This window comes from Frigoribacterium sp. Leaf186, assembly GCF_001423905.1.
In the GTDB taxonomy this organism is placed as follows: Bacteria; Actinomycetota; Actinomycetes; order Actinomycetales; family Microbacteriaceae; genus Frigoribacterium.
Genome location: NZ_LMPQ01000001.1, coordinates 214,039 through 329,381 on the forward strand (window position 1 = coordinate 214,039; position 115,343 = coordinate 329,381).

Sequence of the window (115,343 nt, forward strand, 5' to 3'; positions counted from 1 at the left end):
GCGGGATCTGCCCGACGAACTCGGCCGGCGTCTCGGACCGGGTGCCCTTGTACGCGGGGTACTCGCGGGTGCGGAAAGAGAACCGCGAGATGTCGAAGGCGACGGCGAGGTGCGTCGGTTTCTCGGCCTTGAGCAGGCTGAGCAGCATCGAGATGAAGCCGTGGATCGCGTTGGTGTGCTGGCCTTCGCGGTTGACGAAACTGTCGACCGGCAGGGCGTAGAAAGCCCGGAAAGCGAGGGAATGGCCGTCGATGACCAGGAGGGTAGGCTTCGTGTCGTCCGTCACCACGTCAGCCTAGCGGGCACCCCCGACACCGTCGCCGGGCGCCCCGGTCGCACCCCCGGAGATCCATGAGCCGTCCGTCCGCCGTCCCGAACGACGCCGAGAGGACCGTCTCGTCGGACGCGTCCCTGAGCGAGGCCGCCGTCGAGCTGTTCCGGCGGCGCGGCGTCGGTGCCCTGGCCGAGAAGATGGGCATCGTCATCGACGAGATGAGCGCCGAGCGCGCGGTCGGGCGCATGCCCGTCGAGGGCAACACGCAGCCGGTGGGCATCCTGCACGGCGGGGCGCACGTCGTCCTGGCCGAGACCCTCGGGTCGGTCGCCGCGAACGTCCACGCCGGCGCCGGACGCGTCGCCATGGGCATCGAGCTGAACGCGAGCCACAGCCGGTCCGCCGCCTCGGGGTGGGTCACGGGCACCTGCACCGCCCTGCACCTCGGCTCGACCCTGACGACCCACCAGGTCGTCATGACCGACGACCGCGGCCGCCTGCTGTCGACCGTTCGCATCACCAACTTCTTGACCGACGCCCGCGGCGAGGCGTGACGACGCGAGAAGGCCCGCCCCGATCGTCGGGGCGGGCCTTCTCGTGTCGGGGGCGCTACTTCTTGGCGCTGAGCTGCTCGATGATGGCCTGGGCCACGTCGTGCATCGTGAGACGGCGGTCCATCGACGCCTTCTGGATCCAGCGGAAGGCCTCGGGCTCGGTGAGCCCCATCTTCTCGTTCAGCAGGCCCTTGGCCCGGTCGACGAGCTTGCGGGTCTCGAAGCGCTCGACGAGGTCGGCGACCTCGGCCTCGAGGGTGATGATCTGCGCATACCGCGAGAGGGCGATCTCGATCGCGGGCAACAGGTCGTTCGGGGTGAAGGGCTTGACGACGTAGGCCAGGGCCCCGGCCTCGCTGGCCCGTTCGACCAGCTCTTTCTGACTGAACGCGGTCAGCAGCACGACGGGAGCGATGTGCGCCTTCGACAGCCGCTCGGCCGCGGAGATGCCGTCGAGCTGAGGCATCTTGACGTCCATGATGACGAGGTCGGGACGCAGCTCGGTGGCGAGGGCGACGGCGGTCTCGCCGTCACCGGCCTCGCCCACCACCTCGAAACCGTTGTCGCGGAGGATCTCGACGATGTCGAGGCGGATGAGGGACTCATCTTCGGCCACGACGACGCGACGGGGTGCTGCTGGGGTTGCTTCCTGGTCACTCACGACGTTGAGCCTACGGTATTGTCGACCTGGTTGTTGTGCGCCGGATTGGCGGAATGGCAGACGCGGAGCACTCAAAATGCTCTGTCCGTGAGGGCGTGTGGGTTCGAGTCCCACATCCGGCACCACCACCGCCGAGAACCAGGCCGACGAGACGTGGCTCCCCTTCCCTCGTCAGTGCTCGTTCTTCGTCAGTGCTCGTTCCTCGTCGTCACCGAGCCCGTCCGTCCCGGTGTGTCCGACGTCACCGCAACACGCCGACACGAGTTCTGCTCAGAGGGTGTGCCCGTGAGCATCCGTGCACTAGGCTGGCGTGACTGGTTGTTGTGTTACGCATTTGTATCTCGCGACGTGCCGAAGGCCTCCTCTCACCGAGAGGGGTTCCGACGGTGGCGTCGTTCTCAGAGGGAGCGGACAAAAAGGCACCGCGACGAGCGATCTCGAAATCGAGATCGACAACTCTGATTGAAGGAACAAGAAAAATGGCAACAGGCACCGTTAAGTGGTTCAACTCCGAAAAGGGCTTCGGCTTCATCACCCCCGACGACGGAACCACTGACGTCTTCGCGCACTTCTCCGCGATCGCCGGCGACGGCTACCGCAACCTGGAAGAGAACCAGAAGGTCGAGTTCGACACGGCTCAGGGCAACAAGGGCCTCCAGGCCGAGAACATCCGCGTCATCTGACTCGGTGGCGTCCTCGTGACGCCGTCAGTCGGCGGGTCCGCCCGCCACTGAACCGAAAGCCCCGATCCGCTCACGCGGGTCGGGGCTTTCTCCGTCTCAGGGGCCTCGGGGTGTCGCCGTCACCGGCACGCGCCTTCCGCGTTCACGGAAGCGGGAAGCCGAGGAGGCGCGCCACCGGTTCGTAGTCCCGGCTCGCCGTGCGGTACGCCGACTCCCACTCGGCGATCCGTGCCCCCGCCTCGCGCGGATCGGTGAACCGGTCGTCGTCTCCCCCACCGGCGACCAAGGCCTCTCGGGCTTCTCGGTACCGACTGGTCAGCGTCGACCACAGGACGAGCTCGTCTCCGGTGGAGTCCTCGGGGGCCGCGCGGGCCACGTCCCAGGGCACCTCGACCCTCGGCAGCGGTTCGCCCGACGACGACGCGTGGTGCACGGCGGCGTCACCCGGGGCGTCGCCGTCGCGGAAGATCGTCCGGGTGCCGACGGCGAGCACCGCACCGACCCCCGCGCCGAGGACGAAGACCAGCAACAACGCCCAGAGGCTGTCGACCCGCCACACCGTCGCGGCCACTCCCCCGAGGAACGACCCGCCCACCAGGGCACCGAGACCCGCCCACCGGGCGGAACCCGCGCCTCCTCGGGTCGTCGTCTCGGCCTCGGGGCCGAGGCTCCGCCGCGTCTCGGCGACGCCGTGACCACTCCAGGACGGCACGACGTAGAGACGGGCCTCGAACTCGAAGCACGAGGGATGACGGGCGTCCACGGACATGGCGTGAGCGTACGCCCCGTCGACACGACGAAGCCGGGACGACCCGTGAGGATCGCCCCGGCTTCGCGGGATGCGCCGTGGTGCGTCAGGGCTGCGCGGCGTAGGCCGGGGCGGCCTCGCCGTGGGCGTCGCCGACGCGGTGCACCCGCAGGTCGTTCGTGGACCCCGCGATGCCGGGAGGGGACCCGGCGATCACGATGACCTTGTCGCCGGACTCGGCCAGGTCGTTGCCGAGGAGGACGTCGTCCACCTGGGCGAACATGGCGTCGGTGTGCGTCACCGTCTCGACCAGGTACGACTGCACGCCCCAGCTGATCGCCATGCGCCGACGGATGGCCTCGTTGGGGGTGAAGGCCAGGATCGGGATGGAGTGACGCAGGCGGGACATGCGGCGCACCGAGTCGCCGGACTCCGTGAACACGCAGAGGAACTTCGCCTGGACGAAGTCGGCCACGTCGGCCGCGGCCAGCGTGATGGCGCCGCCCTGGGTGCGGGGGCGGGTGCCCAGCGGGGGGATGCGCTCGAGGCCGTGCTCTTCGGTCGAGGCGACGATGCGGGCCATGGTCTGCACCGTGATGACGGGGTACTCGCCGACGCTCGTCTCGCCCGAGAGCATGACCGCGTCGGTGCCGTCGAGCACCGCGTTCGCGACGTCGGAGGTCTCGGCCCGCGTGGGGATGGGGCTCGAGATCATGGACTCGAGCATCTGGGTCGCCACGATGACGGGCTTGGCCATGCGACGCGAGAGCTCGACCGCGTGCTTCTGGACGATGGGGACGGCCTCGAGGGGCAGCTCGACGCCGAGGTCGCCGCGAGCGACCATGATGCCGTCGAACGCGTCGATGATGGCCTCGAGGTTGTCGACCGCCTGGGGCTTTTCGATCTTCGCGTAGACCGGGACCTTGCGGCCCTCTTCGGCCATGATCTCGTGGACCCGCACGACGTCGTCGGCGTCACGCACGAACGAGAGGGCGATCAGGTCGGCACCGAGCTTCAGGCCCCAGCGCAGGTCGGCTTCGTCTTTGTCGGAGAGCGCGGGCACGTTGACCGCGACGCCGGGCAGGTTGATGCCCTTGTTGTTCGAGACGGTGCCCGCCACGACGACCTCGGTCGTGACGACGGTGCCGTCGGTCTCGAGGACGCGGAGCTTGACGCGGCCGTCGTCGATCAGCAGCGGGTCGCCCGCGGCGACGTCGTTCGGCAGGCCCTTGAAGGTCGTGCCGCAGATCTCTCTCGAGCCCAGGATCTCGTCGGTCGTGATCTTGAACACGTCGCCGACCTCGAGGTCGTGGGGACCGTCGGCGAACTTGCCGAGACGGATCTTCGGACCCTGGAGGTCGACGAGGACCGCGACGGCGCGGCCCGAGTCGGCCGAGGCCTGACGGACGTTCGCGTACACGCCCTCGTGGACGTCGTAGCTGCCGTGGCTGAGGTTCATCCGGGCGACGTCGACGCCGGCGTCGATGATCGCCCGGATGTCGTCGTAGCTCGACGTCGCCGGCCCGAGGGTGGCGACGATCTTTGCGCGTCTCATGTGTTCCGTTCGTGTGGGGGGAATGGTGGTGGGACGACTGCAGACCCGACGACCACCCTATTCCCGTCGGAAGGCCGGATCAGACCGAGAGGGATCGATCGGTGGGCTTCACCGGGAAGGGCAGCACGGTCTCGCCCTCGAGGTAGGCGTCGACCGCCGAGGCCGTCGCCCGGCCCTCGGCGATGGCCCAGACGATCAACGACTGGCCGCGTCCGGCGTCCCCCGTGACGAAGACGCCGGGCTCGCCGGTCTCGTAGGTGGCACCTCGTTCGAGCGACCCCTTGCCGTCGAAGGTGAGGCGCAGTTGCTCTTCGATGGTCTCACGCTCGGGGCCGGTGAAGCCGAGGGCCAGGAGGACGAGGTCGGCGGGGACCTCGCGCTCGGTGCCGGCCTTGGGCACGCGGCGGCCGTCGACGTACTCGGTCTCGGCGACGCGGATCGCCCGCACCTCGCCGACCTCGTTCGTCAGGAACTCGACCGTCGAGGCGAGGTAGACCCGCTCGCCGCCCTCTTCGTGGGCGCTCGACACCTCGAACAGGGTGGGGAACATCGGCCAGGGCTGGGCCTCGGGGCGCTCGTCCGGCGGCTGCTGGCCGATGGCGAGGTTCGTGACCGAGAGGGCGCCCTGACGGTGCGCGGTGCCGATGCAGTCGGCTCCGGTGTCGCCGCCGCCCAGGACGACCACGTGCTTGCCCTCCGCCGTGATCTGGTCGGACACCGTGTCGCCGGCGCCGGCCTTGTTCTGCTGCACCAGGTAGTCCATGGCGAAGTGGATGCCCGAGAGGTCGCGTCCCGGGATGGGCAGGTCACGGGGCACGGTGGCACCCGTCGCCACGACCACGGCGTCGTACCGCGCGCGCAGGTCGTCCCACGCGATGTCGCGCCCGATCTCGACGCGGGCGCGGAAACGGGTCCCCTCGGCCTGCATCTGGGCGATGCGCTGCTCGAGCTGCTTCTTCTCCATCTTGAAGTCGGGGATGCCGTAGCGCAGCAGGCCGCCGATGCGGTCCTCGCGCTCGTAGACCGCGACGGTGTGACCGGCGCGCGTGAGCTGCTGGGCGGCCGCGAGGCCGGCGGGGCCCGACCCGACGACGGCGACGGTCTTGCCCGTCAGTCGCTCGGGCGGGTGCGGGGTGACCCAGCCGTTGGCGAAGGCCTGGTCGATGATCGAGACCTCGACCTGCTTGATGGTGACCGGGGGCTGGTTGATGCCCAGCACGCAGGACGACTCGCACGGTGCGGGGCAGAGGCGACCCGTGAACTCCGGGAAGTTGTTGGTCGCGTGCAGTCGCTCGATGGCCTGACGGCCCTCGCCGCGCCACATGAGGTCGTTCCACTCCGGGATCAGGTTGCCGAGGGGGCACCCCTGGTGGCAGAACGGCACGCCGCAGTCCATGCAGCGGCCGGCCTGGCGTCGGAGCTCGCCGCTCTCCTGCTGCTCGTAGACCTCTTTCCAGTCCATGAGCCGGACCGACACGGGTCGGCGCTTGGGCAGCTCGCGGGACTGCGTCTTCAGGAAGCCTTTGGGGTCAGCCACCGGTCACCTCCAGGATTCTCTTCCATGCTTCGTCGCCATCGGGGTCGAGACCCTCGTCGACGGCCGTCTGCCGGGTGGCGAGGACGGCGGCGTAGTCGCGCGGCAGCACCTTGACGAACTCGGCCACCGTGGCGTCGAGGTCGTCGAGCATCCGCCGGGCCACGGGCGACCCGGTCTCGACGAGGTGCCGCTGCAGCAGGTCGGTCAGGATCTCGACGTCGGCACTGCCGAGGGGGTGCAGTTCGAGCTCGCCGGAGGCCAGGGCCTCGGCGTTGACCCGTTCGGGCTTCAGCCGGTGCACGTAGGCCGTCCCGCCCGACATGCCCGCACCGAGGTTGCGGCCGGTGTCGCCGAGGATGACCGCGAGACCACCGGTCATGTACTCGAGTGCGTGGTCGCCCACGCCCTCGGCGACTGCGCTGGCCCCCGAGTTGCGGACCAGGAACCGCTCCCCCACGATGCCCCGCAGGAACATGCTGCCCTGCGTGGCGCCGTAGCCGATGACGTTGCCGGCGATGACGTTCTCCTCGGCCGCGAAGCCGCTGCCCCGCGGCGGTCGCACGACGACGTTGCCGCCCGAGAGTCCCTTGCCCACGTAGTCGTTGCTGTCGCCCTCGAGCCGGAGCGTGATGCCCGCGGGGAGGAAGGCTCCGAGGGACTGCCCGGCCGACCCCGTGAGGTTCACCTCGATGCTGCCGTCGGGCAGGCCGTGCTCGCCGTGACGCAGGGTCACCTGGTGACCGAGCATCGTGCCGACGGCCCGCTCGGTGTTGCGGATGGGGAGCGTGATCTCGACGTGGCCGCCGTTCTCGAGCACGTCGGCGCTGCGTTCGATGAGCTGGACGTCGAAGTGGTCGTCGAGGCCGTGGTCCTGCGTCGTGAGGTTGCGGCGGGGCTCGTCGTCCGCGAAGGACGGACCGACCAGCACGGGGGCGAGGTCGAGACCCGAGGCCTTCCAGTGGTCGACGGCCCGGTCGACGTCGAGCACGTCGGTCCGGCCGATGGCCTCGTCGAGGCTGCGGAAGCCGAGGGCAGCAAGGTACTCGCGGACCTCTTGGGCGAGGAACTCGAAGAAGTTCACGACGAACTCCGGCTTGCCCGAGAAGCGAGCCCGGAGCTCGGGGTTCTGCGTCGCGACGCCGACGGGGCACGTGTCGAGGTGGCAGACGCGCATCATGATGCAGCCCTCGACGATCAGCGGCGCCGTCGCGAAACCGAACTCTTCTCCACCCAACAGGGCGGCGATGAGCACGTCGCGACCGGTCTTCATCTGCCCGTCGACCTGCACGACCACCCGGTCGCGCATGCCGTTGAGCATCAGCGTCTGCTGCGTCTCGGCCAGGCCGATCTCCCACGGCGTGCCGGCGTGCTTCAGCGAGTTGAGCGGGCTCGCGCCCGTCCCCCCGTCGTGACCGGAGACCAGGACGACGTCGGCCAGCGCCTTGGTGACCCCCGCGGCGACAGCACCGATGCCGGACTGGCTCACGAGCTTGACGTGGACGCGAGCCGCGGGGTTGGCGCGCTTCACGTCGAAGATCAGCTGCTTGAGGTCCTCGATCGAGTAGATGTCGTGGTGCGGCGGCGGCGAGATGAGGCCCACGCCCGCGGTCGCGTGGCGCGTCCGCGCCACCCAGGGGTAGACCTTGGTCGGCGGCAGCTGTCCGCCCTCGCCGGGCTTGGCGCCCTGGGCCATCTTGAGCTGGATGTCGGTGGCGTGGGTCAGGTACATGCTCGTGACGCCGAACCGGCCCGAGGCGACCTGCTTCACGGCGCTGCGACGTTCGGGGTCGAGCAGGCGGTCGACGTCCTCGCCGCCCTCGCCGGTGTTCGACTTGCCGCCCAGCCGGTTCATGGCGATGGCCAGGGTCTCGTGCGCCTCCTGCGAGATCGAGCCGTAGCTCATCGCCCCCGTCGAGAAGCGTTTGACGATCGACTCGATCGGCTCGACCTCGTCGAGCGGCACCGCGGGTCGCGCCCCGTGCTTCAGGCGGAACAACCCGCGGAGCGTCATCAGCTGCTCGGCCTGGTCGTCGACGAGCTTCGTGTACTCGCGGAAGATGTCGTAGCGGCGCGTCCGCGTCGCGTGCTGCAGCCGGAACACCGTGTCGGGGTTGAAGAGGTGCCGGGGGCCCTCACGACGCCACTGGTACTCGCCGCCCGTCGCGAGACGCTCGTGGGCGATGACCGAGCCGTCGCTGGGGTAGGCGCTCGTGTGGCGCTGCTTGTTCTCGGCCGCGATCACGTCGATGCCGACGCCGCCGAGCATCGACGAGGTGCCCGTGAAGTAGGTGTCGACGAACTCCTGGCTCAGGCCGACGGCCTCGAAGGCCTGGGCGGCGGCGTAGCTCGACACCGTCGAGATGCCCATCTTCGACATGATCTTCAGCACGCCCTTGCCGAGGGCCTTGATCAGGTTGTGCACGGCGTCCTCGGGGCTCAGCCCCGTGATCATGCCGGCTCGGACGAGGTTCTCGCAGGTCTCCATCGCCAGGTACGGGTTGACCGCGGACGCGCCGTAGCCGATCAGCGTGGCCACGTGGTGCACCTCGCGGACGTCACCCGCCTCGACGATCAGGCCGACCTTCATGCGGTTCTCGGTGCGGATGAGGTGGTGGTGGACCGCCGCGATCATGAGCAGCGAGGGCACCGGCGCGAAGTCGGCGTTCGAGTCGCGGTCGGAGAGGACGATGAACTCGGCCCCCGCCTCGATGGCGTCGTCCACCTCGTTGCACATGGCAGAGATGCGCTTCTCGAGTGCCCGCGGGCCCTTGTCGGCGCGGTAGAGCCCGCGGATGGTCGACGTCACCCGCGACCCGGGGCTCGGGTCGATGTGCTGGATCTTGGCGAGCTCGTCGTTGTCGATGACCGGGAAGTCGAGGATCACCTGGCGGGCGTGCTCCGGCGTGGCCGCCAACAGGTTGCGCTCGGGGCCGAGGCCCAGCTTGAGCGACGTGACGACCGACTCGCGGATCGAGTCGAGCGGGGGGTTCGTCACCTGGGCGAACTGCTGCGTGAAGTAGTCGAACAGGAGGCGCGGGCGCTCGGACAGGACGGCGATCGGCGTGTCGCTTCCCATGGCGCCGAGGGGCTCCGCGCCCGCCTTGGCCATGGGGGTCAGCAGGATGCGGACTTCTTCTTCGGTGTAGCCGAAGGTGCGCTGACGACGCGTGACCGACGCGGGCGTGTGGACGATGTGCTCGCGCTCGGGCAGTTCGGACAGGTGGATGCGTCCCTCGGCGAGCCACTCCCCGTAGGGGGCTGCCGTCGCGAGGTCACGTTTGATCTCGTCGTCCTCGATGATGCGGCCGGCCTCGGTGTCGACCAGGAACATCTTGCCCGGGCGCAGTCGCCCCTTGCGGACCACCTTGGCAGGGTCGACGTCGATGACGCCGATCTCGCTCGCGAGGACGACGAGGCCGTCGTCGGTCACGAGGTAGCGCCCGGGGCGCAGGCCGTTGCGGTCCAGGGTCGCACCGACGTGCGTCCCGTCCGTGAAGGTGATGGCGGCGGGACCGTCCCACGCCTCCATGAGCATCGAGTGGTACTCGTAGAAGTCGCGCAGGGTCGGGTCGATGTCGACCTGGTTCTCCCACGCCTCGGGCACCATCATCATGACGGCGTGCGGAAGCGACCGGCCGGTGAGGCTCAGCAGCTCGACGACCTCGTCGAACGAGGCCGAGTCGCTCGCCCCGGGGCTGACGATCGGCAGGATGGGCTTCAGGTCGCCGATCAGCTCGCTCTCGAGCTGCGACTGGCGGGCGCGCATCCAGTTGCGGTTGCCGCGGACCGTGTTGATCTCGCCGTTGTGCGCGATCATGCGGAACGGCTGCGCGAGCGGCCACGACGGGAACGTGTTCGTCGAGTAGCGGGAGTGCACGATGGCGAGCTTCGACGCGAAGCGCTCGTCGCTCAGGTCGGGGTAGAACGGCTCGAGCTGCAGGGTGGTGACCATGCCCTTGTAGACCATGGTCCGGCTGCCCAGCGACGTGAAGTAGGCGGAGAGCTTGCGCTCGGCACGCTTCCGCAGCCGGAAGGCCTGGCGGTCGAGTGCGACGCCGGCGAGCGGGACGCCGTCGGCGTCGTGGTTGCGGCTGGCGACGAAGAGCTGCTCGAAGGCGGGCATGGCGTTCCGGGCGAGCGTGCCGAGCTCTTCCGGTCGCACGGGGACCTCGCGCCAGCCGAGGACGTCGAGGTGCTCGAGGTCGGCGATGCGCTCGATGCCGGTCTTCAGCTCGGCGCGCTCCTGGTCGTCGAGGGGCAGGTACGCGATGCCCACGGCGTACTGGCCGGCGGGCGGCAGGTCGAAGTCGACCTCGTGCCGGAAGAACTCGTCGGGCACCTGGCAGAGGATGCCCGCGCCGTCGCCGGTGCCGGCGTCGGAGCCGACGGCGCCGCGGTGCTCGAGGTTGCGGAGGGCCCGCAGGGCGGTGTCGACGATGTCGTGGCCAGGGGTTCCGCGCAGGGTCGCGACCATGGCGAGGCCACAGGCGTCCTTCTCGTTGCGCGGGTCGTAGAGGCCGCTGGCCTCGGGGACCGTGCTGAACTGCTGGTGTGCTGGCGTGAGAGCCATGGAATCCGTCCTCACGAAGAGATCCGACAGGGGGCGGGACGTCGTCGGCCCGAGGTGCTCGACGAGGCCGGGGTCTGTGGTCGGCCCCGACGCGGCGGGATGGGTCGGCTCGTGGCGACCGTGGGCGTGCACGTCGACGCGAGTCGACGACTGCGCTCGATCTTACGAGGCGCAGGTGCGTGGACAGAACCGTGTCGCGGGCGGATCGCCCCCACCGGGATGGGGTGGAGGGGATCAGGCGCCACGACGGTGGGGCGCCGGGCCCGCGGTCGTCGTGGAGTGGACGACCTAGGGACGCGGTGAGCGATCGGTGTTGTCGTCCGATGCGCCGACGGTGACCAACTCGGGTTCGTCGTTCTCCGTGTACGTGTCGTCGGAGTCTACAGCAGACGATCGGTCGCTCGGAGCGCGTCCGGGCACGTACGGCCCGGGCACGGTCCCCGTGTGGCGCCGCGAGGCGATGACGAAGACCACCACTCCCAGGACGATCGCGAAGAAGCTCATCCACACGTTGGTGCGGATGCCGAAGAAGAGCAGGCTGGGGTCCGTGCGGATCGACTCGAACCAGGCACGACCGATGCCGTACCAGACGAGGTAGAACGCGAGCGACTTGCCCCACTGCATGGACGTCTTCTTCTCGATGAGCAGCAGGAGCGCGACCCCGGCGAGCATCCAGACGATCTCGTAGAGGAACGTGGGGTGGAAGAGCGTGCCCTCGGGCAGGCCGGTCGGGTAGGCGGCGTTGGTCGACTCGATCTCGAGCCCCCAGGGCAGGTCGGTGGGCATGCCGAACAGCTCGTGGTTGAACCAGTTGCCGAGTCGACCGAAGGCCTGGGCGACGAGGAGGCCGGGGGCCAGTGCGTCGGCGAACACCGTGAACCTGAGGCCGGTGAAACGGCAGCCGAGCCAGACGCCGACCGCTCCGAGCAGCAGGGCACCGTAGATGGCGAGGCCGCCCTCCCAGACGGCGAAGGCTCGCCACCACTCCTGCCCGGCGAAGTAGTCCCCCGGGTGCGTCACGACGTGGAAGAACCGACCCCCGGCGATGCCGAAGACCACGGCCCAGATCGCCACGTCGATGACGATGCCCTTCTCGGCGCCTCGTCGGTTCAGACGGTGGTTCGTGATGAGCACGGCGGCCACGATGCCGACGAGGATGCAGATGGCGTAGGCGTGGATGCGCAGCGAGCCGGGCAACGAGGCCCCGAAGGTCGAGTTCAACCAGGCGGTGACGTCGAAGTACTGCCACGCGGCCGACGGGCTCGGGATGCTCAGGGGAACGAACACGGTCGGTGTGCCTTTCGGAGGGGTTCGGGACGTCGGTCACCCGACGGGTGACGACTCTAGCGCGAGTGCTCTCGCGCCCGAGGGGTCAGGAGGCGGAGGGAGCCGCACCCGAGGACAGGTCGGCCGACACCTCGGCGAGGCGCTCCACCCCACCGTCGGCCAGGGCACGGACGAAGGCCGAGCCGATGATGGCGCCGTCGGCGTACTCGAGGACCTCGCGCACCTGCTGGGCGGTCGAGATGCCGAGCCCGACGCAGGCGTTCTCGACGCCCACCTCGCGCAGGCGCGCGACGAGGGTGCTCGCCGCCGCGTCGACGTCGGTGCGGGCCCCGGTGATGCCCATGGTCGAGACGGTGTAGACGAAGCCGCGGCTGCTGGCCACGGCCTGCCGGAGGCGCGACTCGCTCGACGAAGGAGCGGCCAGGAACACCCGGTCGAGGTCGGCCGCCACGGCCGCGGCCGTCCAGTCGCCGGCCTCGTCGGGGATGAGGTCGGGGGTGATGAGCCCGGCGCCGCCCGCCGCCGCGAGATCGTCGGCGAAGCGCTGGACGCCGTACTGCGCGACCGGGTTCCAGTAGGTCATCGGGATGACGGGGGCGTCGACCCGGGCCGTGATCTCGCGGATGGCCGTGAAGACGTCGCGGACGCGGAACCCCTCGGCGAGCGAGCGCTGGGTGGCGGCCTGGATGACCGGGCCGTCCATGACCGGGTCCGAGTACGGGATGCCCAGTTCGATGACGTCGATGCCGTTCTCGGCCATGGCGACGGCGGCGTCGATGCTCGTGTCGAGGTCAGGGAACCCGACCGGCAGGTAGCCGACGACGGCACCCGTGCCCGCCTGACGTCGAGCGGCGATGGCCGCGCCGACCTTGCTGGTGCCGGTGGGGGTGTCGGTCGTCACAGCTGCTGGGCTTTCTCGTCGAGGACGCCGAAGTACCGGCTGGCGGTCGAGACGTCTTTGTCGCCACGGCCGCTGAGCGAGACCAGGATCGTCCAGTCGGGGTGCTCTCGGCCGAGCTTGATCGTGCCGGCCAGGGCGTGCGCCGACTCGATCGCCGGCATGATGCCCTCCGTCTGCGAGAGCAGGCGGAACGCCTGCATCGCCTCGTCGTCGGTCACGGGCTGGTACTCGGCGCGGTGGGTCTCGGCCAACCACGCGTGCTCGGGGCCGACGCTCGGGTAGTCGAGCCCGGCCGAGATCGAGTGGCTCTCGAGGGTCTGACCGTCTTCGTCTTGCATGAGGTACGAGCGGGTGCCCTGCAGGTTGCCGATGCGCCCCAGGGTGATCGAGGCCGCGTGGCGGCCCGTCTCGACCCCGTCACCGCCGGCCTCGAAGCCGAAGAGCCGCACCGAGGGGTCGTCGAGGAACGCGTGGAAGATGCCCATGGCGTTCGAGCCGCCGCCGACGCACGCGGTGACGGCGTCGGGCAGCGAACCCGTCAGGTCGAGGACCTGCTGACGGGCCTCTTCGCCGATGATCTTGTGGAAGTCGCGCACCATGGCCGGGAAGGGGTGCGGGCCGGCGACGGTGCCGAGGACGTAGTGGGTCGTGTCGACGCTCGCCACCCAGTCGCGCATGGCGTCGTTGATCGCGTCCTTGAGGGTGCGCGACCCGGTCGTGACGGAGACGACCTCGGCTCCGAGCAGGCGCATGCGGGCCACGTTGAGGGCCTGGCGCTCGGTGTCGACCTGCCCCATGTAGACGACGCACTCCATGCCGAAGAGGGCCGCGGCCGTGGCCGTGGCGACGCCGTGCTGGCCGGCGCCCGTCTCGGCGATCAGTCGCGTCTTGCCGAGCTTGCGGGCCAGGAGGGCCTGACCCAGCACGTTGTTGATCTTGTGGGACCCCGTGTGGTTCAGGTCCTCTCGCTTGAGGATGACGCGAGCCCCGCCCGCGTGCTGCGCGAAGCGCGGCACCTCGGTGATGATCGAGGGGCGGCCCGTGTACGTGGCGTGCAGGGCGGTCAGCTCGGCGGCGAACTCGGGGTCGACGGCCGCGGCCTTGTAGGCGGCGTCGAGCTCGTCGAGCGCGGCCACGAGGGACTCGGGCACGAAGCGCCCTCCGAACGAGCCGAAGTAGGGGCCCGTCTCGTCGCGTAGTGCCATGGTCAGACCTCCAGGAAGCGGGTGATGGCGTCGGCGGGGTCGCCGTGCGTGACGAGGGCCTCGCCCACGAGCACGACGTCGGCTCCGGCGCGCCGGTAGTGGGCGACGTCGTCGGGAGACAGGACGGCCGACTCGGCGACGCGCGTGACCCCGGACGGGATCGACCCGGACAGTCGCCCGAACAGGTCGGGGTCGAGCTCGAAGGTGGTGAGGTCGCGGGCGTTGACCCCGAGGACCGTGGCGCCGGCGTCGAGACCACGGGACACCTCGTCGGCCGAGTGGGTCTCGATGAGGGCGGTCATTCCGAGCTGTCGCACCAGGTCGTGCAGTTCGACGAGCACGCGTTGTTCGAGCCCGGCGACGATCAGCAGGACGAGGTCGGCTCCGGCCGCCCGGGCCTCGAAGACTTGGTACGGGTCGGCGATGAAGTCCTTGCGGAGCACGGGCACGTCGACTGCGGCCCGGACGGCCTCGAGGTCGGCGAGGGACCCCTTGAACTTGCGACCCTCGGTGAGGACGCTGATGGCGCTCGCCCCGCCCGTGGCGTACGAGACCGCGAGCGAGGCCGGGTCGGCGATGGCCGAGAGGTGGCCCCGCGAGGGGCTCGCCCGCTTGACCTCGGCGATGACCTTGACCCGGTCGGCCGGGCTGAGGGCGGCCCGGGCGTCGAGCGCGGCCGGGCGCGACAGGGCGGCCGCCTCGACGGCGGCGAACGGGAGGGCTTCGCGGCGTGCCTGGGCGTCGGCCACGGCACCCGCGTACAGGTCGTCGAGCACCTAGTTGTGGGCCTTCGGCACGTAGCGGTGACCGCCGACGCCGTAGCCGACGCGCTTGAGCACGAGACCCACGAGCAGACCCACGACGACGAGGCCGGCCGAGGCCCAGACGATCCAGGGGACGTCGAGGAAGAACGCGAGGGTGCCGATGGCGAAGCCGACCAGCATGATGACCACGGCGGCCCACGCCGCCGGTGAGTTGCCGTGACCGAGGTCGTCGGCCGACTCGGCGTCGTGGCCCTTCGAGCCGGAGTCGACCTTCGCCGGGGCGTTCTTCAGGGGCGCGTCGCCACCGGAGGGGGTGCTCGTCGTGTTCGTGCTCACAGTGCTCCTTGGATCAGGTCGGTACGAGGGCCGAGTCTACCGGGTGCCGCCCTCGTCGGTCGGACCCGACCCGCACTCGTCGGAACGGGGCTCGTCGTCGGTCGGATCGTCCCCTCCGGACAGGGAGTCCCAGGCGGCGGCGGGGTCGGCCGCGGGGTCGGCTGCGACGAGCCGGGTCGCCGAGTACTTGCGCGTCGCCTCGGGCCACGCGCCCGACAGCACGACGGTGGCGAGCCCGAGCAGTGCGGCCAGCACGCCGGCCACGAGTCCGAGCCAGGGCCAGGCCGTGGGCTCGACCGACGAGACGATGGCCCGGATCGAGTCCGTGCCGTCGACGCCCGTCGCGGTGGTCACCGCACTGCCGGAGGCGCGCACGGGGTCGGCCACAGCGGTCGCCGTCGTCACGATCACGCTCGCGCCCAGGGCCACCTGCAGCAGGCCCAGCACGACGCGGAACACCCGACCGGCGATGGTGAGGGCGCCGAACAGGGCGAGGCTGGCCAGTGCCAGGGCCGACAACGGGGCACCGGCCACGTCGCCCGCGACGTCGAGGGGCAGGTCTCCGCCCTGGGGCGAGGCGACGACGACGTGGAACCAGTCCTGGGTCCACGACAGCAGGGCGAGCCCGGCCAGCACGATGCCCAGCAGGATCGTCGCCAGCTTCAGGCGGCGCGCGGTCATCAGCGCAGCCTCGACATTGCGTTGGCGACCGCGACGGCACGCAACGGGGCCGCGGCCTTGTTGCGCGCCTCCTGGTTCTCGGCGACGGGGTCGCTGTCGGCGACGAGTCCGGCGCCCGCCTGGACCCGGGCGACGCCGTCCTGCAGCAGGACCGTGCGGATCGCGATGGCGACGTCGGCGGAGCCCGCGAAGTCGAAGTAGCCCACGACTCCCCCGTAGACCCCGCGCTGGGCGGGCTCGAGCTCGTCGATGATCTCGAGCGCCCGGGGCTTGGGCGCACCCGACAGGGTGCCCGCGGGGAAGGTGGCCCGGAAGGCGTCGATGGCGTCCCGGCCGGGCGCGAGGTCGCCCTCGACGCTCGAGACCAGGTGCATGATGTGGCTGAAGCGTTCGACCTGCATGAACTCAGTCACCTCGACCGTGCCCGGCGTGCAGACCTTGAGCAGGTCGTTGCGGGCGAGGTCGACGAGCATGAGGTGCTCGGCGCGTTCCTTCTCGTCGGACGCCAGCTCGTCGGCGAGGTGCTGGTCCTCGTCGGGCGTGGCGCCGCGGGGCTTCGAGCCGGCGATGGGGTGCGTGTAGGCCCGGCGTCCGTCGACCTTGACGAGGGCCTCGGGCGACGAGCCCACGATCGTGTACGGGCGCCCCGCGACGTCGTCGAGCGTCACCAGGTACATGTACGGGCTCGGGTTCAGCGTGCGCAGCACGCGGTAGACGTCGAGCGGCTCGGCCGTCACCTCGTGGTCGAAGCGCTGCGAGACGACGACCTGGAACACGTCGCCGTCGTGGATGTACCGTTTCGACCGCTCGATGGCGTGCGCGTACTCGACGTCGGTGGTCCGTCGGGTGGGCGTCGCCTCGATCGTCAGGTCGACGTCGGCGAGGAACGTCTCGCTCGGCGCGGCCAGGCGGGACTGGAGGTCGTCGAGCCGGGACTGCGCGTCGGCCCACAGCACGTCGGGATCGTCGGTGCCGTCGTTCAGGGCGGTCGCGACGAGCAGGACCGCCCCCGTCCGGTGGTCGAGGGCCACGAGCTCGGACACGAAGCTGAGCGCCTGCGACGGGACGGTGAACTCGGCCGGGGGCACGTCGGGCAGGTGCTCGAGCTCGCGGACGGCCTCCCAGCCGATGAAGCCGACCAGGCCTCCGGTGAGGGGAGGCATGCCGTCGATGCGCGGGGTCGCCCACCGCTGGTGGAGCGCCGACAGCACCTCGAGGGGACGACCGGAGGCGTCGCCGAGGGCCCGGTCGCGGTCGATGCCGTAGTCGATCCACCGGGCCTCGCCGTCGTCGGTCGTCAGCACGCCGAACGACGAGACGCCCACGAACGACCACCGGGACCAGATGCCGCCCTGGGCCGCCGACTCGAGCAGGAAGCTGCCCGGGCGTCCGTCGGCGAGCTTGCGGTACACGCCGACCGGCGTCTCGCCGTCGGCGAAGAGGTCTCGGACGACCGGGACGACCCGGTGCCCGGCCAGTCGTTCGTCGAACTGCGCGCGGGTCGTCGAGGAGCGGATCGGGGCGTCAGGCACGAGGGCCTCCGGACGGGTCGGTGGTGCCGGACGACGGGGACGAGGAGGCGGTGGCCGGTTCGAGCGGGTCGACCTCGAAGCACGAGTGGGCACCGGTGTGGCAGGCGGCGCCGATCTGCTCGACCGTGACGAGCAGCACGTCGTCGTCGCAGTCGAGGGCCGCGGCCCGGACGAACTGTGCGTGGCCGGACGTGTCGCCCTTCCGCCAGTACTCCTGCCGAGACCGCGACCAGAAGGTGACCCGCCCCTCGGTCAGCGTGCGTCGCAGTGCCTCGGCGTCCATCCAGCCCATCATGAGGACGTCTTTCGTGCCCTCTTGCTGGATGATCGCGGGCAGCAGGCCCGACGCGTCGAACCGGGCCCTGGCGACGACGGGCTCGACCGTCTCGCGCGTCAGCTGGTCGGTCATGGTGTGCTCCTCGGTGCGGTGCGGTGCGGTGCGGTGCGGTGCGGTGCGGTGGGTCGGTTCCGTGACGTGGTCTGGCGGGTGACGTGACGGGGCGGGTGACGTCGGCCCGGCTCAGCGGACGACGGCGCCCGACCGGGCCAGTTCGTCCTTGACCTGGCCGACCGTCAGCTCGCCGTTGTGGAAGACCGAGGCCGCGAGCACCGCGTCGGCGCCCGCCTCGATGGCGGGGGCGAAGTGCTCGAGCCGACCCGCGCCTCCGGACGCGACGACCGGCACGCGGCTGAGCTCGCGCATCGCCCGGACGAGTTCGAGGTCGAAGCCCTGCTTGGTGCCGTCGGCGTCGATCGAGTTGACCAGCAGCTCGCCGGCGCCACGCTCGATGGCCTCGCGGGCCCAGTCGAGCGCGTCGAGGGTCGTCTCGGTGCGACCGCCGTGGGTCGTGACGGCGAAGCCGGAGGCGGTGCCGGCCGAGCGCTTCACGTCGAGGGAGAGCACCACGGCCTGGGCGCCGAACCGGTCGGCGATCTCGCCGATGAGGTCGGGTCGCGCGATCGCGGCGCTGTTGACGCCGATCTTGTCGGCACCGGCCGCCTGCAGCCGGGCGACGTCGTCGGTGGTGCGCACCCCTCCGCCCACCGTCAGGGGGATGAACACCTGTTCGGCCGTCGCGCGGACGACGTCGTAGGTGGTCGATCGCTCGTCGACCGTGGCCGTCACGTCGAGGAAGGTGATCTCGTCGGCGCCCTGCTCGTAGTAGGTGCGGGCCAGCTCGACCGGGTCGCCCGCGTCGCGCAGGTCGAGGAAGTTGACGCCCTTCACCACGCGGCCGGCCGCCACGTCGAGGCACGGGATGACCCGGACGGCCAGGGTCGCGTCGGCGGCGGCACCGGTGGCGGGCACGGCTAGAGCCTCGCGGCGTGGATCGGGCTGACGAGGATGGCCCGGGCGCCGAGGTCGTAGAGGGCGTCCATCACCTGGTTCGTGTCGGCCCGCGGCACCATGACGCGCACGGCGGCCCAGTCGCGGTCGTGCAACGGCGAGACGGTCGGGGACTCCATGCCGCCCGCGACGGCCGTGGCGGCGTCGAGCTTGTCGACGGGAACGTCGTAGTCCATCAGCACGTACTGCCGGGCGACGAGGACGCCCTGGAGGCGCCGGTGCAGCACCGAGAGCCCGTCGACGTCGGCGTCGGACGAGATGAGCACGGCGGTCGACTCGAGGATGACCGGGCCGAAGATCTCGAGCCCCGCGGCCCGCAGGGTGGCTCCGGTCGACACGACGTCGGCCACGGCGTCGGCGACGCCCAGCTGCACGGCGCTCTCGACGGCGCCGTCGAGGGGCACCAACGTCGCGGTGACGCCGTGGCCCTCGAGGAACGTGCCGACGAGACCGGCGTAGCTCGTCGCGACCCGCGTGCCCTGCAGCTGACGGAGGTCGGCGAAGCGCCCGGGAGGGCCGGCGAAGCGGAAGGTCGAGCCGCCGAAGTCGAGGGGGGCGACCTCGTGGGCGGGCGAGTGCGAGTCGAGTAGCAGGTCGCGGCCCGTGATGCCGACGTCGAGCGCGCCCGAGCCGACGTAGGTCGCGATGTCGCGGGGGCGGAGGTAGAAGAACTCGACGCCGTTGCGGGGGTCTTCGACGTGGAGGGTCTTGGGGTCTCGGCGACCGGTGTAGCCCGCCTCGGCGAGCATGGCGGAGGCGGTCTCGCTGAGCGAGCCCTTGTTGGGCACTGCGACGCGGAGCATGGGGTTCTCTGTCTGCTGGGGGGCCGCGCGGGCGGCGTGACGAACGGGGGTGACGGAGGCCGGCTCAGAGATGTCGGTAGACGTCGGCCGGGGTGATGCCCTTGGCGATCATCATGACCTGCAGGTGGTAGAGCAGCTGGGAGATCTCTTCGGCGGTCGCGACGTCGCCCTCGTACTCGGCGGCCATCCAGACCTCGGCGGCCTCTTCGACGATCTTCTTGCCGATCTGGTGCACGCCGGCGTCGAGCTCGGCCACGGTGCCCGAACCCTCGGGCCGGTCGCGGGCCTTGTCGCTGAGCTCGGAGTACAGGTCGTCGAAGGATTTCACGACGTCAAGGCTACCGTCGCGGCGGCGGCCCGGAGTGCAGCGATGTTCTCGGCGGGCGACCCGCCGTAGACCGCCGACCCCGCCACGACCGTGTCGGCACCGTTCTCGACCGCGGTGACGATCGTCTCGGTGGTGATGCCGCCGTCGACCTCGAGCCACACGTCGAGGCCCGAGGCGAGGACGGCGTCGCGCGCACGGGAGAGCTTGGCCATCGTCTCGGGCATGAAGGACTGCCCGCCGAAACCGGGCTCGACGGTCATGACGAGGATCATGTCGTACGCGTCGAGCGACTGCAGGTAGGGCTCGAGGTCGGTGCCCGGCTTGACGGCGACGGAGGCGCGGGCCCCGTTGCTGCGGATCGCGCGGGCCGTCGCGACGGGGTCCACAGCGGCCTCGGCCGAGAACGTCACCGAGAACGCACCCGTCTCGGCGTACCGCGGCGCCCAGCGGTCGGCGTCGTCGATCATCAGGTGCAGGTCGAGCGGCACGGGGCTGACCTCGCCCAGGCGCTGCACGACCGGCAGGCCGAGGGTCAGGTTCGGGACGAAGTGGCCGTCCATGACGTCGACGTGGACCAGGTCGGCGTCGGCGATGCGCTGGAGGTCGCGCTCGAGGTTGGCGAAGTCGGCCGAGAGGATGCTGGGGCTGATGCGGATCGACACGGGACGAGCCTACCGTCCGGCGCGACGCTCGATCAGGGCGACGAACATGGCGTCCGTGCCGTGCCGGTGGGGCCAGAGCTGCACGAACGGTGCCGACGCCAGGTCGACCTCTCGACCGGTGATGCGCTCGACTCCGGCCGTCGCGTCGAGCAGCGTCAGGTCGTCCTCGCGGCCGCGCAGGCCCGTCTCGACCACGCCGCGCGTCTCGGCGGTGTGCGGCGAGCAGGTGACGTAGGCGAGGACTCCCCCGGGGGCGAGCGCGTCGAGGGCGCTGGCGAACAGTCGCGACTGCAGGGCCGTGAGCTGACCGACGTCGGCCGGCTGCTTGCGCCACCGGGCCTCCGGTCGCCGCCGCAGGGCACCCAGGCCGGTGCACGGAGCGTCGAGCAGGATGCGGTCGAACCCGCCGGGTCGGTCGACGCCGAACCGCGTCGCGTCGCCCTCGAGCACCTCGACGTCGCCGGGGACCGCCTCGAGGGCCTGCCGGACGAGACCCGCCCGGGCGGGGACGAGCTCGTTGGCGACGAGGTGGGCACCGGCGCGGGCGGCCTCGGCACCCAGCAGGGCGGCCTTGCCGCCGGGGCCGGCGCACATGTCGAGCCAGCGCTCGCCCGGCCCGGCGGGCCGGTGGCGGCTGAGCAGCAGCGCGGCGAGTTGCGACCCTTCGTCCTGCACGCGGGCGCGGCCCTCGCGGACCGCCGCCAGCTGGGCGGGGTCTCCCCCGCCGCTCGTCGCGGCGAGCGGCGACAGGCGTCCGCTCGGGGACCCGAGCTCGGACACCTCGGCGAGTCCCGGCAGGGCCACGAGGCTGACCTTGGGGGCGTCGTTGTCGGCCGAGAGCAGGTCGACGAGTTCGCTCTCGCGCCCCTCGGCGGCGAGCGACCGGCGGAAGGCCCTCACCACCCACGCGGGGTGCGACCACTCGGCCGCGAGACGGTCGTCGTCACCGGTCGTCCCGGCCAGCACGCGCTCGCGCCACTCGTCGGGCGTCGACCGCGAGATGGTCCGGAGGACGCCGTTGACGAAGCCCGTGCCCGAGCGGCTGCCCACCTGTCGGGCCAGCTCGACGCTCTCGTCGACGGCCGCGTGGACGGCCACGCGCGTCGAGAGCAGCTGGTGCGTGCCGAGTCGCAGGACGTCGAGGAGGGCGGGGTCGATGGCGTCGGTGGCCCGACGCGCGGCCAGGGCGATGACACGGTCGTAGTAGCCCCGGAGGCGCAGGGTGCCGTACGTGAGTTCGGTCGCCAACCCGGCGTCCTGCGCCCCGAGGCGTGCCCGGACGATGCGCTGCGGCAACAGCAGGTTGGCGTACGCGTCGTCGTTCTCGACGGCCCGCAGGACGTCGAGGGCGACCTGGCGGGCGGGCTGGACTCGGCTCATGGGGTGCTCTTCGTGTCGGTGTCGGTGTCGGTGTCGGTCTCGGTGTTCGTGTCGGTCTCACCGGGCGTGGTGGGGAGGGTCACACGGCGGTCCGTCGTGTCGGGCAGGCCACGCCACCAGTCGGCCGCCGACATCTCCCTCTTGCCGGCGGGCTGGACGCGGACGAGCTCGACGGGTGAGGAGGCGGTGCCCAGCAGCAGACGGCGGCCCCGGGACTCGAGGCGACCGGCCTCGAGGGGCGACTCGTCCATGGGCGTGACCCGCGCCTCCGTGACCTTGAGGCTCGTGCCGTCGAGGTCGACGCGGGCGCCGGGTTCGGGGGTGACCCCGCGGAAGCGGTCGATCAGCTCGGCCGCGGGCCTGGTGGCGTCGAGGTCCCCGTCGGCGAGGGTGAGTTTCGGGGCGAGCGTGACGTCGCCGGACTGCGGGGTCGCCCGGGCCGTGCCGTCGGCGAGGCGGTCGACCACCCCGCCGAGCAGGTCGGCGCCCGAGCGCGCCAGCTCGTCGAGCAGGTCGCCGGCGGTCTCGGTGCCGTCGAGCGGCCGTGTGAGGGTGTCGTAGAGGTCACCGGCGTCGAGTTCGGGGACGAGCCGGAACACGGCCGCCCCGGTCACCTGGTCGCCCGCCATGAGCGACCGCTGGACGGGGGCCGCGCCTCGCCAGGCCGGCAGCAACGAGAAGTGCAGGTTGATCCAGCCGAGCCGGGGCATGCCGAGCAGGGGTTCGCGCAACAGGGCCCCGTAGGCCACCACGACGCCGAGGTCGGGTTCGAGGGCGGTCAGCTCGGCCGTGACCTCGGGGGTGAGACGACGCGCCTTGACGACGGGCAGGCCCAGGCGGTCCGCCTCGAGGGCGACGGGGGTGGGCGTGAGGACGCGTCTGCGGCCCTGCGGGGTGTCGTCGCGGGTCAGCACCGCGACGATCTCGTGGGGGCCCGCGGCGAGGGCGGTGAGCGAGGGCACGGCAGCCGACGGGCTGCCGGCGAAGACGAGGCGCATGGGGTTCCTGGCGGGTCAGTCGGCGAACGGCTCGACGTCGTCGAACCGCACTCTGAGTGTAGGGACGGCTCTCGTGCGCTTCTGACCGAGGGCCTTGCGGCGGTCGGTCGCCGCGCGGATCACCTGCGACCGGAGGGCGAGGGCCACGTCGTGGCCCCGGGAGTAGTCGAAGCGGACGATGGCCCGGACGCCCGTGGCCTCGACGTCGACGGGGCCGAGGGTCTCGGCCCGGACCTCGTCGGGCAGGTCGTCGAGGGCCCGGGCGACGGTCTCGACGGTGCCGGTCACGGTCGCCACCCGGACGGCGGGCGGGAACCGCAGTATCCGACGGTCGGCGAGCTCGGCCGAGACGAAGCGCGCGAGCTCCCAGGTGGCGAGGGCCGAGGCGATGGCCCCACCCACGCCGACCAGGACGACCGGCGCACGCCGGGCGGCCAGGGCCGTCGCGTTGGCCCACCAGCGCAGGCAGTCCTCGGCGACGCGGAGGCTCTCGCGGGCGAGCATGCGTTCACCGTCGAGCAGCAGGACGGCGCGGTAGCCACCGGGTGCCACCGGCTCGGCGCCCCGCGTGGCGACCACGATGGCCGGGGCGTCGTCGACGTGGGTCAGGGCCCGGGCACCGTCCGAAACGATGACCCGCACCCCGGGGAAAGCCTTGCCGAGCTCGTCCGCCGTGCGGGAGGCGCCGGTTCCGACGGCGCGCATGCGCGTGCCCTCACAGGTGCGGCAGTGCCAGGAGACGGCCAGCGCACCGCACCAGGCGCAGGCGGGGGTGGCCCCGCGTTCGCGCTGCTGCAGGGGGCCGTTGCACCGCAGGCAGCGGGCCGTGTCGCCGCAGTCCACGCAGGCGAGGCGCGGTGAGTAGCCCGGCGAGGCGACCTGGATGAGGACCGGCCCGTGCTCGACCGCGGCCCTCGCCTGGGCGTAGGCGGACGACGGGATGCGGGCCTGCGCGGCGAAGCCGTCGGACGCCGCCTGACGGACGGTGGGCACGACGCGGGGCTGGTAGCGCGGATCGGGACGCACCTCGGCGAGGAACCCGATCTCGACCAGCCGCTGCACGTCGGTGCTGCGCGAGTGACCGAGGAACACCAGCGCGGTCTCTTGCTGGGCCTGCCGCAGGAGCGCCGTGTCGCGGGCGTGCACGTAGGGCGCCAGCGGCTCGCCGAACGACGGGTCGCCGTCGTCGAACACCACCACGAGCCCGAGGCGCGCCGAGGGCGCGAGCAGCACCGACCGGTTGCCGACCACGACGACGGGCTCGTGGCCCCGGGCTCGGAGCAGCGCCCGGTAGCGGTCGGCGTTGGACTGCCGGGAGTCGAGGCGGACGACGCGGTCGGGCGGGAGGACGGCGGCGAGGGCCTGCAGGACGTGCTCTTCGTCGCGGTAGTCGGGGACGGCGACGATGGCGTTGTCGCCCGCGTCGAGTGCGACGGCGGCGAGCTGGGCGGTGGTCAGCGCCCAGTGCCCGACCCACGAGCCGTCGGGCAGCTCGACGAGGAGGGGCACGGCGTCGACCGCGGCCCGGCCGCGGGCCGTGACGAGGCCCACGAGGTCGGTCGACCGGTAGCCCACGACCCCTGGTGAGGCCTCGGCCTCGGCCCCGGCCTCGTCGGCGGAGGGGGCCGGTGCCGCGTCGGGGGGTGTGGCCGTGGCGGCGAGGTGGGCCTTCTCGACCCGGACCTGCCGGGGCGGCACGGCCAGTCGGACCACGTCGCTGGCGGAACCGCCGGCCCGGTCGGCCACGGCCCGTGCGAGTCGCCACACCTCGGGCGCCAGGACCGAGACGGTCGACACGACGTCGTCGATCTCGCTCAGGTCACCGGCGTGTTCGGAGGACGAGGCGACCTCGACCACGAACCCGTCGGCGATGCGACCCGCCGAGCGGAGCGGCACCCTGACGCGGATGCCCGGCGACACCTGCTCACGGAGCCGCTCGGGGACGGCGTAGTCGAACAACCGGTCGAGCTGCGGCAGGGGCGACTCGACCATCACCCGGACGACGCGCGGGCCGCCTTCGACGGGCGTGTCGGCGACCGCCGGCACGCTCAGAGCCCGGCGGCGGCCCGGAGGGCGTCGACGCGGTCGAGCGCCTCCCAGGTGAAGTCGGGCAGGTCGCGACCGAAGTGGCCGTAGGTCGACGTGGCGGCGTAGATCGGCCGCAGGAGGTCGAGGTCGCGGATGATCGCGGCCGGGCGGAGGTCGAAGACAGAGTTGATCGCGGCCGTGATGACGTCGTCGCCCACGTGGCCGGTGCCGAAGGTCTCGACGTACAGGCCGACGGGGGCCGCGCGGCCGATCGCGTAGGCCACCTGCAGTTCGAGGCGGTCGGCGAGGCCGGCGGCGACCGCGTTCTTCGCGACCCACCGCATGGCGTAGGCGGCCGACCGGTCGACCTTCGAGGGGTCCTTGCCCGAGAAGGCCCCGCCGCCGTGCCGGCTCGCGCCGCCGTAGGTGTCGACGATGATCTTGCGGCCGGTGAGGCCGGCGTCGCCCTGCGGGCCGCCGATCTCGAAGCGACCCGTCGGGTTGATGATGAATCGGGTGTCGGCCGACGACAGGCCCGCCTCGTCGAGGACGGGCCGGATGACGTGCTCGACGACGTCGGACTCGAGCTGCTCGCTCGAGACGTCGGGAGAGTGCTGCGTGGACAGCACGACGGTGTCGACGGTCTTCGGGACGACGCCGTCGTAGCCCACCGTGACCTGGGTCTTGCCGTCGGGCCGGAGGTAGTCGAGGGTGCCCGACTTGCGCACGGCCGCGAGGCGTTCGGCCAACCGATGGGCGAGCCAGACCGGCAGGGGCATGAACTGGGGCGTCTCGTTGGTGGCGTAGCCGAACATGATGCCCTGGTCGCCGGCACCCTGACGGTTCAGCAGGTCGTCGTCACCGCCGCGCGCCTCGAGGGCCGTGTCGACGCCCTGGGCGATGTCGGGAGACTGCGACCCGATCGAGACCTCGACGCCGCAGGTGCGACCGTCGAAGCTCACGGCCGACGAGTCGTAGCCGATGCCCACGATGAGGTCGCGCACGATCGTGGGGATGTCGACGTAGCCCTTGGTGGTGACCTCGCCGGCGACGTGCACCAGCCCCGTGGTGACCATCGTCTCGACCGCGACCCGACTGGCGGGGTCGACGGCGAGCAACGCGTCGAGGATGCCGTCCGAGATCTGGTCGCAGATCTTGTCGGGGTGGCCCTCGGTGACCGACTCGGACGTGAACAGTCGCAGGGAGGTCGGTGCGGTCGTGGTGGTGTCGGTCGTCGTGTCGGTCAGGGTCACGGTGTTCCTCTGGGTGTCGTGCGGGGGTGCGGACGCGATGAGGCCCCGCGGGATGGACTCCCGGGGGCCTCGTCAGATGATAGGACCGACCACCGTCACGGGGCTGGTCGTGTCGTCGCGCTACTCGGCGGGAGCGGCGAGCGGCTTCACCTCGAGCTTGTCCTCGTTGATCTCGTGCATGGCGACCGAGAGCGGCTTGTCGTCGATCGAGCTGTCGACCAGGGGGCCGACGTTGTCGAACAGGCTGCCCTCGTGCAGGTCGGCGTAGTAGTCGTTGATCTGACGGGCGCGCTTCGAGGCGAAGATGACGAGCGCGTACTTCGACTCGACCTTCGACAGCAGCTCGTCGATGGGGGGATCGATGATGCCCTGGTTCTTGTCGGCCATTGGTTGCTCCTCGTGTCGATGGGGGTGGGTGCCGGCACCGCTCGGGACGAGCGTGGGCATCGAGATCGGGGCGCGGGTCACGCGCGGGTGCGGCCCGGTTCGGGCGCAGTCATCAATTCTACGACCTCGCGGGCCGCTTCGGCCACGTCGTGGTTCACGACACGCGCGTCGAACTCGTCCTGGGCGGCCAGCTCGACCTTCGCGGTCTCGAGACGGCGCTGCTGCTCAGAGGCGTCCTCGGTGCCGCGACCGACAAGGCGACGGACGAGTTCGTCCCAGGTCGGGGGCAGCAGGAAGACCAGCACCGCCTCGGGCATCGCGGCGCGGACGAGCCGGGCGCCCTGCAGGTCGATCTCGAGCAGGACGCTGCGGCCCTCGGTCAGGGCGGCGTCCAGAGGGGGCCGAGGGGTGCCGTAGCGGTACGAGTTGTGGACGGTCGCGTACTCGAGCAGCTCGCGGTCGCGGATCATCCGGTCGAACTCGGCGTCGTCGACGAAGTAGTAGTGGACGCCGTCCACCTCGCCCGGTCGCGGTGCGCGCGTCGTGGCGGAGACGCTCAGGTGCACGTCGGGATAGTTCTCGCGGATGTAGGTCGAGACCGTGCCCTTGCCCACGGCCGTGGGGCCGGCGAGCACGACGAGCCGGGACCGGAGGCGCCCCTTGGCCTCGCGGGCGGCCAGCCAGTCCCCGAGGATGCGCCGTTGGCGGACGCCGAGCCCACCGACGCGCTTCGATTCGGCGATGCCGAGCTCGGTCATGATGCGGGCGACCCGGGTGGGTCCGATGCCCGGGATGCTCGTGAGCAGCTCGCGGACCCGCAGCGAGCCCTCGGGGCTCGTGGGCTCACCCGCCCACGCCGTCTCGGCGACGTCGAGGGCGCTCCGGCTGCGCGAGGCGACGGCGTTCTTGACCGTCGCACGCCCGCGCCGAGCGGCCACGGCGGCCCGGGCCGCGGCGGCCCGGTCGACCGGAGGCGGCGTCAGGCGAGGCACGAGCGCACCTGGTCGGCGTCGCGACGGACGGCCTCGGCGAACCCGACGGGACCCGCCGAGAGGAGTGCCCGCGAGGCGGAGACGAGCACGGCCCCCGCCGCAGCACCGAACAGGCGGGGCAGGTCGGCGTACGAAGCGCCCTGGTGCCCGAACCCCGGGGCGAGGACGGGCGTCGTCGTCAGCCGGGCGGCGTCGATGCCGTAGTCGTCGAGGTCGACGGTGGCGCCGAGCACGAGGCCGACGCTGCCGAAGGGGGCGTCGCCCGCCGTCTGGTTGTCATGGAGCACGTCGTCGACGATACCGCTCGCGACGGTGCCCTCCGCGCCGTGGTCGTCGGTGCGGACGGCCGTCTGCGTGGTCAGCGCCTCGACGTTCGACGTCGCGGCCAGGACGAAGACGCCGGCGTCGGCGGCGCGTGCGCGGCCCACCAACCCGGCCATGGAGCCGAAGCCCAGGTAGGGCGACACGGTGAGCGCGTCGACCCGCAAGGGCGACGACCGGTCGAACCACGCCTCGCCGTAGGCGTCCATGGTCGTGCCGATGTCACCGCGCTTGGCGTCGCCGATCTGCAGCAGTCCACGGTCGCGGCCCGCGGCGAGGACGTCCTCGAGCGCCGCGAAGCCCGCGGAACCCCACCGTTCGAAGAACGCGACCTGCGGCTTGACGATCGACGCCGATCCGGCGACGCCGTCGACCACCCGCAGGCCGAACTCGCGCACGCCTGCCGCACCGGCGGGAAGCCCCCACTGCTCGAGCAGGTAGGGGTGCGGGTCGATCCCGACGCACAGCGGACCGGTCGCGGCGAAGGCCGCCGCGAGCCGGTCGCCGAACGACGAGCTCACCGTCGTGCCGCCCGGGCGAGACCGTAGTCCTGCAGGCTCGTCACCTCGAGGTCGCTCTGGACGGCCTCGATCGACGCCACGGCGGCACCGAGTTGCGCGATGGTGGTGAACAGCGCCTTGTCGGCCGCGACGGTCGCCGCGCGGATCTCGTAGCCGTCCGCCCGCGCGGACGACCCGCTCGGGGTGTTGATCACGATGTCGACCTCGTCGGCGTTGATCAGGTCGACGACCGAATGGCCCCCGGCGCTGAACTTCTCGACGGTGTCGGCGTGGATGCCGTTGCGGACGAGGACCGTCGCGGTCCCCTCGGTCGCCAGGATGCGGAACCCCAGCTGCTGGAGGCGCAGCACCGGCAGGACGATCGCGCGCTTGTCGCGGTCGGCCACGCTCACGAAGACGGTGCCCGACGTGGGCAGGCCGCCGTACGCCGCGGTCTGGCTCTTGGCGAAGGCCCGCGGGAAGTCGCGGTCGATGCCCATGACCTCGCCCGTGGAGCGCATCTCGGGGCTGAGGACGCTGTCGACGACCTGTCCCTCTTTCGTGCGGAACCGCTTGAAGGGCAGCACGGCCTCCTTCACCGAGATCGGCGAGTCGAGCGGCACGTCGGAGCCGTCCTGGGCGGGCAGCAGGCCGCTGTCGACGAGCTCACGGACGCTGCGACCGACCATGACGAGCGAGGCGGCCTTGGCCAGCGGGATGCCCAGGGCCTTGGAGACGAAGGGAACCGTCCGGCTGGCCCGGGGGTTGGCCTCGATGACGTAGAGCACGCCGGCGGCGATCGCGAACTGCACGTTGAGCAGGCCGGACACGCCGATGCCCTTCGCGATCGCGAGCGTGGCCTCGCGGACGCGGTCGATCTCGCCCTTGCCGAGGGTGACGGGCGGAAGGGTGCAGCTCGAGTCGCCCGAGTGGATGCCGGCCTCCTCGATGTGCTCCATGATGCCGCCGACGTAGAGCTCGGTGCCGTCGTAGAGCGCGTCGACGTCGATCTCGACGGCGTCGTCCAGGAAGCGGTCCACGAGCAGGGGGGCGTCGGGGCCGATGATGGCCTGATCCGCGACCCGCTCGAAGTAGTCCGCCAGCGAGGGGCTGTCGTAGACGATCTCCATGCCGCGGCCGCCGAGGACGTACGACGGACGCACCAGCACCGGGTAGCCGATCTCCTCGGCCACGGCGACCGCGCTGTCGTAGTCGGTGGCCGTGCCGTTGCGCGGGGCGAGCAGGCCGGCCGCGTCGAGGATGCCCTGGAACAGTCCGCGTTCTTCGGCGGAGTCGATGGCGTCGGGCGTCGTGCCGAGGATGGGCACGCCGGCGGCCTCGAGCCCCTTCGACAGGCCGAGGGCCGTCTGGCCGCCGAGCTGCACGACGACGCCGACGAGTTCGCCCCCGGCGCTCTCGGCGTGGACGACCTCGAGGACGTCCTCGAGCGTCAGCGGCTCGAAGTACAGCCGGTCGCTGGTGTCGTAGTCGGTCGAGACGGTCTCGGGGTTGCAGTTGATCATGATCGTCTCGAAGCCCGCGTCGCTCAGCGCGAAGCTGGCGTGCACGCACGAGTAGTCGAACTCGACGCCCTGGCCGATCCGGTTGGGCCCCGAGCCGAGGATGATCACCTTGCGCCGGTCGCTCGCGACGACCTCGGTCTCGGTGTCGTAGCTCGAGTAGTGGTAGGGGGTCAGGGCGGGGAACTCCCCCGCGCAGGTGTCGACGGTCTTGAAGACGGGACGCACGTCGAGCGCGTGACGGTGGTCGCGCACCTGCTGCTCGGAGAGCCCGCGCAACTGGCCGATCTGGTCGTCGCTGAAGCCGTGGTCCTTCGCGAGCACGAGGGTGTCCGCGTCGAGCTCGGCAGCCGTGGAGACCTGCTCGGCGACCTCGTTGATCAAGACCACCTGGTCGATGAACCAGGGGTCGATCTTGGTCGCGTCGAAGACCTGCTCGGCGGTCGCGCCGGCCCGCAGGGCCTGCTGGACGGTGACGATGCGACCGTCGGTGGGCGTCGCGGCCAACGCGAGCAGCGCCTCCTGGTCGCCGGGCTCGCCCTGCCAGTGGAAGCTCGAGCCGCGCTTCTCGAGCGAGCGCAGCGCCTTCTGCAGCGCCTGCGTGAAGTTGCGGCCGAGGGCCATGGCCTCGCCGACGCTCTTCATGGTCGTCGTCAGGGTCGTGTCGGCGGCCGGGAACTTCTCGAACGCGAAGCGGGGCACCTTGACCACGACGTAGTCGAGCGTGGGCTCGAAGGAGGCGGGGGTCACCTTCGTGATGTCGTTCGGGATCTCGTCGAGTCGGTACCCGAGGGCCAGCTTCGCGGCGATCTTCGCGATCGGGAACCCCGTGGCCTTCGACGCCAGGGCGCTCGAGCGCGAGACGCGGGGGTTCATCTCGATGACGATCACGCGACCGTCGGCCGGGTCGACCGCGAACTGGATGTTGCAGCCACCGGTGTCGACGCCCACGCGACGGATGATGTCGATGCTGATGTCGCGCAGGTTCTGGTACTCGCGGTCGGTCAGCGTCAGGGCCGGGGCCACGGTGATCGAGTCACCCGTGTGCACGCCGACCGGGTCGACGTTCTCGATCGAGCAGACGACGACCGTGTTGTCGGCCGTGTCGCGCATCATCTCGAGCTCGTACTCCTTCCAGCCGAGGATGCTCTCCTCGAGCAGCACCTCGGTCGTCGGGCTCTGGTGCAGGCCGTCGGTGACCATGCGCACGAGTTCGTCGCGGGTGTAGGCGAAACCGGAGCCCAGCCCACCCATGGTGAACGAGGGGCGGATGACGAGGGGGTAGCCGAGGTCCTCGGCGTACTCGACGGCCTGGTCGACGGTCGTGGCGATGTACGACTTGGCGACGTCGGCGCCCGACTCGAGGACGAGCTTCTTGAACAGCTGGCGGTCCTCGCCCTTCTGGATGGCCTCGACCTTGGCGCCGATCAGCTCGACGCCGTGCTTGGCGAGGATGCCTTCCTCGTCGAGGGCGATGGCGGCGTTGAGGGCCGTCTGCCCGCCGAGGGTCGGCAGGATCGCGTCGGGACGCTCCTTGACGATGATCGCCTCGAGCACCTCGGACGTGATGGGCTCGATGTAGGTCGCGTCGGCGAAGTCGGGGTCGGTCATGATCGTCGCCGGGTTGGGGTTCACGAGGATCACGCGCACCCCTTCTTCGCGGAGGACGCGGCAGGCCTGGGTGCCCGAGTAGTCGAACTCGGCCGCCTGACCGATGACGATCGGCCCGGAGCCGATCACGAGGACGGAGTTGATGTCAGCGCGCTTGGGCATCAGTTGCTGCTTTCGATGTCGGAGCCGAAGTCGACGGCCCGGCCGGACTTCCGGGCGGCGACCGCCTCGCGGAAGCGGTCGAAGAGGTGGTTGCTGTCGTGGGGACCGGCGGCGGCCTCGGGGTGGTACTGCACCGAGAACGCGGGGATGTCGAGGGCCCGCAGGCCCTCGACCACCTGGTCGTTGAGGCTGTAGTGGCTGACCTCGACGCGGCCGAAGCCGGCCGGCGACTCGAGCACGCCCTCGATCGGCGCGTCGACGGCGAAGCCGTGGTTCTGGCTGGTGATCTCGACCTTGTTCGTGGTCTTGTCGAGCACCGGCTGGTTGATGCCGCGGTGGCCGAACGGCAGCTTGTAGGTGCCGAACCCGAGGGCGCGGCCGAACAACTGGTTGCCGAAGCAGATGCCGAAGTACGGCAGGCCGTCGCGCAGGGCACCCTGGAGCAGCTCGACCTGCGAGTCGCTCGCGGCCGGGTCGCCGGGGCCGTTCGAGTAGAAGAGGGCGTCGGGGGCGAGGGCGCGCAACTCGTCGAGGGTGGTCGACTGCGGCAGCACGTGCACCTCGAAGCCGCGCTGCGCCAGGTAGCGCAGGGTCGAGGTCTTCACGCCCAGGTCGAGCACGGCCACCGAGCCGACGCGGTCGCCCTCGGCCGGCAGCACGTACGGCTCGACCGTCGACACCTGGCTCGAGAGGTTGAGGCCCCTCATGTCGGCACCCGCGGTGACGAGGGCGAGCTGCTCGGCGGGGTCGAGCTCGGCGTCGGCGCCGCTGAAGACGCCGCCCTTCATCGAACCGACGTCGCGCAGGCGCCGGGTCACGGCACGCGTGTCGATGCCGCGGATGCCCACGATGCCGTCCATGACGAGCTGGTCGTCGAGGCTGCCCTGTGCCCGGTGGTTCGAGACCACGCGGCTGGCGTCGCGCACGACGTAGCCGGCGACCCAGATGCGGCGCGACTCGGGATCGGTGTCGTTCACGCCGGTGTTGCCGATGTGCGGCGCGGTCATGACGACGATCTGGCCGGCGTACGAGGGGTCGGTGAGCGTCTCTTGGTAGCCGGTCATGCCGGTCGCGAAGACGACCTCGCCGAGGGTGCGTCCGACGGCGCCGTAGGCGCGCCCGACGTACCGGGTGCCGTCGGCGAGGACCAGCACGGCCCTGTCGGTGGTGGAGGCGTCAGTCAATGGTCTTCTCCTTGGTGGTGCCGGCCCCGGGGGCCGTGGGGACGAGGGGGCGGATCGCGTCGACGACCGGGGCGGGGTCGTCGGGGATGCGCAGGTAGGTGTCGAGGTCGACGTCGCCGAGGCGCCAGCCGACGAGCACGAGGCCGTCACGCTCGACGACGCGGTCGATCGTCCAGGTGGCGCGGTCGACGCCTCGCAACGAGGAGGCGCGGATCAGCACGGCCGCCTCGCCCGCGATCTCGAGGCGGACGCCCTCGGCGTGGACGGACACGACGGCACGGCCGCGGAAGCCGAGACCGTGCACGACCACGCGGTCGAGCGGGTCGCCGCCCCGCGAGGTCGCCACGTAGAACGCGTCGACCGCGACGGTCGGGTCGGACAGGTCGTCGGGCGCCCGGTCGGGGGCCGGGATGTCGGACTGGCGGCGACCGCGAGCCCGCCACGCCCGGGCCATCAGCCCGATCAGCAGCCCGACGCCGACGAGGATGAGCGCGGCGATGATCCACTGGCTCACCGGGTGGTCGCCCCCTCGGCGGCGGCGAGGGCCGCCGCGCTGTCGACCAGCCGGGCCGCGTGCGCGACCACGTCGCTGTCGACGACGCCGCCGTCGACCACGGTCGCGTAGCCCTGGTGGAAGGTGGCCCGCACCTGCCCGGGCAGCACGCGCCCGAGGTAGGGCGAGTTGCGGCTCTTGCCCGCGAGGTGCTCGGCGGAGAACGTGCGGGTCACCCCACGATCGTAGAGCGTGAGCTCGGCGGGCTCGCCCACGGCGAGGGGACGCCCGTGCCCGGCGACCTGCCCGATGGCGGCCGGTGCGATCGACATCACCCGGGCCACGTCGGCCCAGCCGATCGCCCCCGTCTCGACCATGGCGTGGTGCACGACCGACAGTGCCGACTCGAGCCCGACCATGCCGTTGGCGGCGGCGTCCCATTCGCAGCACTTGGCCTCGGACGTGTGCGGAGCGTGGTCGGTGGCCACGATGTCGATCGTGCCGTCGGCGAGGGCTGCGCGGAGGGCCTCGACGTCTTCGGAGCGGCGGAGCGGCGGGTTGACCTTGTAGCGCGAGTCGTAGCCCGAGACCAGGTCTTCGGTGAGCAGGAGGTGGTGCGGCGTGACCTCGGCGGTGACCTCGATGCCGCGCGACTTCGCCCAGCGGATCACCTCGACGCTGCCGGCCGTCGACACGTGGCAGACGTGCAGGCGGGCACCGACGTGGTCGGCGAGCAGCACGTCGCGGGCGATGATCGCCTCTTCGGCGACCGCGGGCCAGCCGCCGAGGCCCAGCTCGGCCGACAGCGCACCCTCGTTCATCTGAGCGCCCTCGGTGAGCCTCGGTTCTTGGGCGTGCTGGGCGAGGACTCCCCCGAACCCCTTGATGTACTCGAGTGCCCGGCGCATGAGGAGCGGATCGGCGACGCACGAACCGTCGTCGGAGAACACCCGGACGGCGGCGCGCGAGCGGGCCATCGCGCCGATCTCGGAGAGATGCGTGCCCTTCAACCCCTGGCTGACGGCACCGATGGGGCGGACGGTGACGAAGCCGGCACGCTCCCCCAGCGCCTGCACCTGCTCGACCACTCCCGCCGTGTCGGCGACCGGTGACGAGTTGGCCATGGCGTTGACGGCGGTGTAGCCGCCGGCCGCGGCCGCCCGTGAGCCGGTCAGCACGGTCTCGCTGCCCTCGCCCCCGGGCTCACGCAGGTGGGTGTGGAGGTCCACGAGGCCGGGCAGCAGCAGCAGGCCGTCGGCGTCGGTGACCGTCGCACCGACGGCGCTGAGGCCGGAGCCGAGCTCGACGACGACGCCGTCACGGACGACGACGTCGGTCGTCGACCCGTCGACGGTCTCGGCGCCCCGGATGAGGTGGGTGGTGGTCACGATGCGTCCTCTCGGTCGCCGGCGAGGGTGAGGTAGAGCACGGCCATGCGGACGGCGACGCCGTTCGTGACCTGCTCGCGGACGGTCGACCGCGGCGAGTCGGCGGCCTCGTCGCTGATCTCGAGGCCGCGGTTCATCGGGCCGGGGTGCATGACGAGGGTCGTCTCGGGCAGCGACCGGAACCGTGCCGCTCCGAGCCCCCACGTCCGGGCGTACTCGCGCGGGTTCGGGAAGAACGCGTCGTTCATGCGCTCCTGCTGGATGCGCAGCATCATGACGACGTCGGGCACGACCTCGGCGAGGGCCGCGTCGAGGTCGTACCGGACGGCGACGCCGAACCTGCTGACGTCGACCGGGACGAGCGTGGGAGGCGCGACCACGGTCACGTGCGCACCGAGCGTCCTCAGCAACCACGCGTTCGAGCGGGCGACCCGCGAGTGCAGGATGTCACCGACGATCATGACCTCGACGCCGTCGAGGTCGCGACCCCGGCTGCCGGCCCCGTGCACGCGTCGGCGGATGGTGAACGCGTCGAGCAGGGCCTGGGTGGGGTGCTCGTGCGTCCCGTCGCCGGCGTTGACGATGCCGGCGTCGACCCAGCCGCTGTCGGCCAGCACCCGGGGAGCCCCGCTCGACGGGTGCCGGATCACGATGCCGTCGGCGCCCATGGCCGCGAGGGTCTGGGCCGTGTCTTTCAGGGACTCGCCCTTCGAGACGCTCGAGCCCTTCGCGGCGAAGTTGATGACGTCGGCGCTGAGCCTCTTCGCGGCCGCCTCGAACGAGATGCGGGTGCGGGTGCTGTCCTCGTAGAACAGGTTCACGACCGTGATGCCCCGGAGGGTCGGGAGCTTGCGCACCTCACGGGTGGCGACGTCGGCCATGTCCTCGGCCACGTCGAGCACGCGGATCGCGTCGTCGCGCGAGAGGTCGGCGGTGCTGAGCAGGTGCCTCACCGGGTCGCCCCCGGGGTGGTGACGGGCGCCGGGTCGGCACCCGCGCCTCCTGCGCTGGCGCCGTCGTCGATGGCGACGAGTTCGTCGTCGTCGACACCGTGCAGGCGGACGAAGATGCGCTCGACCGTCGAGGTCGGCAAGTTCTTGCCCACGAAGTCGGCGCGGATCGGCAGCTCGCGGTGGCCGCGGTCGACCAGGACGGCGAGACGGACGGCGCGGGGGCGACCGATCGAGCTGAGCGCGTCGAGGGCGGCCCGGATGGTGCGACCGGAGTAGAGCACGTCGTCGACGAGGACGACGGTCTTGCCGTCGATGCCGCCGGAGGGCACCGAGGTGGGGCGGGGCGAGCGCGTCGGCTGGCGGCGGAGGTCGTCGCGGTACATCGTGACGTCGACCGAGCCGACGGGCACGGGACTGCCCGAGATGGTCGAGAGGATCTCGGCGAGGCGGTCGGCCAGGACCACGCCCCTCGTCGGGATGCCCAGGACGACCAGGTCGTCGGCGCCCTTGTTGGACTCGAGGATCTCGTGCGAGATGCGCGTGAGCGCACGCGCGATGTCAGCCTGACTCAGCACGGTGCGGGTGCTCAATCGGACCTCCTTCCCCGCCTCTCGGGACGGAATTTAAAGGATGTCGGTGTGGACGGCTCGAGCCTAGCGGTTCGGCGACGGGCCGGCAGGCTGGCGGGCCGGGGTCAGCCGCTGGTCGCGATGCGGCCGAGCAGGCCGTTGACGAACGAGGCCGAGTCGTCGGTGCTGAGCGTCTGGGCCAGGTCGACGGCCTCGCTGATCGCGACGGCGTCGGGGATCTCGTCGTTGTGCCGGAGCTCCCAGATGCCGATGCGGATGATGCCGCGGTCGAGCGTGGGCATGCGCGCGAGCGTCCAGCCCTGCGAGTACGTCTCGATGAGTTCGTCGATCTCGTCACGGTGGTCGATGACGCCCTGGACGATGTCTCGGGCGTAACCCCAGCTCGAGCCGCGCTCTGGTTGGTCGAGGGCCCGCTGGGTCTCGGCGACCAGGGCGTCGGTCATGCTGATCTGACGGATGTCGGCGACGTACAGGACGTCGAGGGCGCGTTTGCGCGCCTTGGTGCGTGCGCTCACCGACTAGTCGTTGACGCGGCCGAGGTAGCCGCCGTCGCGCGTGTCGACCTTGACCTTGGTGCCGGTCTCGAGGAAGAGCGGGACCTGGATCTCGTAGCCGGTCTCGACGGTGGCGGGCTTGGTGCCGCCGGTCGAGCGGTCGCCCTGGAGGCCCGGCTCGGTGTAGGTGACCTCGAGGATGACCGAGGCGGGCAGCTCGATGTAGAGCGGGTCGCCGTCGTGCAGGGCCATCTGCACGTTCTGGTTCTCGAGCATGAAGTTCTTCGCGTCGCCGACGATCGTGGCGGGCACGTTGATCTGGTCGTAGTCGGCGGTGTCCATGAACACGTAGCCGTCGGCCTCGGCGTAGAGGTACGTGTACTCGCGGCGGTCGACGTTGGCGAAGTCGATCTTGGTGCCGGCGTTGAAGGTCTTGTCGACGACCTTGCCCGACATGACGTTCTTCATCTTGGTGCGGACGAACGCGCCACCCTTGCCCGGCTTGACGTGCTGGAACTCGATGACGTTCCAGAGTTGGCCGTCGAGGTTGAGGACGGCACCGTTCTTGATGTCGTTGGTAGTCGCCATGCGCGGATGATCCGTTCGGGGTGGTGGGAGGTCGGCCGGAATCGGCCACCGTCGAGTGTAGCGGACGCCCTGACGGGCCGAGAGGCTACGAACCGATCTCTTGGTAGGCCGCGAACAGCAGGCTCTGGTCGGGCCCCTGCAGCACCGACGGACGTCCGATCTCGTCGAGGACGATGAACCGCAGCAGGCCCGCCCGGGCCTTCTTGTCGCGCTGCATCGTCGCCAACAGGGTGTTCCAGCGACCGAGGGGGTACGACACGGGCAGCGTCAGCGACTCGAGGATGCGTCGGTGGCGGTCGACCGCCTCGTCGGACAGGCGGCCGGTGAGACGGGCGAGCTCGGCGGCGAAGACCATGCCGACCGACACCGCGGCACCGTGACGCCACTGGTAGCGCTCGGCGTGCTCGACGGCGTGGCCCAGCGTGTGGCCGTAGTTGAGGATCTCGCGCAGGCCCTGCTCGGTGAGGTCCTCACCCACCACGCGCGCCTTCACGCCGATCGCGAGCTCGACGACGCGGCGGAACTCGGGAGTGGTCGGGTCGGTCGCGCGGTCGACGTCGGCCTCGACGATGTCGAGGATCTCGGGCTCGGCGATGAACCCGACCTTCACGACCTCGGCGAAGCCGGCGAGGATCTCGTTCTTCGACAGCGTGTCGAGGTGGTCGAGGTCGGCGAGCACCGCCACGGGCGGGTGGAAGACGCCGACGAGGTTCTTGCCCTCTGCCGTGTTCACACCGGTCTTGCCCCCGACGCTCGCGTCGACCAACCCGAGCACGCTCGTCGGCATCTGCACCAGCGGCACGCCGCGCAGCCAGGTGCCCGCGACGAAGCCGGCGAGGTCGGTGATGGCACCGCCGCCGAGACCGATCACGGCGTCCGTGCGGGTGAAGTCCGCCTGTCCGAGCACCTGCCAGCAGAAGGCGGCGACCTCGACGCGCTTGGCGTCCTCGGCGTCGGGGACCTCGGCGATGAGGGCCTCGTAGCCCGACGCGACCAAGGCGTCTCGCACCTCGCCGGCCTTCCGACCGAGCGTGGGGGCGTGGACGATCAGCACCTTCTTGGTCTGGGGGTGCAGCACGCCCGGCAGCCGGTCGGTCAGACCACGCCCGATCAGGACGTCGTAGGGCGCGTCTCCCGCCACGTGGATGGTCGTGGTGTCGGTGGTGTCGGTGGTGTCGGTGGTGTCGGTGGTGCCGTCGGCGTCGGTCATGCGGTGCCTCTCTCGGAGTCGAGCCAGGTCTCGATGTCGTCCACGACGGTCGAGACGGGGCGGTGGGACGTGTCGAACACGACGGAGGCGAGCGACCGGTACACGGGGTCGCGTTCGTCGGCGATGGCGCGCCAGGCGTCGATGCCGCCACGCTGCAGCAAGGGCCGTGAACCGCCGGCCAGTCGTGACTCGACGGCCTCGGCCGTCACCGTCAGCAGCACGACCGGCAGACCGGACAAGGAGGCGCGGGTGCGGTGGTCGAGCACGGCTCCCCCGCCCAGCGACACCACGCCGTCACCGGCCAGCGCGTCGGCGACGGCCGCGTGTTCGAGCGAGCGGAAGTGCGCCTCGCCGTGGTGCTCGAACAGGTCGGCGATCGGGCCGTGCCGCTGGACGACGAGGCGGTCGCTGTCGACGAAGGGGACGTCGAGGCGACGGGAGAGCTTCTTGCCGATGCTCGTCTTGCCGGCCCCCATCGGCCCGATCAGGACGACCGGACCTGCGTTCGTCACTCGGTGGCGGACGCCGGCTGAGTCCGCAGGTTCTCGGGGATGGCCTCGAGGTAGCCCCGGAGGTTGCGGGCCGTCTCGCCGAGCGAGTCGCCACCGAACTTCTCGAGGACCGAGTTCGCCAGCACGAGCGCGACCATCGACTCGGCGACGACGCCCGCCGCGGGGACCGCACAGACGTCGGATCGTTGGTGGTGCGCCTTGCTCTCTTCGCCGCTCGTGACGTCGACGGTGGCCAGGGCCCGCGGAACGGTCGCGATGGGCTTCATGCCGGCGCGGACGCGCAGCACGGTGCCCGTGCTCATGCCGCCCTCGGTGCCGCCGGCGCGGTCGGTGTCGCGCGAGATGATCCCACCCTGACGGTGCAGTTCGTCGTGGGCGACCGAGCCGCGCCTCCTGGTCGTCTCGAAGCCGTCGCCGACCTCGACGCCCTTGATGGCCTGGATGCCCATGAGGGCGGCGGCCAGCTGCGAGTCGAGGCGACGGTCCCACTGGACGTGCGAGCCGAGGCCGGGCGGGACGCCGTAGGCCAGGACCTCGACGACGCCGCCGAGGGTGTCGCCGTCTTTCTTCGCCGACTCGACCTCGTCGACCATCAGGGCGCTCGTCGCCGGGTCGAAGCAGCGCAAGGCGTCGTCGTCGAGACGGTCGACGTCGGACGGCACGGGCACCGGACTGCCGTCGGGCACTCGGACGGGACCGATGGACAGGGTGTGGCTGACGAGCTCGATGCCGAGCTCGGCGAGGAAGGACCGTGCCACCGCGCCGAGCGCGACGCGCGCCGCGGTCTCGCGCGCGCTCGCCCGCTCGAGGATCGGACGGGCCTCGTCGAAGTCGTACTTCTGCATGCCCACGAGGTCGGCGTGCCCCGGGCGGGGCCGCGTCAGCGGCGCGCTGCGACCACGCGACCCCTCGCTCACCTCGACCGGCTCGGGGTTCATCACCTCGACCCACTTCGGCCACTCGGTGTTGCCGATGCGCAGCGCCACGGGGCTGCCCATCGTGAAGCCGTGGCGGACGCCTCCCGAGATGTTCAGCTCGTCCTGCTCGAACTTCATGCGCGACCCGCGGCCGTAGCCGAGCTTGCGGCGGGCGAGGTCGGCGCGGATCGCGTCGACCGAGACCGGCACGCCGGCCGGCAGCCCCTCGAGGACGGCGACGAGCTCGGGCCCGTGAGATTCTCCAGCGGTCAACCAACGAAGCATGGTGTCGATCTTCCCACAGAGAGAGGGGCCGACCGACCGGGTGACGGTCGATCGGCCCCTCGGGCGGGCGACCGGCGCGATCGCCGGGTGCCCCTGCCTCGGCGCTACTGGTACTCGGGGTGCTCGCGCATCCACGCCTGCCACTGCCTCACCGCAGCCTGATGCTCGCCGAAGGTGGTCGAGAACGCGGTCTCTCCGGTGTCGAGGTTCACGGTGACGAAGTAGAGCCAGGTGCCGTCGGCCGGGTTGAGGGCGGCGTTCAGGGCCAGGTCGCCCGGGTTCGAGATCGGCCCGACCGGCAGGCCCTCGTGGACGTACGTGTTGTAGGCGTTGCCGGCGTCGCCACGTTCTTCGTCGGTGGTCGTGACCCGGTGCGTGTTGCCCGTGCCGTAGGCGACCGTCGCGTCGGACTGCAACAACATGCCCTGGTCGAGCCGGTTCTGGAAGACCCGGGCCACCTTGGGGTAGTCGTCCGCGAGGCCGGCCTCCTTCTGGATCAGCGAGGCGAAGACGATGGTCTTCTGGTAGTCGGCCGGCTGGGCCCCGGCCGTCTGGAGGTGCTGGGTCATGGTCGTGACCATGTCTTGCAGGTAGTCGTGTGCCGACTTGCCCGGGTCGAGCTCGTAGGTGGCCGGGAACAGCCACCCCTCGAGGCTCGTGGCCTCGGCCGGGAGGCCGAACGAGGTGTAGTCCGCCGCCGCGGCCTGCACGTCGGCGACGGGGATCGAGGTCGCGGAGGCCAGGAGCTCGTAGACGTCGGCCGCCACCGTCCCCTCGGGGATGACGACCTTGTTCGTGATGCGGTTCGTGCTGTCTTGCAGGGCGTCGAGGGCGGACTGGGCGCTCATCTGCTGCTGCAGGGTGTACGTGCCCGGCTGGAAGGTCATCGACGGGTTGGAGACGAGGATCGCGTACGCGGACTCGTAGCTCTGCGTGACGCCGGCGTCGGCCAGGTTCTGCGCGATGTCGGAACCGACCTGCCCGGACACGATCGCGAAATCGACGGCCGTGCCGTTGCCGCTGCCGGCATAGTCGGCGGGCTCGTCGTCTCCGGTGAACTTCGCGATGAGGGGCTGGACCTGACCCCAAGCGGCCGCGACGCCGGCGGTGCCGCCGGCGAGGACGAGCACCAGGATCGACGCGAGGACGATCGGGCCCTTCTTGGACCGGTGCGGGCGCGGTTCGCGCTCCGGCCCGCCTCGACCCCGTCGACCACCGCCGTCGCCCGGAGGCACGAGTGCGGGTTCGTCCTGGCGTTCACGCTCGCGTTGCTCGCGACGGGACCGGACCGGCGCCTCCTGGTGGGTGCTGCGCCGCAAGGGGGCAGCCTCGCCGTGACCGGATCCGCCACGAGCCGAGGCGCCTCCGTCGTGACCGGAGGTCGGGGCGGGGCGGTCGTTCTGGGGCTGTGACGAGAAGATCTCGTCCCAATCGGGTTCGTCGGCCACGAATCACTGTCTTTCGTCGGTGGCGGGTGCGGCGTCGTCGCCGCCCGTCTCTCGGGTCACGTCGACCGTCCGCCCGGGCGGTAGTCCACTCGAGCGCTCGAGGTCGAGCGCGTGCTGGACGATGATAACAGCGGCCACTTGGTCGATCACGGACCGCTGCGACCTGCCCTTGCGGCCGGAGGCGCGGAGGGCACCCTGAGCGCTGACCGTCGACAACCGCTCGTCCACCAGACGGACGGGCACGCGCACGGCGCGGGCGATCGCCTCGGCGAAACCGCGGGCGTCCTGGGTCGAGGCCGTGTCGCGGCCCGAGAGGGCGATGGGCAACCCGACGATCACCTCGAGGGCGTCGAGCTCGTCGACCAGGTCGCGGACGGCTCCGACGTCGGCGACGCCGTCCGCGGTGCGCGCCAGCGTCTCGACCGGGGTGGCGATGATGCCGTCCGGGTCGGTGCGTGCGACACCGACCCGGGCCTTGCCCACGTCGATGCCGATGCGGACTCCGCGACGCATCTCGGCGCTCAGGCCCGCAGCTCGGCGACGATGCCGGCCAGCGCCGCCGGGATCGCCGAGACGTCGGACCCGCCGCCCTGGGCGAGGTCGTCCTTGCCGCCACCGCCTCCGCCGAGGGCCGCGGCGGCACCCTTGGCGAGACGCCCGGCCTTCACGCCGGCCCGACGGGCACCCTCGGTCGTCGCGACGATGACGGCGGGCTTGCCGGACACGTCGGCGGCCAGGGCGACCACGGACGAACCGGACGAACCGAGCCGCTCGCGGACGGACAGGGCGAGCGAGCGCAGGTCGTCGGTCGAACCCAGGGATCCGACGGATTCGGCGACGACCGTGAGGTCGCCCACCGTGGTCGCCGTCTCGGCCAGTGCCGGGACGCGGGTCGCCAGACGGGCGGACTCGAACTCGGCGATCTTCTTCTCGGCCGCGCGGAGGCTCGTGACGAGGTCGCCGACGCGGTCGGCCACCTGGTCGCGGGGGGTCTTGAGCGACGAGGTCAGCTGCGAGACGATGGCACGCTCGGCGGCGAAGTCACGGAACGCGTCCGCCCCGACGAGGGATTCGACCCGTCGGTTGGTGGAGCCCACCGAGCTCTCGCTGACGAGGTTGATCAGGCCGACCTGGGCACTCGTCGACACGTGGGTGCCGGCGCAGAGCTCTCGCGACCACGGTCCGCCGATGTCGACCATGCGGACCGTCTCACCGTACTTCTCACCGAACAGCGCCATCGCGCCGAGGGCGCGAGCCTCGTCGAGCGGCATCTCGCGGGTGACGACCTGAAGGTCGTCCCGGATGGCGGCGTTCGCGATCTCTTCGATCTCGGAGCGCGTCTCGGGGCTGAGGGCCTGGTTCCAGTTGAAGTCGAGCCGCATGTAGCCCGCCTTGTTGTACGAACCGGCCTGGTGCGCCTCGGGGCCGAGCACCTCACGGAGGGCCGCGTGGATCAGGTGCGTCGCCGAGTGCGCCTGCGTCGCGCCTCGTCGGTAGGTCGGGTCGACGACGCTCGTCGCCACGTCGCCCACGCCCACCTCGCCGGAGGTCACCTGGACCCGGTGGCTGACGAGTCCCTTGACGGGCTTCTGGACGTCGAGGACCTCGAGGTCGAAGCCCGTGCCGACGATGCGACCGGAGTCGGCCTCTTGCCCGCCGGACTCCGCGTAGAGCGACGTCTCGGCGAGGACGACCTCGGCGATGTCGCCCGCCACGGCCCGGTCGACGTCGACGCCGTCGACGATCAGACCGAGCACCCGGGTCTCGGTGTCGAGCTCGTCGTAGCCGGTGAAGACGGTCTCGCCCTGGGCGCGGAACGCGCTGTAGACGCTGAGGTCGGCCAGGGCGACCTTCCGCGACTTGGCGTCGGCCTTGGCGCGGGCGCGCTGTTCGGACATCAGCCGGTCGAAGGCGTCGCGGTCGACCGTGAGGCCGTTCTCCTCGGCGATCTCGAGCGTGAGGTCGATCGGGAACCCGAACGTGTCGTGCAGCAGGAACGCCGTGTCGCCGGGCAACCGCGGGGTCGTCCCCGTCGAGGCACGCTGCTTGGTGTCGTCGACGGCGATGTCGAGGATGTCCGTGCCCGCGGCGAGGGTGCGCAGGAAGGTCTCTTCTTCGGCGTAGGCCAGTCGCGAGATGCGCTCGTAGTCGGCCTCGACCTCGGGGTAGGCGGCCTTCATGGCGTCGCGGGAGGCCGGGAAGAGCTCGGGGAAGGTCGCTCCCTCGACGCCGAGCAGGCGCATCGAACGCACGGTGCGGCGCAGCAGGCGGCGCAGGATGTAGCCGCGGCCCTCGTTCGACGGACGCACGCCGTCGGACATCAGCATGAGCGAGCTGCGGACGTGGTCGGCGATGACCCGCATGCGGACGTCGTCGTCGTGGACGGCGCCGTAACGACGCCCCGACAGTTCGGCGGCCCGGTCGAGCACCGGGCGCACCTGGTCGATCTCGTACATGTTGTCGACGCCCTGCTTGAGGAACGCGACGCGCTCGAGGCCCATGCCCGTGTCGATGTTCTTGTTCGGCAGCTCGCGGACGATGTCGAAGTCGACCTTCGACCGGACGTTCTCGATCTGGTACTGCATGAACACGAGGTTCCAGATCTCGACGTAGCGGTCGTCGTCCGTCGCCGGACCGCCGTCGGCACCGTAGGCCGGGCCGCGGTCGAAGAAGATCTCGGAGCAGGGCCCCGCCGGTCCGGGCTGACCCGTGTGCCAGTAGTTGGAGTCCTTGCCGAGGCGTTGGATCCGCTCGTCGGGCAGGCCGGCCACCTTCTTCCAGAGGGCGATGGCCTCGTCGTCCTCCTCGTAGACGGTGACCCAGAGGTCGTCCGGCGAGAACGCCAGCCCGCCGTCCGCCTCGCTCGAGGTGAGGAGCTCCCAGGCGTAGCCGATGGCCTCCTCCTTGAAGTAGTCACCGAACGAGAAGTTGCCGTTCATCTGGAAGAACGTGCCGTGGCGGGGCGTCTTGCCGACCTCTTCGATGTCGTTCGTCCGGATGCACTTCTGGACGCTCGTGGCCCGCGGGTAGGGCGTCGGGACGAGACCGGTGAGGTACGGGATGAACGGGACCATGCCGGCGACCGTGAAGAGCAGGCTCGGGTCGTCGCTGACGAGCGACGCGGACGGGACGACGGTGTGGCCCCGGTCGCCGAAGTAGTCGAGCCAACGGCGGCGGATTTCGGCGGTCTGCATTCTTCTCCCGAGGGTGGTGGGTCGTGTGTCAGGACGAGGAGGCGCGGCTCGGCGCTCAGGACTCGTCGCGGTCGGTGCGCAGCTCGGCCTCGCGGGCCTTGTAGCCGTCGACCACGGCGGAGCGGAACGACTTCACGCTGCCGTCGAGGTCGCCGAAGAACTGCCGGCCGCGGGGCGTCTTGTTGACCTGGTGCGCGACGGCGAAACCGCCGACGACACCGACGGCGAGCAGGAACAGGCTCTTCACGGGGACTCCTCTTCGGGGCTGGTGCCGCGACGTGCGAGCGCGACGACACGTCAGCTTACCGGCCCGGGGAACGCGAAAGGAGCGGGCCACGACCGTGGCCCGCTCCTGACGGGATGATGGGTTCTAGCGCGCCGCGTAGTACTCGACGACGAGCTGGACCTCGCAGGTCACCGGGACCTCGACGCGCTTGGGGCGACGCACGAGGCGCGCCTGCAGCTTGTCGATCTCGACCTCGAGGTAGCCGGGCACCTTGGGCAGCAGGTCGACGTGACCGCCGGCCGCGGCGACCTGGAAGGGCTCGGTCTTCTCGCTGCGCTCTTTCACGTGGATCATCTGACCCGGCTTGACGCGGAACGAGGGGCGGTCGACGAGCTTGCCGTCGACGAGGATGTGACGGTGGACGACCATCTGGCGAGCCTGTGCCGTGGTCCGGGCGAAGCCCGCACGCAGGACGAGGGCGTCGAGACGCGTCTCGAGCAGCTCGACCAGGTTCTCACCGGTCAGGCCGGAGGCCTTGCGGGCCTCGTTGAAGACGATCTTGAGCTGGGCCTCGCGGATGCCGTACTGGGCGCGCAGGCGCTGCTTCTCACGCAGACGGACGGCGTAGTCGCTGTCGGTCTTGCGCTTCGTGCGACCGTGCTCGCCGGGTGCGTAGGGTCGCTTCTCGAGGTATCGGGCAGCCTTCGGGGTCAGCGCGATGCCGAGGGCACGCGAGAGACGGGTCTTGCTGCGGGTACGTGACTTGGTGGACACTTGTTCCTTTTTTCTTGTCGGTGGATCGTCGTGGACCGCCCCAGCGCGTGAGCGCCGGGCGGCGTAACAAGAGGGGTGAGTGCCGCGGTGGCGACCGGCTACAGGTCGTCTCACCTTGATCGGGTCGTCGTCAGCAGCCGCGCGTCGACGCCCGAGAACAGGCAACCCCCCGAGCATACAGGAGGCCCGGTGCCGATGCGAGCACGGGCACGGGCGGGTCGTCAGTGCCCGCGGGTGATCCGACGCAGCTTCTCGAGGCGCGCCGTGACGTCGCGCTCGTTGCCGTTGGCGGTGGGGTCGTAGTACTCGTTCCCGACGAGCTCGTCGGGCAGGTACTGCTGTTCGACCACGCCGAACTCGGAATCGTGGGCGTAACGGTAGCCCTTGCCGTGCCCGAGGCGCTTGGCCCCGGGATAGTGCGCGTCGCGGAGGTGCTTGGGCACCCGTCCGGCCTTGCCCGCCCGGACGTCGGCGATCGCGGCGTCGAGGGCGGAGTAGGACCGGTTGGACTTCGGTGCGGTCGCCAGGTACACGACGGCCTCCGCCATCGGGATGCGCCCCTCGGGCATGCCGATCATCTGCACGGCGGTCGCGGCCGACACCGCCACGGTGAGGGCCTGGGGATCGGCCATGCCGATGTCCTCGCCGGCGGAGACGATGATGCGTCGGCAGATGAAGCGGGGGTCTTCTCCCGCCTCGATCATGCGGGCGAGGTAGTGCAGGGCGGCGTCCACGTCCGAACCCCGGATCGACTTGATGAAGGCGCTGATGACGTCGTAGTGCTCGTCGCCGTTGCGGTCGTACCGCAGCAGCGCCCTGTCGACCGACTGGGCGACGATCTCGGACGTGATGGCGGGGCGGTCGTCGTCGGGGTCGGTCTCGTCGTACTCGGCGTCGGGGTCGAAGTCGGCCTCGCTCGCGTCGTCGGCCGAGGCGCTCGGGACCGCGTCGGCCTCGAGCTTCGTGGCCCAGGCCGACTGCGCGGACGCCTCGAGGGCCGTCAACGCCCGACGCGCGTCACCCGAGGCCAGCCGGACGATGGTCGCCAGGGCCTCGTCGTCGAGGCGGACGGACCCGTCGAGGCCGCGGGGGTCCACGACGGCCCGTTGCACCAGCTGGGCCAGGTCGTCGTCGCTCAGCTGTTCGAGGGTCAGCAGGAGCGACCGGGACAGGAGGGGCGTGATGACCGAGAAGGACGGGTTCTCGGTCGTCGCCGCGATCAGGATGACCCAGCCGTTCTCGACCCCGGGCAGCAGGGCGTCCTGCTGCGCCTTCGTGAACCGGTGGATCTCGTCGAGGAAGAGCACGGTCGTCGTGCCGTAGAGGTCCCGGTTCGACAGGGCCTTCTCCATCACCTGGCGCACGTCTTTCACGCCGGCCGTCACGGCGGACAGCTCGATGAACTGCCGACCCGAGCTGCGGGCGATGGCCTGCGCGAGGGTGGTCTTTCCCGTCCCGGGCGGGCCCCAGAGGATCACCGAGACCGCCCCTTGGTCGGCACCCGTGTCGGAGGCCAGCGTGACGAGCGGCGACCCGGGCCGCAGCAGGTGTCGTTGGCCGGCGACCTCGTCGAGGGTGGTGGGACGCATGCGGACCGCGAGGGGGGTCGAGCTCTGCGGGAGCGGGCTCATGGTGACCCATGCTAGACCGGCCCTCCGATACAGTGCAGGCTGGACATCACCGAGCTGGAGGACCCGTGGCACCGAGCAAGAACCCGGACCGTGAGAACCGAGACCGGCTCCGCAGGTACACCGCTCGTCAGCAGGTGCACGCCACGCAGGTCGCCCGTCGGCGCCGCGACAACGTCCTCGCCGTGATCGCCGTCGTGGTCGTGGTCGGCCTGGCGGCCGTGTCGCAGGTCTTCTGGTCGACGAGTGGGCCGGGCGCTCCCGAGGCCGTCCCGTCGGACGCACCCAGCGCCTCCTCGACCCCCGCAGCAGGCGAGAACGTCGGCGACGTGCCGAGCGACGCCATCGCCGAGGGGCGTACCTGGACCGGTCAGCTGACGCTCAACGACAGCGTCGACCTCGGCATCGAGCTCGACGGTGCCGCGGCGCCGCAGGCGGCGAGCGTCCTCATCGACCTCATCCGGAAGGGCTTCTACACCGGGACGACCTGCCACCGGATGAGCAACGCCCCGACGGCGGAGTTCCTCCAGTGCGGCTCGGCCAACGGTGACGGCACGGGCGACGCGGGGTTCACCTTCGGCCCGCTCGAGAACGTGCCCACCGACGGCGTCTACCCGGCGGGGACCATCGCCATGGCCCGCAGCAGCGACCCGTACTCGCAGTCGACTCAGTTCTTCGTCACGTACGGCGACACGACCCTCGACGGTTCCACCGGCGGGTACACGGTCGTCGGCCGGGTCACGAGCGGGCTCGACCAGCTCGAGGCGGACATCACCGACGCGGGCCTCACTCCCGGCTCGAGCGAGACCGACGGCTCCCCCGTCGTGGCGACCACGATCACCGGCGCCACCATCGAATAGGTCGTCCCGGCCCGCCGTGCAATAGGCTGGGCACCCATCGCGGTGGCCCGTCCTGGTTCCGCGACGAGCACTTTCAGCAAGGGATAAAAGTGGCTACTGACGATCAGGCACCCTGGGGCCGCGTCGACGACGACGGCACGGTCTACGTCCGCGAGGCCGACGGTGAGCGCGCCGTGGGGCAGTACCCCGACGCGACGCCTGCCGAGGCTCTCGCCTACTACGAGCGCAAGTTCACCGAACTCGCCGGGCAGGTGACGCTGCTCGAGCAGCGCATCAAGCGGGGCGCCTCGGCGGGTGACGTCGTCAAGACGGTCACGCACCTGCGCCAGCAGCTGGTCGAGCCGAGTGCGGTCGGTGACCTCGAGGCCCTCCGCACCCGCGTATCCGCCCTCGACTCCACGGTCGACGAACTGACGCAGCAGCAGAGCGCCGAGGCCCAACAGGCCCTGACCGAGGCCGTCGCGTACCGGACGGCGCTCGTCGTCGAGGCCGAGACCCTGGCCGCCCAAGACCCCGCCCGCGTGCAGTGGAAGCAGGTCACGGCCAGCATCGACGACATCTTCGCCCGGTGGCAGAAGCACCAACAGGACGGGCCGCGCATCCCCAAGGGCGAGGGCAACGACCTCTGGAAGCGCTTCCGTGCCGCGCGCACGACGATCGACCAGCACCGCAAGGCGTTCTACGCCGAGTTGGACGCCACGCACCGCGACGCCCGCCAGCGCAAGCAGGCCCTCGTCGAGTCGGCGGAGGCCCTCGCCCCGAAGGGGGTCGACGGCATTCCCGCGTACCGCGGGCTGCTCGACGACTGGAAGCGCGCGGGCCGGGCAGGCAAGAAGTACGACGACGCCCTCTGGGCGAAGTTCAAGCGCGCCGGCGACGTGCTCTACGCGGCGAAGTCCGAGGTCGTGGCGCAGGACGCCGCCGAGTACGACGCCAACCTCGCCCAGAAGCTCGAACTGCTGACCGAGGCCGAGCGCATCCTCACCGTGACCGACCGCGTCCCGGCCCGCGAGGCCCTCACCTCGGTGCAGCTGCGATGGGACGAGATCGGCCGCGTGCCCCGTGAGCAGGTCCGTGTCGTCGAGGACCGCCTCCGCAAGGTCGAGTCGCACGTCCGTCAACTCGACGAGCAGTTCTGGGAGAAGAACAACCCCGAGCGTCAGGCCCGGTCGCAGGGGCTCGCCAGCCAGCTGCACGACGCCATCGGCAAGCTCGAGGACGAACTGGCCACGGCCGAGGCGAGCGGTGACGCCCGCCGGGTCCGTGAGGCTCGTGAGGCCCTCGACGCTCGCAAGGTCTGGCTGGACGCACTGGGCTAGTCGCCCACCGGTACGGCAGGCCGCCCGACTCTCCACAGGGAGTGCCGGGCGGTTCGTCGTCGTGGCCGGCGTCGGGCACGCTGGTGTCATGTCCGCACGACTGCCTGCGCTGCTCACCGAGGCCGACCTGCCGGGGCCCGAGCTCCGGGCGGCTGCCCTCGACGGCCAGCTCTACCCGGTCGGTGACGCGTGGCGGAGCATCGCCGAGATCGACGACCACGTCGGTCGGGCCGTGGCCGCCGGGCTCTCGCTCGGTCGGGGCGTGGTCGTCGCCGAACGGACGGCGGCCTGGGTCTGGGGTGCGCGTGGCCCTGCCCCCCTCCCCCACACCGGGCTCGTCGTGTCGCCCGCTCGGGTCAAGCACCGGAGCCGGGGCTCGGTCGTGCGCCAGGTCGTCGTCGACGACGACGAGATGGTCGTCATCCGCGGCGTGGCCGTCACCACCCCGGCTCGGACCGTGGTCGACCTGGCGCGGGCCGACTCCTGGGTGACGCGAGACGAGACCGTCGCCCGAGACGTCTGCGACCTGCACGGGGTGACGATGGACGACGCGATCGCGGTCCTCGACCGTCGAGGCAGGCTGCCGCACCGGCGCCGGTCCCTCGACCGGTTGAGACGGATCTGGTCGCCCGGCCGACGGCCCGGCGGCACGGACGACGAGGCCGCCGTCCACGCCCCGCTCGTGCCGACGGATCAGCCGGCGCTGACCCGGTAGACGTCGTAGACGGCGTCGATGCGTCGCACGGCGTTCAAGACCCGGTCGAGATGGGTCGTGTCGCCCATCTCGAACACGAACCGGCTGAGCGCGAGGCGCTCGGTCGAGGTCGACACCGTCGCCGACAAGATGTTCACGTGGTGCTCCGAGAGCACCCGCGTGACGTCCGACAGCAGCCCGCTCCGGTCGAGGGCCTCGATCTGGATCTGCACCATGAAGACGCTCTTGGACGACGGCGCCCACTCGACGTCGATCATGCGTTCGGGCTCTTTCAGCAGGCCCTGGACGTTGTGACAGTTGGCCTGGTGGACGCTCACGCCCTGCCCCCGCGTCACGAATCCGACGATCTGGTCCCCCGGCACCGGCGTGCAGCACTTCGCCAGCTTGACGAGGATGTCGGGAGCACCTCGCACCAGCACGCCCGAGTCGCTGTTGCGGAGTGGACGGGCACGGCCCTGGCTGGGGAACTCGAACTCGCCCTCGTCGACCTCGGTCTGCGTGTGGACCGCCGCCAGGATCTTCTCGATCACCGACTGCGTCGAGATGTGACCCTCGCCGACGGCGGCGTACAGGCTCGAGACGTCGTCGTAGCGCATCGTGGCGGCGACCTCGGCGATGCTGTCCTGCGTCATCAGCTTCTGCAGCGGCAGGTTCTGCTTGCGCATGGCACGGGCGATGGCGTCCTTGCCCTGCTCCATCGCCTCGTCGCGTCGCTCCTTCGTGAACCACTGGCGGATCTTGTTCCGCGCACGGGGGCTCTTGACGAAGGCGAGCCAGTCCTGGCTGGGCCCCGAGTCGGGGTTCTTCGAGGTGAACACCTCGACCACGTCGCCGCTCGAGAGGACGCTCTCGAGCGGCACCAGTCGGCCGTTCACCTTGGCGCCCATGGTCCGGTGACCGACCTCGGTGTGGACCGCATAGGCGAAGTCGACCGGGGTCGCACCGGACGGCAGGCCGATGACCTTGCCCTGGGGCGTGAAGACGTAGACCTCTTTCGCGCCGATCTCGAAGCGGAGGCTGTCGAGGAACTCGCTCGGATCCGCGGTCTCGGCCTGCCAGTCCGAGATGTGGGCGAGCCAGGCCATGTCGGTCTCGGTCTTGGCGCCGCCCTGGTCGTCGCGGCCGCCGTTCATGCGCTGCTTGTACTTCCAGTGCGCGGCGACGCCGAACTCGGCACGCTGGTGCATCTCGTGCGTGCGGATCTGGATCTCGACGGGGCGACCCTTGGGGCCGATGACGGTGGTGTGCAACGACTGGTACAGGTTGAACTTCGGCGTCGCGATGTAGTCCTTGAACCGCCCGGGGATGGGGTTCCAGCGAGCGTGGATCGACCCCAACACGGCGTAGCAGTCCCGCAGCGAGTTGACCAGGATGCGGATGCCGACGAGGTCGTAGATCTCGTCGAACTCGCGACCCCGCACGATCATCTTCTGGTAGATCGAGTAGTACTGCTTCGGGCGTCCCATGACGTCGCCGCGGATCTTCGTCGACTTCAGGTCGGACTTGACGGCGTTGATGACGTTCTGCACGAACTGCTCACGCTGCGGCGTGCGCTGCTTGACCAGGTTGTCGATCTCGACGTAGAGCTTCGGGTGCAGGACGGCGAACGAGAGGTCCTCGAGCTCCCACTTGATGGTCTGGATGCCGAGGCGGTGGGCGAGGGGCGCGTAGATCTCGAGGGTCTCGGTCGCCTTGCGCGTGGCGGAGGCCGATTCGACGAAACCCCAGGTGCGAGCGTTGTGCAGACGGTCGGCCAGCTTGATGACGAGCACCCGGATGTCTTTCGACATGGCGACGACCATCTTGCGGACGGTCTCGGCCTGGGCGCTGTCGCCGTACTTGAGCTTGTCGAGCTTGGTCACCCCGTCGACGAGCATGGCGATCTCGTCGCCGAAGTCCCGTTGCAGCATGGCCAGCGTGTAGTCGGTGTCTTCGACGGTGTCGTGCAGCAGGGCGGCCGCGACGGTCTTCGCCCCGATGCCGAGGTCGGCGAGGATCTGCGCCACGGCGACCGGATGGGTGATGTACGGCTCGCCGCTCTTGCGCAGCTGCCCCGTGTGGGCCTTCTCGGCGACAGAGTAGGCGCGCTCGATGATGACGAGATCGGCCTTCGGGTGGTGCATGCGCACGGTCTTGACGAGACGGTCGACCGCGCCCGCGGGCTGGCTGCGAGAGAACAGCCTGGGCAGCAGCGTCCGCAGCGAGGCCGTGTTCTGGCCGCCCGGCGCCTCGGACGGAGCCGAGTTGTTCCGTGTGGTGATCTCGGTCACGACAGCACCTCGTCCTCTCGGGTCAGGGCACCACCGTCGACCGTCGTGGTCGCGGGCGTGCCCCGTGGGTCCAGGGTACCCGTCGGTGATCAGTCCGTCGGACGACCCTCGTCGTCGTCACCGGAGACGACGGTGCCACCCGCGTCACGCCAGCCCAGCATGCCTCCTGCAACGTTCCGGGCGTCGACGCCGATGCCTCGCAAGGCATCGGTCGCACGGGCGGAGCGCATGCCCGAGTGGCAGACCACGAGGACGGTGCGGTCGGTGGGGACCTCGGCCACGCGCTCGGTCAGCTCGGACAGCGGGATGAGCGTCGCCCCGGGGGCGTGGGCGTCGTCCCATTCGTGCTGTTCACGGACGTCGAGGACGTACGACCCGGCGGCGAGGGCGTCGATCGCCTCGCGTGCGGTGACCTCGGGGCGGGAGGACTCGCCGATCATGCGCCGACCGTCTCGTCCACGGTGAGCGGCGTGGTCTTCTGGGCCTCGAGCTTGCGGGCGTCGCGCTTGGCGATCTCGGGCTCGCGCATGCGGAGGGTCGCGTAGAGGGGCGACGCGATGAAGATCGTCGAGTACGTGCCCACCAGGATGCCGATGAACAGGGCGAGCGAGATGTCGCGGAGCGTGCCGGCCCCCAGGACGAAGGCCCCGATGAAGAGGATCGCGGCGACCGGGAGCAGGGCCACGACCGACGTGTTGATGGATCGGACCAGGGTCTGGTTGACGGCCAGGTTGACCGACTGGCCGAAGGTCCGACGCGAACCCTCGCCGTCGTCCGCCGTGTTCTCGCGGATCTTGTCGAACACCACCACGGTGTCGTAGAGCGAGTAGCCGAGGATCGTCAGGAACCCGATGACCGCCGCCGGGGTGACCTCGAAACCGACGATGCCGTAGATGCCCGCCGTGAGCACGAGGTCGTGGAGCAGAGCGGCCATGGCGGCGAGCGACATCTTCCAGGTGCGGAAGTACAGCGTCATGCCGATCGCCGCGAGGATCAGGAAGATCACGAGGCCCTTGATGGCCTGCCCGGTGATGTCCGCACCCCAGGAGGCGCCGATGAAGGACGAGGTCACGCGATCGTCGGGGACGTCGTACGCCGTCGCCAGGGCAGCGGCGACGTCGTTGGTCTGCGTGGCCTCGAGCTGCGAGGTCTGCACGCGGATCGTGTCGGTGCCCACCTGGGTGACGCGGGGGTTCGACCCGGGCACGACCTCGTCGACCGTCTGGGAGGCGACGTCCTGGTCGAGCTCGGCGGGCTGGGCCACCTGGAACTCGGAGCCGCCCGTGAACTCGATGCCGAAGTGGAATCCCCCGCGCAGGAACGGGACCGTGACGGAGATGAGGATGACGAGGGCCGCGATCCAGTACCACCGACGGCGGTGACCGACGATGTCGTACGACCGGGCGCCCGTGTAGAGGTCGTTGCCGAACTTCGAGAAACTGGCCATCAGGAGTCCTTCTTCCCTTCACCGGCGGTCGACGCGTCGACGCTGTCGGTGTTCTTCTCGGCGGCTTTGCGCTCGGCGATGGTCTGGCGTTTGACGGCCTCGCGACCGCCGGCCCCCTTGCGACCCTCGACGGCAGGCGTGCGGAACTGCGCACGACCCCGGTAGACGGCACCGAGTGCTCGGGGGTTGAGTCCGCTGAACGAGTGACCCTCACCGAAGAAGCGCGTCCGGGCGATCAACTGCAGCATGGGGTGGGTGAAGAGCGACACGACGATGAGGTCGATCACCGTCGTGATGCCCAGGGTCAGGGCGAAGCCCTTGACGTTGCCGACCGCCAGGACGAACAGCGTGATGGCGGCCAGGAAGTTCACGGTGTCGGACGCGACGATGGTGCGGATGGCGCGCTTCCAGCCGGACTCGACGGCGCTCTCGAGGATGCGGCCGTCACGGAGCTCGTCGCGGATGCGTTCGAAGTACACGATGAACGAGTCGGCCGTGATGCCGATCGCCACGATGAGGCCGGTGACGCCTGCCAGTGACAGCCGGTAGCCCTCGCGCCACGACAGGATCGCGATGACCAGGTAGGTGAGCACGGCGGCGATGACCAGCGAGAGCACGGTGACGAACGCCAGCGCGCGGTACTGGACCAGCGAGTAGGCGACGACCAGGATGAGGCCGATCAACCCGGCGATCAGTCCGCTCACCAACTGGGTCTGGCCGAGCGTGGCGGTGATGGTCTCGTTGCTCTGGACCGAGAAGCTCAACGGCAGGGCGCCGAACTTGAGCTGGTCGGCGAGCGTCTTCGAGGAGTCCTGGGTGAACTGGCCCGTGATCTGCGCGCGACCGTCCGTGATGGCCGCGTTGGCCGACGGGGCCGTGATGACCTGGTTGTCGAGGGTGACGGCGAACTGGTTCTGCGGAGCCTGCAGCGACACCAGTCGCGAGGTGACCTCGGAGAACTGGTCGGTGCCCTGCCCGTTGAACTCGAGGTTGACGGCCCAGGTGTTGGTCGAGTTGCCCTGCGAGTCGGCGGCGAGGCCGTTCGTGGCGTCGCTGATGTCCGAGCCCTGCACCTCGACGGGACCGAGGATGTACTTGGCCGTGCCGTCGGTCGAGCAGGTGACGAGGGGTTGGTCGTCACGGGCCGTGGCCAGCTCGTTGTCCGCTGCGCAGTCGTAGTTCTGGTAGAGGTCGGCGAGCTGAGGGGTGATCCACGCCAGGTCGGACCCGTTGGTCGGCGACGCCGTGGGCGTGCTCTCGAGGTCGGGGTTCGGCGTGTAGGGGGTCGCGGACGGGCTGGCCGTCGCGCCGTCGCCCTCGCCGCCCACCGCGGCGCTCGACACGGCCTCGGTGTACAGCACGGGTCGGAAGGTCAGCTTGGCCGACGCCTCGATGCGCTGGAGGGTCTCGTTGTCGGGGCGACCCGGGATCGACACGACGATGTTCTGCGTGCCCTGCTTCGTGATCTCGGACTCGGAGACGCCGGCGGAGTCGATTCGCTGACGGATGATCGTGACGGCTTGGTCGAGTTGCTGCGACGAGACCGACTCACCGCTCTGCAGCTGTGCGGCGAGGGTGATCTGCGTTCCGCCCTGCAGGTCGAGGGCCAACTCGGGCACCCAGCTGGCACCGTTCCACCAGCCGTCGCGACCGGAGTCGTTCAGCAGCGTGGCAGTGCCGTTCAGTGCCGTGAGGCCGGCGATGATGACCAACAACCAGGTCAGGGATCGTATTGCTTTCTTCACCGGCGTCGAGCGTGCCACGGAGGAACTCTGCTTTCTCATGGGAGCGCGCGCTCACGGGGAGCGCGCGCCGCGGATCGGGCCCGACCGCGCCAGGCGGTCGGGGCGGTCGTCAGGTCAGGCCTTGTTGTCGGAGTCTTTCGCGACGGTCGAGTCGACCGGCGACGTGGCCGACCGCTCACCGAACTCGGGGGCGTCGCCGATGACGCGGTCGTGCCCGGGCGTGCCGTCGATCGACGACTCGGCGTCGTCGGCGACGGGCTCGTCGATGACCGGGTCGACCACGCGACCGAGCGTCTGGCGGTGGACCTTGAGGACGGTGCCGGGCGAGACCTCGACCTCGGCGACGTTGTTCTCGTCGTCGATCGAGACGACGGTGCCGTACACGCCGAACGAGAGCATGACCTCGACGCCGGGGACGAGCTTGCTCTGCAGGTCGGCCTGCTGGCGGTCGCGCTTCTTCTTGTTGCGGAACATGAAGACGACGAGGACCACCAGGAGGAGGACCATGATCAGGGTTGCGGGATCCATGCGGAACTCCCTTTCGCTGTTGGGGGTGTGGGCCGAGCGGGACTCGCTTCAGCGAGCGACGGCCTCGGGCCTGCAGGAATTATAGGTCATCGCCGAACAGCGCCCCTGAGGCGTGGGCCAGTCCGAAGTGCCGCCACGCCTCGGGCGTCGCGATGCGGCCCCGGGGCGTGCGGGTCAGCAGGCCCACGCGGACGAGGAAGGGTTCGACGACGGACTCGATGGTGTCGGCCTCTTCACCCACCGACACCGCGAGGGTGTTGAGGCCGACGGGCCCCCCGCCGAAGCGGGTCAGGACGGTCTGGACGACCTCGCGGTCGAGGCGGTCGAGCCCCAACGAGTCGACGTCGTAGAGGTCGAGGGCCTCGCGGACCGTCGCCAGGTCGGCCTCACGCCCGTGGACCAGGGCGTAGTCACGCACCCGACGGAGCAGGCGGTTGGCGATGCGGGGCGTGCCCCGGCACCGACCGGCGATCTCGGCCAGGGCCGACCCCTCGATGACGACGCCGAGCAACGACGCCGCCCGGCGGAGGACCTCGGTCAGCTCGGCCTCGTCGTAGAACTCGAGGTGGGCCGTGAAGCCGAACCGGTCGCGGAGGGGGTTCGGCAGGAGCCCGCTGCGCGTCGTCGCTCCGACGAGGGTGAACGGCGAGAGCTCGAGGGGGATGCTCGTGGCGCCGGCACCCTTGCCCACCATGATGTCGATGCGGTAGTCCTCCATCGCGAGGTAGAGCATCTCTTCGGCCGGCCGGGCCATGCGGTGGATCTCGTCGATGAAGAGCACCTCGCCCGGCACGAGCGCCGAGAGGACGGCGGCCAGGTCGCCGGCGTGCTGGATCGCGGGGCCCGACGACATGCGGAGGGGCCGGGCGCCCTCGTGGGCCACGATCATCGCCAGGGTCGTCTTGCCGAGCCCGGGCGGACCCGCGAGGAGGATGTGGTCGGGCGTCCGCCCCTGCATCGTCGCCGCCTTGAGCAGGAGTTCGAGCTGGCCCCGCACCTTGGTCTGCCCGACGAACTCACCGAGCGAGGTGGGGCGCAGGGCCCCCTCGAAGGCCAGCTCGGCCTCGGACTCGAGGGTGGGACGCGTCAGGTCGTCGTCGCTCACGCGCGGGCACCGGCCGACTTCTGCGGGCCCAGGTGACCGAGGGCGGCTCGGAGCAGTTGCGGGACGGCCACGGCGACGGCGTCGGCCCGGTCGGCCACCACGGCGTCGATCGCGGCTTGCGCCTCGCGGTCGGACCAGCCGAGGCCGACCAGGGCGACGAGCACGTCGGCCGCGGTGGTCGAGGCGGCGGTCACGGTCGGGGCGGTCGGCGCCACGTCGAGCTTGCCGGTGAGGGACAGGACGATGAGCTTCGCGGTCTTGGGCCCGATGCCCGACACCCGGCGGAAGGCGGCGTCGTCGTCGTCGGCCACGGCCGTGGCGACCTGGTGGGGGGTGAGGGTGGACAACACGCCCTGCGCCGACTTCGGCCCCACCCCGGTCACGCTGCGCAGCAGGTCGAACACCTCGAGCTCTTCTCGCTCGGCGAACCCGAACAGCGAGAGGTCGTCTTCGCGCACGATCAACGCCGTGTGCACCAGCGCCTGCTCGCCGACGCGCACCGTCAGGGCGAGCTGCGGGGTGACCGAGACGCGCATGCCGACGCCACCGACCTCGACGACGACCCAGGTGCCGGACGCGGACAGGACGGTACCGCGGACACTCGAGATCATGCCCCCAGCCTAGGAGTGCGCACCGACTTCTCGGCGTCGCGCCACGCTCGCTGGGCCGGGGTGAGCGACCCCGAGGAGGCGCGGGCCGGGCCGGGTGCGCCCCGCCAGGCATGGCAGATGGCCAGGGCCAGGGCATCGGCGGCGTCCGCCGGTCTCGGCGCCTCGGCGAGTCCGAGCAGCCGGGCCACCATCGCCCCCACCTGCTTCTTGTCGGCCGACCCGTACCCGGTGACCGCCGCCTTGACCTCGGACGGCGTGTGCAGGGTGACGGGGATCTCGCGTTCGGCCGCCGCACGCAGGGCGAGGCCGCTGACCTGCGCCACGCCCATCACGCTACGGACGTTCTGCTGCGCGAAGACCCGCTCGATCGCCATCGCATCCGGACGGTGCTGGTCGATCAGGGCGTCGATGCCCCGACCGAGGGCGAGCAGGCGGAGTTCGAGCGCGAGGTCGGGAGCCGTGCGGATGACCTGGACGTCGACGAGGGTCGCCCGCCGGTGGGCGTCGACCTCGACGACGCCGACGCCGCAACGGGTGAGCCCGGGGTCGATGCCGAGCACCCGGAGCGTCACCGCGGCGACCTATTCTTCGTCGTCGAGTGCGGCCTGCACGTCGGCGGGGACGTCGTGGTTCGCGTAGACGTTCTGCACGTCGTCGTCGTCGTCGAGCGCGTCGATGAGCCGGAACACCTTGCGCGCCGTCTCGAGGTCGACCTCGATCTTGAGGCCGGGCACGAACTCGATGTCGGCCGAGTCGTAGTCGATGCCGGCTTCTTGCAGGGCCGAGCGGGCCGGGACGAGGTCGGACGCCTCGGTGACGATCTCGAAGCCCTCACCGCGGTCGGTGACCTCTTCGGCGCCGGCGTCGAGGACGGCCGTGAGCACGTCGTCCTCGGTGAGGTCGCCGGTCTTCATGACGGCGATGACGCCCTTGCGGCTGAAGTTGTAGGCGACGCTGCCGGGGTCGGCCATGGTGCCGCCGTTGCGCGACATGACCGTGCGGACGTTCGCCGCCGCACGGTTCTTGTTGTCGGTGAGGCACTCGATCAGCAGGGCGACGCCGTTGGGGCCGTAGCCCTCGTACATGATCGTCTGGTAGTCGACGCTCTCGCCGCTGAGACCGGCGCCCCGCTTGACGGCACGGTCGATGTTGTCGTTGGGGACCGAGGTCTTCTTGGCCTTCTGGACGGCGTCGACCAGCGTGGGGTTGCCGGACATGTCGGCACCGCCCTGCTTGGCCGCGACCTCGATGTTCTTGATGAGCTTGGCGAACGACTTGGCGCGACGGCTGTCGATGACGGCCTTCTTGTGCTTGGTCGTTGCCCACTTGGAATGCCCGGACACGGTGCTCCTTCAGATGCTGACGTGGATCTCGACGAGTCTACCGTGACGCCCGCGCGCGGGCCTTGTCGAGGAAGCGCGCGTGGAAACGCAGCTCGTCGGTGACCTCGGGGTGGAACGAGGTGCCCATCAGCGGCCCCTGCTCGACCGCGACCACCCGGCCGTCGTCGAGGACGCCGATGGCCGTGGCTGCCGGGCCGACCTGGTCGACCACGGGAGCCCGGATGAACACGGCGTGGACCGGGGGGCCCTCGAGCACGGGCACGTCGACGTCGGTCTCGAACGACTCGGTCTGCGAGCCGAAGGCGTTCCGCCGGACCGAGACGTCGAGCCCCCCGAGTGTCTTCTGACCCGGGATGCCGTCGACGATGCGGTCGGCCAGCATGATCAGGCCGGCGCAGGTGCCGTAGACCGGCAGCCCCGAGGCGATGGCACGGCGGAGGGGCCCGTCGAGGTCGAAGGTGCGGGACAGCTTGTCCATGACGCTGGACTCGCCGCCGGGGATCACGAGCCCGTCGATCTCGTCGAGTTCGGAGGCGCGGCGCACGGGCACCGCCTCGGCACCGAGCGACGTGAGGACGGCGAGGTGCTCTCGGAAGTCGCCCTGGAGGGCGAGGACGCCGACCCGGGGGCCCCGCTCGGCGGTCATCGGGTCACGGAGCCGCGGGTCACCAGCCACGCTCGGCGAGGCGGTGCGGTGCGGGCAGGTCGGGCACGTTGATGCCGACCATGGCCTCGCCGAGGCCGCGCGAGGCGTCGGCGACCACCTGGGGGTCGTCGAAGAACGTGGTCGCCTTGACGATCGCCTTGGCACGCTCGGCCGGGTTGCCGGACTTGAAGATGCCCGAGCCGACGAAGACGCCGTCGGCGCCGAGCTGCATCATGAGGGCCGCGTCGGCGGGCGTCGCGACGCCGCCGGCCGTGAAGAGCACGACGGGCAGCTTGCCGGTCTCGGCGATCTCGCGGACGAGTTCGAAGGGTGCCTGCAGCTCTTTGGCGGCGACGTAGAGTTCGTCGGTCTTGAGGCCACGGAGCTGGGCGATCTCTTTCGAGATGGTGCGGATGTGCTTGGTCGCCTCGGAGACGTCGCCCGTGCCGGCCTCACCCTTGGAGCGGATCATGGCGGCACCCTCGGTGATGCGGCGCAGGGCCTCGCCGAGGTTGGTGGCACCGCAGACGAACGGGACGGTGAAATTCCACTTGTCGATGTGGTTGACGTAGTCGGCCGGGCTCAGCACCTCGGACTCGTCGATGTAGTCGACGCCGAGGGTCTGCAGGATCTGGGCCTCGACGAAGTGCCCGATGCGGGCCTTCGCCATGACGGGGATCGACACCGCGGCGACGATCTCGTCGATCATGTCGGGGTCGCTCATGCGCGCGACGCCGCCCTGCGACCGGATGTCGGCGGGGACCCGCTCGAGGGCCATGACGGCCACGGCCCCGGCGTCTTCGGCGATCTTCGCCTGCTCGACGTTGACGACGTCCATGATGACGCCGCCCTTGAGCATCTCGGCGAGACCGCGCTTGACGCGGCTCGAGCCGGTGGTGGAGGACTGGGTGGAGGCGGAGGTCGTGTCGCTCATGATGGCCCCCATCTTAGGCCCGATCAGGGTGTCGGCGACGCCGCGGGGGTCACACCGACGCCGTCGGTCGGCCACGCCTCGGCCACGGCCACCCGGACGTCGCCGAGCAACTGCGTGACGGCCTTCGTGCCGGCGACGATCGGGAAGAAGTTCGAGTCCCCCGCGTAGCGCGGCACCACGTGCTGGTGGAGGTGCTCGGCGATGCCCGCCCCGCCGACCTGGCCCTGGTTCATCCCGATGTTGAAACCCTGCGCGTGCGACACGCGGGTCAGCACGCGCATGGCCGTCTGGGTCAGGGTCGCGATCTCGGCGACCTCGTCCGGGCCGGCGAGGTCGTAGGTCGAGACGTGACGGTAGGGGCAGACCAGCAGGTGCCCGGGGTTGTACGGGTACAGGTTGAGCAGCACGTAGGCGTGCTCGCCCCGGGCCACGATCAGGGCCTCGTCGTCCGACTTCGAGGGAGCGCGGCAGAAGGGGCACGACTCGTCGTGCGCCCCCTGCCCGGCCTCGACGTAGACCGCGCGGTGCGGCGTCCAGAGCCGCTGGAACGCGTCGGGGACCGCGGCGAAGTCGGCGGACGACTCGGCCTCGGTCCCCTCGACGCGCACGATCAGACCTGGGCCTTCGTCTCGATGGCCGTGACGATCTTGGCGACGGCCTCGTCGATCGGCACGCCGTTCTCCTGCGAACCGTCGCGGTACCGGAAGCTGACCGCCCCGGCCGCTCGGTCGTCTTCTCCGGCGATGAGCTGGAACGGCACCTTGGCCTTGGTGTGCGTCCTGATCTTCTTCGGCATGCGGTCGTCGCTGTGGTCGACCTGGGCGCGGACGCCGACCTCGCGCAGTCGCGCCACGACCTCGTCGAGGTAGTCGCCGTACTCGTCGGCCACGGGGATCGCCACGACCTGGACGGGCGCGAGCCAGACCGGGAACGCCCCGGCGTAGTGCTCGGTGAGCACCCCGAAGAAGCGCTCGATCGAGCCGAACAACGCGCGGTGGATCATGACCGGCCGCTGGCGCGAACCGTCGGCCGCCGTGTACTCGAGGTCGAAGCGCTCCGGCAGGTTGAAGTCGAGCTGGACCGTCGACATCTGCCACGTGCGCCCGATGGCGTCACGTGCCTGGACCGAGATCTTGGGGCCGTAGAACGCGGCGCCGGCCGGGTCGGGCACGAGCTCGAGACCCGTCTCTTCGGCGACCTGGCGGAGCGTCGCCGTCGCCTCGTCCCAGGTGGCGTCGTCGCCGACGTACTTCTCGGGGTCTTTCGTGGAGAGCTCGAGGTAGAAGTCGTCCAGGCCGTAGTCGCGCAGGAGGCTGAGCACGAAGTCGAGCGTGCCCTTGAGCTCGGACGCCATGTCGTCGCGCGTCGTGAAGATGTGTGCGTCGTCCTGGGTCATGCCGCGCACGCGGGTGAGGCCGTGGATGACCCCGGACTTCTCGTTGCGGTAGACCGTGCCGAATTCGAACAGGCGCTGGGGCAGATCGCGGTACGACTTGGCCGACGACCGGTACGCCAGGATGTGCATCGGGCAGTTCATGGGCTTGAGGTAGTAGTCGGCGCCCTGTCGCGTGATCTCGCCCTCGTCGTTGCGTGCCTCGTCGAGGTGCATCGCCGGGAACATGCCGTCCTTGTACCAGCCCAGGTGACCCGAGGTCTCGAACAGGGCCGCCTTGGTGATGTGCGGCGTGTAGACGAACTCGTAGCCGGCCTTCTCGTGGCGTTCGCGCGAGTAGTCCTCCATCTGGCGGCGGATGATGCCGCCCTTGGGGTGGAAGATCGCCAGGCCCGAGCCGATCTCGTCGGGGAACGAGAACAGGTCGAGCTCGGCGCCGAGCTTGCGATGGTCGCGCTTGGCGGCCTCCTCGAGCCGGGCCTGGTAGGCACGGAGGTCGTCCTTCGTCGGCCAGGCGGTGCCGTAGATGCGCTGCAGCTGGGGGTTCTTCTCGGACCCGCGCCAGTAGGCGGCGGCCACGCGCATGAGCTTCGTGGCGTTGCCGACGAGGCGCGTGCTGGGCACGTGCGGACCGCGGCAGAGGTCGAACCAGACCACGTCGCCGGTCTTCGGGTCGACGTTGTCGTAGACGGTGAGCTCGGCCCCGCCCACCTCGACGGACTCGCCGTCGGCACCGAGCTCGTCGGCCGAGCCGCCCTTGAGGCCGATCAGTTCGAGCTTGAACGGCTCGTGGGCCAACAGTTCGCGCGCCTCGTCGTCGCTCACGACGCGTCGACGGAAGCGCTGGCCCTGACGGATGATGCGCTCCATGCCCTTCTCGATCGCCTTGAGGTCGTCGGGGGTGAAGGGCTCGGCGACGTCGAAGTCGTAGTAGAAGCCGTCGGTGACGGGCGGCCCGATGCCGAGCTTGGCCTCGGGGTTGATCTGCTGCACGGCCTGCGCCATGACGTGCGCCGCCGAGTGGCGCAGGATCGCGAGCCCGTCGGGCGAGTCGATCGTGACCGGCTCGGCCACGTCGCCCGCCTGCAGCTCGGTCGCGAGGTCACGCAGTTCACCCGCCACGCGCACGGCGACGACCGCCTTGTCGGTGAACAGGTCGAAGCCGGTCGTCGTCTCGGTGGCCTCGACGGCCACGGGGCCGGACGGGGCTGGGGAGGCGGTCGGGTCGAGTTCGGTCTGGTCGGACACGGCGGTGGTTCCTATCGTCGAGGGGCGGGGACCACTTTAGCCGTCGACCGACGCTCGTCCGGTCGGCGGCCGGGAGGCGCGGAGACAGCCCTCCGGACCGTTCAGGCCGCGCGCAGCTCGGTCGAACACGCCTCGGCGGCGACCCAGGCGAGCATGCCGCACTTGACGCGCATGACGAACTTCGAGACCCCGTGGAACACCACGGCGTCGCCGAGCACCTCGTCGTCGGGCTCGCCGGCACCGCGCGACCGCATCATCTCGCGGAACTCCCCCACGAGGGCGTCGAGCTCGGGCAACGTGCGACCGGGGGCCAGCTGCGACAGCACCGACGCCGAAGCCATCGAGATGCTGCAGCCCGCGCCCTGCCAGCGCAGGTCGGCGACGCGGTCGGTGCCGGGTTCGAGGGCGATGCGGACGGTGATCTCGTCACCGCAGGTCGGGTTGCGCTCGAAGTGCTGGGCGTCGGCCCCGGGCAGCTCACCGTCGCCGTGCCGCGCCTTGGCGTGGTCGAGGATGACCTGCTGGTACAGGCCGTCGAGGGCGGCGCTCACCGCGCCTCCTCGGCCTTCTCGTCGTCGGCGGCGCCCGTGACGCCGAAGTAGGCACGCACCTCGGCGACCCCGGCGACGAGGCGCTCGACCTCGTCGCCCGACGAGTAGAGGTACGTGCTGGCCCGCGTCGTGGCCGTCGCCCCGAGACGTCGGTGCAGCGGCTGGGCGCAGTGGTGTCCGACCCGCACGGCGATGCCGCGCGCGTCGAGGAACTGCCCGACGTCGTGGGCGTGCACCCCGTCGACGACGAAGCTGGCCAACCCGGAGCGCGGCACCCCGGCGGGCGGGCCGACGACCGTGACGCCGTCGATCGCCGAGAGCCCGCGGACGAGCTGGTCGGCCAGGGCCTCCTCGTGCTCGCGGACGCGGTCCATGCCGACCGCCTCGAGGTAGCGGACGGCCTCGGCGAGGGCGACGGCCTGCGACACGGGTTGCGTGCCGGCCTCGAAGCGCTGCGGGGCGGGCAGGTACTCCGCCCCCTCCATCGTGACCGTCGTGATCATCGACCCGCCGGTGCGGAAGGGCGGCAGGGCGTTCAGCAGCTCGGCCTTGCCGTACAACACGCCGATGCCCGTCGGCCCCAGCATCTTGTGGCCGGAGAACGCGGCGAAGTCGACGTCGAGGGCGTGCAGGTCGAGGGGTCGGTGCGGGGCCGACTGGCAGGCGTCGAGCACCACGAGGGCGTCGACGGCGTGCGCGAGGTCGACCAGTTCGGCGACGGGCGCGACGAAGCCGGTCACGTTCGAGACGTGGGCGAAGGCGAGGAGGCGCGTGCGGGGCCCGATCACGGACGCCGCGTCGGCGCTCGTCCACGTGCCGTCGTCGCCGACGGGCACGAACCGCAGCGTGGCCCCCGTCGTCGCGGCGAGTTCCTGCCACGGGACGAGGTTGGCGTGGTGCTCGGCCTCGGTCACCACGATCTCGTCGCCGGGCGCGAGCGCGAAGCGCCGGGCGGCGTCGCCTCCCCGTCCGTGCGTGGCGTTCGCGAGGCCGTACGCGACGAGGTTGAGGGCGTCGGTCGCGTTGGAGGTCCAGACGATCTCGTCGACGTCGGCACCGACGAAGCGTGCGACGGTCTCTCGCGCCTCTTCGTAGGCCTCGGTCGAGAGGGCCGCGAGGGTGTGGGCCCCGCGGTGAACGGCCGAGTTGACGGTCTCGAGGAAGCGTCGCTCGGCGTCGAGCACCGCGGTCGGGCGTTGGGCCGTCGCCCCCGAGTCGAGGTAGGCGAGCGGCTCGCCGGAGACGTGCTGCCCCAGCAACGGGAAGTCGGCGCGCAGACGGCGGGCGTCGTCGTCGGACAGCCCCGGACGGGCGGTGGATGGTGCGGAGGAGGTGGTGGTCACGGTGTCCCTTCCCGTCGATCGTAGCGAGGCACCGCGAGGGTCCCGGCGTCGGCCGACACAGGACGCAACGGTCGCCGACCGCACGGTGTTCCCGACCGCACGGTGTTCCCGACCGCACGGCTGTGACGTCCCGTGTCGTGCCCGTCGCCCACGGCGGGGGTCGGGGGCCAGAGTGGTGGCGACGAACGGAGCACCCCATGACGACCACCCCCGGCCGCATCGAGACCACCCACGCCGGAAGCCTGCCGCGCACCCCCGAGCTGATCGCCGCCAACGACGCCCGCGCCCTCGGCAACGACGGCTTCACCCTCGAGCGCACGCCCGAGTTCGACGCCCTGCTGACCGACGCCGTCGTCGACCTCGTCCGCCGCCAGCGCGACCTGGGCATCACGATCGTCGGCGACGGCGAGTACGGCAAGGCCATGACGAGCGCGGTCGACTACGGCGCCTGGTGGTCGTACTCGTTCCAGCGCGTGAGCGGGCTCTCGCTGACCGGATCGGACATCTTCAGCCAGCCGGCGGTGCGTTCCTCCCCCGGCGACGTGCGGCTGACGTCGTTCCCGGACCGCCGCGACTGGCAGACGTTCCACGACGCCTACACCGACCCGACCTCGGGCATCGGCACGGGCTCGGGCGCCACGCCGTTCCCGAGCACGACGGGCCCGCTGACGTACGTCGGGCACGACGCCATCGCCTCCGACATCGCCAACCTGACGGCCGGGCTCGCGGCGAGCGGCGACGCGCCGGGGTTCATCACCTCGTTGTCACCGGGCAGCGGCGCCCGCATCGCGAACGACTTCTACGCCACCGACGAGGAGCACATCTGGGCCTGGGCCGAGGTGTTGCGCGAGGAGTACACGGCGATCGTCGAGGCCGGCCTCACCGTGCAGATCGACGACCCGTCGATCGCCGAGAACTGGGACCAGATCAACCCCGAGCCGAGCGTCGAGGACTACCGCGCCTTCACCCGCATCCGGGTCGAGGCGCTCAACCACGCCCTGCGCGGCCTGCCGCCCGAGCAGGTGCGCTTCCACCTCTGTTGGGGCTCGTGGCACGGACCGCACACGACCGACGTCGAGTTCCGGCACATCGTCGACCTCATGCTCGAGATCGACGCCGGCTCGTACTCGTTCGAGGCGGCGAACGTCCGTCACGACCACGAGTGGAAGCTCTGGCGCGACGTCGAGCTGCCGGCCGGCAAGACGATCGTCCCGGGCGTCGTCAGCCACGCCACGAACGTGGTCGAGCACCCCGAGCTCGTGGCCGACCGCATCGAACGGTTCGCCTCGGTGGTCGGCCCCGAGAACGTCGTCGCCTCGACCGACTGCGGCCTGGGCGGTCGCATCCACCCGCAGATCGCCGTGGCCAAGCTGGCCTCGCTCGGCGAGGGCGCGCGCATCGCGTCGCACCGCCTGTTCGGCTGAGCGTCCCCCGGCGGACGACACGCGCCTCCTGGTCCGACGGACGAGGAGGCGCGGGTCGTCTCGGGCGCGGGGGGCCCCGTCAGTCGTCGAGCGGCTTGAGCACCCGCTGCAGGAACTGCCGGGTGCGGGCCTCGCGGGGGCGCGTGAGCACGTCGGCGGGCCGACCGCGCTCGACGACGACACCGGCGTCCATGAAGAGCAGCTCGTCGGCCACGCGGCGGGCGAACTCGAGCTCGTGGGTGACGACGATCATCGTCCAGCCCTCGTCGGCGAGCTCTTTCACGACGGTGAGCACGTCGCCGACCAGTTCGGGGTCGAGTGCGGAGGTCGGTTCGTCGAAGAGCAGCAGCTCGGGCCGCAGGGCGAGCGCCCGGACGATGCCCACGCGCTGCTGCTGCCCGCCCGAGAGCTCGGAGGGGTAGGCCCCGGCCTTCTCGGCGAGGCCCACGCGCGCGAGGAGCGCCTCGGCCTCGACCCGCGCCTCCTGCGGGTCTCGACCCTGGACGCGGACCGGGCCCTCGACGACGTTCTGCAGCACGGTGAGGTGCGGGAACAGGTTGAAGTGCTGGAAGACCATCGACGACCGGTCGCGGAGGGCGAGCAGGTCGCGCTTGCCGACCTTGCCTCCGAAGTCGATCGACCGACCGTCGGAGAGCGTGACGACTCCCCCGTCGGGCACCTCGAGGCTGTTGAGCGAGCGCAGCACGGTCGTCTTGCCCGAGCCCGAGGGGCCGATGATGGCGACGACGCGCCCTCGCCTCACCTCGAGGTCGATGCCCCGCAGCACCTCGTTCTCGCCGAACGACTTGTGCAGGCCGCGGACGGTCAGCACCGGGGCACCGGTCGGGTCGGCCGGCCGGGGCGGGGTGACGTCAGCGGGCAACGTGGCGGTCCAATCTCTTCTCGAGGGCGTCCTGCCCGAACGACAGGATCAGGCAGATCACCCAGTAGACCAGGGCGGCCTCGAGGTAGATCAGCAAGAACTGGTTCGAGACGGTCGCGATCTGCTGCGCCTGACGGAACAGCTCGACGACGAGGATGACGCTCGCCAACGAGGTGTCCTTCACCAGGCTGATGAACGTGTTCGACAGCGGTGGCACCGAGACCCGGGCCGCCTGGGGCAGGATGATCCGCCGGAGGGCGAGCCCCCGCGACATGCCGATCGTGTGGGCGGCCTCCCACTGGCCCTTCGGCACCGAGAGGATGGCGGCCCGGATGACCTCGGCGGCGTACCCGCCGACGTTCAGGGAGAACGCGATGATCGCGCTCGGCCAGGGGTCGAGCCTGACGCCGATCGACGGTAGGCCGTAGAAGACGACGAAGAGCTGCACGAGCAGGGGCGTGCCCCGGATGATCGAGATGTAGACCCGGGCGATGCCCGCGAGCACCGCCGTGCCCGACAGTCGCATGAGCGCGATGACGACGGCGATGACCAGCCCGATCGCCATCGACGCGAAGGCGAGCGGGATCGACGCGACGAGCGCCCCCGACACGATCGGCCAGAGCGACCGCCAGAACAGGTCGAGGGAGGACTGCACGCTTACTCGCTGACGTCCTGGCCGAAGTACTTCTCGCTGATGGTCGACAGCGTGCCGTCGGACTTCAGCTCGGCGAGGGCGTCGTCGATCGCCGTCACGAGGTCGTCGCTGCCCTTGGTGGTGACCAGGGCCGAGCGCGAGACGTCGTCGGTGGTCGCCGCGATCTTGATGCCGGCGGCCTGGTCGGGGTTGGTCTTGACGTAGTCGAGGAAGGTCAGCTCGTCGTTGACCGTCGCGTCGATGCGGCCCTGCTCGAGCAGCGCGACGGACTGGGCCCAGCCCTCGACGACCTGGACGTCGGCGCCCGCGTCCTTCGCGGTCGTGTAGAAGTTGCTCGACTGCGACTGGGCCGTCGTCTTGCCCTTCAGGTCGGCGAGCGAGGTGATGTCGGTGTTGTCCGCGGGCGTGATGACCACGCCGCGGCTGACCGTGTAGGGCGTCGAGAAGTCGTACGTCGCCTCGCGCTCGTCGGTGATCGAGATCTGGTTCGCGACGAGGTCGAACCGACCGGCGGTGAGCCCGGCGAGCAGGGCGTCGAACTGGGTCTCCTCGAAGGTCGGGGTGACGCCGAGCTTCTCGGCGACGGCCGTGGCGACGTCGACGTCGTAGCCGGTGAGTGCGCCGGCCCCGCCCTCGTGGTACGTGAAGGGCTGGTAGGTGCCCTCGGTGCCGATGACGATCTCGCCGGCCGCCTGGATGTCGGACAGGCTCTTCGCGGCGCTCGTGTCGGCGGTCGCGCTGCCGGTGGACTGGACGACCCCGTCGGTGGAGGCGGGCGCGCAGGCGGCCAGGGCGACGGCGGCGGCGGCGATGACGCCGACCGAGGCGAGGCGACGGACGGTGCGGACGGCAGTGATCTTCACGAGGGTTCCTTTGCTGCGGCTCGGGGGTCGGACGAGCCTCACGACCCTAACGCCGCGGGGGCGGGCGTGATTCCCGATGACTCCCCGTGACGTCGGCGCCGGGGGAACCGGGCCTCGCCGGGGACGGTCAGCGTCGTGCGATCGCCTCGGCGACCGAGGGCGCCCCGTCGAGGCGGACGTGCCGGTGGGCGACGGCGTCGCCCGAGACGGCGACCGTGCTGAGCGACAACGAGTGGAACAGGTGGCCGTCGACGAGGTCGGCCCGGACGATGGCGTCGTCGTCGTCCGTCGACAGGGCGCTGCTCTCGCGCAGCAGCTCGAGCCACGGCGTCCAGCTGCCCTCGCCCTCGGCCGCCGCCGGCAACGGACCGGACGGAGGCGCGACGTCACGGAACCGGGGCAGCCAGCGGTCGACGCGGGGCACGCTCCGGTCGTCGGGCCCGGCGTGCGTCAGCAGGTGCACCCCGGGGGCGAGGCGGGCCGTCTCGGTGACGGTGCCGTCCCACACGGAGTGCACCGCGCCTCCCGCGTCCGCGGTGAGCAGGTTGAAGGTGCGGGTCGTCTGCGGGCCCTCGGGCAGCGCGCCGTCGGCGGCGGCCCGGAGCGGCAGGGCCCCGCGCGTCGTCCAGCCGCCCGCGGGCGGCTCGGGGGCCTCGTGGCGGTTGAGGACGACGCTCGCCCGGCTCGGGCCCCGGGCGGTGGCCAGCCAGGCCCCGCCGGCCTCGCGGTCGTGGACGCCCGTGACCCGGTCGCCGAGCTCGGGCCACCACGCGCCGGGCTCGTCCCAGGGCCGGTCGGGCGACTCGTCACGGAGCCCCAGGAACACGACGGGCCAGGGCGCGCCCGGCTGGACGGCGACGACGACGGTGCACATGGGGTCCTCAGGGTGGGGGCTCGTCGGGTCGGGGGCCGACGTTCGGCCGCGGGATGCGGCATCGTGGTGGGCAACGCTACCGACCCGGCACCGGGTCGGCCGACCGACGCATCGATCGACGAGGCCCACCGTGACGCACGACCACCCCCGCTCCTCCCCCGCCGACGCCCCGCGTCGCCTGTCCGTCGTCGTCGGCGTCTCGGGCGGGATCGCGGCGTACAAGGCCGTCGGCGTCGTCCGCGGCCTCGTGCTGCGCGGGCACGAGGTGCACGTCGTCCCGACCGAGGCCGCCCTGCGCTTCGTCGGGGCACCGACCTGGGAGGCCACGAGCCGCAACCCCGTGCACACGTCCGTCTTCGACGACGTCGCCGAGGTGCGGCACGTGGCCCTGGGTCAGCGGGCCGACCTGATCGTCGTCGCCCCCGCGACCGCGCACACCCTGGCCAAGATCGCCCACGGCCTGTCGGACGACCTGCTCGGCACGACCATCCTCGCGAGCACCGCGCCGCTCGTCGTCGCCCCCGCCATGCACACCGAGATGTGGCGGAACCTCGCCACCGTCGCCAACGTCGCGCTGCTCCGGTCGCGCGGGGTGACCGTCGTCGGGCCCGACGACGGGCCGCTCACCGGCGGAGACGTGGGGCCCGGGCGCCTCAGCGAGCCCGACGACATCGTCGCCGCCGCCCTGGCCCTCGTCACCGGCGCCCCCACCACCCGTGCGACCCCGGACTCGGCCGATGCGGCGGACTCCCCCGCCACCCGAGCGACCCGGGACTCGGCCGACACGACAGGTGGACCGGCCCAGGAGGCGCGGGTCGGCGACCTCGACGGCCTGCGGGTGGTCGTCTCCGCCGGTGGCACCCGCGAGCCCCTCGACCCCGTGCGCTTCGTCGGCAACCGGTCGAGCGGCAAGCAGGGGGCCGCCCTGGCCTTCGCCGCCGCCGACCGTGGAGCCCACGTCACCGTCGTCGGTGCCGCCCTCGACGGTGCCGTCCGGCAGCGCCTCGTGGGGCGGGACGACGTCGACCTGGTCGACGTCGGAACCGCGCTCGAGCTCGAGGCCGCCCTGGGCGAGCACGCACCCCAGGCCGACGTCGTCGTCATGGCCGCGGCCGTCGCCGACTACCGTCCCGTCTCGGTGGCCGACGGCAAGATCCGCAAGGACGACTCCGGCGACGAACTGACGGTGCGCCTCGTCCGCACCCCCGACGTCCTCGCCGGGCTGGTCGCCCGACGGCCCGCCGGGCAGGTTGTGGTCGGCTTCGCCGCCGAGACCGCCCGCGACCGCGACGACCTGCTCGAGCTCGGACGCGCCAAGCAGCGGCGCAAGGGAGCCGACCTGCTCGTCCTGAACCGGGTCGGTTGGACGACCGGCTTCGGTGCGGACGACACGGCCGTCGTCGTGATCGACGCCGACGGCGACGTGGTGTCCGAGTCCGCGGGGTCGAAGGCGGCGGTGGCCGGGGCCGTGTGGGACGCCGTGGCGTCCCACCGCTCGGCACGAGACGGACGGACCAGCTCGCCACCCCGGCCGCAAGGCGTCTCGACGGGAGCAGGCGCGTGAGCCCCCGCGAGCAGGGCGACCCCCGTCTCGGCACGACCGTGGGCGGCCGCTACCGACTCGACGCGATCGTCGGGCGCGGCGGCATGGGAGCCGTGTACCGGGCCCACGACCTCGACCTCGGGCGGGACGTCGCGGTCAAGCTGTTCGGTTCGGACGGTCACGACGTGCACGACCTCGGTCGGCAGGTGAGCGAGGTCCGCCTGCTCGCGTCGCTGAACCACCCCGGCCTCGTGACCCTCTACGACGCCCGGGTCGAAGGGGACGGTCACGACGACGACGCGTACCTCGTGATGGAGTACGTGGACGGTCCGACCCTCCAGACGGTCCTGGCCGACGGGCCGCTCTCGCACGCCGAGGCCGCGGCCCTGCTCGGTGACGTCGCCGACGGCCTCGCCGCCGTCCACCGAGCCGGCGTCGTCCACCGCGACGTCAAGCCCGCGAACATCCTGCTGGCCTCGCCGCACCACGACGGCGACCCCCGTCGGGCCAAGCTCGCCGACTTCGGCATCGCGTACCTGATCGACTCCACGCGGGTGACGGCCACGGGCACCCTGATGGGCACCGCCGCCTTCGTCAGCCCGGAGCAGGCCGAGGGGCGGCCGCCGGCCCCGGCGTCCGACGTCTACTCGCTCGGGCTCGTGCTGGTCGAGGCGCTGACCGGCCGTCGGGTGTTCACGGGGTCGGTCGTCGAGTCGGTCATGGCGCGCCTGACCCGCGACCCCGAGATCCCGGCGTCGATCGGCGCCGGGTGGGCCGACCTGCTCACCCGCATGACCTCGCGCGCACCGGAGGACCGTCCCGCCGCCGCCGAGGTGGCACGGGCCGCCCGCACGTTGGCCGTCGAGGGCGCCGGGTCGACCGATGCCGTCACGCGCGTCATGGCCGCTCCCGACGTGCCGACGGCCGCCCTGCCCGGCGGCGACACGCCGACTCGCGCCCTGCCCGGCGGCGACACGCCGACTCGCGTCCTGCCCCGCGACGACGCTCGCACCCAGGTGCTCGGAGCAGGGGCGGCGTCCGGGGCCGATGCGACGGACCTCGTCGCCGACGTCGGGTCCGACGACGGGCCTCGGAAACGCCGACGCTGGCCCCTCGTGCTGGCGGCGGTGGTCGTCGCCGGGTTGCTGGCGGCCGGCATCGGCTGGGCCGCCACCCGCGACGGTGGCGTGGTCGGGCCGACCGAGAGCACGAGTCCGAGTGTCGAGACGGACCCGTCGACGACGCCCTCCGAGTCGTCGGACGACGAGTCGCCGTCACCGTCGGAGGACTCCACCGACGAGTCACCGGCGGACCCGGCGCCCTCGGACGAGGTCAGCCCGTCCGAGGAGGCGCCGGTCGAGCCGACGACGCAGCCCTCGGTCGACCCCGTGACCCCTCCGACGGTCGAGGTGCCCGGTGTCGAGGTCCCGGGTGGGAACAGCGGGCCCGGCAATGGCAACGGCAACAGCGGGCCGGGCAACAACGGCAACGGGAACGGGAACGGCCGGGGCAACGGAGTCGGTCTCGGGACGGGCACACCCTAGAGGGATGCCGCGAGATGTCACGACGTGCCGCTCGCCTCTCGTGGCGGGCGGCACGTCGTGACGTCCTGGCAGGACGTCCGGGCTCGGCCCGGACATGACGAAAGCCCCGGCCGAGGCCGGGGCTTTCTGTGTGTGAGCGATACTGGGATCGAACCAGCGACCTCTTCCGTGTCAGGGAAGCGCGCTACCGCTGCGCCAATCGCTCATGTCTCTGCGGCTCGGGACGTACATCTCGAACCACACTATTCAATTACTACATCGATCGCAGACCTTCGCCTCGATCGAATGGAGGTGGAGACGGGATTTGAACCCGCGTGAACGGCTTTGCAGGCCGGTGCCTCGCCTCTCGGCCACTCCACCATACGAGTAGCCCCCAGAGGGAGGCCACCAGTCGGTGGACCACCCTCTGGTGAGCATTACACTCGAGCGGATGACGAGATTCGAACTCGCGACCCTCACCTTGGCAAGGTGATGCGCTACCGCTGCGCCACATCCGCATTTCGCTTTGCATTTCTGCGTGCAAAAGAACAATACCCACACCCCGGGGCAGAAACCAAATCGAGGGACCTTCGTGTCTTGGGTCGCCGTCCGCGGGGTTCGACGGCTCGGCCGGGCGGTGCGCCGAATGGCGTTCGCGGCCCACGATGCACTAGCATCGTCGAGTCCCACACGGGCGATTGGCGCAGTTGGTAGCGCGCTTCCTTCACACGGAAGAGGTCATCGGTTCGAGCCCGGTATCGCCCACCACCACCCCCGAGAGGCCCTGCAGTTGCAGGGCCTCTCGTCGTCTCCGGGTCTGGCTCTGCCGGCTCGCACACTCGGGCGTCCCGCAGGCCCCGGCCGCTCGGATCGTGGCATCCTCGGCCCATGACCGACTCCTCCGACTCCCCCGCCTCGCGCGCCTCCCCGGACCGCTCCGCCACCGTCCCCGACGCCGACTGGTGGCGTCAGGCGGTCGTCTACCAGGTCTACCCGCGCAGCTTCGCCGACGCGAACGGCGACGGCATCGGCGACCTGCCCGGCGTGACCTCACGCGTGCCGTACCTCCGGCGACTCGGGGTCGACGCCGTCTGGCTCAGCCCGTTCTATCCGTCGCCCCTCGCCGACGGCGGCTACGACGTCGCCGACTACCGCGACGTCGACCCGCGCCTGGGCACCCTCGACGACTTCGACGAGATGGTCACCGCGTTGCACGGGGCCGGCATCAAGGTCGTCGTCGACATCGTCCCGAACCACACCTCGAGCGAGCACGCCTGGTTCCGTGAGGCGGTGGCGGCCGAGCCCGGCAGCGCGGCCAGGGACCGGTACGTCTTCCGCGACGGCCTCGGCGACGGCGGCGACACTCCCCCGTCGACCTGGGTGTCGAACTTCGGCGGAGGCGCCTGGACCCGCCTGCACCGCCCCGACGGGACGCCGGAGCAGTGGTACCTGCACCTCTTCGCCCCCGAACAGCCCGACCTCGACTGGAGCGACCCCGAGGTGCGCGCCGACTTCGAGGCCACGCTGCGCTTCTGGTCGGACCGCGGCGTCGACGGCTTCCGGGTCGACGTCGCCCACGGGCTGGCGAAAGACCTGACCGAGCCCCTCCGCGACGCCGCCGAACGTTCCGTGCTGCCGGTCGACGGCAGCGACCCGCTCTACGACCGTGACGAGGTGCACACGATCTTCGAGGGCTGGCGCCGGGTCTTCGACGAGTACGACCCGCCGCGCAGTGCCGTGGCCGAGGCCTGGGTGCAGCCCGAGCGCGTGCCGCTCTACGCCCGCCCCACCGAACTCGGCCAGGCATTCAACTTCGCCCTCACGCGCGCGGACTTCGACGCCGAGCAGTTCCGCACGATCATCGCCTCGACCCTCGAACAGGCCGCCGTCAGCGGTGCGACGAGCACCTGGGTGCTCTCGAACCACGACGTCGTCCGACACGCCACCCGGTACGGCCTGCCGAAGGGGCAGGACCTCGACGCCTTCGTGCTGAGCGACGGCCGCAGGCCGACCCTGAACCCAGACGCAGGCCTGCGTCGGGCTCGGGCCGCGACGCTGCTGATGCTGGCCCTGCCCGGCTCGGCCTACGTCTACCAGGGCGAGGAGCTGGGTCTCTTCGAGGTGGCCGACCTGCAGCCGGGCGACCTGCAGGACCCCGTCTGGACCCGCACCGGCCACCGGCGGAAGGGCCGCGACGGCAGCCGTGTGCCCCTGCCCTGGGACACCAGCGAGCCCGCCCTGGGCTTCGGCGACCACGCGCCGCACCTGCCGCAACCCGAGTGGTTCGAGGACCTGGCCGTCTCGGTGCAGGACGACGAGGACGAGTCCACCCTGTCGATCTACCGCCGCGCGCTCGCCCTGCGACGCGAGCTGCAGCACGGCGAGAGCCTGCGGTGGGCCGAGGGCGCCTCGGACGACGTCGTGTACTTCTCGCGACACGACGGCTGGCACTCGCTGACGAACTTCGGTGGCGGCCCGGTCGACCTGCCCGCCGGGGCGCGCGTCCTGGCCTCCAGCGAGCCGCTGCACGACACGCTCGCCGGCGTCACCGAGGTGCCCGGCGAGACGACGGTCTGGTTCTCGCTGCGCTGAGGCCGAGCGCCGTCGCACCGACGGTCGGGCCCGGTGGCCCGAGGCGGTCACGAGCAGGAGGCGCGGTGCGGGCGGTCTCGCACCGCGCCTCCTGCGCTCTGCCGCGGGACGCGCCCGGCGGACGCGGAACGGCCCCGGTCCGAGGACCGGGGCCGTTCGTCGTGCGGGTGGGGTCAGGCGCGGGAGTTCTCGAGCACGTAGCCCTCCTCGCCGTGGATGGCGAGGTCGATGCCGGCCACCTCGTCCTCGTTCTTGACGCGGAAGCCGATCGTCTTCTCGATGGCGAAGCCGATGACGTAGGCGAGGACGAACGAGTAGAGCAACACGACGACGGCGGCGAGGGCCTGGATGCCGAGCTGCGCCGGGCCGTGACCGAAGAACAGGCCGTAGTCGGTCGAGAAGAAGCCGATGTAGAGCGTGCCGATGAGACCGCCGATGAGGTGGATGCCGACCACGTCGAGCGAGTCGTCGAAGCCGAGCTTGAACTTGAGGTCGATGGCGATCGCGCAGACCGCACCGGTGAGCAGCCCCAGGACCATCGCCCACAGGGGGCTGAGGGTGGCGCAGGCCGGCGTGATGGCGACCAGGCCGGCCACGGCACCCGACGCGGCCCCGACGGACGTGGCCTTGCCGTCCTTGATCTTCTCGACGACGAGCCAGCCGAGGATGGCGGCCGCGGGAGCGGCGATGGTGTTCATGAAGGCGACGGCTGCGATCCCGTCGGCCGCGAGTTCGGAACCCGCGTTGAAGCCGAACCACCCGAACCAGAGGAGGCCGGCACCCAACAGCACGAAGGGAGGGTTGTGCGGCTTGTCGGCGCCCTTGGCGAAACCGACGCGCTTGCCCAGGACGAGGGCGAGGGCGAGGCCGGCAGCACCGGCGTTGATGTGGACGGCGGTTCCACCGGCGAAGTCGATGACGCCCATGCTCGCGATCCAGCCGCCGTCGACGACGCTTCCGTCGTCTCCCAGCGTGAAGTTGAAGACCCAGCTGGCGACGGGGAAGTAGACGACCGTGGCCCAGACCCCGGCGAAGACCATCCACGCCCCGAACTTGGCGCGGTCGGCGATCGCACCCGAGACCAGGGCGACCGTGATGATGGCGAAGGTCGCCTGGAACGCCGCGAAGGCGATGGTCGGGTACGCGCCGCTGCCACCGGCCACGGCGTCCGTGTACAGCTGCTGGAGGCCGAGGGTCTTCCAGTCGAACCCGAGGACGCCGTCGATGCCGATGAAGCTGTCCGTCCCGGCGGGGCCCTGGGGTCCGTTCGAGAACGCGATCGAGTACCCGAAGAGCACCCAGAGCACACCGATGAGGCCCATGGCCCCGAAGCTCAGCATCATCATGCTGATGACGCTCTTGGCCTTGACGAGTCCGCCGTAGAAGAAGGCCAAGCCGGGGGTCATGAGCAGCACGAGTGCTGCACAGATGAGCATGAAGGCGGTGTTGCCTTGGTCGAGTTCCATGTACGGGTCACCTCTCGAGTTCCTGAGCCGGGGAGGCACCGACGTCGAGGTCCACCGCGTGGGTTCGCGGGCTGTGGTGAGGGACGCTCTCGTCCGGTGCGGTCCTCAGTGTCTCGGGGTGAGGTTTCGGTCCGTGTGCGGGATTGTTTCCCCGATGTAACACGATTCGGGCGCAGGTAAACAACGTGTTACCAGATCACCGGCATCGGGCGTGACGACGGTCAGAGCGAGGTGAGCGCCACGAGGCGCGAGACGGCGCGCAGGTACTTCTTGCGGTAGCCGCCGGAGAGCATCTCGTCGGAGAAGACCTGGTCGAGGGGCGTGCCCGACGCGACGACCCTGATCTGCGCGTCGTAGAGACGGTCGACGAAGGCCACGAGGCGCAGCGCGTCGACCTGGCTGGTGAGGACGTGCACGTCGCGGAGGCCGACGGCGTCGAGGTCGTCGACGAGCTTGACGTACTTGCTGGGGTGGACGGTCGCGAGGTGACGGACGACGCCGTCGAAGTCGTCGAGCGACACCGTGCCGCCGAGGGAAGCCGCCGCGGCGTCGACGTCGTCGACCACGTGTGCCCTGGCCTCGACCTCGCGTCGCCGGTAGTCGTTCCCGTCGATGCGCAGGGTGAGGAACTTGTCGCTCAACCCCTGGATCTCGCGCAGGAAGTCCGCCGCGGCGAATCGACCCTCGCCGAGTGCGTTGGGCGGGGTGTTCGAGGTGGCCGCGATGCGCGTGCCGTCGTCGGCCAGGTCGCCGAGCAACCGCGTCATCATCATCGTGTCGCCCGGGTCGTCGAGCTCGAACTCGTCGATGCAGACCAGGGACGCACCCTTCAGCTGCGCGGCCGCACCGGCGTAGCCGACGGCACCGACGAGCGCCGTGTACTCAATGAACGTGCCGAAGTACCGGCGCCCCGTCGTGCGGTTCCAGAGGGCGGCCAGCAGGTGGGTCTTGCCCACGCCGAAGCCGCCGTCCAGGTAGAGCCCCGGGCGGACGGCCGGCACGGCCTGCTTCTTGCGGAACAGGCCCCTCTTCGGTGCCTCGGCACCCGCGCCTCCGAAGGTCGTCACGGCGGCGACCGCCTCGGCCTGCGAGGCGAACTCGGGGTCGGGTCGGTAGTTCTCGAGCGAGGCGTCGGCGAACTGCCGAGGAGGCACGAGCTGCGTCACGATCTCGGCCCCGGTGATCGTCGGGGTGCGGTCGGTCAACGAGACGAGCGTGCTGACGGATTCGGGGGGCATGGCGGCGGCCTCGCGGTGGTGGGGGCGGGGATGTGTCAGAGTCGTACGGTTCCCGGGCGACGGTCACGCGGCATGCGTAACCTCGACGGGGCCGACCAGAGGCGATCCTACGCCGCCGGGCACGACCGGTCGCCCGCCGCCGGCTCCATCCCGACACCTTGAACGAGGAGACACCATGGCCGTCGAGCACGACACGTCCGCCCGCTTCGGCGAGTACGCCCACCCCGAGCGACTCGTGAGCACCGAGTGGCTGCAGCAGCACCTCGGCACGCCCGGGCTCGTCGTCGTCGAGTCCGACGAGGACGTCCTGCTCTACGAGACCGGCCACATCGCCGGCGCCGTGAAGATCGACTGGCACCTCGACCTGAACGACCCCGTCCAGCGCGACTACGTCGACGGCGAGGGCTTCGCCGCCCTCATGGCCCGCAGCGGCATCTCGCGCGACAGCACCGTCGTGATCTACGGCGACAAGAACAACTGGTGGGCCGCCTACGCCCTCTGGGTGTTCTCGCTCTTCGGCCACGAGGACGTCCGCCTGCTCGACGGCGGCCGCGCCAAATGGGAGGCCGAGGGGCGCGACTACACGACCGACGCCCCGGCGGTCGAGCCGACGGACTACCCCGTCGTCGAGCGCGACGACAGTGTCATCCGGGCCTACAAGGACGACGTGCTGGCCCACCTCGGCAAGCCCCTGATCGACGTGCGGTCGCCCGAGGAGTTCTCGGGTCAGCGCACGACGGCTCCGGCCTACCCCGACGAGGGAGCCCTGCGCGCCGGCCACATCCCCAGCGCGCAGAACGTGCCGTGGGGCAAGGCCGCGGCCGACGACGGCACCTTCCGTCCGCTCGCCGAGCTCGACGCGATCTACCGCGACGGCGCGGGCCTCGCCGACGGCGACCAGGTCGTCGCCTACTGCCGCATCGGTGAGCGGTCGAGCCACACCTGGTTCGTCCTGACGCACCTCATGGGCTTCGAGGACGTCCGCAACTACGACGGCTCGTGGACCGAGTGGGGCAGCGCCGTGCGCGTCCCGATCGTCCAGGGCACCGAGCCGGGCGAGGTGCCGGCCCGGTGACCGAGGTGGCCGCCTCCCCCGGCGCACTGCCCGAGGCGCTCGTCGAGATCCGCGAGGAGTTCCTCGCGCTCGACGTCCGCAACCGCCTGCAGCTGCTGCTCGAGTTCTCGAACGAGCTGCCCGAGTTGCCCGAGCGCTACGCCGACCACCCCGACCTGCTCGAGCGGGTGGTCGAGTGCCAGTCCCCCGTGTTCCTCTTCGTCGAGGTCGCCGAGGGCCGTGTCCACCTGCACGCCACGGCTCCGCGCGAGGCGCCGACGACGCGGGGGTTCGCGTCCATCCTCGCCCAGGGGCTCGACGGGCTCACGGTCGAGCAGGTGCTCGACGACGTCCCCGACGACTACCCGCAGACCATCGGCCTGACCGAGGCGGTCAGCCCGTTGCGCATCCGCGGCATGACCGCCCTGCTGGGTCGGGCCAAGCGCCAGATCCGCGAGCGGACCGCCGCCGCGTGACGCTTCGGGTGCTGCACGCGCTCGAGCGGCCGACCGACGTCGGGCTCGAGCTCGACATCGACGACGCCGAGGCGCCGGCCCGGATCCGCGAGCTGTACGACCCGCCTCGCGAGACCTGGCTGCGCCTGAACCTCATCGCCGCGGTCAGCGGTGACGCCGCGGGCTCGGACGGCACCTCGGAGACCCTGAGCAACGCCACCGACCGCACCATCCTGGCGGCCATCCGCTCGCTCGCCGACGGCGTCCTCGTGGGCGCGGCGAGCGTGCGAGCCGAGGGCTACCGCGTGCCGAAGTCGTCCCGGTTGGTCGTCGTCACGTCGTCCGGCGACCTCTCGGGCCACCGCATGGACCCGACCGAGGCCGAGCGCGTCGTCGTGGTCTGTCCGGCCTCCGCCCGGGCGCGGGTCCGCGAGACCCTGGGCGAGGCGATCTGGGCGGCCGCGGCCGTGCTGACCGCACCGGACGACGACGGTCGGCTGGAGCCCGCCGCGATCTTGCGGTGCCTCCGCGACCAGCGCCTCCGTTCGCTCGTCTGCGAGGGCGGGCCGTCGCTCGCCGGGCAGTTCTTGCGCGACGGGCTCGTCGACGAGTTGTGCCTGTCGACCTCGCCGCTCGTGATCGGCAGCGGCCTGCCCGTGTTCGGACGCGAACGCTTCGACCCGGCGTCGCTCGTGCTCGGCCAGCTGCTCGTCGACGAGCAGAGCACGCTCTACGCGCGGTGGTCCGTCGAGGGCGGCCCGGCGAGCCGCTGACGGTCCAGCCACCCCGATATCGTCGCGTCGAACCGTTCGGGGTCGAGGTTCCAGAGCTTGGTGTGCCGGGCGACCTCGAACACCTCGAGCGTCACGAGGTCGGGTCGCGCCTCGGCCAGCGCGTGCGACGCGGTGGACGGCACGAAGCCGTCGTCGTCGCTGTGCAGCACGAGCACCGGCACCTCGAGGTCACCGGAGCGCGCCACCAGGTCGAGCCGGTCGAAGTCGATCGGTTCGGCGCTGCCCGCCAGCCGGCAGGCCAGCGGCGACCCCAGGAGGCGCAGCACGACGCCCTGGACGACCGGCGGCACGCGCATGGCCGCGCCCTGGTAGGCGAGGGTCGTCCGCCAGTCCACCACCGGTGATTCGAGCACCAGGCCCGCGACGACCCCGCGGAGGGCCGAGCGCGTCGCCGCCTGCAGCACGAGGGCACCGCCCATCGACCAGCCCATCAGCACGACCGACGTCGCGCCGTGGTCGAGGGCGTACCGGAGGGCCGACTCGACGTCTCGCCACTCGGAGTCGCCGAGCGCGTACCGGCCGTCCGGCGACCGGGGTGCCTCGCCGTCGTTGCGGTACGACACGAGCAGCGAGGTGACGCCGCGTCGGTGGAAGACCGGCACCGCGCGGATGGTCTCGGCCCGGGTCACCCCGCGGCCGTGGACGCCGATCATCCAGGGGCCGCCGGTGCCGGACCCGACCGGGACGAGCCACGCCGGGGCCGGGCCGACCTCGGTGGCGATCGTCACCTCGTGGGCGTCGAGGCCGGCGTCCTGCGGCGTCGGGAACAGCCAGCCCCCGATGCGGCCGTGACGGGCCCGCTCGAGCTCGCCGCCCTCGACGGCCTCGACCCGCCGCACGACGTGCCGGCTGTCGTCTCGGACGACCTCGCCGAGGCGGGCGTGCCCACGGCCGCGGTCGAACCAGAAGCTGTACCGGCCGGGGAGGCGCGTGTCGGGCGTCGAGGACAGCGTCACCGTCCCGGCCGCGGCGTCGTGGCCCTCGACCCGGACGTCGTCGCGTCGCCGTCGGGCCGGGGTCACGATCTTGCGCGCGATGGCCACGACCCCCGACACCAGGGCAGCGGACGACAGGAACACGGTGCCGCCGACGGCGATCGAGACGATCGCGAGCGAGCCGAGGCCCCGTCGACCGGTGGGGGCGGGGCGGATCACGGGCAGCTCCTCGGGCGACGGCAGGTGGCTTCGGGGTGACCTGTGGATCTGCTGAGCCGGGCGCGGCGTGCCGCGGGGGTCGCCCTCGGGTTCGACCCTAGTCTTCGAGGGTGTCCGAGATCCCCCCGACGCCGACCCGGCCGCCCGCGTTCGCCGCGGCCGTCGAGTCCGTCCACCGCGCCTCCGCACGGGACGCCCTCGCCGTGACCGAGATCCCCGCGCCGAACGGCCTCGCGCCGCACGCCCTGGCCCTCGCCGGCGACGTCGTGGGTGCCGCCGGCCGCCCCGACCCCGACCTGGGCACGGGACGCTTCGTCCTGCTCTACGACGAGGACGAACCCGAGGCCTGGGGCGGCCCGTTCCGCGTGGTCAGCTTCGCGCAGGCCCCCCTCGAGACCGAGCTCGCCCTCGACCCGTTCGTGGCGGACGTGGCGTGGTCGTGGTTGGTCGACAGCCTCGACGCCCGGGGTGCCTCGTACGACCAGGCCTCCGGCACCGCCACGAAGATCCTCTCGACCGGATACGGTGAGCTGGCCAGCCACGGCGACGGGGCCCAGCTCGAGCTCCGGGCCTCGTGGAGTCCCACGACCACCGACCTGGCCCCGCACATCGAGGCCTGGAGCGAGTTGATCTGCACGCTCGCCGGGTTGCCCCCGACGGTCGAGGGCGTGACGCTCCTCGCCTCGCGGCGGGTCGGGCGGGACTGACCCACCGGATCAGGACGGCGCGACCGGACCAGAACAGCGCCCCCGGACAGGAACAGCGGAGACATGACCACAGCGACACCAGACGAGGCAACACCCGTCGGCGACGGCTCCGGCGGCGCGGAGCCCCGGGTGACCGTCCGACCCCGGGTCGAGACGGCGGACTCGGTCCACGGAGAGGTCGCCGTCATCGACGACCGCGAGGGGTACCTCGCGGCGGTCGAGGCGATCCGGGCCGGCACCGGCCCCGTGTCGATCGACGCTGAGCGTGCCTCCGGCTACCGCTACTCGCAACGCGCCTACCTGATCCAGGTCTTCCGTCGGGGGGCCGGGGTGTTCTTGCTCGATCCCCCCGCCATCGGCTCGTTCGCCGAGCTGCAGGACGTCATCGGCGACGAAGAGTGGGTCCTCCACGCCGCCAGCCAAGACCTGGCCTGCCTGCGAGAGGTGGGCCTGGACCCGAGTCGCATCTTCGACACCGAGCTCGGTGCCCGCATCGCGGGGCTGCCGAAGGTCGGGCTCGGGGCCGTCGTCGAGCACCTTCTCGGCGTCCACCTCGCCAAGGAGCACAGCGCGGCCGACTGGTCCACGCGTCCGCTCCCCCAGAGCTGGCTGGTCTACGCCGCGCTCGACGTCGAGTTGCTCGTCGACCTGCGGGACGCCATGGAGGCGGTGCTCGCGGACGCGGGCAAGCTCGAGATCGCGCGTCAGGAGTTCGAGGCGACGCTGCGCCGCGAGGCCAAGCCCGCCCGCGTCGACCCGTGGCGTCGCCTGACCGGGCTGCACAGCCTGCGCGGATCGCGCTCGCTGGCCGTCGCCCGCGAGCTCTGGCAGGCCCGCGACGACTACGCCCGAGAGATCGACACGGCCCCCGGGCGGCTCGTGCCCGACTCGTCGCTCGTCGCGGCGACCCGGGCCATGCCGACCGACAAGCGTGCCCTGGCCGGCATCAAGGAGTTCGTCGGCCGCGCCAGCCGCAGCGAACTCGACCGGTGGTTCGCCGCCATCGAACGCGGTCGAGCCACGACCGACCTGCCGTCGCACCGTGGCCCGGCCAGCGACACCTTGCCCCCACCCCGCTCGTGGGCCGACAAGAACCCGCTCGCCGACGCCCGGTACAAGGCCGTGCGACCGCGGGTGACCGAGATCGCCGAGGGTCTCGACCTCCCCGTCGAGAACCTGCTCACGCCCGAGACGCTCCGCCGCCTCGCCTGGGACCCGCCGATCCCCTTCGACGCACCGACGATCTCGGCGGCGATGGTCGAGCTCGGGGCACGCCCCTGGCAGGTCGACGCCGTGGCCGAGGCCGTCGCCGAGGCCTTTGTCGACGCCCACCAAGAGCCCGAGCCGACGGGCGACGGCCCTTCGTAGGATTGCTCGAACGATTCTCGGGCCCCCGGCCTCGTCCCTAAGATCAGGAGCGAATCCTGACACTGGAGGCACTGTGGCCGAGAGCAACGATGTCGTGTTCGTCGACGGGGTACGCACCCCGTTCGGTCGGGCCGGCGACAAAGGAATGTACTGGCAGACCCGGGCCGACGACCTGGTCGTGAAGGCGATGAAGGGCCTTCTCGAGCGCAATCCGTCGCTCCCGCCCGAACGCATCGACGACGTCGCCATCGCGGCCACGACGCAGCAGGGCGACCAGGGGCTCACCCTCGGTCGCACGACGGCACTCCTGGCCGGCCTGCCCCGGTCCGTGCCCGGGTACGCGATCGACCGCATGTGCGCCGGTGCCATGACCAGCGTGACCACCGTCGCCGGAGGCATCGCCTTCGGCGCCTACGACGTGGCCCTCGCCGGTGGCGTCGAGCACATGGGGCGCCACCCGATGGGCTTCGCCGCCGACCCGAACCCGCGGTTCGTCGCCGAGAAGCTCGTCAGTGGCGAGGCCCTCAACATGGGCAACACCGCCGAGCGCATCCACGACCGGTTCCCCCAGCTGACCAAAGAACGCTCCGACCGGTACGCGATGCGGTCCCAGCAGAAGCTGGCCGCCGCCTACGAGGCCGGCCAGATCCAGCCCGACCTCGTCCCGGTCGCGATCAAGACCGACCAGGGCTGGGGGCTCGCGACCCGCGACGAGGCTCCTCGCCCCGAGACCACCATGGAGGGGCTGGCCGCCCTCCGGACGCCGTTCAGGCCGCACGGTCGCGTCACGGCGGGCAACTCGTCCGGGCTGAACGACGGGGCGACGGTCAGCCTGATGGCGTCCGGGGCAGCCGCGAAAGAGCTGGGGCTCACCCCCAAGATGCGCCTCGTCAGCTTCGCCTTCGCCGGCGTCGAGCCCGAGATCATGGGCATCGGCCCCGTCCCGTCCACCGAGAAGGCCTTGCGCAAGGCCGGGCTCTCGATCGACGACATCGGGCTCTTCGAACTCAACGAGGCGTTCGCCGTCCAGGTGCTGTCGCTGCTCGACCACTTCGGCATCGACGACGACGACCCCCGCGTGAACCCCTGGGGCGGCGCCATCGCCGTGGGGCACCCCCTCGCCTCGTCGGGCGTCCGGCTGATGATCCAGCTGGCCCGCCAGTTCGAGCAGCACCCCGAGGTGCGTTACGGCCTCACGGCCATGTGCGTCGGCCTCGGTCAGGGCGGCAGCGTCATCTGGGAGAACCCCCACCACTCGCGAAAGGCGGCTCGCGCATGAGCACGGCGACCGAACAACTGACCGAGCTGTCGGCCGACGAGGTCGTCACGCACTCCTACGTCCGAGACGTCCCGCTGCCCTCGGGGGGCGTCCTCGCCCTAGTCACCCTCGACAACGGTCGCGACCACACCCGACCGAGCACCCTGGGGCCGGCGACGCTGCACGAGTTCGGCGCGACCCTCGACGCGGTCCGCACCCGCGCCTCCTCGGGTGCGATCGCGGCGATCGCCGTGACGGGCAAGCCGTACTTCCTGGCAGCGGGTGCCGACCTGAGCAAGGTCAGCGCCATCCCCAGTCGAGACGTCGCCCGCGAGCTGGCCCGGCTCGGCCACGCCGTGCTCGGCAAGCTGCACGACGCCGCCGTGCCCACCTTCGTGTTCGTCAACGGGCTCGCCCTCGGTGGCGGCGTCGAGATCGGCCTGCACGCCGACTACCGGACGGTCGACTCGTCCGCCGCGGCGATCGCGTTGCCCGAGGTCTTCCTCGGCATCATCCCGGGCTGGGGTGGGGCCTGGCTGCTGCCGAACCTCATCGGCATCGAGAACGCGCTCAAGGTCGTCATCGAGAACCCGCTGAAGAACAACCGCACCCTCAAGCCCGCCCAGGCCCTCGAGCTCGGCATCGTCGACGTGATGTTCGGCCCGGCCGCGTTCCTCGAGGACAGCATCCGCTGGGCGGACGACGTGCTGACGGGACGCGTCGTGGTCAAACGGCCGAACGTGCCCGGCAAGCTCGAGCGCGCGGTGAAGTGGGACGTCGCCGTGTCGGTGGCACGCAAGTCTCTGGAGTCGAAGATCGGCACCGTGGCGAAGTCCCCGTACGCCGCCCTCGACCTGCTCAAGGCGGCCAAGAACACCGACCGGGCGACCGGTTTCGCGGCCGAGGACGAAGCCCTGGCCGACCTCGTGGCCGGTGACCAGTTCCACGCCAGCATGTACGCCTTCGACCTGGTGCAGAAGCGGGCGAAGAAGCCCGCGGGGGCGCCCTCCCCCGACCTCGCCCGCACGGTCGGCAAGGTCGGCATCGTCGGGGCAGGTCTCATGGCGAGCCAGTTCGCCTTGCTCTTCGTCCGCCGCCTCCGCGTGCCCGTCGTCATCACCGACCTCGACCAGGACCGGGTCGACACGGCCCTCGGCCGCATCCGCGGGGAGATCGACGATCTGCAGGGCAAGGGACGCATCTCGCGAGACGAGTCGAACCGGCTCAAGGCGCTGATCACGGGCACGACCGACCTTTCGGACTTCGCCGACGCCGACTGGGTGATCGAGGCCGTGTTCGAAGAACTCGGCGTCAAACAAGAGGTCTTCGCGAACGTCGAGGCCGTCGTCTCCGACACCACGGTGCTGGCGACGAACACGTCGTCGCTCAGCGTCGAGCAGATCGGGGCGCGGCTCGCCCACCCCGAGCGACTCGTGGGGTTCCACTTCTTCAACCCCGTCGCCGTCATGCCGTTGATCGAGGTCGTCAAGACGCCCGCGACCGACGACGAGACGCTCAGCACGGCCATGGTCACGGCCAAGGCCCTGCGGAAGAACGCCGTCATCACGGCCGACACCCCCGGGTTCGTCGTCAACCGCATCCTGGCCAAACTGCTCGGCGAGGCCATGCACGCGGTCGAGACGGGGACGCCCTTCGAGGTGGTCGATCGTGCCACCGCACCGTTCGGCCTGCCCATGACCCCCTTCGAACTGCTCGAACTCGTCGGGCTCACGGTCGGGGCGCACGTTCTCGACACCCACCACGCGGCCTTCCCCGACCGGTTCTTCGCGAGTGACGGGCTGCATCGTCTGGCCGAGCACGGCACGATCTTCGAGCGTGACTCGAAGGGGCGCCGCAAGGGGTTCGACAAGAAGGCCGTCGCTCTGGCCGCGGGCCCCGGTACGGCCCTCACCGACGACGAGCTGCGGGTCCGCATCGAGGACGGGCTCGCCGACGAGGTCGGACGCATGCTCGACGACCACGTGGTGGCGGCGGCCGAAGACATCGACCTCTGCCTGATCCTCGGGGCGGGGTATCCCTTCCAGATGGGCGGGGTGACGCCGTACCTCGACCGGGTCGGCGCCTCGCGGCGCGTGCGTGGACGCGATTTCCACGAGCCCGCGATCCGCGGCGTCGAGTAAGACCCGGCGCGGCCCAGCCCCGCGACGACGAACGCCCCGTCTCAGGTCGAGATGGGGCGTTCGTCGTGCCGGGGCGGGGAATCCGCCTCGTTCGCGTCCGTCGCGCCGACGGTCCGTGCGGCCGAGCGTCAGCCGTGCCGACGGTCCGTGCGGCCGAGGGCGAGGCTCAGCCGTGCCGACGGTCAGTCGTGTCGCGCGTCTTCGTTGCGTGACGCGGGCGCGCCCTCGTCGAGCGGACGGGCGACCGGGATGCGGCTGCCGAGCACCTGGGCGACGACGTCCCGCGCGATGTGCTGGGGGGTGAGGCCGGCCTCCTCGAGGATCTCGGCGCGCGAGCCGTGCTCGAGGAACTCGTCCGGCAGTCCCAGCTCGGTCACGGCGGTGTCGACCCCGGCGCCGCGGAGGTCTTGCCGCACCCGCGTCCCGATGCCACCGACGCGCACGCCGTCCTCGATGGTGATCACGAGCCGGTGCGTGGCGGCCAGCTCGATGATGCTCTTGGGCACGGGGACGACCCAGCGCGGGTCCACGACCGTCGCGCCGATGCCCTGGGCCTCCAGTCGCTCGGCCACCTCGAGCCCGATGCCGGCCATGGGGCCGACGCAGACGATCAGCACGTCGTCGTGACCGGCCCGACGAAGGACCTCGACGCCGTCCGCAAGGCGCTCCACGGCCTCGTGCTCGACGCCGACCGCACCCTTCGAGAACCGGATGACCGTGGGGGCGTCGTCGACCGAGACGGCCTCGCGCAGTTCTTCGCGGAGCCTCGTGGCGTCACGCGGGGCCGCGAGGCGGATGTGCGGCACGATCTGCAGCAGGGCGAGGTCCCACATGCCGTGGTGGCTCGGGCCGTCGGGCCCCGTGACGCCCGCGCGGTCCAGGACGAACGTGACGCCGGCCCGGTGCAGTGCGACGTCCATCAGGACCTGGTCGAACGCCCTGTTCACGAACGTCGCGTACAGCGCGACCACGGGGTGCAGACCACCGAAGGCCAGGCCCGCGGCACTCGTCACGGCGTGCTGCTCGGCGATGCCGACGTCGAAGACCCGGTGGGGGAAGCGCTCGGCGAGCTTGTGCAGGCCCACCGGTCGGAGCATGGCCGCGGTGATGCCCACGACCTTCTCGTCGTGCTCGGCGATGTCGACGATCTCGTCGGCGAAGACCGACGTCCACGACGGCGACGTGGCGGCCTCGAGTGGCTCGCCCGTCTCGGGGTCGATCTGCCCGACCGCGTGGAACTGGTCGGCGACGTCGGCCCGCGCCGGGTCGAACCCGCGGCCCTTCTCGGTGATCGCGTGGACGATGACCGGGGCGCCGTAGTTCTTCGCCTGGAGCAGCGCTTCTTCCATCGCGACCTGGTCGTGCCCGTCGACCGGGCCGATGTACTTGATGTCGAGGTTCGAGTAGAGCGCCTCGTTGTTCGTGAAGCGGCTCAGGAAGCCGTGGAGTCCCCCTCGGACGCCGCGGTAGACGGCCCGACCGGGGTGCCCGAGTCGGTCGAACACGGCCCGGCTGCCGACGTGGAGCTCTCGGTAGGCCTGGCGGGTGCGGACGGTGTTCAAGAACCGCGCCATGCCACCGATGGTGGGTGCGTACGACCGACCGTTGTCGTTGACGACGATCGTGAGGCGACGGTCGTTGTCGTCGCTGATGTTGTTCAGCGCCTCCCACGTCATGCCGCCGGTCAGGGCACCGTCGCCGACCACGGCGACGACGTGCCGGTCGTCGCGACCGGTGAGTTGGAAGGCCCTCGAGATGCCGTCGGCCCACGAGAGCGAACTCGAGGCGTGCGAGCTCTCGACGATGTCGTGCTCGGACTCCGACCGCTGCGGGTACCCGGCGAGTCCGCCGCGGAGGCGCAGTCCCGAGAAGTCCTGACGACCGGTGAGCAGCTTGTGGACGTACGACTGGTGGCCGGTGTCGAAGACGAACGCGTCGTGCGGCGAGTGGAACACGCGGTGCATGGCCAAGGTCAGCTCGACGACGCCCAGGTTCGGCCCCAGGTGCCCCCCGGTCTTCGACACCTCTGTCACGAGGAACCGACGGATCTCGGCGGCCAGTTCGACCATCTGGTCGTTCGTCAGGCGGTCGAGGTCACGAGGCCCCGTGATCGTCTGCAACAGGCTCATGCTGGTCTTCCTCCTCCGCCCTCTCGGGCATCCGTCCACTCTAGGCACGCGCCCGGCGAGAACGCCGTACGACCCCCGGACGACGCGCGTGCTCGTCCGGGGGTCTCGGGTCGGTGCGTACCGGCGATCAGACCAGGCTGCGCAGGACATACTGCAAGATGCCACCGTTGCGGTAGTAGTCCGCCTCTCCCGGGGTGTCGATCCGCACGACGGCGTCGAACTCGACCGGTTGCTTGCCCTCGGGCGAGTGGGCCGTCGGGGTCGCCGTGACGTGGACCGTCTTCGGGGTGGTGCCGTCGTTCAACTGCTCGAGACCGACGATGTCGATCTGCTCGGTGCCGTCGAGCCCGAGGGTCTCCCAGCTCTCGCCCTGGGGGAACTGCAGCGGGACGACGCCCATGCCGATGAGGTTCGAGCGGTGGATGCGCTCGAAGCTCTCGGTGATGACCGCCTTGACGCCCAGCAGGCTGGTGCCCTTGGCGGCCCAGTCACGGGACGAACCCGACCCGTACTCCTTGCCGCCCAGGATGACCAGGGGCGTGCCCTGCTCCTGGTACCGGGCACTGGCGTCGTAGATGAACGACTGCGGGGCCTCGGGCTGCGTGAAGTCGCGGGTGTAGCCGCCCTCGACGCCGTCCAACAGCTGGTTCTTGAGCCGGATGTTGGCGAAGGTGCCGCGGATCATGACCTCGTGGTTGCCTCGGCGCGAGCCGTACGAGTTGAAGTCCTTGCGGTCGACGCCGTGCTCGTCGAGGTAGTGGCCCGCGGGGCTGTCGACCTTGATCGAACCGGCCGGGCTGATGTGGTCGGTCGTGACCGAGTCGCCGAGCTTGGCCAGGACGCGTGCACCGTGGATGTCGGTCACCGGCGTCGTCTCGATCGTCATGCCCTCGAAGTACGGGGGCTTGCGCACGTAGGTCGACTCGGAGTCCCACTCGAACGTCGCACCGGTCGGGGTCGGCAGCGACCGCCAGCGTTCGTCACCGTCGAACACGCCCGCGTACTCGTGGGTGAACATGTCGGTGTCGATCGACGAGTCGATCGTCTGCTGCACCTCGGCCGCGTCGGGCCAGATGTCACGGAGGTAGACGTCCGTGCCGTCGTCCGAGGTGCCGAGGGCGTCGTTCTCGAAGTCGAAGTTCATCGAGCCGGCCAGGGCGTAGGCGATGACCAGGGGCGGGCTGGCGAGGTAGTTCATCTTCACGTCGGGGTTGATGCGACCCTCGAAGTTGCGGTTGCCCGACAGGACGGCCGTGACGGCCAGGTCGTTGTCCTGGACTGCCGTCGAGATCTCGTCGAGCAGCGGCCCCGAGTTGCCGATGCAGGTCGTGCAGCCGTAACCGACGGTGTAGAAGCCGAGGTCTTCGAGGTAGGCGGTCAGACCGGCCTTCTCGTAGTAGTCGGTGACGACCTTCGAGCCGGGTGCCAGGGTCGTCTTGACCCAGGGCTTGGCCTTTAGGCCCTTCTTGCTGGCGTTGCGGGCGAGCAGGCCCGCGGCGAGCATGACGGACGGGTTCGACGTGTTGGTGCACGACGTGATGGCCGCGATGGCGACGGCGCCGTGGTCGAGCGTGAAGGTCGAGCCGTCCCCGAGCGCGACGGACGTCGGCTTGGAGACCTTGGCCGGGGCGTGGGACGTGTGCGAGATCGAGTGCGGCTGGGTGTCGTCGTCGTCCTCGGCCGTGAAGCCTATGGGGTCGGAAGCCGGGAAGGTGCCCTCGACGGCGGCGTCGACGTGGGAGTGGTCGGTGCTCGCGTAGTTCTCGAGGTCGACCTCGAACTGCGACTTGGCCTCGGTCAGCTCGATGCGGTCCTGCGGACGCTTCGGACCCGCGATCGACGGGACGACCGTGGCGAGGTCGAGCTCGAGGTACTCGCTGAAGACGGGCTCGGTCGACGGGTCGTGCCACAGCCCCTGCAGCTTGGCGTACTGCTCGACGAGGTCGATCTGCTCGTCCGACCGGCCGGTGAGGCGCAGGTAGTCGAGGGTGACGTCGTCGATCGGGAAGATCGCCGCCGTCGAGCCGAACTCGGGGCTCATGTTGCCGATGGTGGCGCGGTTGGCCAGGGGCACCTCGGCCACGCCCTCGCCGTAGAACTCGACGAACTTGCCGACGACGCCGTGGCGACGGAGCTGCTGGGTGATGGTGAGCACGACGTCGGTGGCCGTCACCCCGGTGGGGATCGAGCCCGAGAGCTTGAAGCCGACGACCTTGGGGATCAGCATCGACACCGGCTGACCGAGCATGGCGGCCTCGGCCTCGATGCCGCCGACGCCCCATCCGAGCACGCCGAGGCCGTTGACCATCGTCGTGTGCGAGTCGGTGCCGACGAGGGTGTCGGGGTACGCCTGGAGCACGCCGCCGACCTCACGGCTGTAGGTGACGCGGGCCAGGTACTCGATGTTGACCTGGTGCACGATGCCGGTGCCCGGCGGGACGACCTTGAAGTCGTCGAAGGCGGTCTGGCCCCAGCGGAGGAACTGGTACCGCTCGCCGTTGCGCTCGTACTCGATCTCGACGTTGCGCTCGAGGGCGTCCTCGGAGCCGAACAGGTCGGCGATGACCGAGTGGTCGATGACGAGCTCGGCGGGCGCCAACGGATTGATCTTCGTGGGGTCGCCGCCGAGCTCGGCGACGGCCTCGCGCATGGTCGCCAGGTCGACGATGCAGGGCACGCCGGTGAAGTCCTGCATGACCACGCGGGCCGGCGTGAACTGGATCTCGGTGTCGGGATCGGCGGTCGGCTGCCACGAGCCGAGCGCCCTGATCTGGTCGCCCGTGACGTTCGCACCGTCTTCGGTGCGGAGCAGGTTCTCGAGCAGGACCTTGAGGCTGAACGGAAGCTTCGAAGAACCCTCGACCGCGTCGATGCGGTAGACCTCGTAGTCGGTGGACCCGACCGTGAGGGTGTTCTTCGAGCCGAAACTGTTGATTGCAGACACGTGCCGTCTCCCTTGCTGACTACGCCCTCATCTTGGCCGGTGGGCGCGACGCCCACCAGCGAGGTCAGCCTAAGTCCGCGGGGTGTCCCCGGGGCCGATCCCAGCGATTTGTCTCGATGTCGAGACAAAACATAGCACCAGGAGGCGCGGGTCAGCTCGTCCGGCCCCGCGCGTCGTCCGCCGCGTCGCGTCCGCGGTAGACCGTCCGGACGAGCAACCACGTGACCCAGAGCAGGCCGGCGTACAGCGGCACGCCCATGACGAGCTTGAGGGTCCCGAGGAGGGCGACGTCCCCGGCGAGGAAGAGCGGCACCTGGACGGCCAGGCGCGCGGCGAAGAGCCCGACCCAGAGCCACGTGGCCAGCACGAGGACGCGACGCTTGGCGCGGTCCGCCCGCCACCCCGTCCCGTCGTTCGTGAGCAGCCCGACGACGACGCCGATGAGCGGCCAGCGCACCGCGATGCTCACGAGCAACGCCAGGAGCGATGCGGCGTTGACGACCAGGCCCGGGACGAAGTTGTTCTCGGCCCGGCCGGAGAGGAGCGCGATGCCGGCCGAGAGGGCGATGCCGAAGACCCCGGCCAGGGCCTGCGCGACGGGGCCGTGCTGCACCGCCCGCGCCACGACGAACGCCACGGCGAGCACCAACGGGATGAGAACCGACGGCACGACGTCGCGGGTGATCGTGTAGACGACCACGAACCCGAGGCCCGGGACGATCGATTCGACGAGGCCCCGGACGCCACCTATGGCGGTCAGCAACGCCGCGGCCGTCGGCACCTCGCCCGGCGCGACCTGACCGATGCCGGCCCGCCGCGCCGCGGCCTGGAGCTGCGCCGCGAGAGAGACCCTCGGGTCGTCGAGCGGGGCCGGATCGGACGGATCGGGCCGCTCGGGCGTCACGGACACCTCGGGTCAGACCACCGAGGGCGTGGTGCCCGGGGCGTCGGTCGGACCGGTCTTGGGCATGGCCAGCGGGATGAGCTCGCGGGGAGGCATGGGGGTCGTGCCACGCACGACGACGATGCTGCGGAAGAGTTCTTCGATCTTCTCGGCGGCGTCGCCGTCGTCGGCCGCGTCGCCCGCGATGACGCCTCGCAGGAACCACCGCGGGCCGTCGACGCCGATGAAGCGAGCCCGCCGGGTCGTGCCGGGGTCACCGCCCATCACCGGGATCTCGGCACGGACCTCCGGGCCGAAGGGCCCCTCGACCTCAGTGGTCGTCCCGCCCTGCTTCTCGATCTGCTCGCTGATCTGACCCCGGATCTCGTTCCAGAGACCGGTGGTCCGCGGTGCGGCGAACGGCTGCACCTGGAGGGTCGACTTGGCGAAGTCGAGGCCCACGGCGACGACGCGCTTGCTGCCCTCTTCCACCTCGAGACGGAGGTGGAGGCCCTCGCGGGGCAGGATCTTCACCCCGCCGAGGTCGACGTACGGCCGGACCGGGTTGGCCTCGGTCTCGTCGAGCGGGCCGACCTCGGCGCGGTCACCGGGTGCCGACTTCGAGTCGTCGAAGACCTCGACCTCGGTCTCGTCGAACGATTCGATGTCGACCTCGACGTCGGCGACGTCGGCCGACTCGACGTCGATCGCGACCTCGGCCACTTCTTGCTCGCGGCGCTTGGACTTCCTCACGCGGTGCCTCCTGGGTTGTGTGCGTATCCGGTCGAGCCGTGCCCGTCGACCCCGCGCACGCTCTCGGGGAGCGTCGGGACGGGGACGAAGGTCGCACGGACGACGGGCATGATGACGAGCTGGGCGATCTTGTCGCCGACGGCGACGTGGTGCGCCGCCTCGAGATCGGTGTTGAGCAACGAGACCTTGATCTCGCCGCGGTACCCGGAGTCGACGGTGCCCGGGGAGTTCACGACGGTGATGCCGTGCTTGGCCGCGAGGCCGCTGCGCGGCACGACGAACGCGGCGAAGCCCTCGGGCAGCGCGATCGACACCCCCGTGCCGACGAGTGCCCGTCGCCCGGGGAGGAGCACGAGGTCGTCGGTCGACAGCAGGTCGGCTCCGGCGTCACCGGGATGGGCGTACTCGGGCACCGAGGTCGCCTCGGCGGCGATGAGGACGTCGAGGGTCTGGGTCACGTGTCGAGGGTAGTGCAGAAGTCTGGTCGAATGGACCCCATGAACCCCTACCGTGAGCGCCTGCTCCCGCCGCTCTCCGTCTTCGTGGCGTGCGCCCTGCTCGTCCCCGCCACCCTGCTGGTCTTCCTGCCCATCAACTCGACCGTGGGCGTCGTGATGGCCGTCGTGTTCTACGTGGGAGCCGTCGTCGCGCTCGTCCTCACCTCGCCGGTGCTGACGATCGACGACGAGGGGTTCACGGCCGGCAGGGCTCGGCTGTTCGCCCACGAGATCGGTGAGGCCCAGGGCTTCAGCGGTGCCGAGGCCACCAAAGAGAGAGGGCCCAGGCTCGACGCGCGAGCATGGACCCTGTTCCGGGGGTGGGTTCACCCGGTCGTCAAGATCTCGTTGACCGATCTCGACGACCCGGCGCCCTACTGGTTGGTGTCGACCCGTCGTCCCGACGAGGTCGTCCACCGGTTGGACGAGCTCAGGCGGCGCACTCCCGGCAGATAGCGCCCAGCTTGGTCTCGTGGTCGAGCTGCGAACGGTGCTTCACCAGGAAGCACTCGACACAGGTGAACTCGTCGACCTGAGGGGGGAGGACGACGACGTCGAGGTCGAGGTCCGAGAGGTCTTGCCCGGCGAGCTCGAACGAGCCCGGGTTGTCGGCGTCGTCGTCGACGACGCCGGTCATCTTGTCGGGGACCCTCTCTTTGAGCCCCTCGATCGACTCCGAGCCGTCGTCGTCGTTCTTGCGAGGTGCGTCGTAGTCGGTGGCCATGCCCATCCAGTTCTTCGGTCGTTCGTGTGCCCGATTCGGCGGGTGCAGTTTGCATCACTCGTTGTCGAATAGCAAACCGGTTCCCACGGCCTTTCGGCCGCCTCGGAAGAACTGACGGCACGCCCGTCGTATTCCCGCGAGAACGGGCCCCGGCATGCGACTCTTGGCACCGGATCACGACGGTGAAAGGCGTGGAAAATGCAGGATCTCAGGGTCATCGGCGTCCAGAGCGGAGCTCTGCTCGTCTCGACCGACGCCGGTGGCGAGTACCGCCTTCCCGTCACGCACACGCTCCACTCCCAGCTCCGGGCGGCCAGCCCCGCCGACGCCCCGGTCGAGCGCAAGGCGCCGCCGCGTGAGATCCAGGCCCTCGTCCGTGCCGGCAAGACGGCCCGCCAGGTCGCCGAGCTGACCGGCGCCGACGTCGACTACGTGCACCGGTTCGAGGGTCCCGTGCTCGCCGAGCGCGCCTTCGTCCTCGAGAGCGCCCACGCCGTCCCCGTCTCCGTGGCCGACGACGTGCCGGCGACGACCTTCGGGGCCGTCATCGACGAGCGACTGGACGGTGCCGAGACCACGCAGCGCGAGTGGACCGCCTACAAGGACGCCGAGCACGGGTGGGTGGTGCACGTGGCCTTCGTCACCCACGAGGTCGAGCGCGACGCGACCTGGCGGTTCGATCCCAAGAAGTCCGTGTTGGCGCCGCTCGGCGGGGACGCCCACCGTCTGTCCCGACACGACGTAGAAGCCGGTCCGCTCGTCCCCCGTCTCCGGGCCGTGGGCCGTGACTCCCGTCCGGACGACACGTCGGGGCGTTTCGACAGCGGGGCGTTCCTCGTCGAGCAAGACGCCGAGGTCGAGGTGCCTGCCGAGCCGGCGACCGACCGGCTGCGTCCCGGGGGCCGGAGCACCGCCTCCTTCGCGGCCGCCAACCGGACTCCCGACGACGCGAGCGGCCACGACCAGACCGCCGACCTGCTCGAGGCCCTGCGTCGCCGTCGCGGCGAACGCGAGGCGGCACGCTTCTCGGACGACGACGGGCGGGGCGACCACCCGGCGACGGGCTCGATCCGCGTGATCGACGTCCCCCTCGACGACTTCGACCTGCCCGAGGGGGCCACGAAGCCGACGCCCGTCCTGCCCGACCCGTCGGACCGAGGCGAGATCACGGTCGAGAGCGTGCCCGTCCAGCCCTCGGGCATCCGCGGCAGCCGCGGACGCGCAGCCCGCAGGGAGATGCCGAGTGCCGCCCAGCCGGCCAAGAAGGCCCGCGGTCGCACGTCCATGCCGAGCTGGGACGAGATCGTCTTCGGCGCGCGGTCCGACGACGATCCCGCCTGACCGCACGCCTCGCCGTTCCGGCGGCTAACGGCGGTACGCGCCGAACGCCCTCAGGGGCACCATCGTCTCGTCGTCGGACCACGAGCCGTGCTGCCCGATCATCGTGCCGGGTTCACCGCCCCGGTCACGGCCGTCGTAGTAGGCCACGCCGCGACGGGCGGCGACGAGGACGTCCCCGATGCGGGGTACGACCACGGGGTCGACCGGGCCGAACCAGCCGGCCTCCACCGCCTCGTCCCGGGTCAGCACCCACGCGCGATCACCTTCGGCCGACCGCCAGGCGTCGAGCAGCGCGCGTCGTCGATCGTCGCCGGCGTCCGGTTCGAGGTGCAGCTGCAGGCACCGGGGCTCTCCGGCCACGTGGCGGACCCCGTCCACCAGGGCGGGAGTCCCGCCGAACACGATGCGGCGCCGCTCCCCCACGTCGACCATGCCGTGGTCGGCCGTGACGATCACCCCGACGTCCGGCGGCAGCCCCGCCTCGAGCGACCGCACCTCGGAGTCGACGCCCTCGAGGGCGTCGATCCACTCATCGGACTCCCACCCGGCCCGGTGCGCGATCATGTCGAGCTCGGGGACGTACAGATAGATCAGGGAGGCGCGGCTCGACTCCACGAGCTCCGCCGCGGTCGCGAAGCGGTCACCGACGCTCTCGGCGACGTCGTACGTCGCTCCGCGGAGGATCGCCTCGGTCAGGCCGGAGGACCGGTAGCGCTTCGGGCCGACCGCGTGGGACTCGACGTCGGTCGCCGTCTCGAACAAGGTGGGGCGGCGCTGCCACTCGTCGGGGCGCATGCGGTCGTCCCAGCCGGAGAGCTGCTTGACGACGCGGTCGTTCTCGGCGTCGAGGACCGAGTAGCCGACGAGTCCGTGCTGCCCCGGCAGCGCCCCCGTCGTCAGGGTCGTGAGGGCCGCGGCGGTGGTCGTCGGCCAGCCGGACCACAGGCTGCCCTTCACCCCGGACAACGTGCGGGCGTGGCCGCGACGGGCACCGAGCGCTGCCTGCCCGAGGCCGTCGACGACGACGACGACGGCGGCCCGGGCCGGCGGCAGGCCGAGCACGTTGGCCTCACCGCGCAGCGAGGCGAGACAGGAGGGCACCACGTCGGCCAGGCTCGCGGCCCCTCGAGGGCGCGCCGGTACGATGGAGGACACCGGCCCCAGTCTGGCACAGCGACGACCGGGGGCCTCCGTCACCCCGATCCGTGAGAAGTGCATGACCACCACCGAGAACACGAACGACCCCGACCACGGCGAACGCATCGAAGACATCGACGTCTCGCTCGAGATGCAGGGGTCGTTCCTCGAATACGCGTACTCGGTCATCTACTCACGGGCCCTGCCGGACGCCCGCGACGGTCTCAAGCCGGTCCAGCGGCGCATCCTCTACCAGATGTCCGAGATGGGCCTCCGACCCGACCGCGGACACGTCAAGAGCGCGCGGGTCGTCGGCGAGGTGATGGGCAAGCTGCACCCCCACGGCGACACGGCGATCTACGACGCCATGGTCCGTCAGGCGCAGCCCTTCACGATGCGGGTCCCGTTGATCGACGGTCACGGCAACTTCGGCTCCCTGGACGACGGGCCGGCGGCGCCCCGGTACACCGAGGCGCGGCTCGCCGAGGCGTCGCTGGCCATGACCCAGGGACTCGGCGAGGACGTCGTCGACTTCGTCCCGAACTACGACAACCAGCTGATGCAGCCGGAGGTGCTGCCCGCCGCGTTCCCCAACCTGCTCGTCAACGGTGCCAGCGGCATCGCCGTGGGCATGGCCACGAACATGGCCCCGCACAACCTGGTCGAGGTCGTCGGCGCCGCTCGTCACCTCATCGACCACCCCGACGCGAGCCTCGACGACCTGATGGCCTTCGTGCCCGGCCCCGATCTGCCGACCGGAGGCACGATCGCCGGCCTCGCCGGGGTCCGTGACGCGTACGCCACGGGTCGTGGCAGCTTCAAGACCCGGGCGCGCGTCGCCGTCGAGAGCATCACGGCGCGCAAGAACGGTCTCGTCGTCACCGAGCTGCCCTACCTCGTCGGCCCCGAGAAGGTCATCGAGAAGATCAAGGACGGGGTGCAGGCGAAGAAGCTCACCGGCATCACGGACGTCACCGACCTGACGGACCACACGCACGGCCTGCGTCTCGTCATCGGCATCAAGACGGGCTTCAGCCCCGAGGCCGTGCTCGAGCAGCTCTACCGCTACACGCCGCTCGAGGACGGCTTCAGCATCAACAACGTCGCCCTCGTCGAGGGGCAGCCGCGGACGCTCGGGCTGAAGGAGATGCTCGAGGTCTACGTCGCGCACCGGCTCTCGGTGGTCACCCGTCGCAGCCGCTACCGGCTCGCGAAGAAAGAGGACCGCCTCCACCTCGTCGAGGGGTTGCTCGTCGCGATCGTCGACATCGACGAGGTCATCCAGGTCATCCGGACGAGCGACGACACCGCCGCCGCGCGAGCCCGTCTCCGCGAGGTCTTCGACCTCAGCGAGATCCAGGCCGAGTACATCCTCGACCTGCAGTTGCGGCGCCTGACGAAGTTCAGCCGGATCGAGCTCGAGGCGGAGCGCGACGAGCTGCTCGCGGCGATCGCCGACCTCCAGGCGCTGCTGGCCGACCCCGCCCGTCTGCGCGCCCTCGTCTCGAGCGAGCTCGGCGAGATCGCCGAGCAGTTCGGCACCCCGCGGCGCACGCTGCTGACCGAGGCCCGACCGAGCGTCGCCACGACGGGTCGTGGCAGCAAGGCCGCCCCCGTCCTCGAGATCGCCGACACCCCGACCAGGGTGTTCCTCTCCACCACCGGCCGCATCCTGCGCGTGGACCACCTCGACCCCGACTCGGCCGTGCCCACTCCCCCGGCGCGACGCACGAAGCACGACGCCGTCCTGTCGTCGATCGACACGACGGCCCGCACCGAGATCGGTGCGGTGACCAACCTCGGTCGCCTCGTCCGACTCACCCCGGTCGACCTTCCGTCCGTGCCGCCGACCTCGGTCCAGCTCGGCGCGGGGGTCCCCGTCCGTGACTACCTCGGTCTGGTCGACAAGAAGGAGCGCGTCCTCGGACTCGTCTCGCTGACCTCCGAGCGGACCATCGCCCTCGGCACGGCGCGAGGCGTCGTGAAGCGCGTGGCGACCGGCCAGTACCCGGCTCGACCCGATTTCCCCGTGATCTCGCTCAAGAAGGGCGACGAGGTCGTCGGAGTCGCCCAGGGCGTCGACGACGACGAACTGGTCTTCGTCTCGTCGGCCACGCAACTGCTGCGCTTCACCGCCTCGTCGGTGCGTCCGCAGGGGCCGGCCGGCGGAGGCGTCGCGGGCATCAACCTGTCGGACGACGCCACGGTCATCTTCTTCGGCGCCGTGCCCTCAGGCCGCGAGGCCGTCGTCGCGACCGTCTCCGGCAGCAGTGCCACGATCGCCGGCACCGACCCCGGGCGGGCCAAGCTGAGCGCGTTCGACGAGTACCCGGGCAAGGGCCGGGCGACCGGCGGCGTCAGGTCCCACGCGTTGTTGAGAGGCGAGGACGCGCTCTCCCTGGCCTGGGTCGGCCCCCGGCCCGCCCAGGCGGTCGGACCGGACGGCTCGGTGCGCACCCTGCCGACCGAACTCTCCCGTCGCGACGGGTCGGGCACTCCGCTGGATGCCGTCGTCGGGTCGATCGGGGCGTCCGTGGCGCACATCACCGACTCGGCGACGGGCCTCGAAGCCGGGGCCGAACCGGGCGAGTGACCTGTCCCGGGCCGGCCCGGTCACAGGGACGACGCCGCCCTTCGATGACGAGAAGCGGCGTCGTGCCCGGCATCGAGCAGAATCGCGCTCAGACGTCGATTCGGTCGCGGCTGAGGCCAGCTCCGTCGATGATGAACTCTTTGCGGGGAGCGACGTCGTTGCCCATCAGCAACTCGAAGACCCGAGCGGCGTTCTCGGCGTCGTCGACCTTCACGCGGCGGAGCATGCGGTTCTGGCGTTCCATCGTCGTCGTGCGGAGCTGCTCGGCATCCATCTCGCCGAGGCCCTTGTAGCGCTGGATGGGGTCCTGGAACTTCTTGTTGGTGCGCTTGAGGCCGGCGAGGACGCCGTGCAACTCTTTCTCGGAGTACGTGTAGAGCGTCTGGTTCGGCTTGCTGCCGGGGTGCATCAAGACGACGCGGTGAAGCGGAGGCACGGCGGCGAACACCCGCCCGGCCTCGATCATCGGGCGCATGTAGCGGAAGAACAGCGTGAGCAGCAGCGTCCGGATGTGCGCACCGTCGACGTCGGCGTCGCTCATGATGATGACCTTGCCGTAGCGGGCTGCGTCGAGGTCGAACGAACGCCCCGAGCCGGCACCCAGCACCTGGATGATGGAGGCGCACTCGAGGTTCGAGAGCATGTCGCTGACCGAGGCCTTCTGCACGTTCAGGATCTTGCCGCGGATGGGCAGGAGGGCCTGGAACTCGCTGTTGCGAGCGACCTTGGCCGTTCCGAGTGCCGAATCGCCCTCGACGATGAAGAGCTCGCTGTTCGCGACGTCGTTCGACCGGCAGTCGACGAGCTTGGCCGGCAGCGTGGAGTTCTCGAGGGCGTTCTTGCGACGCTGGGTCTCTTTGTGCGCGCGGGCGGCGATGCGGGACTTCATCTCGGCCACGACCTTGTCGAGGACGAGGCCGGTCTGGGCCTTGTCTTCTCGACGGGTCGATGCGAAGAGCTTGCCGAACTCGTCGGCGACCACGTTCGCCACGATCGCCCGGACAGCCGGCGTGCCCAGGATCTCTTTGGTCTGACCCTCGAACTGCGGCTCGGGCAATCGCACCGTGAGCACGGCCGTCAGGCCGGCGAGGACGTCGTCTTTCTCGATCTTGTCGTTGCCGACCTTGAGCCGACGTGCGTTCGCCTCGACCTGTTGGCGGACGAACTTGAGGAGACCGGCCTCGAACCCCGCCTGGTGCGATCCGCCCTTCGGCGTGGCGATGATGTTCACGTAGCTGCGGAAGACCGTCTCGTAGCCGCTGCCCCACCGCAGGGCGATGTCGACGTCGCACTCGCGTTCGAGCTCGGTGGCGACCATGGCGCCGCCCTCGGTGAGGACGGGCACCGTCTCGGTGTAGGTGCCGGACCCCGTCATGCGCCAGGTGTCGGTCACGGCGGTGTCGGGTGCGAGGAACTCGACGTACTCGCTGATGCCCCCGTCGAAGCGGAACGTGCTCTCGAGGGGGAAGCCGCCGTCGGTGAGCGACCCTGCTCGCTCGTCACGGAGGGTGAGCGTGAGCCCCGGGATGAGGAAGGCGGTCTGTCGAGCCCGCCCCGAGAGCTCGTCGGTCTGGAACGACGCACCGCGGGTGAAGATCTGCCGGTCGGCCCAGTACCGCACGCGCGTGCCCGTGACGCCCCGCTTGGTCTTGCCGACCTCGCGGAGCACGCTGCCCGACACGAACGGGGTGAACGGAGAGTCGGGCGTCGGTGCGTCGGCGTCGTCGAAGGTTCCGGGCTCACCGCGTCGGAACGACATGGCGTAGGTCTTGCCGCCCCGGTCGACCTCGACGTCGAGCCGCTCGGACAACGCGTTGACCACGGACGCCCCGACCCCGTGCAGGCCCCCGGACGACGTGTACGAGCCCCCGCCGAACTTGCCGCCCGCGTGGAGCTTGGTGAAGACGACCTCGACGCCGCTGAGCCCCGTCTTGGGTTCGATGTCGACCGGCACGCCACGACCGCTGTCTCGGACCTCGACGCTGTCGTCGTCGTGCAGGACGACGTCGATCGTGTCGCCGTGACCACCCAGGGCCTCGTCGACGGAGTTGTCGATGATCTCCCACAGGCAGTGCATCAGCCCGCGGGAGTCGGTCGACCCGATGTACATGCCGGGCCGTTTGCGCACGGCCTCGAGGCCCTCGAGCACCGAGAGGTGCCGGGCCGAGTAGTCGGAGGCGGGTGCGGACGAGGTGGGGGGCATGGTTCTCCAGGAGCCTTCGGCTCGTCGGCGGGAATGCGAGAAGGCGGTGGCCGCGTTACAGCCTACCGAGGGCCGCCGACAGGGCGGCTCCGACACTCGATCGGGCCGTCCGCACTACGCGATGAGCGAAATCGGGGCCGATGTCACGCGATACCGACGTCGGCGTGTTTTGATGAGTGTCACCACCCACCGCACCACCGTCAGGAGGAGCATCACATGACTCAGATGGCCACCGACCAGACCGCCGTCGACGAGCTCGGCTCCCGTTACCAGTTGAGCGCCGCGGACCGCTGCGACAGCTGCGGGGCCCAGGCCTACATCCGCGCCACCATGGCCACAGGCGAACTGCTCTTCTGCGCCCACCACGGCGCGAAGTTCAAAGAGAAGCTGCAGCCCACCGCCATCGAGTGGCTCGACGAGAGTTCGAAGCTCCTCGCCCACTGAGACGCCGCGTCAACGCCGGACCACAGCCCGGCCCGCACGCACGACGAAGGCCCCGCATCCGATCGGTGCGGGGCCTTCGTCGTGCGTGTGCGTGCGCCGACGGCGAGGTCACATGGCCTTGAAGGACCGTTCGAGGTTGTCGGCGATCACTCGCTGTGATGCGGCGGCGTACTCGTCGAGCTTGGCGTGTGCGGTGCCCGACGCGTACGAGATCATGCGGCGGCTCAGCGCGACGCGCAGCACCCGGTCGGTCAACGTGGGGTTGAGCGGGAGCACGGGCCCCTTGAGTTGCGTGCCGAACGAGACTCCCCGCAGGACGCCCTCGCGGCCGTCACCGTTGCCACCGCCGTGGACCACCGAGCCGAAGGCTTCCGCACCGGAGCCGAGTTCGAGGTGGGCGGCGTGGTCCTCGAAGCCGAAGAGCGTGAGCTCATCGCCCTGGTAGTCCGTGGTCACCGTCAGGTAGTTCGTCCGGCGGGGTGCACCGCGTCGGACGAGGGCGTCGAAGAAGCCCACACCGTCGACGGTCTCGCCCTCGACGGTCTCGACGCCACGGCTCAGCAGCTCGAGACCGCCGCCCACCGCCACCACCGGGACGCCCGAGGCGGCGAACGCGTCGAGGGCGGGACCGAGGCGTCGGGCGTCGGCGGAGACCGAGCGGACACCGGACAACGGCCCGTGACCGACCACGACGACGTCGGCCACGGTGGGCACGTCGTCGCCGACGCGGTACTCGAGGACGGAACTCTCGATGCCGGCACGTCGGGCGCGGACGGCGAGGGTGGTCACGTTGCCCCGGTCGCCGCTGACGCCGAGCTCTTCGGGGTAGAGGTGGACGATTCGGAGGACGTCGTCGCTCACGCGGTCTTCTCCAGGTCGGGGTGGCCGAGGATGCGGCGCGCCAGCATCATCTGCTCGTAGTTCGTGACGAAGTGCTTCGTGTGGTCGCCGGACGACGGCAGTGCCCTCATGAGCCGGATGGCCTTCGAGATGTCCTCTTCGATGACGTGCACGGGGATGCCCTCGTGCTCGAGCCGCAGGGCCAGCTGCCACGCCTTGGCACCGGCCAGGACGTCGACGTGGTCCAGGTGGGAGAAGTCGATGTCGTAGATCCACGAGATGTCGGGCGTGCCCTCGTCGATCGCCAGCATGACCTGCTCGACGTCCTGAGGGAGCGCGTCCAGGTTGAGCTGCAGGCTCGCCGCGTTCTTGAACATGATGAACTCGGCCTCGTCGTCGCCGAGGGACATGCGTTCGCCGCGCCCGTAGGCGGGTTTCATCCCGTCGAAGGCCCGACGGACGGCGTCGGGGTCGACGGGGTGGCCCAGGACGACCGACGCGGTCTGCAGCGCCGCGGCGGCGTCGACGGCGTAGTGCAGCCCGCGGGCGGGCAGGCGGACCTCGATCGGAGTGCCCGACACGGTGATGGTCGCCCCGTTGCCGGTGAGGGCGGTGACCTCGGTCTCTGCCACCAGGGAGTCGTCGGCCCGACGGCTGAAGTCGTGCGCGTTCTGCAGGCCGTTGGGCGAGGCCGCGACGACCTCGGGCGAAGCGCCGAACCGGGTCACGGCCTGGCGTCCCACGCCCTGGTACGGACCGAGGTGCTGGTCGTCGCGGTTCGTGACGACCGCGGTGGTGGCCTCGGCCGCCGTGTCGGTCATCATCGTGCCGACGCGCTCGGTCTCGAAGAACCGGTAGAGCTGGTCGACCTGGACGTTCAACATCAACACGGTCGACGGATGCAGCGACTTCGTGAGTTCGACGGCGAACGCCTCGTCGACCTCGATGACGCCGATGTCGTCGCGGACGCGACCGAACGGAGTGACCTCGCGGAGGAACGCGGACGCGATGCCCTGGGGCAGGTTGGCGCCCGTCGGGTTCGTGAACACCTTCAGGCCGTGGGCGCGGAGGGTCTCGGTCAGCATCATCGTCGTGGTCGACTTGCCGTTGGAGCCGAGCACGAAGACCACGCCGCGCTCGAACTGCGACGAGACGTGCGTCAGGAAGTCGGGGGCGAGCGTGAGGACGGTGCGCCCCGGGTACGCCGAACCGCCGCCTCGCAGTCGGGCGACGGCCCGGACGAGACGGCCGGCCAGGACGGGGACCAGATAACGCACGGGCCTACTCGAGGTAGTCGCGGAGCGACTGCGATCGCGACGGGTGGCGAAGCTTCGCCATCGTCTTCGACTCGATCTGGCGGATGCGCTCTCGCGTCACGCCGAACGTGTCACCGATCTGGTCGAGGGTCTTGGGCATGCCGTCGCCCAGCCCGAAGCGCATGCGGATGACGCCGGCCTCACGCTCGGACAGGCTGTCGAGCAGCGACTCCAGCTGCTTCTGCAGCATGGTGAAGCCGACGGCGTCGGCGGGCACGACGGCCTCGGTGTCTTCGATGAGGTCACCGAACTCGCTGTCGCCGTCTTCACCGAGGGGCGTGTGCAGCGAGATGGGCTCGCGACCGTACTTCTGGACCTCGACGACCTTCTCGGGCGTCATGTCGAGTTCACGCGAGAGTTCTTCGGGCGTGGGCTCGCGACCGAGGTCTTGCAGCATCTGGCGCTGCACGCGGGCCAGCTTGTTGATGACCTCGACCATGTGGACCGGGATGCGGATGGTGCGCGCCTGGTCGGCCATGGCACGGGTGATCGCCTGACGGATCCACCAGGTGGCGTAGGTCGAGAACTTGAAGCCCTTGGTGTAGTCGAACTTCTCGACGGCGCGGATGAGCCCGAGGTTGCCCTCTTGGATCAGGTCGAGGAACTGCATGCCGCGGCCGGTGTAGCGCTTGGCCAGGCTGACCACGAGGCGGAGGTTGGCGCCGAGGAGGTGGCTCTTGGCTCGTTGGCCGTCGCGGGACACCCAGCGCAGCTCGCGCTCGAGCTCGCGGCTCAGGCCGGTGCTGTTGGCCAGCTTGTCGTCGGCGAAGAGCCCTGCCTCGATGCGCATGGCGAGCTCGACCTCTTCGGCCGCGTTCAGCAGGGCGACCTTGCCGATCTGCTTGAGGTAGTCCTTGACGGGGTCGGCGGTCGCGCCGGTGATGGTCGTCGAATAGACGGGCATCTCGTCGTCGTCGTCCTGAGAGATGACCAGCGCGCCGGTCGGCAGGATCTCGGGGGCCGGGGTCGGGCTGTCGGCGTCGGCCTCGTCGGTCGCCGCGGGGTCGACGACGGCGTCGGCGTCGACCTCGTCGTCGGTCGCCGCGGAGGCGGCGGCCTTCTTCGCCGCCGCAGCCTTCGTCGGGGCCTTGGCGGCCGCCTTCTTGACGGGGGCCTTCTTCGCCGGCGCCTTCTTGGCGGCGGGAGCCGTGGTCTCGGCCTCGGCGGCCGTGTCGTCGCTCACGGCCTCGTCGGGGGCCGTGGTCGCTTTGGTGCGTGTAGCCATGCGAACACCTTTCAGTTCTCGGTACGTCCTGGCCGGACGCGGTCGTCGCGTTCTCGTGCGCCGGTGGGGACGTCGACCGGCACTGGGCGTCGGCCGAATTCGGGCAGTACGAGGACCCATGTCAAGTCCTCGGCCGGAAGCGCGTCGGCTGTGCCGACTCGTGCTCTCGATCGATGGACATGAACGGGTCCGTGTCTCATTATTGCACGTCCGGCGCGGGCCGGACGACACGTGCCGGGTCAGGCGATCGGTCCACCCCTGCGGCGCCACCGCGTGGCCTGCCACCGCCTGCTGAGGGCAACCCAGAGGGGGGCGACCTCTATTCCTTCCTCGAGGCGGAGGCCGCGCCGGGTGCGCCCCCGTTCGACCAGGAGCGCCACGACTCCCCCGCCGACCACGACGTACTGCACCAGCAGGGCGATGCGGAACGACTCGAACGAGAACAGGTCGCTCAGCTGGCCGGAGGCGACGCGAGCCGAGTCGAGCCGGTCGAGGACCACGCCGATGAGGAACATCATGACGAAGCTGGCCAGGAACCCTCCGACGTTCACCACCCCGTTGGCGACGCCGAGGCTGCGGAGGGGGTTGAACGTGCGGGCGAAGTCGAAGCCGATGAGCGACCCCGGGCCTCCCACCCCCAGCGCGACGACCAGGACGTAGGCGAGCCAGTGCGGCGGCGTGCCGGGCCAGGCCAGCAGCGTCGTCCACACCACGCCGAGCATCGTGACGATGCCGAGCACGAGGTTCGAGCGCCGCATGGGGTACCTCGCCACGAGGACGCCCAGCACCGGTCCCGCGACGACGCCCGACAACACGAGCAGCGAGAGCATCCCCGAGGCTTCACCGGTCGAGAACCCGAGACCGCCCACGAGCAGCGGCACGCCCCAGAGCAGGCTGAAGACGGTGCCCGAGGACTGCGTGACGAAGTGCGACCAGAAACCCAGGCGGGTGCCGGGGCGTCGCACGCTCTGACCGAGCTGCCGCCCCGCGTCGGCCCAGGTGACGACCGCCTCGGACCGGATGCGGCCGACCGGGGACTCCTTGACGACCAGCACCACGACCACGGCGGCCACCACCGAGAGGGCCGCGGCGCTCAGGAAGGCCGGCGTCCACCCCGCTCCGTGCAGCACGATCGAGAGCGGCACCGCCGACAGCACCTGTCCGAGCTGACCGACGTTGCCCGTCCACTGCGACACCTGCGGCAGGATCGGGCCCCGGAACCACGCGGGCAGCAGCCGGATGACCGAGATGAACGTCATGGCGTCGCCGGCCCCGACGAGCACGCGACCCGCGACCGCCACGCCGATCGTCGGCGGCGAGAGCGCGACGACCAGCTGACCCGCGGCGAGGAGCACGGCGCCGGCGACGATGAGCCTCTTGGGCCCCACGCGGTCGAGCAGCACGCCCACGGGGATCTGCAGTCCGGCGTAGACGACGAGTTGGACGACCGCGAGGGTCGACAGGGTCGACGCCGAGACGCCGAAGAGCTGCTGGGCCTCGACGCCCGAGACGCCGAGCGACGAGCGCTGCAGGACGGCGACGACGTAGGCGAAGACGGCGGCACCCCAGACGAGCCAGGCGCGGGCGGAGTTCACCCCGCGACACTAGCCGACGGGGGGCTGGCCGCCGGCCCGCGCCTCCTGCGCCCGGACGACGGGACGCACCCGGGAGGCGCGGTGCGGGTCAGTCGCGGTCGTCGCCGTCGCCGTCCACCCGCCGGGTGGCGAGGAACTTCTCGAGCTCGGCCGCCAGGGCGTCGGCCGTGGGCACCTGGCCGTCCTGGTCGGTCAGCGGCGAGGGCAGGGGGTTGCCCTGCATGTAGGTGTCGTGTCGTTCTTCGAGGGTGGCGACGAGGCGGGAGAGCTCGTGGTTGCCCGCGACCTGCTCGTCGACCTTGACCAGGAACTCGCGACCCTCTTCACGGAGGCGGTCGGTGGGGAAGATCAGGCCGGTCGCCGCGCTGATGCTCGACAGGGCCGCGACCGCGGCGTCGGGGAACTCGGTGTCGGCGAGGTAGTGGGGCACGAGGAGGACGAAGCCGGCCGTCGGGTGGCCGGTCTCGCCGAGCCGGTGCTCGACGAGGTGGAGCGCGTTGGCGGGTGCCTGCGTGACGGGCTTCCAGACCGACATGGCCTCGACCAGGTCGGACCGGTTGCCGCTGACCGTCACCCCGATCGGCCGGGTGTGGGGCACCGGCATCGGGATCGAGTGCACCCACGTCGTGGTCGAGACGCGGTAGCGCTCGACGAGTTGGACGACGGCCGCCGTGAAGCGCTGCCACTGGAAGTCGGGTTCGAAGCCCGCGAGCAGCAGGAACTGCTGACCGAGGTCGTCTCGGACGAGGTGGAGCGACAGCGTCGAGGGTTCGATCTCGGAGATGTGGTCCTGGTCGAACGTGAAGGTCGGACGACGTGCCCGGTAGTCGAGGAGCTCATCGGCGTCGAACGTGGCCACGAGGGTGTGGTCGAGGGCGTCGAGGACGTAGTCCGCGAGCTGGCTCACCGCCGAGCCCGCGTCGGCGAACCCGGTCAGGCCTGCGACGAGCGGCAGCCCTTCGGGCACGTCGTCGGCGTCGGGGCTGAGATCGTAGAGGGCTGCGGGGTCGTGCATGGTGTCCATGCTAGGCATCGGCCGTCGTCGACCGGGGCCTGCGGCCACGTGCCGAGAGCGAACAGCGCGGTGGATACGATGGCCCGATGACCGTCGCCACGCTCTCCGTCCTCTCGTCCGATCCGACCACCGCCGAGGCCGACGTCCTCGTCGTCGGGGTCGTCAAGGGGGCCGACGGGCCCGAGGCGACCGTCCGGGTCGAGGGGCTGTCCGACTCGTTCGCCGCGCTCGGAGTGACCGGCGCCCGCGACGAGCTCGTCAAGGTGCCCGGCCACGGCGTGACCGCCTCGATCGTCGCGCTCGTCGGCCTCGGGGACTCCGTCACCGCCGAGGGCCTCCGCTACGCCGCCGGCTCCGCCGTGCGTCAGCTCACCGCCGTCGACCGCGTCGTGCTCGCCCTGCCGGTCGCCGACGACCTCGACGCGCTCGCCGCCCTCGAGGGCGCGGCCGTCGCCTCGTACGAGTTCGACTCGTTCCGTCATGCGTCGGCCTCGGACAGCCGTCGGCACGCCCGCGAGGTCGTCCTCGCGACGTCGGTCGAGGTGCCGGCCGCCGTCGTCGAACGAGCCACCGTGGTGGCCGAGGCGGTGCACACCGTGCGCGACCTCGCGACGACTCCCCCGCAGCAGATGTACCCCCAGGCACTCGCCGACTTCGCGGTCCAGCACGCCTCGGGCGACGCCCTCTCGGTGACCGTCCTCGACGAGGAGGCCCTGCGAGACGGCGGCTACGGCGGCATCCTCGGCGTCGGCCAGGGCTCGAGCCGGGGGCCCCGTCTCGTCAAGGTGGAGTACTCCCCCGCCGGCGCGACGAAGCACCTCGCCCTGGTGGGCAAGGGCATCACCTACGACACGGGCGGCCTGTCGCTCAAGCCCGCCGCGAGCATGCTCGGCATGAAGGACGACATGACGGGCGCCGCCACGGTGCTCGCGGTGACGGTGGCCGTCGCCAAGCTGGCGTTGCCCGTCCGGCTCACCGCGTGGCTCTGCATCGCCGAGAACATGCCGAGCGGCACGGCCATCCGGCCCGACGACGTCCTCACGATCAAGGGCGGCACGACCGTCGAGGTCACGAACACCGACGCCGAGGGGCGTCTGGTCATGGCCGACGGGCTCGTGGCGGCCAGCGAGGAACAACCGGACGCGATCGTCGACGTCGCGACGTTGACGGGCGCGCAGGTCGTCGCGCTCGGCACCCGGTACGTGGGCGTCATGGGCAACGACGACCTGGCCACCGAGATCGTCTCGGTCGCCGACGCGGCCGGCGAGACCTTCTGGCGCATGCCGCTCGCCGCAGAGCTGCGGGCCCGCCTGAACTCCGACGTGGCCGACCTGGTGAACGCGACCCCTGGCAACACCGCAGCCGGCATGCTGCTGGCCGGGGTCTTCCTGAACGAGTTCGTCGGGACCCGCGAGGGTTCGACGACGCCCATCCCCTGGGCCCACCTCGACATCGCGGGACCGTCGAACAACAAGGGCGGCGGCTACGGCTACACGGCCAAGGGGTCGACGGGCGTGTCCGTCCGCACCCTGATCGAGCTGGCCGACAAGTTTTCCGCTGCGTAGTAGGGTCGTGGGGGCGGGAGAAACCCGCTGAGATCGGTCCCCCGAGAGCATCCGCCGACGTGCGTCACGACGACGCCGCCGAACGGTGCGGTCGGTTCGGGGTCGGGCGTCGTCGCCACCGCGACGGCCCCGCCTCGGCGTCGGGGCACCGCCGAACGCACGAGGGAGTTGCTGGGTGTCGGAACAGAATTTTGACCTGGTGGTGCTCGGCGGCGGAAGTGGCGGATACGCCGCAGCGCTGCGAGCGAGCGAGTTGGGCCTGAGCGTCGCACTCGTCGAGAAGGACAAGGTCGGGGGCACCTGCCTGCACCGCGGCTGCATCCCCACCAAGGCGTTGCTGCACTCGGCCGAGGTGGCCGACGTGTCGCGCGAGTCCGCCAAGTACGGCGTGAACACCGACTTCCACGGCATCGACATCGCGGCCGTGACCTCGTACCGCGAGGGCATCGTCGCCAGCAAGTACAAGGGACTGCAGGGCCTCGTCAAGGCTCGTGGCATCACCACGGTCGAGGGCGAGGGCAAGCTCACGTCCCCGTCGACCGTGCAGGTCGGCGAGACCACCCTGAAGGCCAAGAACGTCGTGCTCGCCACGGGCTCGTACTCGCGCAGCCTGCCGGGTCTCGAGATCGGCGGCAAGGTCATCACGAGCGAGCACGCGCTCGCCCTCGACCACGTGCCGAACAAGGTCGTCATCCTCGGCGGCGGCGTCATCGGCGTCGAGTTCGCCAGCGTCTGGAAGAGCTTCGGCGTCGACGTGACGATCGTCGAGGCGCTGCCCCACCTCGTCCCCAACGAGGAAGAGTCGATCTCGAAGCAGTTCGAGCGGGCGTTCCGCAAGCGCGGCATCGCGTTCTCGCTCGGCGTGCGCTTCCAGGGCGTCGAGCAGAACGACGACGGCGTCGTCGTGACCCTCGAGGACGGCAAGACCTTCGACGCCGACCTCCTGCTGGTCGCCGTCGGCCGCGGGCCCTCGACGGCCGGTCTCGGCTACGAAGAGGTCGGCATCACGATGGACCGCGGTTTCGTCCTGACCAACGAACGCCTCGCGACGAACGTCGCCGGCGTCTACGCCCTCGGCGACATCGTCCCCGGCCTGCAGCTCGCGCACCGCAGCTTCCAGCACGGCATCTTCGTGGCCGAAGAGATCGCGGGCCTCAAGCCGCAGGTCATCTCGGACGTCAACATCCCCAAGGTCACCTACTCCGACCCCGAGGTGGCGTCGGTCGGGCTCACCGAGGTCAAGGCGGCCGACCAGTACGGTGCCGACAAGGTCACGAGCTACGACTACAACCTCGCCGGCAACGGCAAGAGCCACATCATCGGCACGAGCGGTTCGGTCAAGGTCGTCCGCGTCGTCGACGGACCCGTCGTGGGCGTCCACATGATCGGAGCCCGCGTGGGCGAGCTGATCGGCGAGGCACAGCTCGCCGTCAACTGGGAGGCCTATCCCGAGGACGTCGCGCCCCTGATCCACGCGCACCCGACCCAGAACGAGGCACTCGGAGAGGCGATGCTGGCCCTGGCCGGCAAGCCCCTCCACGCGATGTGACCCGCGAGCACCACCCGCTCCTGCCCGGCAGGGGCCCGCACCACCATCACAGCAACCACAGACACACAATGTCGTCAAAGGAGCCCCACAGATGAGCGAATCCGTCAACCTCCCGGCACTCGGTGAGAGTGTCACCGAGGGTACGGTCACCCGCTGGTTGAAGAACGTCGGTGACCGCGTCGAGGTCGACGAGCCGCTGCTCGAGGTCTCGACCGACAAGGTCGACACCGAGATTCCTTCCCCCGTCGCCGGCGTGATCGAAGAGATCCTGGTCGGCGAGGACGAGACCGTCGAGGTCGGCACCGCACTGGTCCGCATCGGTGACGGCAGCGCCTCCGAGGCACCTGCCGCCGAACCCGAGGCTGCCGCCGAACCCGAGCAGGCCCCCGAAGCACCGGCCGAGGCCGAGGCCGAAGAGCCCGTCGTCGCATCCTCCGCGGCTCCCGCCCCCGGCGAGGAATCCGCCGCGAGTGCCCCGGAGCCCGCCGACGCGGTGGACCCGGCGCCCGCCGTGAAGCAGGACGACGCCGGGCAGCAGCCCGCTGCCGCCCAGCCCGAGGCGACGCAGCCGAGCAGCGAGCAGCCCGCCCCGTCGGCCCCCACCCCCTCGCCGGCGACCGGTTCGTCGGAGTCGGCCACCCCGGCCCCGGCTGCCCCGGCACCGAGCAGTGGTGCACCCGTCGGGTACGTGACGCCCCTCGTCCGCAAGCTCGCGAACGAGAAGGGTGTCGACATCTCGACCCTCACCGGAAGCGGAGTGGGTGGACGCATCCGCAAGGAGGACGTCCTCGCCGCCGCCGAGGCCGCGACGTCGTCGGCCGCCGCCACGCCCGAGTCCGCCGGCCCGGCGCCGATCGAGGTCTCGCCGCTGCGGGGCACGACCGTGCCGATGTCGCGTCTGCGCAAGGTCGTCGCCGAGCGCGCCGTCCAGTCGATGCAGGCCATGGCCCAGCTCACCAGCGTGGTCGAGGTCGACGTCACGAAGGTGGCCGCGTTCCGCGACGCCCACAAGGGTGCGTTCCTCGAGAAGACCGGCAACAAGTTGTCGTTCCTGCCGTTCTTCACCCTGGCAGCAGCAGAAGCCCTCAAGGCCCACCCGAAACTGAACGCCACGGTCGACGGTGACTCGATCGTCTACCCCGACCACGAGCACGTGGCCATGGCGGTCGACACCGAGCGGGGCCTCCTGACGCCCGTCCTCAAGAATGCGTCCGACCTCGACCTGGCGGGCATCGCCGGCCAGATCGCCGACCTGGCCCAGCGCACGCGCGACAACAAGCTCAAGCCCGACGAGCTGGCCGGTGGCACGTTCACCGTCACCAACACCGGTTCGCGCGGTGCGCTGTTCGACACCCCCGTGGTCTTCCTGCCGCAGGTGGCCATCCTCGGCACGGGCATCGTCGTGAAGCGTCCCGTGGTCATCAAGGCGGACGGTTCGGAGTCCATCGCGATCCGCTCGATGGTCTACCTGGCCCTGTCGTACGATCACCGCATCGTCGACGGTGCTGACGCCGCACGCTTCCTGGTCGCCGTGAAGGATCGTCTCGAAGGCGGCGACTTCACGTCGAAGCTCGGCATCTGACGATCGTCGTCTGAGGCGTCCGACGCCTCACCCGCCGACGAACACGTCGCGAAGCCGCCAACCGGCCTCGGTCCTCATCACGAGGACCGAGGCCGGTTTGCCGTCGGGGCCCCGGGCCGCCAGGAGGACCGCGCCACCCGTCGCCGAGGACTCCCCCGTCAGCTCGACGGAGAACGTCCGCTCGCCTGCGAGCGACGGGTCGTCGAGCACGGTCGCATCGCGCAGCGCGATCGGCGACCCCGCCTGGTCGACGGCCGCGAGGCAGGCGGGCGTGGCCTCTCGGAGGCACTCGAGCCTCGCTCGAAGCAGCACCGCGGCAGCCGCGCCGGCGTCGTCGCCGAGCACGGCCACCTCGTCCGGATCGCCCGTCGTCCGCGACCGGCCGGGAACGCGGGGCGCGGCCGTCGACGCCTCGTCCCGCGGCGAGTCCGTGACCACCGGCTCGTCGGTGACCGATCGATCGTCGGGCGTCGCCGGGACGGCCGTCGCCACCACCTCGGCGGCCGGGGTCCCGGCGGCGACGGCGTCACCCGAGACGGCCTCCCCGGGGCCGGTGCCTCCCGTCGCCGTCGTCCCCAGCACGAGGGCCGCCGCACCCACCAGCACGGCCCCGGCTCCGAGCGCCCGGTAGCGGGGCCGGACCCGCCGGAAGCCGGCGACCACGTTCTGCACCCGAAGACCGGGCAGCCAGGCGACGATCCTGTCGACCACCTCGGACTCGGGCAGCAGGGCCCACCAGGCCGAGGCCGCCGGCTCGTCCGGCGGCACGGTCTCGACGTCGTGGCCCGCCGGCAGGTCGCCGTCCGGCGCGTCCACGCTCGAGAGCGGCACGGCCTCGCCGAGGTCGAAGACCGACTCGACCAGCGACTCGAACGTCGTCGGGTCGAGGGACGGTGCCGCACCACCCACGCCGGGTCGGGTCGCACGTCCGACCATCGACCGGGCGAACTCGGCTGCGACGGGCAACGAGGCGGACTCGGCGTCGGGGCCGGCCGCCGACGCCCCGGAGAGTCCCACGATCACGGGCGCCCCTCGCCCGTCGATCTCGACGTCGTCGACACCCAGCGCAGACAGGGCCACACCGCGGCGGGCCAGGTGCTGGACGGCACCGAGCACGGGGACGACGAGCGTGACCACCTCACCCGTCTCGGGGCGCCCACGCGCGGCCAGCCACGACGGCAGGGGGTCGCCCCCGACGTCGTCGAAGGCCAGCACGAGCTCCCCCGTCGGGCCCGTGAAGACGTCGACGAGACGTGCCACGTGCGGGTGGTCCGCCTGGGCGAAGGCGACCGCCTCGGCGACGGGAGGCGCGACCGCCGGTCGTGACCCGCGCCTCCTGAGCACGACGCGACGCCCGTCGGGCGCCTCGGCCCTGAGGCGTTCGACGTCGCCGTCGAGACGTCGCGAGAGCACGCGATAGGGGCCGGCCGTCTCGTTCGTCATGGCCCGATGCTCATCGATCGGGCGCCCCTCGCGGAGGCGCCGTCCCCGCC

Annotated in this window: 101 protein-coding genes and 5 tRNA genes (1 of these 106 running past the window's edge); 25 read left to right on the forward strand and 81 right to left on the reverse strand. The window is 71.0% G+C overall.

Annotated elements, in window-relative coordinates; genetic code table 11:
• Positions 1 to 286 carry the 5' portion of a DNA polymerase I gene (gene polA / locus ASG05_RS01055; protein ID WP_056258173.1) on the reverse strand. Its footprint begins 2,387 nt before the window's first position, so 286 of the gene's 2,673 nt are visible here — the first part of the coding sequence; it begins with the start codon at positions 284 to 286; the stop codon falls past the left edge of the window.
• Positions 287 to 471: 185 nt separating this feature from the next.
• Here polA and ASG05_RS01060 point away from each other — a divergent pair, with 185 nt between their 5' ends.
• Positions 472 to 828 (forward strand): PaaI family thioesterase, encoded by a 357-nt coding sequence (locus ASG05_RS01060; RefSeq protein ID WP_235491398.1) that lies wholly within the window; start codon positions 472 to 474, stop codon positions 826 to 828.
• Positions 829 to 883: 55 nt separating this feature from the next.
• Here ASG05_RS01060 and ASG05_RS16515 read toward each other — a convergent pair whose 3' ends face one another.
• Positions 884 to 1,489, reverse strand: a complete 606-nt coding sequence (locus ASG05_RS16515) for an ANTAR domain-containing response regulator (protein ID WP_043592796.1) — start codon at positions 1,487 to 1,489, stop codon at positions 884 to 886.
• A gap of 39 nt (positions 1,490 to 1,528) precedes the next feature.
• On the opposite strand from ASG05_RS16515, the gene ASG05_RS01070 reads away from it, so the two are divergent.
• A tRNA-Leu gene (locus tag ASG05_RS01070) sits at positions 1,529 to 1,614 on the forward strand.
• A gap of 354 nt (positions 1,615 to 1,968) precedes the next feature.
• Positions 1,969 to 2,172, forward strand: coding sequence for a cold-shock protein (locus ASG05_RS01075; protein WP_043592793.1), 204 nt, complete (start codon positions 1,969 to 1,971; stop codon positions 2,170 to 2,172).
• Between the two features lie 142 nt (positions 2,173 to 2,314).
• Here the strand turns inward: ASG05_RS01075 and ASG05_RS01080 are convergent, their stop codons facing one another.
• The 40 genes from ASG05_RS01080 to ASG05_RS01275 all read right to left on the reverse strand — a co-directional run bounded on the left by ASG05_RS01080 (position 2,315) and on the right by ASG05_RS01275 (position 47,468).
• Positions 2,315 to 2,941: a hypothetical protein gene (locus tag ASG05_RS01080; protein ID WP_157489996.1), complete on the reverse strand. Its 627-nt coding sequence runs from the start codon at positions 2,939 to 2,941 to the stop codon at positions 2,315 to 2,317.
• Between the two features lie 85 nt (positions 2,942 to 3,026).
• Positions 3,027 to 4,475, reverse strand: a complete 1,449-nt coding sequence (gene pyk, locus ASG05_RS01085) for a pyruvate kinase (protein WP_056256340.1) — start codon at positions 4,473 to 4,475, stop codon at positions 3,027 to 3,029.
• A gap of 79 nt (positions 4,476 to 4,554) precedes the next feature.
• Positions 4,555 to 6,012: a glutamate synthase subunit beta gene (locus tag ASG05_RS01090; RefSeq protein ID WP_056256344.1), complete on the reverse strand. Its 1,458-nt coding sequence runs from the start codon at positions 6,010 to 6,012 to the stop codon at positions 4,555 to 4,557.
• The gene (gene gltB / locus ASG05_RS01095; protein WP_056258178.1) at positions 6,005 to 10,582 is read right to left on the reverse strand and encodes a glutamate synthase large subunit; all 4,578 of its coding nucleotides are present in this window, start codon (positions 10,580 to 10,582) and stop codon (positions 6,005 to 6,007) included. The genes ASG05_RS01090 and gltB overlap by 8 nt, the downstream gene beginning before the upstream one ends.
• 288 nt (positions 10,583 to 10,870) lie before the next feature.
• A complete protein-coding gene (gene lgt, locus ASG05_RS01100; RefSeq protein ID WP_056256346.1) occupies positions 10,871 to 11,869 on the reverse strand; it encodes a prolipoprotein diacylglyceryl transferase in 999 nt (332 codons plus the stop codon).
• Between the two features lie 85 nt (positions 11,870 to 11,954).
• Complete coding sequence (gene trpA, locus ASG05_RS01105; RefSeq protein ID WP_056256347.1) at positions 11,955 to 12,770, reverse strand: tryptophan synthase subunit alpha; 816 nt, start codon at positions 12,768 to 12,770, stop codon at positions 11,955 to 11,957.
• Entirely contained in the window at positions 12,767 to 13,975 is a 1,209-nt protein-coding gene (gene trpB / locus ASG05_RS01110) for a tryptophan synthase subunit beta (protein WP_056256349.1), read from the reverse strand. The genes trpA and trpB overlap by 4 nt, the downstream gene beginning before the upstream one ends.
• A 2-nt stretch (positions 13,976 to 13,977) precedes the next feature.
• Complete coding sequence (trpC, locus tag ASG05_RS01115) at positions 13,978 to 14,751, reverse strand: indole-3-glycerol phosphate synthase TrpC (RefSeq protein WP_056256351.1); 774 nt, start codon at positions 14,749 to 14,751, stop codon at positions 13,978 to 13,980.
• Complete coding sequence (locus tag ASG05_RS01120) at positions 14,752 to 15,030, reverse strand: DUF6704 family protein (RefSeq protein WP_056258182.1); 279 nt, start codon at positions 15,028 to 15,030, stop codon at positions 14,752 to 14,754.
• 81 nt (positions 15,031 to 15,111) lie between these two features.
• Positions 15,112 to 15,756 (reverse strand): Trp biosynthesis-associated membrane protein, encoded by a 645-nt coding sequence (locus ASG05_RS01125; RefSeq protein ID WP_056256354.1) that lies wholly within the window; start codon positions 15,754 to 15,756, stop codon positions 15,112 to 15,114.
• Entirely contained in the window at positions 15,756 to 17,288 is a 1,533-nt protein-coding gene (locus ASG05_RS01130) for an anthranilate synthase component I (protein WP_369814024.1), read from the reverse strand. Before ASG05_RS01130 ends, ASG05_RS01125 begins: the two co-directional genes overlap by 1 nt.
• Positions 17,281 to 17,697 carry a phosphoribosyl-AMP cyclohydrolase gene (gene hisI / locus ASG05_RS01135; protein ID WP_056256358.1) on the reverse strand — a complete coding sequence of 139 codons (417 nt, stop codon included), beginning with the start codon at positions 17,695 to 17,697 and terminating at the stop codon, positions 17,281 to 17,283. Before hisI ends, ASG05_RS01130 begins: the two co-directional genes overlap by 8 nt.
• A gap of 111 nt (positions 17,698 to 17,808) precedes the next feature.
• The gene (hisF, locus tag ASG05_RS01140; protein ID WP_056256360.1) at positions 17,809 to 18,597 is read right to left on the reverse strand and encodes an imidazole glycerol phosphate synthase subunit HisF; all 789 of its coding nucleotides are present in this window, start codon (positions 18,595 to 18,597) and stop codon (positions 17,809 to 17,811) included.
• 2 nt (positions 18,598 to 18,599) lie between these two features.
• Positions 18,600 to 19,439, reverse strand: coding sequence for an ATP phosphoribosyltransferase (gene hisG, locus ASG05_RS01145; protein WP_056256362.1), 840 nt, complete (start codon positions 19,437 to 19,439; stop codon positions 18,600 to 18,602).
• A 64-nt stretch (positions 19,440 to 19,503) separates the two neighbouring features.
• On the reverse strand, positions 19,504 to 19,767 hold the full coding sequence (locus ASG05_RS01150; protein WP_056256365.1) for a phosphoribosyl-ATP diphosphatase: 264 nt from the start codon (positions 19,765 to 19,767) through the stop codon (positions 19,504 to 19,506).
• Positions 19,764 to 20,429: a ribulose-phosphate 3-epimerase gene (gene rpe / locus ASG05_RS01155; RefSeq protein ID WP_056256369.1), complete on the reverse strand. Its 666-nt coding sequence runs from the start codon at positions 20,427 to 20,429 to the stop codon at positions 19,764 to 19,766. The genes ASG05_RS01150 and rpe overlap by 4 nt, the downstream gene beginning before the upstream one ends.
• A gap of 9 nt (positions 20,430 to 20,438) precedes the next feature.
• A complete protein-coding gene (locus ASG05_RS01160; RefSeq protein WP_056256371.1) occupies positions 20,439 to 21,809 on the reverse strand; it encodes an RsmB/NOP family class I SAM-dependent RNA methyltransferase in 1,371 nt (456 codons plus the stop codon).
• Positions 21,806 to 22,807, reverse strand: a complete 1,002-nt coding sequence (fmt, locus tag ASG05_RS01165; protein ID WP_082486202.1) for a methionyl-tRNA formyltransferase — start codon at positions 22,805 to 22,807, stop codon at positions 21,806 to 21,808. Before fmt ends, ASG05_RS01160 begins: the two co-directional genes overlap by 4 nt.
• Before the next feature lie 15 nt (positions 22,808 to 22,822).
• Entirely contained in the window at positions 22,823 to 24,853 is a 2,031-nt protein-coding gene (locus tag ASG05_RS01170; protein ID WP_235491349.1) for a primosomal protein N', read from the reverse strand.
• 2 nt (positions 24,854 to 24,855) lie between these two features.
• On the reverse strand, positions 24,856 to 26,082 hold the full coding sequence (gene metK, locus ASG05_RS01175) for a methionine adenosyltransferase (RefSeq protein ID WP_056258192.1): 1,227 nt from the start codon (positions 26,080 to 26,082) through the stop codon (positions 24,856 to 24,858).
• 126 nt (positions 26,083 to 26,208) lie between these two features.
• Positions 26,209 to 26,475, reverse strand: coding sequence for a DNA-directed RNA polymerase subunit omega (gene rpoZ, locus ASG05_RS01180; RefSeq protein WP_043592764.1), 267 nt, complete (start codon positions 26,473 to 26,475; stop codon positions 26,209 to 26,211).
• Between the two features lie 77 nt (positions 26,476 to 26,552).
• Positions 26,553 to 27,467 (reverse strand): guanylate kinase, encoded by a 915-nt coding sequence (gmk, locus tag ASG05_RS01185; protein ID WP_056256375.1) that lies wholly within the window; start codon positions 27,465 to 27,467, stop codon positions 26,553 to 26,555.
• Positions 27,455 to 28,309 carry an orotidine-5'-phosphate decarboxylase gene (gene pyrF / locus ASG05_RS01190; RefSeq protein WP_056256378.1) on the reverse strand — a complete coding sequence of 285 codons (855 nt, stop codon included), beginning with the start codon at positions 28,307 to 28,309 and terminating at the stop codon, positions 27,455 to 27,457. Before pyrF ends, gmk begins: the two co-directional genes overlap by 13 nt.
• Complete coding sequence (gene carB / locus ASG05_RS01195; RefSeq protein ID WP_056256381.1) at positions 28,306 to 31,581, reverse strand: carbamoyl-phosphate synthase large subunit; 3,276 nt, start codon at positions 31,579 to 31,581, stop codon at positions 28,306 to 28,308. The genes pyrF and carB overlap by 4 nt, the downstream gene beginning before the upstream one ends.
• On the reverse strand, positions 31,581 to 32,765 hold the full coding sequence (gene carA, locus ASG05_RS01200; RefSeq protein ID WP_082486203.1) for a glutamine-hydrolyzing carbamoyl-phosphate synthase small subunit: 1,185 nt from the start codon (positions 32,763 to 32,765) through the stop codon (positions 31,581 to 31,583). Before carA ends, carB begins: the two co-directional genes overlap by 1 nt.
• Positions 32,758 to 33,279: a hypothetical protein gene (locus ASG05_RS01205; protein WP_056256386.1), complete on the reverse strand. Its 522-nt coding sequence runs from the start codon at positions 33,277 to 33,279 to the stop codon at positions 32,758 to 32,760. The genes carA and ASG05_RS01205 overlap by 8 nt, the downstream gene beginning before the upstream one ends.
• On the reverse strand, positions 33,276 to 34,646 hold the full coding sequence (locus tag ASG05_RS01210) for a dihydroorotase (protein WP_056256389.1): 1,371 nt from the start codon (positions 34,644 to 34,646) through the stop codon (positions 33,276 to 33,278). Before ASG05_RS01210 ends, ASG05_RS01205 begins: the two co-directional genes overlap by 4 nt.
• Positions 34,643 to 35,599 (reverse strand): aspartate carbamoyltransferase catalytic subunit, encoded by a 957-nt coding sequence (locus ASG05_RS01215; protein WP_056256392.1) that lies wholly within the window; start codon positions 35,597 to 35,599, stop codon positions 34,643 to 34,645. Before ASG05_RS01215 ends, ASG05_RS01210 begins: the two co-directional genes overlap by 4 nt.
• Positions 35,596 to 36,189, reverse strand: a complete 594-nt coding sequence (gene pyrR / locus ASG05_RS01220) for a bifunctional pyr operon transcriptional regulator/uracil phosphoribosyltransferase PyrR (RefSeq protein ID WP_056256395.1) — start codon at positions 36,187 to 36,189, stop codon at positions 35,596 to 35,598. Before pyrR ends, ASG05_RS01215 begins: the two co-directional genes overlap by 4 nt.
• 104 nt (positions 36,190 to 36,293) lie before the next feature.
• A complete protein-coding gene (gene nusB, locus ASG05_RS01225) occupies positions 36,294 to 36,704 on the reverse strand; it encodes a transcription antitermination factor NusB (protein WP_056256396.1) in 411 nt (136 codons plus the stop codon).
• Between the two features lie 3 nt (positions 36,705 to 36,707).
• Positions 36,708 to 37,271, reverse strand: a complete 564-nt coding sequence (gene efp / locus ASG05_RS01230; RefSeq protein WP_056256399.1) for an elongation factor P — start codon at positions 37,269 to 37,271, stop codon at positions 36,708 to 36,710.
• A gap of 85 nt (positions 37,272 to 37,356) precedes the next feature.
• A complete protein-coding gene (gene aroB, locus ASG05_RS01235; protein WP_056256400.1) occupies positions 37,357 to 38,481 on the reverse strand; it encodes a 3-dehydroquinate synthase in 1,125 nt (374 codons plus the stop codon).
• Positions 38,478 to 38,957, reverse strand: a complete 480-nt coding sequence (locus ASG05_RS01240) for a shikimate kinase (protein WP_056258195.1) — start codon at positions 38,955 to 38,957, stop codon at positions 38,478 to 38,480. The genes aroB and ASG05_RS01240 overlap by 4 nt, the downstream gene beginning before the upstream one ends.
• Before the next feature lie 32 nt (positions 38,958 to 38,989).
• Positions 38,990 to 40,195 carry a chorismate synthase gene (gene aroC / locus ASG05_RS01245; protein ID WP_056256403.1) on the reverse strand — a complete coding sequence of 402 codons (1,206 nt, stop codon included), beginning with the start codon at positions 40,193 to 40,195 and terminating at the stop codon, positions 38,990 to 38,992.
• 104 nt (positions 40,196 to 40,299) lie between these two features.
• Positions 40,300 to 41,643, reverse strand: a complete 1,344-nt coding sequence (gene mltG / locus ASG05_RS01250) for an endolytic transglycosylase MltG (RefSeq protein ID WP_157489997.1) — start codon at positions 41,641 to 41,643, stop codon at positions 40,300 to 40,302.
• A 3-nt stretch (positions 41,644 to 41,646) separates the two neighbouring features.
• Positions 41,647 to 42,156, reverse strand: coding sequence for a Holliday junction resolvase RuvX (gene ruvX, locus ASG05_RS01255; protein WP_056256406.1), 510 nt, complete (start codon positions 42,154 to 42,156; stop codon positions 41,647 to 41,649).
• An 8-nt stretch (positions 42,157 to 42,164) separates the two neighbouring features.
• The gene (gene alaS / locus ASG05_RS01260; protein ID WP_056256409.1) at positions 42,165 to 44,837 is read right to left on the reverse strand and encodes an alanine--tRNA ligase; all 2,673 of its coding nucleotides are present in this window, start codon (positions 44,835 to 44,837) and stop codon (positions 42,165 to 42,167) included.
• A 55-nt stretch (positions 44,838 to 44,892) separates the two neighbouring features.
• Positions 44,893 to 45,084, reverse strand: a complete 192-nt coding sequence (locus ASG05_RS01265) for a hypothetical protein (protein ID WP_056256412.1) — start codon at positions 45,082 to 45,084, stop codon at positions 44,893 to 44,895.
• Positions 45,085 to 45,207: 123 nt separating this feature from the next.
• The gene (gene rpsD / locus ASG05_RS01270; protein ID WP_043592736.1) at positions 45,208 to 45,837 is read right to left on the reverse strand and encodes a 30S ribosomal protein S4; all 630 of its coding nucleotides are present in this window, start codon (positions 45,835 to 45,837) and stop codon (positions 45,208 to 45,210) included.
• Positions 45,838 to 46,058: 221 nt separating this feature from the next.
• Positions 46,059 to 47,468: a replication-associated recombination protein A gene (locus ASG05_RS01275; protein ID WP_082486204.1), complete on the reverse strand. Its 1,410-nt coding sequence runs from the start codon at positions 47,466 to 47,468 to the stop codon at positions 46,059 to 46,061.
• Positions 47,469 to 47,533: 65 nt separating this feature from the next.
• Here ASG05_RS01275 and ASG05_RS01280 point away from each other — a divergent pair, with 65 nt between their 5' ends.
• The 3 genes from ASG05_RS01280 (at position 47,534) to ASG05_RS01290 (ending at position 50,359) form a co-directional block, all read left to right on the forward strand.
• The gene (locus ASG05_RS01280) at positions 47,534 to 48,325 is read left to right on the forward strand and encodes a peptidylprolyl isomerase (protein WP_056256418.1); all 792 of its coding nucleotides are present in this window, start codon (positions 47,534 to 47,536) and stop codon (positions 48,323 to 48,325) included.
• Between the two features lie 89 nt (positions 48,326 to 48,414).
• Positions 48,415 to 49,644 (forward strand): DUF349 domain-containing protein, encoded by a 1,230-nt coding sequence (locus ASG05_RS01285; RefSeq protein WP_056256423.1) that lies wholly within the window; start codon positions 48,415 to 48,417, stop codon positions 49,642 to 49,644.
• Between the two features lie 88 nt (positions 49,645 to 49,732).
• Positions 49,733 to 50,359 (forward strand): hypothetical protein, encoded by a 627-nt coding sequence (locus tag ASG05_RS01290; protein WP_056256427.1) that lies wholly within the window; start codon positions 49,733 to 49,735, stop codon positions 50,357 to 50,359.
• On the opposite strand, the gene ASG05_RS01295 is transcribed toward ASG05_RS01290, so the two are convergent.
• The 15 genes from ASG05_RS01295 to ASG05_RS01365 all read right to left on the reverse strand — a co-directional run bounded on the left by ASG05_RS01295 (position 50,338) and on the right by ASG05_RS01365 (position 65,523).
• On the reverse strand, positions 50,338 to 52,629 hold the full coding sequence (locus ASG05_RS01295; RefSeq protein WP_082486205.1) for a bifunctional (p)ppGpp synthetase/guanosine-3',5'-bis(diphosphate) 3'-pyrophosphohydrolase: 2,292 nt from the start codon (positions 52,627 to 52,629) through the stop codon (positions 50,338 to 50,340). The two genes, ASG05_RS01290 and ASG05_RS01295, sit on opposite strands and share 22 nt — an antisense overlap.
• Positions 52,630 to 52,718: 89 nt before the next feature.
• Positions 52,719 to 53,069 carry a rhodanese-like domain-containing protein gene (locus tag ASG05_RS01300; protein ID WP_056256430.1) on the reverse strand — a complete coding sequence of 117 codons (351 nt, stop codon included), beginning with the start codon at positions 53,067 to 53,069 and terminating at the stop codon, positions 52,719 to 52,721.
• The gene (secF, locus tag ASG05_RS01305) at positions 53,066 to 54,076 is read right to left on the reverse strand and encodes a protein translocase subunit SecF (protein ID WP_056256434.1); all 1,011 of its coding nucleotides are present in this window, start codon (positions 54,074 to 54,076) and stop codon (positions 53,066 to 53,068) included. Before secF ends, ASG05_RS01300 begins: the two co-directional genes overlap by 4 nt.
• Positions 54,076 to 55,839: a protein translocase subunit SecD gene (gene secD / locus ASG05_RS01310; RefSeq protein WP_056256436.1), complete on the reverse strand. Its 1,764-nt coding sequence runs from the start codon at positions 55,837 to 55,839 to the stop codon at positions 54,076 to 54,078. The genes secF and secD overlap by 1 nt, the downstream gene beginning before the upstream one ends.
• A 96-nt stretch (positions 55,840 to 55,935) precedes the next feature.
• Positions 55,936 to 56,349, reverse strand: a complete 414-nt coding sequence (yajC, locus tag ASG05_RS01315) for a preprotein translocase subunit YajC (RefSeq protein WP_056256437.1) — start codon at positions 56,347 to 56,349, stop codon at positions 55,936 to 55,938.
• 79 nt (positions 56,350 to 56,428) lie between these two features.
• Positions 56,429 to 57,454 carry a Holliday junction branch migration DNA helicase RuvB gene (gene ruvB / locus ASG05_RS01320; protein WP_056256439.1) on the reverse strand — a complete coding sequence of 342 codons (1,026 nt, stop codon included), beginning with the start codon at positions 57,452 to 57,454 and terminating at the stop codon, positions 56,429 to 56,431.
• The gene (gene ruvA / locus ASG05_RS01325; protein WP_056256444.1) at positions 57,451 to 58,065 is read right to left on the reverse strand and encodes a Holliday junction branch migration protein RuvA; all 615 of its coding nucleotides are present in this window, start codon (positions 58,063 to 58,065) and stop codon (positions 57,451 to 57,453) included. The genes ruvB and ruvA overlap by 4 nt, the downstream gene beginning before the upstream one ends.
• Positions 58,062 to 58,637, reverse strand: a complete 576-nt coding sequence (gene ruvC, locus ASG05_RS01330) for a crossover junction endodeoxyribonuclease RuvC (protein ID WP_056256447.1) — start codon at positions 58,635 to 58,637, stop codon at positions 58,062 to 58,064. Before ruvC ends, ruvA begins: the two co-directional genes overlap by 4 nt.
• A 9-nt stretch (positions 58,638 to 58,646) precedes the next feature.
• Entirely contained in the window at positions 58,647 to 59,408 is a 762-nt protein-coding gene (locus ASG05_RS01335) for a YebC/PmpR family DNA-binding transcriptional regulator (protein ID WP_056256450.1), read from the reverse strand.
• 37 nt (positions 59,409 to 59,445) lie between these two features.
• Entirely contained in the window at positions 59,446 to 60,054 is a 609-nt protein-coding gene (gene pdxT, locus ASG05_RS01340; protein WP_056256452.1) for a pyridoxal 5'-phosphate synthase glutaminase subunit PdxT, read from the reverse strand.
• A gap of 19 nt (positions 60,055 to 60,073) precedes the next feature.
• Entirely contained in the window at positions 60,074 to 60,988 is a 915-nt protein-coding gene (pdxS, locus tag ASG05_RS01345) for a pyridoxal 5'-phosphate synthase lyase subunit PdxS (protein WP_056258201.1), read from the reverse strand.
• A 23-nt stretch (positions 60,989 to 61,011) separates the two neighbouring features.
• A complete protein-coding gene (locus ASG05_RS01350) occupies positions 61,012 to 61,596 on the reverse strand; it encodes an HIT domain-containing protein (protein ID WP_235491350.1) in 585 nt (194 codons plus the stop codon).
• A gap of 2 nt (positions 61,597 to 61,598) precedes the next feature.
• The gene (thrS, locus tag ASG05_RS01355; RefSeq protein ID WP_056258204.1) at positions 61,599 to 63,575 is read right to left on the reverse strand and encodes a threonine--tRNA ligase; all 1,977 of its coding nucleotides are present in this window, start codon (positions 63,573 to 63,575) and stop codon (positions 61,599 to 61,601) included.
• A 155-nt stretch (positions 63,576 to 63,730) separates the two neighbouring features.
• Positions 63,731 to 64,180: a Fe-S cluster assembly sulfur transfer protein SufU gene (sufU, locus tag ASG05_RS01360; RefSeq protein WP_056256455.1), complete on the reverse strand. Its 450-nt coding sequence runs from the start codon at positions 64,178 to 64,180 to the stop codon at positions 63,731 to 63,733.
• Positions 64,177 to 65,523 carry an aminotransferase class V-fold PLP-dependent enzyme gene (locus tag ASG05_RS01365; RefSeq protein WP_369814025.1) on the reverse strand — a complete coding sequence of 449 codons (1,347 nt, stop codon included), beginning with the start codon at positions 65,521 to 65,523 and terminating at the stop codon, positions 64,177 to 64,179. Before ASG05_RS01365 ends, sufU begins: the two co-directional genes overlap by 4 nt.
• Before the next feature lie 197 nt (positions 65,524 to 65,720).
• Here ASG05_RS01365 and ASG05_RS01370 point away from each other — a divergent pair, with 197 nt between their 5' ends.
• Positions 65,721 to 66,947, forward strand: coding sequence for a cobalamin-independent methionine synthase II family protein (locus ASG05_RS01370; protein ID WP_056256458.1), 1,227 nt, complete (start codon positions 65,721 to 65,723; stop codon positions 66,945 to 66,947).
• A 79-nt stretch (positions 66,948 to 67,026) separates the two neighbouring features.
• Here the strand turns inward: ASG05_RS01370 and ASG05_RS01375 are convergent, their stop codons facing one another.
• The 4 genes from ASG05_RS01375 to ASG05_RS01390 all read right to left on the reverse strand — a co-directional run bounded on the left by ASG05_RS01375 (position 67,027) and on the right by ASG05_RS01390 (position 70,222).
• Positions 67,027 to 67,830 (reverse strand): amino acid ABC transporter ATP-binding protein, encoded by an 804-nt coding sequence (locus ASG05_RS01375; RefSeq protein WP_056256461.1) that lies wholly within the window; start codon positions 67,828 to 67,830, stop codon positions 67,027 to 67,029.
• A complete protein-coding gene (locus tag ASG05_RS01380; RefSeq protein ID WP_056256463.1) occupies positions 67,820 to 68,485 on the reverse strand; it encodes an amino acid ABC transporter permease in 666 nt (221 codons plus the stop codon). The genes ASG05_RS01375 and ASG05_RS01380 overlap by 11 nt, the downstream gene beginning before the upstream one ends.
• A 2-nt stretch (positions 68,486 to 68,487) precedes the next feature.
• Positions 68,488 to 69,342 (reverse strand): amino acid ABC transporter substrate-binding protein, encoded by an 855-nt coding sequence (locus ASG05_RS01385; protein ID WP_056258210.1) that lies wholly within the window; start codon positions 69,340 to 69,342, stop codon positions 68,488 to 68,490.
• 133 nt (positions 69,343 to 69,475) lie between these two features.
• Positions 69,476 to 70,222: an NRDE family protein gene (locus ASG05_RS01390; RefSeq protein WP_056256465.1), complete on the reverse strand. Its 747-nt coding sequence runs from the start codon at positions 70,220 to 70,222 to the stop codon at positions 69,476 to 69,478.
• A 178-nt stretch (positions 70,223 to 70,400) separates the two neighbouring features.
• Between ASG05_RS01390 and ASG05_RS01395 the strand changes: the two genes are divergently transcribed.
• Both ASG05_RS01395 and ASG05_RS01400 read left to right on the forward strand, forming a co-directional pair.
• On the forward strand, positions 70,401 to 71,786 hold the full coding sequence (locus ASG05_RS01395) for a phosphopantothenate--cysteine ligase family flavoprotein (RefSeq protein ID WP_056258213.1): 1,386 nt from the start codon (positions 70,401 to 70,403) through the stop codon (positions 71,784 to 71,786).
• Positions 71,783 to 73,309: a serine/threonine-protein kinase gene (locus ASG05_RS01400; RefSeq protein ID WP_056256469.1), complete on the forward strand. Its 1,527-nt coding sequence runs from the start codon at positions 71,783 to 71,785 to the stop codon at positions 73,307 to 73,309. Before ASG05_RS01395 ends, ASG05_RS01400 begins: the two co-directional genes overlap by 4 nt.
• A 133-nt stretch (positions 73,310 to 73,442) precedes the next feature.
• Here ASG05_RS01400 and ASG05_RS01405 read toward each other — a convergent pair.
• From ASG05_RS01405 to ASG05_RS01415, 3 genes are all read right to left on the reverse strand, one after another.
• Positions 73,443 to 73,514 (reverse strand) — tRNA-Val (locus ASG05_RS01405).
• Positions 73,515 to 73,595: 81 nt separating this feature from the next.
• Positions 73,596 to 73,669: transfer RNA gene (locus ASG05_RS01410), tRNA-Cys, on the reverse strand.
• A gap of 65 nt (positions 73,670 to 73,734) precedes the next feature.
• A tRNA-Gly gene (locus ASG05_RS01415) sits at positions 73,735 to 73,806 on the reverse strand.
• Between the two features lie 174 nt (positions 73,807 to 73,980).
• On the opposite strand from ASG05_RS01415, the gene ASG05_RS01420 reads away from it, so the two are divergent.
• A tRNA-Val gene (locus ASG05_RS01420) sits at positions 73,981 to 74,056 on the forward strand.
• Between the two features lie 120 nt (positions 74,057 to 74,176).
• Positions 74,177 to 75,880: a glycoside hydrolase family 13 protein gene (locus ASG05_RS01425; RefSeq protein ID WP_056256471.1), complete on the forward strand. Its 1,704-nt coding sequence runs from the start codon at positions 74,177 to 74,179 to the stop codon at positions 75,878 to 75,880.
• Between the two features lie 173 nt (positions 75,881 to 76,053).
• On the opposite strand, the gene ASG05_RS01430 is transcribed toward ASG05_RS01425, so the two are convergent.
• Both ASG05_RS01430 and zapE read right to left on the reverse strand, forming a co-directional pair.
• A complete protein-coding gene (locus ASG05_RS01430) occupies positions 76,054 to 77,346 on the reverse strand; it encodes an ammonium transporter (protein ID WP_056256474.1) in 1,293 nt (430 codons plus the stop codon).
• Positions 77,347 to 77,567: 221 nt separating this feature from the next.
• Positions 77,568 to 78,584, reverse strand: coding sequence for a cell division protein ZapE (gene zapE, locus ASG05_RS01435; protein ID WP_056256476.1), 1,017 nt, complete (start codon positions 78,582 to 78,584; stop codon positions 77,568 to 77,570).
• A gap of 175 nt (positions 78,585 to 78,759) precedes the next feature.
• Here zapE and ASG05_RS01440 point away from each other — a divergent pair, with 175 nt between their 5' ends.
• Genes ASG05_RS01440 through ASG05_RS01450 form a run of 3 tightly spaced genes read left to right on the forward strand, consistent with a single transcriptional unit; the run spans position 78,760 to position 80,866 of the window.
• Positions 78,760 to 79,659 carry a sulfurtransferase gene (locus ASG05_RS01440; RefSeq protein WP_056256479.1) on the forward strand — a complete coding sequence of 300 codons (900 nt, stop codon included), beginning with the start codon at positions 78,760 to 78,762 and terminating at the stop codon, positions 79,657 to 79,659.
• On the forward strand, positions 79,656 to 80,114 hold the full coding sequence (locus ASG05_RS01445) for a SufE family protein (RefSeq protein ID WP_082486207.1): 459 nt from the start codon (positions 79,656 to 79,658) through the stop codon (positions 80,112 to 80,114). The genes ASG05_RS01440 and ASG05_RS01445 overlap by 4 nt, the downstream gene beginning before the upstream one ends.
• Entirely contained in the window at positions 80,111 to 80,866 is a 756-nt protein-coding gene (locus tag ASG05_RS01450) for a dihydrofolate reductase family protein (RefSeq protein ID WP_056256482.1), read from the forward strand. Before ASG05_RS01445 ends, ASG05_RS01450 begins: the two co-directional genes overlap by 4 nt.
• Here the strand turns inward: ASG05_RS01450 and ASG05_RS01455 are convergent.
• A complete protein-coding gene (locus ASG05_RS01455) occupies positions 80,824 to 82,041 on the reverse strand; it encodes a S9 family peptidase (protein ID WP_235491352.1) in 1,218 nt (405 codons plus the stop codon). The two genes, ASG05_RS01450 and ASG05_RS01455, sit on opposite strands and share 43 nt — an antisense overlap.
• A gap of 110 nt (positions 82,042 to 82,151) precedes the next feature.
• Between ASG05_RS01455 and ASG05_RS01460 the strand changes: the two genes are divergently transcribed.
• The 4 genes from ASG05_RS01460 (at position 82,152) to ASG05_RS01475 (ending at position 87,515) form a co-directional block, all read left to right on the forward strand.
• On the forward strand, positions 82,152 to 82,748 hold the full coding sequence (locus ASG05_RS01460; protein WP_056256485.1) for a DUF3000 domain-containing protein: 597 nt from the start codon (positions 82,152 to 82,154) through the stop codon (positions 82,746 to 82,748).
• 129 nt (positions 82,749 to 82,877) lie between these two features.
• Positions 82,878 to 84,116: an HRDC domain-containing protein gene (locus ASG05_RS01465; RefSeq protein WP_056256488.1), complete on the forward strand. Its 1,239-nt coding sequence runs from the start codon at positions 82,878 to 82,880 to the stop codon at positions 84,114 to 84,116.
• 73 nt (positions 84,117 to 84,189) lie between these two features.
• A complete protein-coding gene (locus tag ASG05_RS01470) occupies positions 84,190 to 85,395 on the forward strand; it encodes a thiolase family protein (protein ID WP_056256490.1) in 1,206 nt (401 codons plus the stop codon).
• Positions 85,392 to 87,515: a 3-hydroxyacyl-CoA dehydrogenase NAD-binding domain-containing protein gene (locus ASG05_RS01475; RefSeq protein ID WP_056256493.1), complete on the forward strand. Its 2,124-nt coding sequence runs from the start codon at positions 85,392 to 85,394 to the stop codon at positions 87,513 to 87,515. Before ASG05_RS01470 ends, ASG05_RS01475 begins: the two co-directional genes overlap by 4 nt.
• Positions 87,516 to 87,697: 182 nt before the next feature.
• On the opposite strand, the gene dxs is transcribed toward ASG05_RS01475, so the two are convergent.
• The 5 genes from dxs to dut all read right to left on the reverse strand — a co-directional run bounded on the left by dxs (position 87,698) and on the right by dut (position 94,682).
• Positions 87,698 to 89,644 carry a 1-deoxy-D-xylulose-5-phosphate synthase gene (dxs, locus tag ASG05_RS01480; RefSeq protein ID WP_056256496.1) on the reverse strand — a complete coding sequence of 649 codons (1,947 nt, stop codon included), beginning with the start codon at positions 89,642 to 89,644 and terminating at the stop codon, positions 87,698 to 87,700.
• Between the two features lie 127 nt (positions 89,645 to 89,771).
• Positions 89,772 to 92,588: an aconitate hydratase AcnA gene (gene acnA / locus ASG05_RS01485; RefSeq protein ID WP_056256498.1), complete on the reverse strand. Its 2,817-nt coding sequence runs from the start codon at positions 92,586 to 92,588 to the stop codon at positions 89,772 to 89,774.
• Positions 92,589 to 92,739: 151 nt separating this feature from the next.
• Entirely contained in the window at positions 92,740 to 93,492 is a 753-nt protein-coding gene (locus ASG05_RS01490; RefSeq protein WP_235491353.1) for a DUF3159 domain-containing protein, read from the reverse strand.
• 12 nt (positions 93,493 to 93,504) lie between these two features.
• Positions 93,505 to 94,137: a DUF3710 domain-containing protein gene (locus ASG05_RS01495; RefSeq protein ID WP_056258223.1), complete on the reverse strand. Its 633-nt coding sequence runs from the start codon at positions 94,135 to 94,137 to the stop codon at positions 93,505 to 93,507.
• 83 nt (positions 94,138 to 94,220) lie between these two features.
• On the reverse strand, positions 94,221 to 94,682 hold the full coding sequence (gene dut, locus ASG05_RS01500; RefSeq protein WP_056256504.1) for a dUTP diphosphatase: 462 nt from the start codon (positions 94,680 to 94,682) through the stop codon (positions 94,221 to 94,223).
• A 39-nt stretch (positions 94,683 to 94,721) separates the two neighbouring features.
• On the opposite strand from dut, the gene ASG05_RS01505 reads away from it, so the two are divergent.
• Positions 94,722 to 95,177, forward strand: coding sequence for a DUF3093 domain-containing protein (locus ASG05_RS01505; protein ID WP_056258226.1), 456 nt, complete (start codon positions 94,722 to 94,724; stop codon positions 95,175 to 95,177).
• Here the strand turns inward: ASG05_RS01505 and ASG05_RS01510 are convergent.
• A complete protein-coding gene (locus tag ASG05_RS01510; RefSeq protein WP_043592858.1) occupies positions 95,152 to 95,445 on the reverse strand; it encodes a DUF4193 domain-containing protein in 294 nt (97 codons plus the stop codon). The genes ASG05_RS01505 and ASG05_RS01510 overlap by 26 nt on opposite strands.
• Positions 95,446 to 95,643: 198 nt before the next feature.
• Here ASG05_RS01510 and sepH point away from each other — a divergent pair, with 198 nt between their 5' ends.
• Positions 95,644 to 96,786: a septation protein SepH gene (sepH, locus tag ASG05_RS01515; RefSeq protein ID WP_056256506.1), complete on the forward strand. Its 1,143-nt coding sequence runs from the start codon at positions 95,644 to 95,646 to the stop codon at positions 96,784 to 96,786.
• A 24-nt stretch (positions 96,787 to 96,810) separates the two neighbouring features.
• Here sepH and ASG05_RS01520 read toward each other — a convergent pair whose 3' ends face one another.
• The gene (locus ASG05_RS01520) at positions 96,811 to 97,941 is read right to left on the reverse strand and encodes an alkaline phosphatase family protein (protein WP_056256509.1); all 1,131 of its coding nucleotides are present in this window, start codon (positions 97,939 to 97,941) and stop codon (positions 96,811 to 96,813) included.
• Between the two features lie 61 nt (positions 97,942 to 98,002).
• Between ASG05_RS01520 and ASG05_RS01525 the strand changes: the two genes are divergently transcribed.
• Positions 98,003 to 100,516, forward strand: a complete 2,514-nt coding sequence (locus ASG05_RS01525) for a DNA topoisomerase (ATP-hydrolyzing) subunit A (protein WP_056256511.1) — start codon at positions 98,003 to 98,005, stop codon at positions 100,514 to 100,516.
• A gap of 88 nt (positions 100,517 to 100,604) precedes the next feature.
• Here ASG05_RS01525 and ASG05_RS01530 read toward each other — a convergent pair whose 3' ends face one another.
• Positions 100,605 to 102,719, reverse strand: a complete 2,115-nt coding sequence (locus ASG05_RS01530; RefSeq protein ID WP_056256513.1) for a type IIA DNA topoisomerase subunit B — start codon at positions 102,717 to 102,719, stop codon at positions 100,605 to 100,607.
• Between the two features lie 216 nt (positions 102,720 to 102,935).
• On the opposite strand from ASG05_RS01530, the gene ASG05_RS01535 reads away from it, so the two are divergent.
• Complete coding sequence (locus ASG05_RS01535; RefSeq protein ID WP_043592677.1) at positions 102,936 to 103,163, forward strand: hypothetical protein; 228 nt, start codon at positions 102,936 to 102,938, stop codon at positions 103,161 to 103,163.
• Between the two features lie 108 nt (positions 103,164 to 103,271).
• Here ASG05_RS01535 and ASG05_RS01540 read toward each other — a convergent pair whose 3' ends face one another.
• From ASG05_RS01540 to ASG05_RS01560, 5 genes are all read right to left on the reverse strand, one after another.
• Positions 103,272 to 104,024 carry a hypothetical protein gene (locus tag ASG05_RS01540; RefSeq protein ID WP_056256516.1) on the reverse strand — a complete coding sequence of 251 codons (753 nt, stop codon included), beginning with the start codon at positions 104,022 to 104,024 and terminating at the stop codon, positions 103,272 to 103,274.
• Complete coding sequence (locus tag ASG05_RS01545) at positions 104,021 to 105,280, reverse strand: MurT ligase domain-containing protein (RefSeq protein WP_056256517.1); 1,260 nt, start codon at positions 105,278 to 105,280, stop codon at positions 104,021 to 104,023. Before ASG05_RS01545 ends, ASG05_RS01540 begins: the two co-directional genes overlap by 4 nt.
• Before the next feature lie 4 nt (positions 105,281 to 105,284).
• Entirely contained in the window at positions 105,285 to 106,544 is a 1,260-nt protein-coding gene (locus ASG05_RS01550; protein WP_056256520.1) for an RNA polymerase sigma factor, read from the reverse strand.
• A 239-nt stretch (positions 106,545 to 106,783) separates the two neighbouring features.
• On the reverse strand, positions 106,784 to 108,139 hold the full coding sequence (locus ASG05_RS01555; RefSeq protein ID WP_056256522.1) for a nitrate/nitrite transporter: 1,356 nt from the start codon (positions 108,137 to 108,139) through the stop codon (positions 106,784 to 106,786).
• A gap of 88 nt (positions 108,140 to 108,227) precedes the next feature.
• Positions 108,228 to 109,154 carry a proteasome assembly chaperone family protein gene (locus ASG05_RS01560; RefSeq protein ID WP_056258232.1) on the reverse strand — a complete coding sequence of 309 codons (927 nt, stop codon included), beginning with the start codon at positions 109,152 to 109,154 and terminating at the stop codon, positions 108,228 to 108,230.
• Positions 109,155 to 109,240: 86 nt separating this feature from the next.
• Here ASG05_RS01560 and ASG05_RS01565 point away from each other — a divergent pair, with 86 nt between their 5' ends.
• From ASG05_RS01565 to sucB, 3 genes are all read left to right on the forward strand, one after another.
• Positions 109,241 to 110,719 (forward strand): leucyl aminopeptidase, encoded by a 1,479-nt coding sequence (locus tag ASG05_RS01565; protein WP_056256523.1) that lies wholly within the window; start codon positions 109,241 to 109,243, stop codon positions 110,717 to 110,719.
• 175 nt (positions 110,720 to 110,894) lie between these two features.
• The gene (lpdA, locus tag ASG05_RS01570; RefSeq protein ID WP_056256526.1) at positions 110,895 to 112,268 is read left to right on the forward strand and encodes a dihydrolipoyl dehydrogenase; all 1,374 of its coding nucleotides are present in this window, start codon (positions 110,895 to 110,897) and stop codon (positions 112,266 to 112,268) included.
• A gap of 91 nt (positions 112,269 to 112,359) precedes the next feature.
• Positions 112,360 to 113,850: a 2-oxoglutarate dehydrogenase, E2 component, dihydrolipoamide succinyltransferase gene (gene sucB / locus ASG05_RS01575; RefSeq protein WP_056256529.1), complete on the forward strand. Its 1,491-nt coding sequence runs from the start codon at positions 112,360 to 112,362 to the stop codon at positions 113,848 to 113,850.
• Between the two features lie 27 nt (positions 113,851 to 113,877).
• Here sucB and ASG05_RS01580 read toward each other — a convergent pair whose 3' ends face one another.
• Entirely contained in the window at positions 113,878 to 115,293 is a 1,416-nt protein-coding gene (locus ASG05_RS01580) for a hypothetical protein (RefSeq protein WP_056256532.1), read from the reverse strand.
• Between the last annotated feature and the right edge of the window lie 50 nt (positions 115,294 to 115,343).

Excerpts from the sequence above, each read along its gene's own strand:
- ASG05_RS01370 (WP_056256458.1), top strand. The coding sequence starts at position 65,721 with ATGACGACCACCCCCGGCCGCATCGAGACCACCCACGCCGGAAGCCTG.
- rpoZ (WP_043592764.1), bottom strand. The coding sequence starts at position 26,475 with ATGGCCGACAAGAACCAGGGCATCATCGATCCCCCCATCGACGAGCTG.
- pdxS (WP_056258201.1), bottom strand. The coding sequence starts at position 60,988 with ATGAGCGACACGACCTCCGCCTCCACCCAGTCCTCCACCACCGGCTCG.
- ASG05_RS01125 (WP_056256354.1), bottom strand. The coding sequence starts at position 15,756 with ATGACCGCGCGCCGCCTGAAGCTGGCGACGATCCTGCTGGGCATCGTG.
- alaS (WP_056256409.1), bottom strand. The coding sequence starts at position 44,837 with ATGCAGACCGCCGAAATCCGCCGCCGTTGGCTCGACTACTTCGGCGAC.
- ASG05_RS01530 (WP_056256513.1), bottom strand. The coding sequence starts at position 102,719 with ATGCCCCCCACCTCGTCCGCACCCGCCTCCGACTACTCGGCCCGGCAC.
- ruvA (WP_056256444.1), bottom strand. The coding sequence starts at position 58,065 with ATGATCTCGAGTGTCCGCGGTACCGTCCTGTCCGCGTCCGGCACCTGG.
- ASG05_RS01510 (WP_043592858.1), bottom strand. The coding sequence starts at position 95,445 with ATGGCCACCGACTACGACGCACCTCGCAAGAACGACGACGACGGCTCG.
- hisI (WP_056256358.1), bottom strand. The coding sequence starts at position 17,697 with ATGACCGACCAGCTGACGCGCGAGACGGTCGAGCCCGTCGTCGCCAGG.
- ASG05_RS01560 (WP_056258232.1), bottom strand. The coding sequence starts at position 109,154 with ATGCACGACCCCGCAGCCCTCTACGATCTCAGCCCCGACGCCGACGAC.
- ASG05_RS01535 (WP_043592677.1), top strand. The coding sequence starts at position 102,936 with ATGACTCAGATGGCCACCGACCAGACCGCCGTCGACGAGCTCGGCTCC.
- ASG05_RS01580 (WP_056256532.1), bottom strand. The coding sequence starts at position 115,293 with ATGACGAACGAGACGGCCGGCCCCTATCGCGTGCTCTCGCGACGTCTC.
- ASG05_RS01300 (WP_056256430.1), bottom strand. The coding sequence starts at position 53,069 with ATGATCGGCGAGTCCTCCCGCCCCGAGGTCACCGCACGCGAGGCGATC.
- aroC (WP_056256403.1), bottom strand. The coding sequence starts at position 40,195 with ATGCTTCGTTGGTTGACCGCTGGAGAATCTCACGGGCCCGAGCTCGTC.
- ASG05_RS01505 (WP_056258226.1), top strand. The coding sequence starts at position 94,722 with ATGAACCCCTACCGTGAGCGCCTGCTCCCGCCGCTCTCCGTCTTCGTG.
- ruvX (WP_056256406.1), bottom strand. The coding sequence starts at position 42,156 with ATGCGTCGCGGAGTCCGCATCGGCATCGACGTGGGCAAGGCCCGGGTC.
- pyk (WP_056256340.1), bottom strand. The coding sequence starts at position 4,475 with ATGAGACGCGCAAAGATCGTCGCCACCCTCGGGCCGGCGACGTCGAGC.
- ASG05_RS01075 (WP_043592793.1), top strand. The coding sequence starts at position 1,969 with ATGGCAACAGGCACCGTTAAGTGGTTCAACTCCGAAAAGGGCTTCGGC.
- ASG05_RS01475 (WP_056256493.1), top strand. The coding sequence starts at position 85,392 with ATGAGCACGGCGACCGAACAACTGACCGAGCTGTCGGCCGACGAGGTC.
- sucB (WP_056256529.1), top strand. The coding sequence starts at position 112,360 with ATGAGCGAATCCGTCAACCTCCCGGCACTCGGTGAGAGTGTCACCGAG.
- secF (WP_056256434.1), bottom strand. The coding sequence starts at position 54,076 with ATGGCCAGTTTCTCGAAGTTCGGCAACGACCTCTACACGGGCGCCCGG.
- trpB (WP_056256349.1), bottom strand. The coding sequence starts at position 13,975 with ATGGCACTACGCGACGAGACGGGCCCCTACTTCGGCTCGTTCGGAGGG.
- fmt (WP_082486202.1), bottom strand. The coding sequence starts at position 22,807 with ATGCGCCTCGTCTTCGCCGGCAGCCCGTCGGCTGCCGTGCCCTCGCTC.
- ASG05_RS01525 (WP_056256511.1), top strand. The coding sequence starts at position 98,003 with ATGACCACCACCGAGAACACGAACGACCCCGACCACGGCGAACGCATC.
- aroB (WP_056256400.1), bottom strand. The coding sequence starts at position 38,481 with ATGACCGACGCCGACGGCACCACCGACACCACCGACACCACCGACACC.
- ASG05_RS01275 (WP_082486204.1), bottom strand. The coding sequence starts at position 47,468 with ATGAGCCCGCTCCCGCAGAGCTCGACCCCCCTCGCGGTCCGCATGCGT.
- pdxT (WP_056256452.1), bottom strand. The coding sequence starts at position 60,054 with ATGACCGCCGAGCGGGGCCCCCGGGTCGGCGTCCTCGCCCTCCAGGGC.
- ASG05_RS01425 (WP_056256471.1), top strand. The coding sequence starts at position 74,177 with ATGACCGACTCCTCCGACTCCCCCGCCTCGCGCGCCTCCCCGGACCGC.
- gltB (WP_056258178.1), bottom strand. The coding sequence starts at position 10,582 with ATGGCTCTCACGCCAGCACACCAGCAGTTCAGCACGGTCCCCGAGGCC.
- ASG05_RS01060 (WP_235491398.1), top strand. The coding sequence starts at position 472 with ATGGGCATCGTCATCGACGAGATGAGCGCCGAGCGCGCGGTCGGGCGC.
- carB (WP_056256381.1), bottom strand. The coding sequence starts at position 31,581 with ATGCCCAAGCGCGCTGACATCAACTCCGTCCTCGTGATCGGCTCCGGG.
- dxs (WP_056256496.1), bottom strand. The coding sequence starts at position 89,644 with ATGAGCCTGTTGCAGACGATCACGGGGCCTCGTGACCTCGACCGCCTG.
- ASG05_RS01550 (WP_056256520.1), bottom strand. The coding sequence starts at position 106,544 with ATGGCTACACGCACCAAAGCGACCACGGCCCCCGACGAGGCCGTGAGC.
- yajC (WP_056256437.1), bottom strand. The coding sequence starts at position 56,349 with ATGGATCCCGCAACCCTGATCATGGTCCTCCTCCTGGTGGTCCTCGTC.
- sepH (WP_056256506.1), top strand. The coding sequence starts at position 95,644 with ATGCAGGATCTCAGGGTCATCGGCGTCCAGAGCGGAGCTCTGCTCGTC.
- ASG05_RS01440 (WP_056256479.1), top strand. The coding sequence starts at position 78,760 with ATGGCCGTCGAGCACGACACGTCCGCCCGCTTCGGCGAGTACGCCCAC.
- ASG05_RS01080 (WP_157489996.1), bottom strand. The coding sequence starts at position 2,941 with ATGTCCGTGGACGCCCGTCATCCCTCGTGCTTCGAGTTCGAGGCCCGT.
- ASG05_RS01390 (WP_056256465.1), bottom strand. The coding sequence starts at position 70,222 with ATGTGCACCGTCGTCGTCGCCGTCCAGCCGGGCGCGCCCTGGCCCGTC.
- ASG05_RS01160 (WP_056256371.1), bottom strand. The coding sequence starts at position 21,809 with ATGAGCCGAGTCCAGCCCGCCCGCCAGGTCGCCCTCGACGTCCTGCGG.
- hisG (WP_056256362.1), bottom strand. The coding sequence starts at position 19,439 with ATGCTCCGCGTCGCAGTGCCCAACAAGGGCTCGCTCAGCGAGACCGCC.
- ASG05_RS01240 (WP_056258195.1), bottom strand. The coding sequence starts at position 38,957 with ATGGGGGCCGGCAAGACGAGCATCGGCAAGAAGCTCTCCCGTCGCCTC.
- ASG05_RS01565 (WP_056256523.1), top strand. The coding sequence starts at position 109,241 with ATGACCGTCGCCACGCTCTCCGTCCTCTCGTCCGATCCGACCACCGCC.
- ASG05_RS01290 (WP_056256427.1), top strand. The coding sequence starts at position 49,733 with ATGTCCGCACGACTGCCTGCGCTGCTCACCGAGGCCGACCTGCCGGGG.
- efp (WP_056256399.1), bottom strand. The coding sequence starts at position 37,271 with ATGGCGACTACCAACGACATCAAGAACGGTGCCGTCCTCAACCTCGAC.
- ASG05_RS01430 (WP_056256474.1), bottom strand. The coding sequence starts at position 77,346 with ATGGAACTCGACCAAGGCAACACCGCCTTCATGCTCATCTGTGCAGCA.
- zapE (WP_056256476.1), bottom strand. The coding sequence starts at position 78,584 with ATGCCCCCCGAATCCGTCAGCACGCTCGTCTCGTTGACCGACCGCACC.